Origin of the sequence: Sporosarcina highlanderae (assembly GCF_030433715.1) — a bacterium.
Lineage (GTDB): Bacteria > Bacillota > Bacilli > Bacillales_A > Planococcaceae > Sporosarcina > Sporosarcina highlanderae.
The window spans coordinates 57672-173014 of record NZ_JAROCC010000001.1 but is presented as its reverse complement, the minus strand read 5'-3'; the positions used below and the strand labels follow the sequence as shown (position 1 = coordinate 173014).

The 115343-nt window shown below is 41.9% G+C and carries 81 protein-coding genes and 1 pseudogene (1 of these 82 only partly in view); 73 read left to right on the top strand and 9 right to left on the bottom strand.

What is annotated here, in order from left to right; translation table 11 throughout:
* Nucleotides 1-273 precede the first annotated feature (273 nt).
* From P5G49_RS00680 to P5G49_RS00620, 13 genes are all read left to right on the top strand, one after another.
* A complete protein-coding gene (locus P5G49_RS00680; RefSeq protein ID WP_301241528.1) occupies nucleotides 274-513 on the top strand; it encodes a DUF1146 family protein in 240 nt (79 codons plus the stop codon).
* 360 nt (nucleotides 514-873) lie between these two features.
* On the top strand, nucleotides 874-2172 hold the full coding sequence (gene murA, locus P5G49_RS00675; protein ID WP_301241527.1) for a UDP-N-acetylglucosamine 1-carboxyvinyltransferase: 1299 nt from the start codon (nucleotides 874-876) through the stop codon (nucleotides 2170-2172).
* A 79-nt stretch (nucleotides 2173-2251) separates the two neighbouring features.
* Nucleotides 2252-3217, top strand: a complete 966-nt coding sequence (gene spoIID, locus P5G49_RS00670) for a stage II sporulation protein D (protein WP_301241524.1) — start codon at nucleotides 2252-2254, stop codon at nucleotides 3215-3217.
* Nucleotides 3218-3227: 10 nt separating this feature from the next.
* Nucleotides 3228-3878, top strand: coding sequence for a M23 family metallopeptidase (locus tag P5G49_RS00665; RefSeq protein WP_301241521.1), 651 nt, complete (start codon nucleotides 3228-3230; stop codon nucleotides 3876-3878).
* Nucleotides 3879-4144: 266 nt separating this feature from the next.
* Nucleotides 4145-4759 (top strand): hypothetical protein, encoded by a 615-nt coding sequence (locus P5G49_RS00660; protein WP_301241519.1) that lies wholly within the window; start codon nucleotides 4145-4147, stop codon nucleotides 4757-4759.
* 198 nt (nucleotides 4760-4957) lie between these two features.
* Nucleotides 4958-5227 carry a sporulation transcriptional regulator SpoIIID gene (locus P5G49_RS00655; protein ID WP_301241518.1) on the top strand — a complete coding sequence of 90 codons (270 nt, stop codon included), beginning with the start codon at nucleotides 4958-4960 and terminating at the stop codon, nucleotides 5225-5227.
* A gap of 380 nt (nucleotides 5228-5607) precedes the next feature.
* The gene (mreB, locus tag P5G49_RS00650) at nucleotides 5608-6603 is read left to right on the top strand and encodes a rod shape-determining protein (protein ID WP_301241858.1); all 996 of its coding nucleotides are present in this window, start codon (nucleotides 5608-5610) and stop codon (nucleotides 6601-6603) included.
* Between the two features lie 49 nt (nucleotides 6604-6652).
* Entirely contained in the window at nucleotides 6653-7474 is an 822-nt protein-coding gene (locus P5G49_RS00645) for a flagellar hook-basal body protein (protein WP_301241517.1), read from the top strand.
* A 28-nt stretch (nucleotides 7475-7502) separates the two neighbouring features.
* The gene (locus P5G49_RS00640) at nucleotides 7503-8339 is read left to right on the top strand and encodes a flagellar hook-basal body protein (protein ID WP_301241515.1); all 837 of its coding nucleotides are present in this window, start codon (nucleotides 7503-7505) and stop codon (nucleotides 8337-8339) included.
* A 19-nt stretch (nucleotides 8340-8358) separates the two neighbouring features.
* A complete protein-coding gene (locus P5G49_RS00635) occupies nucleotides 8359-8667 on the top strand; it encodes a DNA-directed RNA polymerase subunit beta (RefSeq protein WP_301241514.1) in 309 nt (102 codons plus the stop codon).
* A gap of 60 nt (nucleotides 8668-8727) precedes the next feature.
* Complete coding sequence (gene fabZ / locus P5G49_RS00630; protein WP_301241513.1) at nucleotides 8728-9171, top strand: 3-hydroxyacyl-ACP dehydratase FabZ; 444 nt, start codon at nucleotides 8728-8730, stop codon at nucleotides 9169-9171.
* A 56-nt stretch (nucleotides 9172-9227) separates the two neighbouring features.
* Nucleotides 9228-9614 carry a hypothetical protein gene (locus tag P5G49_RS00625; protein WP_301241512.1) on the top strand — a complete coding sequence of 129 codons (387 nt, stop codon included), beginning with the start codon at nucleotides 9228-9230 and terminating at the stop codon, nucleotides 9612-9614.
* 90 nt (nucleotides 9615-9704) lie between these two features.
* The gene (locus tag P5G49_RS00620; RefSeq protein ID WP_301241511.1) at nucleotides 9705-10058 is read left to right on the top strand and encodes a hypothetical protein; all 354 of its coding nucleotides are present in this window, start codon (nucleotides 9705-9707) and stop codon (nucleotides 10056-10058) included.
* A gap of 343 nt (nucleotides 10059-10401) precedes the next feature.
* Here P5G49_RS00620 and P5G49_RS00615 read toward each other — a convergent pair whose 3' ends face one another.
* Nucleotides 10402-10839, bottom strand: a complete 438-nt coding sequence (locus P5G49_RS00615; RefSeq protein ID WP_301241510.1) for a YwpF family protein — start codon at nucleotides 10837-10839, stop codon at nucleotides 10402-10404.
* Nucleotides 10840-11105: 266 nt separating this feature from the next.
* Here P5G49_RS00615 and P5G49_RS00610 point away from each other — a divergent pair, with 266 nt between their 5' ends.
* From P5G49_RS00610 to P5G49_RS00600, 3 genes are all read left to right on the top strand, one after another.
* Nucleotides 11106-11555, top strand: coding sequence for a single-stranded DNA-binding protein (locus tag P5G49_RS00610; protein ID WP_301241507.1), 450 nt, complete (start codon nucleotides 11106-11108; stop codon nucleotides 11553-11555).
* A 118-nt stretch (nucleotides 11556-11673) separates the two neighbouring features.
* Nucleotides 11674-11838, top strand: a complete 165-nt coding sequence (locus P5G49_RS00605; protein WP_301241504.1) for a hypothetical protein — start codon at nucleotides 11674-11676, stop codon at nucleotides 11836-11838.
* Nucleotides 11822-11980 carry a hypothetical protein gene (locus P5G49_RS00600; protein ID WP_301241503.1) on the top strand — a complete coding sequence of 53 codons (159 nt, stop codon included), beginning with the start codon at nucleotides 11822-11824 and terminating at the stop codon, nucleotides 11978-11980. The genes P5G49_RS00605 and P5G49_RS00600 overlap by 17 nt, the downstream gene beginning before the upstream one ends.
* Before the next feature lie 35 nt (nucleotides 11981-12015).
* Here the strand turns inward: P5G49_RS00600 and P5G49_RS00595 are convergent, their stop codons facing one another.
* The gene (locus P5G49_RS00595; protein ID WP_301241502.1) at nucleotides 12016-14760 is read right to left on the bottom strand and encodes a DEAD/DEAH box helicase; all 2745 of its coding nucleotides are present in this window, start codon (nucleotides 14758-14760) and stop codon (nucleotides 12016-12018) included.
* The gene (locus P5G49_RS00590; protein WP_301241501.1) at nucleotides 14757-16337 is read right to left on the bottom strand and encodes a hypothetical protein; all 1581 of its coding nucleotides are present in this window, start codon (nucleotides 16335-16337) and stop codon (nucleotides 14757-14759) included. The genes P5G49_RS00595 and P5G49_RS00590 overlap by 4 nt, the downstream gene beginning before the upstream one ends.
* A 245-nt stretch (nucleotides 16338-16582) precedes the next feature.
* Here P5G49_RS00590 and P5G49_RS00585 point away from each other — a divergent pair, with 245 nt between their 5' ends.
* The 4 genes from P5G49_RS00585 to P5G49_RS00570 all read left to right on the top strand — a co-directional run bounded on the left by P5G49_RS00585 (nucleotide 16583) and on the right by P5G49_RS00570 (nucleotide 20672).
* The gene (locus P5G49_RS00585) at nucleotides 16583-17026 is read left to right on the top strand and encodes a transcriptional regulator (protein ID WP_301241499.1); all 444 of its coding nucleotides are present in this window, start codon (nucleotides 16583-16585) and stop codon (nucleotides 17024-17026) included.
* Nucleotides 17027-17477: 451 nt separating this feature from the next.
* Nucleotides 17478-18134 carry a hypothetical protein gene (locus P5G49_RS00580; RefSeq protein WP_301241497.1) on the top strand — a complete coding sequence of 219 codons (657 nt, stop codon included), beginning with the start codon at nucleotides 17478-17480 and terminating at the stop codon, nucleotides 18132-18134.
* Nucleotides 18134-19399, top strand: a complete 1266-nt coding sequence (locus tag P5G49_RS00575) for an efflux RND transporter periplasmic adaptor subunit (RefSeq protein ID WP_301241496.1) — start codon at nucleotides 18134-18136, stop codon at nucleotides 19397-19399. Before P5G49_RS00580 ends, P5G49_RS00575 begins: the two co-directional genes overlap by 1 nt.
* 154 nt (nucleotides 19400-19553) lie before the next feature.
* Nucleotides 19554-20672, top strand: coding sequence for a polysaccharide deacetylase family protein (locus tag P5G49_RS00570; RefSeq protein WP_301241495.1), 1119 nt, complete (start codon nucleotides 19554-19556; stop codon nucleotides 20670-20672).
* Between the two features lie 455 nt (nucleotides 20673-21127).
* Here P5G49_RS00570 and P5G49_RS00565 read toward each other — a convergent pair whose 3' ends face one another.
* On the bottom strand, nucleotides 21128-22615 hold the full coding sequence (locus tag P5G49_RS00565) for an MDR family MFS transporter (protein WP_435877164.1): 1488 nt from the start codon (nucleotides 22613-22615) through the stop codon (nucleotides 21128-21130).
* 200 nt (nucleotides 22616-22815) lie between these two features.
* Here P5G49_RS00565 and P5G49_RS00560 point away from each other — a divergent pair, with 200 nt between their 5' ends.
* From P5G49_RS00560 to P5G49_RS00505, 12 genes are all read left to right on the top strand, one after another.
* Nucleotides 22816-23421: a 3'-5' exonuclease gene (locus tag P5G49_RS00560; RefSeq protein ID WP_301241494.1), complete on the top strand. Its 606-nt coding sequence runs from the start codon at nucleotides 22816-22818 to the stop codon at nucleotides 23419-23421.
* Nucleotides 23422-23821: 400 nt separating this feature from the next.
* Nucleotides 23822-24799 carry a nuclease-related domain-containing protein gene (locus P5G49_RS00555; protein ID WP_301241493.1) on the top strand — a complete coding sequence of 326 codons (978 nt, stop codon included), beginning with the start codon at nucleotides 23822-23824 and terminating at the stop codon, nucleotides 24797-24799.
* A gap of 31 nt (nucleotides 24800-24830) precedes the next feature.
* A complete protein-coding gene (locus P5G49_RS00550) occupies nucleotides 24831-25286 on the top strand; it encodes a GNAT family N-acetyltransferase (protein ID WP_301241492.1) in 456 nt (151 codons plus the stop codon).
* Between the two features lie 330 nt (nucleotides 25287-25616).
* Nucleotides 25617-26687 carry a CAP and S-layer homology domain-containing protein gene (locus P5G49_RS00545; RefSeq protein ID WP_301241490.1) on the top strand — a complete coding sequence of 357 codons (1071 nt, stop codon included), beginning with the start codon at nucleotides 25617-25619 and terminating at the stop codon, nucleotides 26685-26687.
* Between the two features lie 301 nt (nucleotides 26688-26988).
* On the top strand, nucleotides 26989-27321 hold the full coding sequence (locus tag P5G49_RS00540; protein WP_301241489.1) for a YhdT family protein: 333 nt from the start codon (nucleotides 26989-26991) through the stop codon (nucleotides 27319-27321).
* On the top strand, nucleotides 27318-28760 hold the full coding sequence (panF, locus tag P5G49_RS00535; RefSeq protein WP_301241487.1) for a sodium/pantothenate symporter: 1443 nt from the start codon (nucleotides 27318-27320) through the stop codon (nucleotides 28758-28760). Before P5G49_RS00540 ends, panF begins: the two co-directional genes overlap by 4 nt.
* Before the next feature lie 350 nt (nucleotides 28761-29110).
* Nucleotides 29111-30022, top strand: coding sequence for a DMT family transporter (locus P5G49_RS00530; protein WP_301241485.1), 912 nt, complete (start codon nucleotides 29111-29113; stop codon nucleotides 30020-30022).
* 345 nt (nucleotides 30023-30367) lie between these two features.
* Complete coding sequence (locus P5G49_RS00525) at nucleotides 30368-32578, top strand: 5'-nucleotidase C-terminal domain-containing protein (RefSeq protein ID WP_301241856.1); 2211 nt, start codon at nucleotides 30368-30370, stop codon at nucleotides 32576-32578.
* A gap of 311 nt (nucleotides 32579-32889) precedes the next feature.
* The gene (locus P5G49_RS00520; RefSeq protein ID WP_301241484.1) at nucleotides 32890-34383 is read left to right on the top strand and encodes an N-acetylmuramoyl-L-alanine amidase; all 1494 of its coding nucleotides are present in this window, start codon (nucleotides 32890-32892) and stop codon (nucleotides 34381-34383) included.
* 83 nt (nucleotides 34384-34466) lie between these two features.
* Entirely contained in the window at nucleotides 34467-36356 is a 1890-nt protein-coding gene (locus P5G49_RS00515) for a S8 family peptidase (RefSeq protein WP_301241482.1), read from the top strand.
* A 60-nt stretch (nucleotides 36357-36416) separates the two neighbouring features.
* Complete coding sequence (locus P5G49_RS00510; protein WP_301241481.1) at nucleotides 36417-37469, top strand: C40 family peptidase; 1053 nt, start codon at nucleotides 36417-36419, stop codon at nucleotides 37467-37469.
* Nucleotides 37470-37538: 69 nt separating this feature from the next.
* Complete coding sequence (locus P5G49_RS00505) at nucleotides 37539-39584, top strand: S-layer homology domain-containing protein (RefSeq protein ID WP_301241479.1); 2046 nt, start codon at nucleotides 37539-37541, stop codon at nucleotides 39582-39584.
* Between the two features lie 317 nt (nucleotides 39585-39901).
* On the opposite strand, the gene murJ (P5G49_RS00500) is transcribed toward P5G49_RS00505, so the two are convergent.
* From murJ (P5G49_RS00500) to csaB, 3 genes are all read right to left on the bottom strand, one after another.
* Entirely contained in the window at nucleotides 39902-41413 is a 1512-nt protein-coding gene (gene murJ, locus P5G49_RS00500) for a murein biosynthesis integral membrane protein MurJ (RefSeq protein ID WP_301241477.1), read from the bottom strand.
* A 431-nt stretch (nucleotides 41414-41844) separates the two neighbouring features.
* Complete coding sequence (locus P5G49_RS00495) at nucleotides 41845-43023, bottom strand: glycosyltransferase family 4 protein (protein WP_301241475.1); 1179 nt, start codon at nucleotides 43021-43023, stop codon at nucleotides 41845-41847.
* Between the two features lies 1 nt (nucleotide 43024).
* Entirely contained in the window at nucleotides 43025-44146 is a 1122-nt protein-coding gene (csaB, locus tag P5G49_RS00490; protein WP_301241473.1) for a polysaccharide pyruvyl transferase CsaB, read from the bottom strand.
* 376 nt (nucleotides 44147-44522) lie between these two features.
* On the opposite strand from csaB, the gene P5G49_RS00485 reads away from it, so the two are divergent.
* The 36 genes from P5G49_RS00485 to P5G49_RS00310 all read left to right on the top strand — a co-directional run bounded on the left by P5G49_RS00485 (nucleotide 44523) and on the right by P5G49_RS00310 (nucleotide 107849).
* A complete protein-coding gene (locus tag P5G49_RS00485) occupies nucleotides 44523-45242 on the top strand; it encodes a WecB/TagA/CpsF family glycosyltransferase (protein WP_301241471.1) in 720 nt (239 codons plus the stop codon).
* Nucleotides 45243-45264: 22 nt separating this feature from the next.
* A complete protein-coding gene (locus P5G49_RS00480; RefSeq protein WP_301241470.1) occupies nucleotides 45265-46554 on the top strand; it encodes a nucleotide sugar dehydrogenase in 1290 nt (429 codons plus the stop codon).
* Between the two features lie 318 nt (nucleotides 46555-46872).
* Complete coding sequence (locus P5G49_RS00475) at nucleotides 46873-49797, top strand: S-layer homology domain-containing protein (RefSeq protein WP_301241469.1); 2925 nt, start codon at nucleotides 46873-46875, stop codon at nucleotides 49795-49797.
* Between the two features lie 466 nt (nucleotides 49798-50263).
* Nucleotides 50264-54316, top strand: coding sequence for a S8 family serine peptidase (locus P5G49_RS00470; RefSeq protein WP_301241468.1), 4053 nt, complete (start codon nucleotides 50264-50266; stop codon nucleotides 54314-54316).
* A gap of 240 nt (nucleotides 54317-54556) precedes the next feature.
* Nucleotides 54557-58612 carry a S8 family serine peptidase gene (locus P5G49_RS00465; protein ID WP_363322140.1) on the top strand — a complete coding sequence of 1352 codons (4056 nt, stop codon included), beginning with the start codon at nucleotides 54557-54559 and terminating at the stop codon, nucleotides 58610-58612.
* 306 nt (nucleotides 58613-58918) lie between these two features.
* Entirely contained in the window at nucleotides 58919-70078 is an 11160-nt protein-coding gene (locus P5G49_RS00460; RefSeq protein WP_363322139.1) for a S8 family serine peptidase, read from the top strand.
* A 440-nt stretch (nucleotides 70079-70518) separates the two neighbouring features.
* Nucleotides 70519-72450: an S-layer homology domain-containing protein gene (locus P5G49_RS00455; protein ID WP_301241466.1), complete on the top strand. Its 1932-nt coding sequence runs from the start codon at nucleotides 70519-70521 to the stop codon at nucleotides 72448-72450.
* Between the two features lie 113 nt (nucleotides 72451-72563).
* Nucleotides 72564-74018 carry an S-layer homology domain-containing protein gene (locus tag P5G49_RS00450; protein WP_301241464.1) on the top strand — a complete coding sequence of 485 codons (1455 nt, stop codon included), beginning with the start codon at nucleotides 72564-72566 and terminating at the stop codon, nucleotides 74016-74018.
* 72 nt (nucleotides 74019-74090) lie between these two features.
* Complete coding sequence (locus P5G49_RS00445) at nucleotides 74091-75788, top strand: DUF4855 domain-containing protein (protein ID WP_301241463.1); 1698 nt, start codon at nucleotides 74091-74093, stop codon at nucleotides 75786-75788.
* A gap of 150 nt (nucleotides 75789-75938) precedes the next feature.
* Entirely contained in the window at nucleotides 75939-77390 is a 1452-nt protein-coding gene (locus tag P5G49_RS00440; RefSeq protein WP_301241462.1) for an O-antigen ligase family protein, read from the top strand.
* A gap of 356 nt (nucleotides 77391-77746) precedes the next feature.
* Nucleotides 77747-80521 (top strand): phosphodiester glycosidase family protein, encoded by a 2775-nt coding sequence (locus P5G49_RS00435; RefSeq protein WP_301241461.1) that lies wholly within the window; start codon nucleotides 77747-77749, stop codon nucleotides 80519-80521.
* A gap of 278 nt (nucleotides 80522-80799) precedes the next feature.
* Nucleotides 80800-81582 carry a hypothetical protein gene (locus P5G49_RS00430; protein WP_301241459.1) on the top strand — a complete coding sequence of 261 codons (783 nt, stop codon included), beginning with the start codon at nucleotides 80800-80802 and terminating at the stop codon, nucleotides 81580-81582.
* Between the two features lie 265 nt (nucleotides 81583-81847).
* Nucleotides 81848-82591: a YveK family protein gene (locus P5G49_RS00425; RefSeq protein WP_301241853.1), complete on the top strand. Its 744-nt coding sequence runs from the start codon at nucleotides 81848-81850 to the stop codon at nucleotides 82589-82591.
* A complete protein-coding gene (locus P5G49_RS00420) occupies nucleotides 82581-83288 on the top strand; it encodes a CpsD/CapB family tyrosine-protein kinase (protein ID WP_301241458.1) in 708 nt (235 codons plus the stop codon). Before P5G49_RS00425 ends, P5G49_RS00420 begins: the two co-directional genes overlap by 11 nt.
* Before the next feature lie 59 nt (nucleotides 83289-83347).
* Entirely contained in the window at nucleotides 83348-84112 is a 765-nt protein-coding gene (locus P5G49_RS00415) for a tyrosine-protein phosphatase (RefSeq protein WP_301241852.1), read from the top strand.
* 166 nt (nucleotides 84113-84278) lie between these two features.
* Complete coding sequence (locus P5G49_RS00410; protein ID WP_301241851.1) at nucleotides 84279-86117, top strand: polysaccharide biosynthesis protein; 1839 nt, start codon at nucleotides 84279-84281, stop codon at nucleotides 86115-86117.
* A 29-nt stretch (nucleotides 86118-86146) separates the two neighbouring features.
* A complete protein-coding gene (locus P5G49_RS00405; RefSeq protein ID WP_435877163.1) occupies nucleotides 86147-87487 on the top strand; it encodes a glucose-6-phosphate isomerase in 1341 nt (446 codons plus the stop codon).
* Between the two features lie 134 nt (nucleotides 87488-87621).
* Nucleotides 87622-89343, top strand: a complete 1722-nt coding sequence (locus tag P5G49_RS00400; RefSeq protein WP_301241455.1) for a phospho-sugar mutase — start codon at nucleotides 87622-87624, stop codon at nucleotides 89341-89343.
* A gap of 13 nt (nucleotides 89344-89356) precedes the next feature.
* A complete protein-coding gene (galU, locus tag P5G49_RS00395) occupies nucleotides 89357-90235 on the top strand; it encodes a UTP--glucose-1-phosphate uridylyltransferase GalU (protein WP_301241454.1) in 879 nt (292 codons plus the stop codon).
* 255 nt (nucleotides 90236-90490) lie between these two features.
* Nucleotides 90491-91606, top strand: a complete 1116-nt coding sequence (locus tag P5G49_RS00390) for a DegT/DnrJ/EryC1/StrS family aminotransferase (protein ID WP_301241850.1) — start codon at nucleotides 90491-90493, stop codon at nucleotides 91604-91606.
* Complete coding sequence (locus P5G49_RS00385) at nucleotides 91606-92277, top strand: sugar transferase (protein WP_301241452.1); 672 nt, start codon at nucleotides 91606-91608, stop codon at nucleotides 92275-92277. Before P5G49_RS00390 ends, P5G49_RS00385 begins: the two co-directional genes overlap by 1 nt.
* The gene (locus tag P5G49_RS00380) at nucleotides 92270-93355 is read left to right on the top strand and encodes a DegT/DnrJ/EryC1/StrS family aminotransferase (protein ID WP_301241449.1); all 1086 of its coding nucleotides are present in this window, start codon (nucleotides 92270-92272) and stop codon (nucleotides 93353-93355) included. Before P5G49_RS00385 ends, P5G49_RS00380 begins: the two co-directional genes overlap by 8 nt.
* Complete coding sequence (locus P5G49_RS00375; protein ID WP_301241447.1) at nucleotides 93352-94326, top strand: GNAT family N-acetyltransferase; 975 nt, start codon at nucleotides 93352-93354, stop codon at nucleotides 94324-94326. Before P5G49_RS00380 ends, P5G49_RS00375 begins: the two co-directional genes overlap by 4 nt.
* A 5-nt stretch (nucleotides 94327-94331) precedes the next feature.
* Entirely contained in the window at nucleotides 94332-94802 is a 471-nt protein-coding gene (locus tag P5G49_RS00370; protein ID WP_301241444.1) for a GNAT family N-acetyltransferase, read from the top strand.
* A gap of 2 nt (nucleotides 94803-94804) precedes the next feature.
* On the top strand, nucleotides 94805-95803 hold the full coding sequence (locus tag P5G49_RS00365; protein ID WP_301241442.1) for a GNAT family N-acetyltransferase: 999 nt from the start codon (nucleotides 94805-94807) through the stop codon (nucleotides 95801-95803).
* A 5-nt stretch (nucleotides 95804-95808) separates the two neighbouring features.
* Complete coding sequence (locus tag P5G49_RS00360; protein WP_301241440.1) at nucleotides 95809-97020, top strand: glycosyltransferase family 4 protein; 1212 nt, start codon at nucleotides 95809-95811, stop codon at nucleotides 97018-97020.
* Nucleotides 97017-98102 (top strand): glycosyltransferase, encoded by a 1086-nt coding sequence (locus tag P5G49_RS00355; RefSeq protein ID WP_301241438.1) that lies wholly within the window; start codon nucleotides 97017-97019, stop codon nucleotides 98100-98102. The genes P5G49_RS00360 and P5G49_RS00355 overlap by 4 nt, the downstream gene beginning before the upstream one ends.
* A gap of 175 nt (nucleotides 98103-98277) precedes the next feature.
* Nucleotides 98278-99405, top strand: coding sequence for an EpsG family protein (locus P5G49_RS00350; protein ID WP_301241437.1), 1128 nt, complete (start codon nucleotides 98278-98280; stop codon nucleotides 99403-99405).
* Between the two features lie 27 nt (nucleotides 99406-99432).
* Nucleotides 99433-100329, top strand: a complete 897-nt coding sequence (locus tag P5G49_RS00345; RefSeq protein WP_301241435.1) for an ATP-grasp fold amidoligase family protein — start codon at nucleotides 99433-99435, stop codon at nucleotides 100327-100329.
* 105 nt (nucleotides 100330-100434) lie between these two features.
* On the top strand, nucleotides 100435-101541 hold the full coding sequence (locus P5G49_RS00340; RefSeq protein WP_301241433.1) for a sugar-transfer associated ATP-grasp domain-containing protein: 1107 nt from the start codon (nucleotides 100435-100437) through the stop codon (nucleotides 101539-101541).
* Nucleotides 101542-101674: 133 nt separating this feature from the next.
* Nucleotides 101675-103195 carry a murein biosynthesis integral membrane protein MurJ gene (murJ, locus tag P5G49_RS00335; RefSeq protein ID WP_301241429.1) on the top strand — a complete coding sequence of 507 codons (1521 nt, stop codon included), beginning with the start codon at nucleotides 101675-101677 and terminating at the stop codon, nucleotides 103193-103195.
* Between the two features lie 183 nt (nucleotides 103196-103378).
* On the top strand, nucleotides 103379-103723 hold the full coding sequence (locus P5G49_RS00330; RefSeq protein WP_301241423.1) for a hypothetical protein: 345 nt from the start codon (nucleotides 103379-103381) through the stop codon (nucleotides 103721-103723).
* Nucleotides 103724-103745: 22 nt separating this feature from the next.
* Nucleotides 103746-104198 carry a transposase gene (locus tag P5G49_RS00325; RefSeq protein WP_301241422.1) on the top strand — a complete coding sequence of 151 codons (453 nt, stop codon included), beginning with the start codon at nucleotides 103746-103748 and terminating at the stop codon, nucleotides 104196-104198.
* Between the two features lie 659 nt (nucleotides 104199-104857).
* Entirely contained in the window at nucleotides 104858-105880 is a 1023-nt protein-coding gene (locus P5G49_RS00320) for a GDP-mannose 4,6-dehydratase (RefSeq protein WP_301241421.1), read from the top strand.
* A 20-nt stretch (nucleotides 105881-105900) separates the two neighbouring features.
* Complete coding sequence (locus P5G49_RS00315) at nucleotides 105901-107067, top strand: nucleotide sugar dehydrogenase (RefSeq protein ID WP_301241419.1); 1167 nt, start codon at nucleotides 105901-105903, stop codon at nucleotides 107065-107067.
* A gap of 389 nt (nucleotides 107068-107456) precedes the next feature.
* Complete coding sequence (locus P5G49_RS00310) at nucleotides 107457-107849, top strand: hypothetical protein (RefSeq protein ID WP_301241418.1); 393 nt, start codon at nucleotides 107457-107459, stop codon at nucleotides 107847-107849.
* A gap of 358 nt (nucleotides 107850-108207) precedes the next feature.
* On the opposite strand, the pseudogene istB reads toward P5G49_RS00310, so the two are convergent.
* Nucleotides 108208-108955 (bottom strand): annotated as a pseudogene (istB, locus tag P5G49_RS00305) (IS21-like element helper ATPase IstB).
* Nucleotides 108952-110508 carry an IS21 family transposase gene (gene istA, locus P5G49_RS00300; protein WP_301241416.1) on the bottom strand — a complete coding sequence of 519 codons (1557 nt, stop codon included), beginning with the start codon at nucleotides 110506-110508 and terminating at the stop codon, nucleotides 108952-108954. Before istA ends, istB begins: the two are co-directional and overlap by 4 nt.
* Before the next feature lie 962 nt (nucleotides 110509-111470).
* Between istA and P5G49_RS00295 the strand changes: the two genes are divergently transcribed.
* The 5 genes from P5G49_RS00295 to P5G49_RS00275 all read left to right on the top strand — a co-directional run.
* Nucleotides 111471-111638: a hypothetical protein gene (locus P5G49_RS00295; RefSeq protein ID WP_301241415.1), complete on the top strand. Its 168-nt coding sequence runs from the start codon at nucleotides 111471-111473 to the stop codon at nucleotides 111636-111638.
* A gap of 141 nt (nucleotides 111639-111779) precedes the next feature.
* Entirely contained in the window at nucleotides 111780-111923 is a 144-nt protein-coding gene (locus tag P5G49_RS00290) for a hypothetical protein (RefSeq protein WP_301241413.1), read from the top strand.
* A gap of 28 nt (nucleotides 111924-111951) precedes the next feature.
* On the top strand, nucleotides 111952-112677 hold the full coding sequence (locus tag P5G49_RS00285) for a hypothetical protein (RefSeq protein ID WP_301241411.1): 726 nt from the start codon (nucleotides 111952-111954) through the stop codon (nucleotides 112675-112677).
* A gap of 604 nt (nucleotides 112678-113281) precedes the next feature.
* Nucleotides 113282-114826, top strand: a complete 1545-nt coding sequence (locus P5G49_RS00280; RefSeq protein ID WP_301241409.1) for a YifB family Mg chelatase-like AAA ATPase — start codon at nucleotides 113282-113284, stop codon at nucleotides 114824-114826.
* On the top strand, nucleotides 114819-115343 hold the 5' portion of the coding sequence (locus P5G49_RS00275) for a transposase (protein WP_301241403.1). It continues 54 nt past the right edge of the window; the window shows 525 of its 579 coding nt (coding positions 1-525); it begins with the start codon at nucleotides 114819-114821; the stop codon falls past the right edge of the window. Before P5G49_RS00280 ends, P5G49_RS00275 begins: the two co-directional genes overlap by 8 nt.

The following is a 115343-nucleotide window of genomic DNA, read 5'->3' as shown; positions in this document are numbered from 1 at the left end:
CATAAACGCGTCAAGCTGCGCATAAATCGCTACAGAAACGCATAAACGCGTCAAGCTGCGCATAAATCACACCAGATACGCATAAACCGCTACAAATACGCATAACCACGTTGCAACGCTCATAATCCGCTAAAAGCACTCATGCATTCTACCCTTTCCCAATGCCCAAGGATCTTTAATTACTCAACATCATCTATCACGACAAATAAATTCCAATTCACTGCTTAACCCGCGCCCAAAAAGACGATTATAATCAAAAAGGAGTCATTTCAAATGAACAACGTATTTGCACACAATCCAATGCTTGCGATCGTCTCACATATATTCTTCATCGGACTATCATTCTATGCACTCCAATCCATCATGCCTGAAAAAATTATCAAAAAGAACCGTGTTTTCCAGGCGCAATTGCTATTTATTTTATTGAGTTTTGCCATAGGATCAGCTGTATCAAATTTCTTTTTGGACATATCCTATTGGTCAGGGAGAATTCCATCATTATTTAGCAGATGATGGTTAATAATTAAAAAATTCGGGTATCTGTTTTTTAGACGCTACCTTACATGCTTTCGCCGCGTATATGCACTGCCGTATTTGGGGCGATGGCATGAAAAAAATGTTTAGTTTCCAGTAAATCATGGAAAGTACAAAATGACAGTTATTTAATGCCAGCAACATAGGGACACAAATCACCAAATGACTACATATTATAGACTATCTTGCAGATAGAGGGAAAATAGCTCTGTAGTAACTTGTTTAATAATGTAGAGCATTGTAGAATAGTATGTGTTTTTATGATTAATTCATGACGAAAAAAATAAGAAAATGATAAAATTTGGCGAATAGTATAAATTTGAGTCGGAGGGACTTTTTGTGGATAAAATTATTATTAGAGGTGGACGTGTTCTTAATGGAAACGTTCGTGTAGAAGGCGCAAAGAATGCAGTATTACCAATACTTGCTGCCGCATTGCTTGCTTCAGATAGGCCAAACGTCATAAGGGATGTACCTAACCTTTCAGACGTTTCGACAATCAATGAAGTCGTGAAGAGCCTTAATGCAAAAGTTGAATATGATCCAGAAAAAGGTGAAGTGATTATTGATTCAACAGAGCCGCTTTCAAGCGAAGCTCATTTCGATTATGTACGGAAAATGCGCGCATCCATTTTGGTCATGGGGCCATTGCTTGCACGCAACGGTTTCGCACGTGTTGCGCTACCTGGTGGTTGTGCAATCGGATCCCGTCCAATCGATCAGCATCTTAAAGGATTCGAAGCAATGGGCGCCGAAATTACATTCGGCAATGGACATGTAGAAGCGAAAGCAGCAAACGGACTAAAAGGAGCTAAGATTTACCTCGACTTCCCGAGCGTCGGTGCAACTGAAAACATCATGACTGCAGCCGCATTGGCGAAAGGCACGACTGTTATCGAAAACGCGGCGAAAGAGCCGGAAATTGTCGATTTAGCGAACTTCATCAACGAAATGGGCGGCAGAGTCATCGGAGCCGGAACAGATGCCATCCGCATCGAAGGCGTCCAAAAATTACACGGAACGATACATCATATTATTCCAGACCGCATCGAAACGGGAACATTCATGGTCGCTGCAGCAATCACAGGCGGCGATATCACAATCGAAAACGCTGTTCCTGAGCATAATGCTGCATTGATCTCGAAGTTAGGGGAAATGGGCGTAACGATCACTGAATTGGATGAAGGACTTCGCATTCAGGCGAAACACCCATTAAAAGCAGTTGATTTAAAGACAATGCCGCATCCAGGATTCCCTACAGATATGCAATCACAAATGATGGCACTCATGTTGACAGCTTCCGGAACGGGCGTATTGACAGAAACTGTATTCGAAAACCGCTTCATGCACGTTGAAGAATTCCGCCGCATGAACGCAAGCGTCAAAATCGAAGGACGTTCAGTCATCATCTCGGGCCCATCCAATCTGCAAGGCGCTGAAGTCGCAGCAACTGACCTTCGTGCAGCAGCTGCTCTAATCTTGGCAGGACTCGTCGCAGAAGGCATCACACGCGTCACGGAACTCATCCACTTGGACAGAGGCTACGTCGACTTCCATAAGAAACTAAAAGCACTTGGAGCCGACATCGAACGCGTATCCGAAGAAGAAAAAGTTGTAAAAGAAAAAGAACTTGTATAAGCAAAAGTAGAGGAGGAATTATTCCATCCTCTACTTTTTTTGTTCGAATGAAACAGGCTCTCCCTTCATACAGTTAAACATGGACAAACTAATAGCTGCTTTATTGATCGTACTACTATTTTTTATTCCCATCCTCATGAAAAAGACAATCGAAACTAAACAAGAAGACGTAGCTACGGAAGAGCCATGCACAATCTATATCACTGTGGAAGGGGTGGACGAGCCTTTGCCGCTTGAGGAATACGTCCTTGGAGTCGTCGCCGGCGAAATGCCGATGACTTTCCACGACGAAGCCTTAAGAGCACAAGCGATTGCTGCACGGACATATGTACTCCGCGCTACAGACAGGGGCAAGAAGCCGATCGAAGCAACCGTCTCCGCTCAAGTCTACAAAACAATGGCGGAAAGGAAAGAACGCTGGGGGAAGGAGTTCAAGAGAAACGAGAAAAGGCTTCGTGGAATTATCGAGTCGACCGAAGGGGACATAATCGTCTATGGCGAAGAAATGATCACCGCAATGTTTTTCTCCACCTCCAACGGGAAAACCGAGACTGCGCAGAACTACAGCGGCAGCTCGATCCCGTATTTGCAAAGCGTCGAAAGCCCAGGCGAGGATATCGTCGCTGCAGAAGTTGAAAGGCGTATTGAAATGCCGATAGCAGACTGGAATAAAGCACTCGGTTCCACTTGGAATGCAGATCGTTTCAAAAGCCTTCAACTTGTTCGCAATCAAACAGGACGAGTCCAAAAAGCAGTATCCGGAGACTTCGAAATTAGCGGCAGGAAAATGCGAGAATTACTAGGACTGGCCTCCACAGACTTCAACATTGCATACGACATTACGAATAAAATCGTCATCATCGACACGAAGGGATATGGCCACGGAGTCGGCATGAGTCAGTACGGCGCGGAGGCTTTCGCAAGGGGAGGATGGACCGCAGAAAACATTATTCCCTACTATTATTCAGGCACAAAAATAAAAAAGTTTGAACTTGATGAATCTGAATGTTTAAAATCACCAACACTTGCAAACAATAGCAAGTGAGGTGATGATAATGCGAGAAGAAAAACCGAAATCCCCTTCTCAGAAGAATAAGAGTCAAAAGAATAGATGGTTCTGGCCTGCCATCTATGCGGGAATCGCGATCGTGTTCGTCGGCATGATTTGGGGCTACAATGCCATTCAAAAAGGTACTAACGAAACTGCCGATGCAACTGCTGATCCGGATAGCCAACCAATCGTCGAAACAAACGCTGCAAATGAAGTACTTAAATACCCGTTCAGCGAAGAACTTTTCGACAACGTAGCCATTATACAAGACTACTATGATGTAGAGGCTAGCGAAGAGGATCGGGAAAATGCACTGTTAGTCTTCAATCAAGTGTACATTACAAACAAAGGCGTCACGATCTCTGTGGATGGCCAACCATTTGAAGTCGTAGCAGCCATGAGCGGAACTGTCCAAGAAGTCATTTTAGACCAATTCAAAGGCGGCGAAATCAAAATCGCCCACGCCAACGGAATGACAACAGTCTACAGCTCACTAACTGGCATCCTCGTTAAGCAAGGCGACGAAGTCATCCAAGGACAATCCCTCGGAACCGCCACAGCCAACGAATGGAACGTCCAAGCCGGCACTCACCTACTTTTCGAAGTACACAAAGACGGCATCCCAGTCAACCCGCGCTCATATTTAGGATTCTAAATGCCAACCCACCCCGCAACTGCGAGGTGGGTTTTTTAATGGTGTCGCGGGAGTTCTCTTTCATCGCCCAACCCTAAATTAAAAGTTCAACCTATAAAAAAGTCGATTTCCTGTGGAGTTAAGGAATCGGCTTTTTTATTTACCTTGTTGAATTAAACCACTGATTAAGTTGTCCAATTTAGTTGAAGATAATTTCATACAATGTAGAAGAAACAAAGTATAGTGAGGTGATTTTTATGTGGTTTGCAAAAAAAGAGGTGGGAAGCATGAGAAAGTTGAATGAAGAAGAGGTGAAAAAAATGAAAAAACCAAATTTACAAGGTAAAGCTAAAAGCAATGATGTTGGTGTAGAACAAAAAGAAGAACAAATTGAAGTACAGCAAATAGTGGCAGATTGTTCTGGAACACTATGTACCAATTCAGTAATTGACTGTATCACCGTTTTAGTTAAACTTCCCTTTAGTTCTGATTCAAGTCCGCAATTGAGTTTGGCATTCGACACAAGTTGCCTTAAATGTATAGTAGAACCTTGCTCACTTCCAGCCAGTACAACAAACCCCTGTGGAGGGCAAATTAGTGGTTCGGTTATTGTGAACCGAGTAAGAGTAGTAGGGTGTATCAATTATGTAGTAAGTGTTGCAATTTTTGGAGATGGTAGAGATCCAACCGGTAATATAGCTCGTTCTCACTTTTGTGCTCAAGATACAGTGTGCGTGGACCAAACGCTTTGTATAGTTAATGAAACTAATCAAACTCCTTGCCCTAATTTTGCTAATACAACCGGACAAATTATTCAACAAAGCAATTCGGTGAACGATTGTGGCGATAGGATATTTAATGTACGAGTTAGATTCAACTTACCAAGTTGTGTAACTATATAATTAACAATTAAGAGGGATACACTAAAGTATTATCTGCATTTTTAATACCCTCTTATGAACACCTAAAATGAAACTCCTCGCGACATCGCCAAAATTTCCAGAATTCGTTTCACCTCTCCAAAAACGCTCTGACATAATCCCGCCACACCCCGCATAGGATAAAGGAAGAAACGGAGCTGACAGGGAAAGGAAGAGGGCGTGCACGAGCAAATTCGGAGGCGATGCGTGCGCCTCGGTAAAATGTTGCTGGACACTGGACTTACAGTACGGGCACTTGCGAAAGCGACAGGCTATTCGAAAAGCACGGTCCACAAAGATTTAACGGAACGGCTGCCAAATGTGGATGCTGAGTTGTCTGAGGAAGTCGCAAAAATACTTGCCTATCATAAGTCTGTCAGACATTTAAGAGGCGGTGAAGCAACACGGATGAAATGGATGAATGAAAATAAGAAGGCCCGCAACATGTAGGGGGAATAGACGGGGACGCAACCAGCCTAGGCAGTAGGGCGGACACCCTGTCTTTTCGCATGTGGACAACCCTTCGTCCAGATAGTAAGAAAAGACCGTAATAACACCTCAAAAAGTTTAATGAATTTACCCCTGCCCTCTAAATTGGAATAAAAAAGCATTACAAGGAAGCGTTATAAAAATACCAACCTCCCAAAAAAAAATTGTAAATAATCCCCAATCGACATAAATCCCTACAGTTTTTATTTCTGAATAAATATATGTGAAATAACTGTCAATTTTTGTGTTCAACATAGAACCATTGTGATACAATATATAGTCAGTAGAGTAGGCTAAAATAGGTATGTTTGATGAATGAGCCGGAAGGGGAACCAGGATTGATGTTTGCAAAAGATATCGGGATCGACCTTGGAACTGCAAATGTGTTGATTCACGTAAAAGGGAAGGGAATTGTGCTTGACGAACCGGCTGTTGTTGCCATAGACAAGCAATCGAATAAGGTATTGGCTGTCGGTGAGGAAGCCAGTAAAATGGTCGGTAGAACGCCCGGAAACATTGTTGCAATCCGACCGATGAAGGATGGCGTGATTGCTGATTTTGATGTAACAGAAGCGATGCTTCGCCATTTCATCAATAAATTGAATGTCAAAGGATTTTTATCGAAGCCGCGGATTCTTATTTGCTGCCCAACGAACATTACAAGTGTCGAACAGAAGGCAATCCAGGATGCTGCTGAAAAATCCGGGGGGAAAAAGATCTATCTCGAAGAAGAGCCGAAAGTAGCAGCGATTGGGGCCGGCATGGATATTTTCCAACCGAGCGGAAATATGGTAATCGATATCGGCGGCGGAACGACGGATGTCGCGGTGCTGTCAATGGGAGATATCGTAACTTCAGAATCGATCAAAGCTGCTGGGGACATGTTTGACAATGACATCATTCAAGCTATAAAAAGAAAGCATAAACTACATATCGGCGAACGCACAGCTGAAACAATTAAGAAAAGCATTGCAACCGTTTTCCGAGGAAGCCGGAAAGAAGAGATGGACATCCGCGGACGTGATATGGTTACTGGACTACCACGAACAATTACGATAGATTCAGAAGAAATTCGTGAAGCGTTAAAAGAATCCGTGGAAATGATCGTCCAATCGGCGAAAAATGTTTTGGAAAGAACACCTCCGGAACTTTCTGCTGACATTATCGATCGCGGTATTTTCCTTACTGGGGGCGGCGCGTTAATGCATGGAATCGACCAACTGCTTGCAGAGGAACTCAGGGTTCCGGTATTCGTTTCGGATAATCCACTTGGTTGCGTTGCAATCGGGACGGGCATTCTTCTAGATAACATCGGAAAAACAAGAGGACGTTATTGATTTATTACAATTTATTACAATAAATGACATATGAAAGGAGGCGGGCACCATGTTCCGCGGATTTTACACAGCCGGTTCTGGGATGATTGCACAACAGCGGAGGACGGAAATGCTAGCAAATAATATGGCAAACGCCAATACGCCAGGCTTTAAGGCCGAGCAGTCAAGCATTCGTTCATTCCCTGAAATGTTCATGTCGAGCATAAATGCGACGAAGATTCCTACGGAAAAAGGCTTTCAACAAAAAGGCTTATCGCCAGTCGGGCAACTATCAACAGGCGTTTACATGCAGGAGACATTGCCGCTGTTCACACAAGGTTCCATGCGTGAAACCGGCATGACGACTGACATTGCGCTCATTGATATCAATTTGCCGGTCAATACGGAAACAGGTGAGCGTGGAACTGTCTTTTTCCGGCTTGAGAATGAAAATGGAAATGAGCTGTACACGCGAAACGGTAACTTCACAATTGATGCAAACGGCAATCTGACGAATCCAATGGGGCATTATGTTCTTGACTCAAATGGACAGCGGATCCAATTGCAAAATGATGAATTCACCATTTCAGATACGGGTATCATCATGCAGAATGGAGCAACAGTCGCGACATTAGGTGTTTCATTCGCGGAGCAGCCCTCCTCTTTATTCAAACAAGGGAATGGCCTGTTCGAAAGTCAAAATGGCAATTTACCTAACGCAGAAGGCGGCTATTCATTCCAACAAGGCTATCTTGAAGGCTCCAACGTTGACGCAGCGAAGACGATGACGGACATGTTAGCAGCATTCAGGGCGTTTGAGGCGAATCAAAAAATTCTTCAGGCATACGACCGTAGCATGGAAAAAGCAGTGGAAATTGGCCGTGTCAACTAGGGACACGACGTAAAAGGAGCGGGAATGAATGATACGATCGATGGCAACAGCTGTCAATACGATGAATCAATTACAGAGCCAAATCGATATAATCGGAAACAACCTTGCGAATTCATCGACACATGGATACAAGTCCGGTGCAGCTAATTTTCAGGAAATGCTTTACCAACAATTCAATAATGACAAAGGCGATACGGCGCAGCGCCAATCGCCGGCAGGTATCCGCTATGGCGTAGGTGCAATGTTAGGATCCGTGCAAATGAACACAAAAGTCGGCTCATTGCAAGCGACTAACCGGGAACTTGACTTTGCGCTGACGGAACCGAAGCACTACTTCAACCTCATTAGACCCACCGAAAACGGTGAACAAACGGTTTACACGCGTCAAGGGAATTTCTTTGTTACACCTGTAGAAGGCGGCAACCTGATGCTTGTCAACGGCGACGGGTATCCGGTCGCGAATAGCGCAGGAGAACCGATCGTTTTCTCCGACAATGTTGAGAAATACACACTGCTTCCTGAAGGCATACTTCAGGTAACGGAAAAGGATCAGGCCATCCGAGAATACCAGATGGGCATCACGAAGTTTGAACGCCCGAACTTGATGAATCGCTTATCCGCGACATTATTCTCACTTCCTGATAATATGGACGAGTTAGGCGTGACTCCGGACGACGTCATAGTCGAGATGATTGGCGCAAATCGCAGTCAAATCGGGATGGAGAACGGACAGCTTGAAGCATCCAATGTTGATTACCAAAAAGAGATGACGGACCTTATCAGCGTCCAACGTTCTTATCAATTCAACGCACGGACAGTCACGCTTGCAGATCAAATGTTAGGTTTGATCAATAACATTCGTTAAGCGTTAGGGAGAATTCGATATGATAGAAGAAAAGCAAATGACAAACAACAATGAACAGCAGACCGTCTCCTCCAGGTTGGAACGCAATCAGCAAAAAAAGCGTAAACCTGAAAAAGAGGAACCAAGCGCAAAGGGACGAATTTGGGTACAAGTCCGGATACTGCCGATTTGGCTGCGAATTATCCTTGTTTTAGCCCTCATGGCAGGTGCTGTAGCTCTTGGTGTCACAATCGGTTACGGATACATCGGTGACGGCAATCCGGCCGATGCGCTCAAGAAAGAGACGTGGACTCACATAGTCGATATCATAAAAGGGAAAGAGTCGTAAAAGGCTCTTTCGTTTTCATTCTAATGGAATAAATACTACATAATTTGGAGGTGGAAGGTTATGCTAACAGCAGAGCAGATTCAAAAAATAATTCCACATCGTTACCCATTCCTTCTTGTTGATAGGATACTTGAGATTGACAAAGGGAAACGCGCTGTGGGTTTAAAGAACGTTACGATAAATGAAGATTATTTTAACGGACATTTTCCAGGATACCCGGTTATGCCCGGGGTATTAATTGTCGAAGCGCTTGCACAAGTGGGTGCGGTGGCGATGTTGCAAAAAGAGGAAAATCAGGGTAGACTTGCGTTTTTTGCGGGTATAGATAATTGCCGCTTCAAAAGACAAGTCGTTCCGGGTGATACATTGAAGCTTGAGGTGGAAATCACTAGAATGCGTGGCACTATTGGAAAAGGAAAAGCGATTGCAACCGTTGATGGCGAAATTGCCTGTGAAACGGAAATCACGTTTGCCCTTGGGCCAGCTGCAAGCGAATCGAATTAAGAATGTGCAAAAGCGCATTATTCATGCACGATATATTGTAGGAGGTACCAATTGTCATGAAAGATCTTTCTCCAAATATAAAAAGCAGCATCACGCGTTCCATCACACAAACTTTCGAGCAATACATGACGAGCATTGACTGGGATGAAGAGGAATACGACATCGAGGACTTCATCAAAACTTGGCGTGAATACATCACAACGAAAGCGCTTTGGTATTCAAAAATTCCGGATGAAATGAAAAACGATCCGGCCTTCCATGAAGACCTCGCACAGCGAATCAACGAAGTCATTCAACGCATTCTGAGCGAACCGCCATCTGAAGAGCAAATTGCGAACATCCAGATGCTACAGGAAAAGCTTGACGTCTACATGAACTTTCACTGCAAAGCGGAAGCGGCCTATGTCGAATCCATACTCAAAGAGCGTGCCGAAAAACAATAAAAAAGTATGGATAGTTCCCTCCTTTTGAGCCAACCTACAAGTATCATACGATTTGTATGATAGAGGCTTGTGGAAAGGAGGGAACTCTACATGTACAAAAAAGCGATACCGTTCGTACTCGTTTCGGGATTAGTCCTAACAGGATGTAATACCAACAACAACGTTCCAAAAAACAACGAAACGCCGATGGAGGCTATCGACCGAGACACACGTGATTTGACTCCAAGAGTCAATAACGGTGCTGGACCGGATATGGATGGCATCAATAACGGCAACGGTGTGAACAATGGTGTGAACGACGGCAGAATCATTAATAATGGAAACCGTATCAACGGAGACATGAACGGTGATGGCACAACATCGCCGAACAACGGCATCTTAACAGATGAAAACACAACGACTCCAAACGGCACCATCAATCGCGACAGAAACAACAACCGCTAACCACAAGCCACAAAGAAAAACCGCCTTTCGGGGCGGTTTTTTTGATTATTAGACCATTAAATTGTAAAAGGCATTTGGCGCGAGATGGAGTTGTTTTGCCAGATTGTATTATCCCGCGGGAGTAGTGTTCCCCCGCGCTCAAGAATCGCGTTTCGCGCTCAAGAGGTGTTCCCCCGCGCTCAAGAATCGCGTTTCGCGCTCAAGAGGTGTTGCCCCGCGCCCAAGAATCGCGTTTCGCGCTCAAGAAGTGTTCCCCCGCGCCCAAGAATCGCGTTTCGCGCTCAAGAAGTGTTCCCCCGCGCTCAAGAATTGCGCCCTCGCGCTCAAGAAACCATACAAATCATCAACCCTTCTCCCGATCCTTCTTCAACCGCGGCCTCTCCCTCATATCAGACTCAAACCGCTTCAACAACTCCTCGCCGCTCAGCCCCTCAGTAATCAATTCCTCCAACAAATGCTCAGCATATTGAGTGCGGGCGCGCTTCAAGCGACCCTTCAACAAAACGGAAATATTGTCCCCGATCCGTTGCACCGTATCCACCGCCACGCGGAATCCCGCAGGCTCATTTTCCGGGTAGGAGATGACGACACTTGTATCCAACACTTCTTCCGAATCCTTCCACCCCTGAAACAGCTCCTCATGCTGTTTATCAATGAACATCTCAAGAATCCACATACGATGACTATTCTCTTGATTGATGATAATCCCATCAATCAACGGAAAGTCCTGGATTTTATCGTCGATCAAAATTCCGACAGATAACATTTTAAATGTCTTCAAATGCGCCACCCGCCTCACTTTTTGCTCAAGTATACCATACAGCCCCAAAAAATCTTTAGAAACATGCCAAACTCGTATTATCTTGAATAAATGAAAATTCACGAACCCTTGCCACTCTTGACATTCAAAATAAAATGGCCAAAAAACACCCGAAACCGTAACCGAAAACCACAAAAAACACCCGCAAAACCCATTTTTGCCGATTTGTCAGTTTGACCACCCGCTTTGTATGATGAAAGCATCACACGTTGAAGGGAGGTAAAACAGTGAACCAAGTTGCACTTGTAGGGCGAATTACGAAGGATCCGATTTTGAGAAGGTTGTCGGAAGGAAGGCTGCAAACGAGCTTCATCCTTGCCGTGAACCGCAAATTCAAAAACCAGCATGGCGAAGTGGATGCAGATTTCATACTTTGCACTGCCTGGGGGAAAACCGCGGAAAATACGGCGAAGCATTGTGGGAAAGGGTCTTTAATTGGAGTCGGTGGACGTATCCAATCAAGAACGTACGAAAGGGAAGACAAAAGCCGTGTGTTCGTGACAGAAGTGATCGGTGAAGAAATTAGATTCCTTTCTACAAAACGCAGGAGCAGCGAAAACCTGTACGATGAGCCTGAAGCCAATGTGCAGCAACAGTCCAGTGAAAGTGAACAGGAAAGCGTTACGTCGAAGTTTCATTTGCCACAGGAAGAGAAAGAGGGTTTGCCGATTTATTAACTCCAAGGAAGATACATATGGGGAGGGGTGGCAAGAAAGCGATTGGTAGTTGTACACAAAACTAAATAGTGAAATGAACTAATTCTACGAAAAAAGTAAATGTAAAGGAGATTGGATAATGGATGAATGGGGATTCGTCCATGTCCAAGGGGAAGCATTGCCTTCAACTGAAGGGATGCTTGCTGCAATGGCCAAGATGATCCGGCCGACCAAAAATGCGGCGGGGGCCGCTCCCGCCGTAAATCTAAAAGAGGGGGAATCACAAAATGGAACAAATGGATAGAAAAATTACGAGATTGGAGATGCAAGTAGGTGAACTGATCCGTATCCTTGCTTTACTGAATGAGAGGATGATTGACATTGAAGCGAGGGAACGTGGAAAAGTCGTCTCCATACATAGACGGCAGCCGAAAATGAGGATCTAAAAAGCCCCGATTCCATAAAGGAATCAGGGCAATAATCACCGTTCAAATGACAACAAATCATCCAATTCCGTATCGGACAATTCCGTGAGCCATTGACTTGATTGGATCAAATCTGCAGATAAAGCCGCTTTCTCGGCAAGCATTTTATCAATCTTCTCCTCAATCGTTCCGACGGTCACAAACTTATGGACGTGGACAAACTTCGTCTGACCGATCCTGTATGCCCGGTCAGTCGCTTGATTCTCTACAGCCGGATTCCACCAGCGATCCGCATGCAACACATGATTTGCACCGGTCAAGTTCAATCCCGTTCCACCCGCTTTCAAGGATAGGATGAAAATCGGGAATTCACCGGCTTGGAAAGCCTCAACCAAATGGTCGCGTTGCCCTTTCGGCATACTTCCAGAAAGGAAAGGAACGTCAATATCATACAACTCGCTCAAACATTGGCGGATCAGCTGACCCATCCCGATATACTGCGTAAAGATCAGACATTGTTCGCCATTTGCAGCAATATCCGCGGCCATCGACACAATCCGGTTCAGCTTCACCGACCGCTCCAACATCTCAGCGGCGGGCGCATGAGGCTCCTTCAGGAACAGGGACGGATGATTGCAAAGTTGCTTCAAGCGGCTTAACATTTTCAAAATAAGGCCTTTCCGTTCAAAGCCCGTCAACGTATCGAGTTTGAACTTCGTATCCTCTATGAAGCTCTCGTAAAGCGCCGCCTGCTCCGTAGTGAGCGGACAATACTCATTCTGCTCAAGCTTCTTCGGAAGATTTAACTGTAAATCCGGGTCGTTTTTCGTACGGCGCAATAAAAACGGCCTGATCTTTGCCCGTAGTTTCCGTTTCTCAAGTTCCGAATCATCCCGTTCAATCGGAATGATGAACTGCTCAGTAAACGTCCGGAAACTACCGAAATACCCTTTGTGGATAAAATCGAAAATCGCCCAAAGCTCGGACAACCGGTTCTCAATCGGTGTACCCGTCAATGCAATCTGGTGGTCACCACGTAATTTCCGAATCGCGCGCGACTGCTTCGTTTGCATATTCTTGATATTCTGCGCCTCATCAAGCGTAATGCTCGCAAATACAGTTCCGCCAAGCGTCTCATCATCCTGCGTCGCGGTACCGTACGTCGTCATAATAACATCCGGTTTACGTTCAGCAACAAGCTTCTCAAATTCTACATTCTTAGCTCGTGACGGACCGTAATGCGTATGGACTACAAGCGAAGGTGCAAATCGCTCAATCTCCTTCTGCCAGTTACCCAAAACACTCGTCGGGCAAATGATCAACGAAGGAGCATCGGTTTCCGGACGCGCATGGACATTCAATAGATAGGAGATTAACTGAATCGTTTTCCCAAGTCCCATATCATCCGCCAAACAAGCGCCGAAATGGTACTCACGCATGAAAACAAGCCAATTATAGCCTTCAATTTGATAAGGACGAAGCTCCGCATTCAAATTCTCCGGCACTCCTGCTTCGGGCAGCCCGTGTTTATTCGAAACCATATCGACATAATCACGTAACGACTGTTTCATCGAAAACGCAAGCAGGGGGTCGTCCGATTCCTCGTCATCATCGATCGGAACAATCTCCTCGGGAATCTCTTGGAACAGCAAGTCCTTCACCGTCCACTCACCGGCATCCGCCTGCTCCATCAATTCGCGGATTCGCTTCAGCCAAAGTGGGTCGATATGGAACCATTCATCACCGGAACGGATATACTCGCGATTCTCGTCAACCAACTTCTGGAATGAATCCTTGTCAATTTCCTTTCCGGCAAGGGAAAAGTTCCAGTCAAATGAAAGGACCTCATCCAAACCGGCGGCAGCGCGGTACGACTGCACACTCGCGCTTGTCCGGACACGCATCTTCGACTCCGTCACAGACTTCAACCAAGCAGGTAGTATGACGGGATAACCGAATGACTGAAAAACCGGCAAATCTTCCTGAATGAAAATCCGAACCTCGGGATCGGACATTGGCATCGACAAAAAGCGATTATCTATCTCCACCTCTATCGAACGGAGGAAAGACACCATCTCGGATTGCTTCTCCAAGATTTCGTCAGCATAATCTTTCCACTTGGCAGGCAATGCATCTGCAATATCCGAATTCATTTTCCGGACAGCAGGTGTCCAGTGCGTTCCCCGTTCACTCACGACGACCGTCTCTAACAGCCACTCCGTATCCGATTCAGCATCCGGCTCCGTCAAACGGAAAGCGACACGCACTGGCATATTCGAAACAGACTCACCAGGCCACCCAAATTTGCGTAGATGCGGCAACAGCGCCGGCAACTGGTCCAACCGCATTCCGGAAGCTTCCATTTTTTCTTGAATCGCATCATGCAAAATCATCGAAGTAAAAGCAGAAATGTTGAGCTTCTCCTCGTCAAATAGGATTTTCCCTGCGTCCATCTCCACGTGATGCCAAAAATCCGTTTCTGCTAAAATGGTGGCGGCTTCACGCAATGCAGTCAAATGGTTTTCATCCTCTGACGAAAGCCCGCCGAACGTTGCGAAAGGATGCGTCTTACCTGAAAACATCTGAATAAAATCATTCGTATTCAAATGGACGCCTTTTTCATCCGCGACCGCCATCAAGCCATATAAAGCCTGTTCATTATTGAAGAATAGAAAGGAGGAAAGCCTTTCCGGATCGATATAACGTCCCGAAGAGTCCGTTGCAGAAACCATATAACCGCCAACCGCATTTCGATCAATCGACAAATCAAAATGAAGATTCAAAGTACCCTTTTTCGTCATAGATTCAAGTTCCCCTTTTCCATTTCTTCGGATAACGCACGGAGCCTTCTGAACTGCTCGCGAACCGTGTCGATATACCGATTCCAGAAATCGGCTTTACCGCTTTTTTTCGCGCCCGCCTTCATATTTTTGAACAATCTAACAGCACGGCGGTAGCTATGACGGTTCTTCTCAGCGATGAACCGCATCGCATACGTGTGCAGCAAAGGCATGACAGCAGCAGAATCATTCGCAAGAACGAATTTCAACGTATCCGGGTCAATTCCGTCGTACGGAACATTGAACCGATGCATAAGTGCCGCCCACTCAGCGAAACGTCTCCGCTCAATGAGAAAATCGCCGAATGTGTCCACACCCGCTGCACCATAAACCATGAACAGTTCTTCTCGCCGTGCCTCGGTAAAAGCGGCCTCTTCAAGCAAACCGTCAATTTTACGGATAAAGTGATAGCCTTCATTCGAATTCCTGATTGATTGAAAATAAGAACCGATATGAGGGAAAATCGTATTCATAATAATGGAAAGGGCCTCTTCCTCTTCCATTTCAGCTGCCTTATCAGCTAACGGCAGCCAATGATCCAACAATTCACCGCCCGCCTTCTCCGCCACTATCCTAAGAGATTCTTCATCCCCTTGGGTTAAATAGAAGAAAGCGGCGAAGAACGGCGCATCGACCGAATCGTGGTCACGCAAAGAAGCAAGTTCCCTCTCCTTAGAAGCCTGATCGCGATACAAAAAGTCCCACATAATCGAATAGATTTCAAGCCGTGCCTGGAAAAGCCCTTTATGGCCTAATACCAATCCAGGGAAATCAGTCTTCAATGCCGCGTAAAAAGCATCCGTCTCAAACGGTCGTGGATTTTTTCCTAAAGCCTGTACCTGACTGCGCAATTTGCTGATCTGTTCATTGAGCCATGTTTGCACCTGCCACTGCCGGTAGGTGAAATGGTTGGATTCCTCAAGTTGGATATGGACATAATCCCATGCCGCGTCAATGAGGTGCATTCTATAGAACAATTCAAATATAGGCTTCCATTCGTATTCAAAAGGGGATAGGGGAATCACCTTTTGGTCTATTAGCGAGGATTCATGGACGAACACATTCGGACTTTCCCCATGATCTAACTCCCGAAGAGGTTTCGTCAATCTATATAACGCACTGTTCCATGCTTTTGGCGTACGTTCTGAAATGGACAGTGCCATTTGCTCTACCTCTCTTCGTTGCCAATCATGCTGCCATTCCGTCAATGACTGGAATCGGGCAAACAGGAAAAAGACAATTGCTATTTTATGCGCACACCACTCAACTTCGTCGCACGAGCACTTCAATTCCCCATCAGGGAAGGCAATTTTTACATCGATTTCCTGTCCCTCATCGATCAGCGATGCCTCCAATGCCGAACCGTCCCTTGCGCACCAAGTGCTTGAAAAAGCCCCCCTTCGGACAATGGAGATTGCTTTCCTGATGAGTAGTGCCTCTGTATGTATATCCGGACGGAAGGAATGTCTGATTGTATTCATAAATTCATTTATTTTACGCTCATGCAAATAAGAAACACGTTCTACTGTCATGTGCATTGGCTCACTCCCTAAAACTAAGCATTCCCTTCATTATAAAGGTTTTAGACCGCAACCGTAAACGATTTCATTCCAAACGGGAATTTCCAAGAGGGAATCATGGGGAAACAGCCGGAAATCAAAAATTCAAAGATAAGCATTTATTTTATAGACATTGAATACTATAGAGAACAAATCATTCACAAAACGGTCACATTTGTGATAGAATGATAATAATCGGAATATTCAATGATGGAGGGATGAAAATGCTTTCTGTTCAACGTATGACGCCGTTTTTCACAAGCCAGGAGGATTTCCGTCTACGGCTTGTGTTTGCCTATCAATATTTCTCTATTATTAAAGGCGGTGAAGTGTATCAGTTTGTGCCATCTGAAGGAAAAGAGATCGTTGTGAACGTGAAAAGCCTGCAAGTCGAGAATTTAGGTGAAGTGTTTGTCTTCCAGCGAGGGAGCAAATTCATCCGACTGCCACTCTATCAGCTGCTGCTCATATCGGATCTCCACTTGCATCTGTCGACAATTCTTGAAGGGACGTTGAAGTTGAAAATTGAAGTGCCTGAAGTGGTTATTGAGGAGGCAGGCCTGCTTATTGCGCAACTTGAAGCGGAGTATTATGATCGAATGATTGATTATGCGTTGGAAACGAAGAACCGAAGCTTATTTATACAATTGACGGAAGGAATGCTCTAATCTTGAATACGAAATCATGAAAAAACACTTATCGTCCATGTAAACGATGAGTGTTTTTTGTTTTGTAGTTTAAGATTATAGGCTTGTGGGTATAGAAGATTGCTTGCTGACTAACTTGCTTGCTATCTAACTGGTGAAGAAGTGTAGGGCGATCACGAAGACTGTGGATCCGGTTAGACCGAATAGGAAGTCTTGTATCGTGAATCGATGTTTTTCATCATTATTCATGAAAATCCGCTCCTTTGTCGATTTCCCGGGAAATTTGACACGTAGGAAATAAGGTTCTTTCAGATAGACTGGCCAAAATAGCCTGTTTCCATTCATTGGTATCTACGAAAATTGAAAAACTCTGTGGGTTTGATAAAGTAGTGTTAATGGAACTTTTATTATTTCAGCATTACAAGCAGAAAGGATTGTCGCCATGTTTTTTGAATACAGGTTTTGGCACTACTTGACGAAGCCAGATGAGCTTGCTTTAAATCTACAAACGGGAACGATGCGTAACTTTACACGAAGGCTGATCATCGTACTTCTCACGGGAATTCTGCTTTTTTCATTAAGAAACATATGGGGGATGAACACTGAAACACTCACGTCATTGATGGTTTCAATGACAACAACGGACTACATACTTGCAAGATTTGCGTCCCTAATAGGCACTATTATTTGGTCGGTACTTTACATAGGTTTTCATATTTTCGGGATTGCTTTGATCTTATCGGGGATTACGAAAATCCCATATCATCGGCTCGTTCCGTTGCAAGTGCTGATTATAGGCATATTGCTGATGGAAAAGGCGGTTCTTTTTATTGTTTTTACCATTAAAGGAGTAACCGTTAACCTTTCCTTTCTATCATTCGGCCCGCTTGCTGCGACTGTAATGGAAAACTGGTATTTGATCCTTTTTCTTAACCAATTGACGATTACAAGTGCGCTCATTATCACATTGCAATACCGCTTCATTTCGGCTTATCTCCCCGAAGTGAACCGGAAAGCGTCGTTAATGATGCTTGTTGGTCTGCATATAGCAATGGCCCTTATTACGGCATCGGTCGCATTTATCCCGTTCAATGCCATGCTGAATTCGATTTTTGGAGGTGGCTTTTGATGAATAAACGAATGAGCATCACCGTTGCCCTTATCGTCAGCACCTTCATCGCCGTCAATGTACACCTTCTTTTCTCGGAAAACAGCATGATTTCAAAGTCAGTATATGTAACTAAGTACGAGCGCATGACACCCGGTCATTTTAAAGAAGAAATTCATAAAGAAGGGCTTATTTCACCTCAAGAAACGTTCACTGTCTACGTTGGAAACGATGAAACAATCGAGCAGTGGCTTGTGAAGGAGGCTGACAAGGTCCGAACTGGTGATGAAATCGCCCTTTTACAGACAGAACACGCGGAAAGTCAGCTTGCTGCTTGGCGTTCGGAAGAGGAAGGTCTTCTTGAACAACGGAATTCCATTGAGTCAATCATTTCAAACTTGGAATCTGACCGATGGAGTGCGGATGATAGCACAAACGCGAACACTACAGAAACGCTTGACGAAACAAACATCGAAGTGAACATTAATGTACAAGTTAGCCAAGACGGGACCTATGCCCAGGCAATTGCCGAAGCGGAAAGGGAGTTGTCGGAGATTAATCGCAAACTGACTGTCGTCCAAACGCAACTGACTCAAAACTCGGCACGCCCGGCGTTAATCAGCCCAGTGGATGGAACGGTTGCCAATGTGAATAAATTCGGCACGACACTTGCGACCGAATTATACAGCGACGCAAAACTGGTTACATCATATGTTTCGCTTGAAGAATGGCAGAAAATCGAAGTAGGGGATTCAGTCCGAATCCAGGAATCAAACCTAAATATAGTCATTGAAGGAAATGTTCTATTCATCTCTGAAGTCCCTGCAACTGACGACAGATGGAAACAGGCTTATGAAAGTCTCGATTCAAACGAACGGAAAAACCCGCTTGAACTCTATGAAATTCTTATCCAACCAGCGGATGAACTTTCTGCCTTGCCATTCGGAGCGAATGTAAATGCGGAAATCACTGTCAACGAGGCAGACGCTGTATCCGTGAAAATTCACTGGTTAGAGTCTTATACGAATGGCCGCGCTGTCGCTTATAAATTGGATGATCATGGACGCGCCAGCAAAACCGAAGTCATCGTTCCGTTCGAATCAATGAATCGTGCAGTCATAACGGATGGACTGAAAATAGGAGACGTAGTTATTTACGACGAAAACCTATCCAAATACAGGACACCTTTTAAAGTATTCCTCCCATTCCCGCTCGAACTACCTGAAAAGGAGAACTGGCGAGGATTCGGATGGAAGAACTATATAAAATACGGCTTTTTAGAATAACTCCAACCGCCCATGTGGCGGTTTTTTCTTTTGAGCATAAATCCGGCAATTATGCATAATCTACGAAGAACAAGTTAATTTAGATAAATGAATACAAACACCTCCCAATTAATATAGTGAAACAGTGATCATAAAAAGAAACGGGGAAGGTAAATTGAAAAAAGTACTCTTTATAGCAATCATTGTCCTATCATTCTCATTCATCCTCTCAACAAATAAAGCCGGAGCTGCAAATGAACCCCGACGCTACATCGGCCTTCACGATAAAATGCTGCCAATCGAATACATCCGCGTAATTAACGGCGACACGAAAGTATTGTTCGAGGACATTGCAAAGTTCTTGTACATAGATTTCACAAAGGAAAACGACAAATTGAAACTGTCAAAACACGGAAAAGAAGTGACACTCTCCTTGCCGACGGAAAATAAACCTACGGACTCATTTCTTCTTGATGAGAACGGAAAACTTCTTGTCAGTATGAAGTATCTTGCAGACGAATTTGAATTCCAACTTGAATACTTTCCAGAATACTATACGTTGCGCATCTACCGGGACAACTACCCTCATATAAGCCACCAAGACTATGAAGGCGTCATCAAAGACTTTGTGAATAAAAAGCAGGTTGCATTCATTCCAATGCCGAAAAAAGCAGATGTCTACCTAACCTTCGATGACGGTCCAAATAAATTCACTGCGGTCAATAATAGGACGCTAAAAAAATACAATGCACCAGCCACATTCTTCTTCCTTGGTAACAATATGAAAAGTAACAGCAGCATCGTCAACACCGTCAACGCAGACGGGCATTACATCGGAACACACAGCATGAGCCACGACAAAGAAAAAATCTATAAATCCACCACCGCTTTCTTCAATGAAATGCATGAAGGTGCAAAATTAGTCAAACAAATGACAGGAAACGACAATAAGCTTGTCCGCGTCCCATACGGCAGTACGCCACACATCACCACCTCCATGAAGCAGCAGCTCATTAAAAATGGCTATAAAATGTGGGACTGGGACGTCGACTCGAAAGACTGGCAATATACAGAGAAAGAAGCCCACCAAATCTATTTAAATGTAAAAAACGGCGTCACCAAGGCCTTTGGTTCCGGCAACCGTTCCATCGTCATCCTTCTACACGACCGCAGCCAAACGACAATCGCCTTGCCACTCATCATCGAATGGCTCCAAAAAGAAGGCTATGACCTAAAAACATACAAACCCGACAATCACATCGTCACCAACTTCCTTCGTGACCCAATGCTCTAAAATCCCCTGCCGCCCAGATCCCTCTGCGCGGCAGGTTAATATACACCCCTAATTTGTCAACTGCACTCATCGCGAACAAAAAATCCAAACACCCAAAACCTCCCCGCGGCCCAAACCACCCCCAAAAACGCATAAACTCGCAGAATCACGCATAAATCCCTCTAAAAACGCATAAACTCTTGGACTCACGCATAAATTCGTATTCTCACGCATAACCGCGTGTATCCACGCATAAATCCCTCCAAAAACGCATAACCTCTTGGGCTCACGCATAAATCCCTCCAAAAACTCATAAACTCTTGGACTCACGCATAAATCCCTCCAAAAACGCATAACCTCATATACTTCCGCATATCCGCCGCGAAACCCGCATAAACCCGCATATTCCCGCATATCCGCCGCCAAGCCGCACCACAAAAAAGCAGCCTTCCCATTCCGGAAAGGCTGCTTCAACATTATTCGCTCTGTTCAACTACTGTTTCTCCAAGTTCCTCAGGCCTCGCACGATAAACCGTAAATGCCAAGATAACCGCAACAATCGTCATCGCAAATGCTATGAAATAGACAAGCTCAACGCCCGCCACCATTGCTAAACTCACAGTCCCTTGATCCTGAGGCGTAGCGGATTGCTCCAAAAACTTCAGCTGCCTCGCATTCAATATGCTGATAAAAACTGAAACGCCGATTGCTCCCGCAACTGGTTGCAACGTCGACATGACAGCCGTTCCGTGAGGATATAACCTTTTCGGCAACTGATTTAAGCCATTCGTCTCAGCGGGCATCATGATCGCCGAAACAGTCAACATGATCAGAATATACCCTAAAACAACGACCCAAATGGGTGTGTCAACTGTCAGTCGGCTCATCATGAACATCGTTCCGCTCAACACAATCGTCGCCGGAATCATCAATACACGCGGCCCGAATTTATCAAAAAGATGCCCCATGAACGGCGACATGATTCCATTTAACAAGCTGCCCGGCAGCAACACTAACCCAGCGGTCGCGGCAGTCAACGCCAATGGTCCCTGCATGTAAATCGGTAAAATGATCTCCGAAGCGAACATCGCCATGATAATAATCACGAACATGAACACCGCATGTGTAAACATCGGATAGCGAAATACCCGCAAATCCATGATCGGCTCATCTAATTTCAACTGACGAATCACAAATAGTACGATACCGACAGCCCCTGCAATAATCGCAACGAGCACATTTCCGCTTAAAAACCCATTCGCACTTTCCCCGGCAGCACTAAAGCCATACACAATACCGCCGAAGCCGATTGTTGAAAACACCAACGAAATAACATCAATCTTAGGCTTCGTCACTTCAGATACATTGACCAAGAACTTATAGGCAAACGCAATCGAAAACAGTGCAAACGGAATAACGATTATGAATAAATAACGCCATCCAAGATATTCAACAATCACTCCCGAAAGAGTTGGACCGATCGCTGGTGCAAACATAATAACGAGGCCGATCAAACCCATCACTTTCCCCCGGCGTTCCGGCGGGTAAATCAATAAAAACACATTGAAAATGATAGGCATTAGCAACCCGGTTCCAACTGCTTGTATCAATCGCCCGACCAATAAAATCGAAAATGTCGGAGCGCTGGCACTAATAATCGTACCGATTGTAAAAACAACCATCGTTCCAAGAAATAATTGCCGAGTCGTAAACCATTGCAACAGCAACGCAGAAATTGGAATGACAACAGCCATAACAAGCATGAAGCCCGTCGCCATCCATTGCACGGTCGGCAATGAAATTGAAAACTCATCCATAAGTGTAATAAGTGCGATATTCAGCAATGTTTCATTTAAAATTGCAAAAAAAGCCCCGATAATGAGCGAAAGCATGATTGGCAAGACCTTCACATTCGGATTATCTGCCAAAAACTCATATTTTTTCGGTTCCATTGATTCTTGCATCTAAAAACCCCTCTCATCCGCCTACATATTGTTGGCAATCCCGCCCGAAAATAGTCGGAAAGGAAAAATAATAGCATGTCGGCAACCACTTTGCAACACTTTTTTGTAAATTAAACCGATTAAAAGTTTAATATATTAAGAAACGTGTACTATAGTAGTAGAATTGAAATAATAGCCATAGTAAAGGATGTGCATCCAAGATGAGCCCAAATCATAAAGCCACCGAACTGCTACGGACAAAAACGGACATTCAAAACTGGGGTGCCCGGAGAGCCTCCCGGAAACGGAAATATAAAACAACATCCAAGCACGTCAAAGATTACATCGTCCTTGACTTCGAAACAACCGGTTTCCGAGCCGGTGCCGACCGCATCATCCAGATCGGTGCCCTTAAATACATCAATCACGAGCGAGTCGAAGTCCTCAACTCATTCATCAACCCAAACCGTCACATACCGCTCACCATAACCCGGCTTACCGGCATCACAAACGAGATGGTCGAATGGGCACCAACAATCGAACAAAAAATCGACGAACTCATTGAATTCATCGGCGACCTTACCATCATCGCCCACAACGCATCATTCGACATGGGATTCCTTTATGCCCTCGACCACATCGAAGGCATCCAGATCCCCGAATACACTGTCATCGACACCGTTAAACTCGCACGAAAAACAATTACCGAAACTCCCAATCACAAACTCGGCACCTTGGCAAAGTACCTCCAACTCGAACACGACGCCCACGACGCAATCGGCGACTGCCTCGCCACCGCCGCCATCTACCAATACTGCACCCAATAACCGCCAACCCGGCGGTTTTTTGAATCAATAACTCATAAACTTCCCTAAAAACGCATAAATGTCTCCAGAAACGCATAAACGCTACCAAAAGCGCATAAACGCTACCAAAAGCGCATAAACGCCCATAAATACGCATAAAGTCAGATACTCACGCATAAATCCGCGAACTCACGCATAACATCTCCCAAACACGCGTATTGCAGCGAATTCACTCATAATCCCAAAAACTCACGCATAAACTCTACTAATCCATCAATCCAAAACCATCAAATCTCATTTTTAAACGCCAAAAACGACCCAAAATCCAATTTTAAACCCCAAAAACGCCACAAACGTCGAGTTTGACCCAAGCCATTCCATTCCCACGCCAAGCAAGTTAAACTAATCATGAGGTGATCAAATGATCTACAAAAAGCGGAAAATGCCAAACGAACTCAAAGCTCTCATTTCACTGAACAAACGCCTGCCAAAACAGCACGAAAAAAAGCACGCCGTCCAAAAGAACCTACTCATCTATCAAGCGGGCTACAACGGCGAACTCGAATTCGACCAACAAATGGCAGAATTCAAGCCAGACTACTCACACGCCATCCTCCACGATCTATACCTACAACACGAAGGCGACTATTTCCAAATCGACTCGCTACTCATCACGCCGTCATCAATCAAAATCATCGAAGTGAAAAACTTCAAAGACAAAACAGTAATAAAAGCGAATCCGACCCAATTCATAAGAGTCTTTAGGAACGGAGATCGTAAGCCGATTCCGAATCCAATCATAGAAGTTAACCGTAAAATCCAGTACCTATCAAAATGGCTCACCAAACGCGGCATCCAAATCCCCATCGAAGGCATCCTCACATTCTCCGACACCAACGAACTTGCCATCGAAAACCCATCACCTGAGATGAAAATCCTACTAAATAGCGTTGTACCAACCTATTTAAGCTCACTACCTGAAACGCAACAAATTCTCAACAAACAAGCAATCCATGAGCTTGCAAACACAATGCTCGCATACCATAAAGATTACAACCCATTCCCAATCGCAGACTTATACGGCATCAGTGCATCCGACATCAAACCTGGCGTGATCTGCCCATCCTGCAACGAACTCGGCATGCGGTGGGGAAGGGAAAAGTGGAATTGCCTTTGCGGCCACACCGGAAAAAACGAGCACGACCAAACGATCGAAGACTGGTTTATGTTAATCAAACCTAAAATGACAAACCGCGATTTCCGCTACTTCACCAAACTCGACAACCGCAACATCGCCCGCGGTCTGTTAGCCAAAACAGCCCTGCTACTCGTCGGTGAAAGGAAAGCAGCACATTATGTACTGATAAAAGAAGGGAAATCCCCACTCCTTGTAGAATAAGACAGAACTACCTGAAATGGGGGACCTGACCATGAACATCACACTACAAAAAGTAACTCAAGACAATATACGCGACTGCGTCAGACTCGAAGTAGCCGAATCCCAAAAAGAATTCGTCGCGAAAAACGTCAACACAATCGCCTGGGCATACGTCGATCCAAACTTCACACCATACGCAATAGTAGACGACGAAACCGTCATCGGCCTGCTTGCAATCGAAGACATACCCGAAAACGAAGACTACGACCGCTACTGGATCCCGCGTTTCATGATCGGCGAACAATTCCAAGGCAAAGGCTACGGCAAAGAAGCAATGCAAGTCGCGATTCGATTGCTTGCGGCCAAGCCCGACTGCCAAAGAATCCGCCTATCCGTTTGGCCCGAAAATCCCGGAGCAATTGAATTCTACCAAAAAGTAGGCTTCACCCTAACCGACGAACTCCTTGAAGACGAGCTCGTCATGGACTACTACATCAACCAACCCTAAACGCTCCCACCAAGGAGCGTTTTTCTCATCGCAATAACTCCCCCAAACGCATAAACGTCCCCAAAAGTCCATAAACGTCCACAAAAACGCATAACCTCGCCGAATTAAGCATAACCGCCACCATACACGCATAAATCCCACCAATCCCGCATAACTGCCCACAACACAACCCCTTAATATGTAAAAACCTCTCCGCGCGCTCCAATGAAAATAGTCTATAAATAAGTCCCGCGACAAATTCACTATCTTTATCTTTCAATTCCCCTTTGCTTTGTAACCCAACTCCAAATCTACTAAAATAGAAAACATACAACACAGGAGGTTTTTTAAATGAAGAAATGGCTATCAACCGCACTCTTGTCAATTCTATTAATAAGTGCATCCAACTCGGTCTCCGCTGCTACATTTAATGATGTTTCCCCAAAATATTGGGCCTACCCGCAAATTGAGGAGCTCTCTGCAAAGGACATCATTTCCGGCTACAACGATGGTAGTTTCAAACCTGGACAACCTGTGACACGCGGACAAGCTGCCAAGATTATCGGAAAAGCACTAAAGTTAACGTCTTCCGCAAACTTTACAGCCAATTTCACAGACGTTCCGCGCACACATTTTGCATACAATGAAATCCAAGCTCTTGCTGAAAAGGGAATAATCGCAAACTCAACGAAATTCAATCCGAATGATCAACTTTCACGAGCGCAAATGGCAAAAATCATAGTCGAAGGCTTTAAACTAATCGTCGACGATAACAACCAAGTTCAATTCATAGACGTACGGAACGATTACTGGCACGGCTATATCATTACACTAGCAGAAACTGAGATTTCCCAAGGGGTTACACAATCTACTTTCGCCCCACAGGCAACAGTCACCCGTGCCCAGCTATCGGCATTCATAGGCCGTGCTCTTGAATTTGACACGAAACGGGAAGTCGGAACAATCTATTACGACACTAAACGTAAAATGTATATGGATAAATCAAAACCAGAGCCGCTACCGCAAGTAATCGATGTAAAGCAACACGCAGTAGAAACAATCAATCTCGTAAATAAAGAGCGAAAAAGCAAAGGGATCCATCAACTATCCCACGACCTTGACCTTAGCAAAATCGCACAAACTAAAGCAGAGGACATGGCCAAAAACGGCTACTTCGACCACACCTCACCAACATACGGATCGGTTGGAAACATGCTCGCCACATTCAATTACACATGGTCCGCATACGGGGAAAACATCGCAATGGGCTACCGAGCACCAGGCGAGACAGTCACTGGTTGGATCAACTCCTCAGGCCACTATCAAAATATGATGAATACAACTTTCACAAACATCGGTTCCGGCTACGCAAAATCTACCAACGGCACAACATACTGGGTACACATCTTCTCCAAAAAATAAGCAATCAATGCACCCGTGAATCCCAAAATTCACGGGTTTTTAAATTAATCACGCATAAATCCTAAAACTCACGCATAACGCCTCGCAATCCCGCATAACCGCACGCAACTACGCATAAATCGCTCAAATCCCGCATAAATCTCCGAAATCCCGCATAAATCCCCACAAATACGCATAACGCCCGCTTCCTCCGCTCGCACTCTCCCTCAACCGCAATCTCCAATCTCTAATTTCCTCTCCCCAAAACAAGAAAATCCTGTATAATCAACCTCAAGATCACTAATAGAAAGGAGACCCAAAAATGCCCGCCAACAAACAAGCTTCAACCGACGGATACAAACCCGATCCGCGATTCAAAATCGCCCATAAAGAAGCCCTAATCGGCGTCGGTCTCGCAATCTTCAACTTCATCTGGTGGTTCGGCTTCGCCTACGGACTCGGCTCGCGCCCACCTGAAGAATATACATACATCTTTGGTCTGCCCGACTGGTTTTTCTATAGCTGCGTCATCGGCTTCATCCTAATGTGCGCACTCGTCATCTTCATTACAAAATTTGTACTGAAAGAAGTTCCGTTAGATGCGGACCCAATTGATTTTAATGAAACAATAGAGGAGGAATCGCAAAAATCATGAATATCCAAGTCATCATTCCCCTCGTCATTTTCTTGGTCGCAATCTTTGCCATCGGCTTCATCGCATCCAAACAAATGAACTCAAGCGGTGGTTTCCTCCAAGAGTACTTCCTTGGCGGACGCGAACTCGGCGGCTTCGTCCTTGCCATGACAATGGTCGCCACATACGGAAGTGCATCAAGCTTCCTTGGAGGACCCGGAACTGCCTATACAGTCGGCTTCGGCTGGATCCTCTTAGCCATGACACAAGTCGTCACGGGCTATTTCGTCCTGCTCATTTTAGGTAAAAAATTCGCCATCCTTGGTCGTAAATACAACGCCGTAACGATGATCGACTTCCTAAAGGCACGCTACAACAGCCCGACGGTCGCGATTCTATCTGCCATCGCAATCATCATCTTCCTATTCTCCGCCATGACCGCACAATGGGTCGGCGGGGGACGGCTCATTGAATCGCTCACGGGACTCGAGTACACAACAGCGCTCTTCATCTTCGCGATTTCCGTCCTCGTCTACGTGACTATCGGCGGATTCCGCGCAGTCGCACTAACGGACGCCGTCCAAGGCGCAATCATGGTCGTCGGCACACTCATCCTGCTCATCGGCGTCATCATCGCGGGCGGGGGAGTACCAGCCATCATGCAGGATTTATTGAATGAAAACCCAAGACTCGTCACACCATTCGGGGCAGACGGTACACTATCCGCCGCCTACGTATCCTCTTTCTGGATACTCGTCGGAGTCGGAGTCGTCGGTCTTCCGCAAATGGCAGTCCGCGCAATGAGCTACAAAAGCTCCCGCGCCATGCACAGGGCACTCGTCATCGGCACAATCGTCACAGGCTTCATCATGCTCAACATGCACTTGATCGGAATTTTCGCCCGACCAATTATGCCGGGCATCACCGTCGGAGACAAAGTCATTCCATTAATCGCGCTCGAAGTATTGCCCCCTTGGCTCGCAGGCATCGTCCTCGCGGCACCGATGGCAGCAATCATGTCAACAGTCGACTCGCTTCTATTATTAGTAAGCTCTGCGATTGTCAAAGACGTCTACCTGAACTTCATCAAACCGGAAGCAACCGAGAGACGGGTCAAACAAATAAGCGTCGGCGTCACAGGAATCCTTGGAATCATCGTCTTCCTACTAGCCATCCAGCCGCCCGACCTGCTCATCTTCCTGAACCTATTCGCCTTCGGGGGACTCGAGGCAGCCTTCATCTGGCCAGTCGTTTTAGGCCTATACTGGAAATACGGCAACAAATACGGCGCACTACTCAGCATGATCACCGGAATCGTCAGCTACATCGCAATCCATTTCTACAATTCGTCATACGGCAACCTATTCGGCGTCCACACAGTAACACTCCCAGTCCTACTGTCCCTGATCGCCTACATCATCGGCTCCCTCGCCATCCAGCGAAAAGCCTTCAGATTCTGAAATTAAAAGCGGACCTCCACACCCGGAGAGTCCGCTTTTCCAATCCAAAAACGCATAAACTCTATCAATCAAGCATAAATCCCTTCAAATACGCATAAACTCCATCAGAGACGCATAAATCCCCGCACACACGCATAACCGTCACTATTCAAGCATAAATGCTCCCAAACACGCATAACGCCTTCAATCCTACCCCTATATTTGTCAAAACCACTTCTCGCGAACAGTAGAGGACTACACAAAACAATCCTCCGCGATACGTAAATAGTGAAATTCCATATAGATTACTTTCTTTGGGTCCAATATGCTAAACTATCTCTACGAACCAACAGAAAGAAGGCCATCACTCCATGTGGAAACTATACACCTACCTCACCATCACCATGCTACTCTGGGGACTCAACCTCCCAATGCTCAAATACCTCCTCACCTTCATGAACCCCGTCACAATGACCGCATTCCGCGTACTCTCCGCCGGAATCACCGTCTTCATCATCCTCGCAGCCCTCAAACTCGTTCGGCTGCCAACAAAAAAAGAATGGACCTACATAGTAGGCGGAGCCATACTCAACGTCGTCTTCCACCACTACTTTCTCAACATGGGACTCTTCCGCACAAGCGGCACCAACGCCAGCCTCATCCTTGGAACCGGCCCAGTCCTAACCGCGATCTGCACAGCACTCATCCTGCGTAACTACCCGACCAAAATCCAATGGTTAGGCGCAGCAATAGGCTTCATCGGAATCGGCTCCGTCGTCCTTGCAGGCGGCGAATCAATAGCCGGCCTCGAATTAGGCGACGCATTCATCTTCATCTCCATCCTTGCACAAGTCCTTTCTTTTTTGGTAATCGCGAAGGCGGCAAGGACGCTTGACCCAAGGCTACTCACCGCGTACATGCTCGTCATCGGCAGCCTAATACTGTTCGTCATCAGCTTCATCCAAGAACCCTGCGAACTAACAAAATTCACAATTGTCCCTCCAAGCTTCTGGGTAATATTCGCAACAAGCGCAATCCTAAGTACAGCAGTCGGGCACATGCTATACAATTACTCAATTGCACAACTCGGTCCCGCGAAAGCCGCAATCTTCATGAACCTGAGCACCTTATTCGCCCTATCAGGCTCAGCCATTTTCTTAGGCGAAATCATAACCGGCAGGCACCTTATCGGCTTCCTGCTCATCATAGTAGGCGTCATCTTAGGCTCCGGCGCCGCCGAAGACCTCTATAAAAAAAGAAAAACTCCCAAGCCGTCCCACTAAGGACGGCTTGCTTCAAAACCAAACCCCTTAATTTGTCAAAACCTTTAAGCGCGAAACAGAAAAGGGAAATACAAAAATCCTCCGCGTCCCACAAGTCCCCAATCACGCATAATTACATCCAGAGACGCATAAATTCCCTGAAACAAGCATAAACTTTGCCAATCACGCATAATCACTCAAACTCAAGCATAACCTGCCCTAATCACTCATATCCGCCCCCAAATCCGCATAAATCCTCCGTACTCCCACAAATCTATCTTTTTCCATAGAGTTACACGATATTCAGTGGTAAAATAGTTTTGAAACTTACTACTACTCGAAAGAGGGGGAAATGATTTGAAATCAATGCAAAGCAAAAAGTTTTTAGCAACATCGATCGTAGCGGCTGCAGTAGCAGTTGCAGTAGCAACTCCATCGGCTTCCGCAGCCACGAGCACATTCAAAGATGTATCTACTAACTATCAGGCCGCAGTAGACTTCCTGTACACACATGCCATCACAAGAGGGTACACGCCTGACCACTTCGGCACAACGGATTCCGTCAAACGTGCGGATGCTGCAGTCCTGATCGCTAACGCATTAGGATTCGACCCTAACAAGTCTTACAAGGACGCCGGCTTCAAAGACGTTCCAGCACGCTCAAAATGGGCAGTAAATGCACTTGTCGAGGCTAAAATCATCGACGGCTTGAACGCCACTGAATTCGGCGCAGACGAACTACTAACACGTAACCAAATGGCGAAAGTACTCGCAAATGCAGGCAAGCTTTCCGTCAACAATAATGTAAAAACAACACAATTCAAAGACGTCAACTCAAACTTCGCAAAATACGTCGAGGCACTTGTGAAAGCAGGCATTACACAAGGGAAGTCGGACACGAACTTCGGCGCATATGACAATGTCACACGCGGCGAAATCGCTTTATTCCTATATCGCGCACAAGAAAATCTTGGCTTTATCGACTTGATGGTCATGCATATGAACGACCACCACGCATACTTGGCGCAATTCCCTTACGTTTCGACAGTCGTGAATGAGCTGAGAAGCAAACATGAAAATAATATTCTTCTTCATGCAGGGGACGCGTTCTCCGGTGACCTTTACTTCAACGCATTCCATGGTGCAGCAGACGTTGCCATGTTGAACCAACTTGGTTTCGATGCAATGACATTCGGTAACCACGAGTTCGATCTTGGAAGCACGAAAGAAGGCCATTTGAAGCTTCAGGAATTCATCAAAGCAGCAAAATTCCCGTTCGTTTCAGCAAACGTAGACTTCTCGAAGGACAAGCTTTTCGAAGGTCTTCAATCAAGATCTGTAACTGCCAACTATAAGGACGGCCAAATCTATGATGGAATCGTCATCAATGTAAACGGTCAGAAAGTCGGCGTTTTCGGTCTAACAACAGAGGAAACTCCTACAATTTCAAGCACTGGTGAAGTCAAGTTCGAAAACTATATTGATCGTGCAAAAGCTTCGGTCAAAGCATTCGAAGACCAAGGCATCAATAAAATCATCGCACTAACGCATATCGGATTCGACGATTCACTCGTATGGGACAATGACCAAGAACTTGCGAAACAAGTAGCAGGAATCGACATCATCGTCGGCGGTCATACGCACTCTTCAATCGGAGAGCCCAAAGTTGTAGTTAACGGTAATTCACCAACAATCATTGTCCAAGCACATGAATACGGAAAAGCACTCGGAACATTGGACGTCAAGTTCAATCCTAAAGGCGAAATCTATTCACATGCTGGTAAGTTAATCAATATTGATCCTAAAGAAATTGCTGCAGACAAAAAAGCTGCTGAAATTTTGGCACCATTCACAGACAAAGTGAATGAAATCAAAGCAGAATCCATCGGCTCTAAGGCAACTGTTCTTTTAGACGGTGAACGCGACAATAATAATGAAGGGATTTCAAGTGTCCGTCATAATGAAACGAACCTTGGAAACCTGATCACTGACGCAATGCTTTGGAAAGCGAAATCCATCAACGACAAGACAACAATTGCTATCCAAAATGGTGGCGGTATCCGTACTTCCATTAAAGCAGGTGACATCACAACAGGTGACATCCTTAAAGTGATGCCTTTCGGTAACGCATTGGCAATCGCAGAACTTTCCGGTGCTGACCTAATGGCTACACTTGAACACAGTGTAGGCGCTGACGCAATTGAAGGCGGAAAAGGCCTGAAAGAAAACGGCGGATTCCTTCAAGTTTCGGGCATGAAGTTCACATACGACAGCAAGAAAGCAAAAGGCGAGCGCATCCAATCCGTTCAAATCCTTGAAGGCGACAAATATGTTGATTTAGATAAAACTAAAACATACTTCATCGCGACAAACGCATTTACAGCTAAAGGCGGCGACGGCTTCGAAGCACTTGGCAATGCATACAAAGCAGGTAAAGTATCAGAACCAGGCTTCGTAGACTATGAAAACTTCATCGAATACGTAAAAACACTTAAAGGTGACCTATCACCTGAAATCGAAGGCCGCATCATTGACGTTTCACTCGAAACTCAACAAAACGGCTACAAAACGAAATAATCAATAAAAAAGTAGAGATGAGAATTCCACAATTCTCACCTCTACTTTTTTCTATTTACAGCTCTTCATAATCTATTAACCTATAATCCACTCAAATTCGACCATAATAGTACTTTTTAGCCAAAACCCCACCATATCACTACCTAAACAACCTAAAAATATCACAATTCCCCAAAAAACCTACACATTCGGCAACCCACTTAGACACGAATCTCCAAAAAAACAGAAATTAGTCCTAATGAAACATATAAATATATAAATCAATATGATAGACTAAAAGAAACATTTTCCACAAAGGAGTACAGTCTTAGATGAAAAAAAGTGTTTTATTTTTGTTGTCGTTGTTGTTGATTTTTTCATTTGACCTTTTCACACCTAAACCTGCCTCAGCTGCTACCGGATTTGTGGACATCCCTACTACACATAGAGCGTATAAAGAGATTAGCTATCTAGAGCAAGGAAACATAACAACATCCGACATTTTCAACCTGTTTGACCCCGATGCACCAATGACACGGGCTCATGCAGCTGCAATGATCGGCAAAGCGATCCAATTGCACGGAACACCAGTCGAAACAAGATTTTCGGATGTGCCAACAGAGCATTTTGCATCAGGATACATAGAAGAATCCGTTTACCGTGGCATAATTTTCGGCTACAAACAAGAAGACGGAACATATCTGTACAAGCCTGAACAGCAATTGAAGCGCGGTGAAATGGCATTACTCATCAGCAGGGCATTCGGATACCAATCTGATACAACGAACGCCGCTGCAAAGGAATTCATGGCAAAAGGCATTTCACAAGGGACAGGTAACGGAAACTTCGGAACCGAGGACCTCATGAAGCGCGGGGATTTCGCAGTATTCCTTGCACGAGCTGTCAATGCAGAATTCCGTGTGAAAGGTGAAAATCTTTCAACCACGCAAATGTATGTGGCAGTGCCTGAAGATACATCGCTAAACATGCGGACAGGCCCATCTACCGAATATACAAACACAAAAAAGCTATTTACAGGATATCCAGTCGACATTCTATATAATGTCGGAAGCTGGCTTTATGCAAAAGTCGACAACTCCTATGGGTTCATTTCTGGTGAATTCCTAACTACAGACGAGCCGACGATTAGCAGCGTCAAAGATCCAATCGACGTCATCACGGATATCATCAGCGGCAAAAAGCCGCTGAACCAAATGACAATCGTCATCGACCCGGGCCACGGTGGAAAAGATCCTGGTGCGGTTGGGAATAAAATGCAGGAAAAAGAAGTCGTCCTGGATATTTCAAAACGCGTCAAAAAGTACTTCCAAGGAACGCCGATCAACGTCAAATTGACTCGTGAAACAGACGTCTTCGTTGAACTTGCAGACCGCGTTAAGTTTGCAAAAAATAACAAGGCAGACCTATTCGTCAGCGTACATGCCAACGCCTTTAATGGCTCGACATCTGGCATCGAATCGTTCTACTACAGTGCTGCGCGCAATCCGAACGTAAATGAATCAAAAGCACTTGCGACATACATTCAGAAACGTATGCTTGAAGCATGGAATCTACCGGATCGACGCGTACAAAGCAAATCGCTTCACGTCATCCGTGAAAACTCGATGCCTGCGACTTTGATTGAAGTCGGATTTATCGACAACGCTAAGGACGCACAATATATCGCGTCACCAGCACATCGCGAAACGATGGCAAAAGCGGTATTCCTTGGCACGCTCGATTATCTATATAACTATGAAGGCCGCACGGACATCATGTCATTCTATACGAACAACCATGCAACACCTTCAAAAAAATATCATTAATAGGTTACCCACAGCCCTACTAGAATCTCTCTTTCTGGAGGGCTTCTTTTATAGGTCATCTCTGAACAAGGACGGTGAAGTCAGTGAAAAAGTTTATAAGTTCCATCGCAATCATGTTCACACTTATTTTCACGATACAAATCCATGCAAATGCACAAGTTCAAGAAAAGTCGTATCTGATTAGCGGTGGAGAGCAAAGCGACATAGTGAATTATATGAATGAAAACGGAATGCGCATCGAAAAAGCGTATCCTGCCTTCGACGTTATTTCCGCATCGTTGACAAGCACCGAAATTGCTATATTACAAGATAAATACCCGAAAATTACAATTCAAAACAACCTGACATATAAAAAAAGTGTAGACAAAGAACTTCTATCAAGTTCGCTGATCAACACTACCAAAAAAATCACCATCCCCTACACGGGAAAAGGCATAAAAGTCGCTGTCCTTGACTCCGGAATCGACGTCAACCACCGGGATCTCAATGTTAAAGGCGGCTATTGCTCCATGAATAACGATTGCCCGATTGACGTCCCCTATGACGATGACAACGGACACGGAACTCATGTCGCGGGGATCATTGCTGCGCTTGCCAATCAAACCGGCATCGTCGGCATCGCACCTGATGTCGACCTATACAGCATCAAAGCCCTAAACGGATTCGGTGTCGGTTCGACAAATAGCCTGATTGACGGCATCGATTGGGCAATCAAACAGAAGATCGACATTTTGAACCTAAGCATCACAACTGAAAAAGACGATCCCGCGCTTGAAACTGCATTGAAAAAAGCATACGAACAAGGAATGCTCATCGTTGGGTCAGGCGGCAACAATGGCGGCGAGCAAAGCGGCACAGTCATGTACCCTGCCAAATACGAATCGGTCATCGCAGTCGCAGCAGTCAAATCAGACTTGTCGAAGCTCAAGAATAGCGCAACCGGAAAGGAAATTGAAATCGCAGCACCAGGCGAATCAATCTTCAGTACCTATCCGATGAAATGGGATTTCGAGGACGAAAAAGCGGACGGCTACACACGCTTGTCCGGAACGTCGATGGCAACGGCTCATGTGACAGGCATCTTAGCCCTATACAAAGAACGCTTCCCGACAATGACCAACACAGAAATCCGCACGCTTATCGCGAATTCTGCCAAGGACCTTGGAGAGCAGGGGAAGGATGACATTTACGGTCACGGCCTCGTCCAGTACAAGCAAAACTTCGATAACTCAATAGAATTCACCTATAAATCGGAGTTAGGAAAATTAACATTGCAGTACACAGGCGATAAAAAGATAGAAATCGCAGGTAACAACAGCTTACAGCTTGCCAATGGCCAGTGGGAAATTTACGGTGTCGCTGGCAATCTCGATCTACTTGTCAAAACGAAAACTGCGCAAGGCACTGAATGGATTGAAAACAAACTCTTTCATCTACAAGAACCTAATTTCAAAGATATGAATAACCGTCAACGCTTTGCCGGCCCAATCGGCTACTTGACGAACAAGAAACAGTTGAAAGGCTTCCCAGACGCAACAATCCGTCCTTACGAAAATATCACGAGAGCGGAAGCGGCTACCATTATCGGAAGAGCTTTAGGCTATCCCGAAAAGTCCGCAACAAACACATTTAAAGACGTCTCGCCAACTTCATTCGCAGCCGGTTACATAGAGGCATTGAAAAACGCCGGCATCATTTCCGGATTTGCAGGCAATACATTCAAACCCGATCAAAAGGTGACTCGAGGCGAAATGGCAATTCTCATCTCTAAAGCATTCAAGTTGAAAACGGATAACGTCAATCGCTTCACGGACTGCCATCCATCAATGGCTTCGTATGGCGCCATCAACGCCCTTATCGCCGCCAAAATAACAAATGGCTATGCTGACAACACCTTCAAACCGAATGACCAAATGAGCCGCGCAGATTTCGCAGTCTTCCTTGCAAGAGTCCAAGAGGACGCGTTCAAGTAATCTATAATGAAAATTCTATAAAGAGTTTCCATAGAGGAAAATCGGGAGTGAGAATGATAAATGAAAGCGATAAAAATAACGCTAATGTTTCTACTAATTTTGAGCGTGTTTCCTACTTTGCAAGCAAAAGCAATGAACGGAAGTCCTGCTGAATTTGCGATTAACTTCGAAGGGACCCCCTATAAATTCGCAGGCAACACCCCTGAAGAAGGATTCGACTGCTCAGGCTTCATCGTTTACGTATTCAACCATTTCAACATCAAACTGCCGCGGACGTCAGAGGGACAGTTCAGCCACGGCACACCAGTCGCCACCGAAGATTTGCAACCGGGGGACCTCGTATTCTTCAAAGATACGTACAAACCTGGAATCTCCCATACGGGCATCTATCTCGGGGACAATCAATTCATCTCCGCTGAAAATGAAAAGCGCGGTGTCGCCACAGCAAAATTATTCGGCCATCCCTACTGGGAACCGCGTTATATCGGGGCAAGAAGGTTAACAGATACAAATTCAAATCCGAATCCGAATCAAAATCAAAACCCTTCACCGTCTATCCCGGCTGATCAGGAAAAATCATTCGTCGATGTAGACGCCAAGCACCCTGCCTACAACGCAATTCTGAACTTAAGTAGCTCAGGAATCATTAACGGTTTCCCGAATGACGAATTCAAGCCTGAAACTACAATTACACGTGGGCAGGCAGCAGCTATGCTAAACCGTGTTTTGAAGCTGACACCAACACAAGAAGTGATTTTCAACGATGTCGATAAAAACCATCAGTTCGCAGTCCATATCGCAGCAATGAATGAAGCAGACATTTTAAGAGGTTACGAGAACGGAAACTTCGGTCTCAACGATAACCTGACGCGTACACAGTTAGCCGTCATCGTCGACCGAGCTTTCGACCTTCAAACGAAAGCAAAAGGACAAGTTCACATCTCATCCCTCTATGACGACATCCCGTCAACGTACTGGGCTATGAACTCAATCAACGCCCTAAAACAGTTAGACAAAACAGGCGTCTTCCAAACGCCGACCTATGAATTCACAAAAATCGTCACCAGAGCCGAATTCGCAGCAGCAGTTTACAGCTCGATCAGCGCAAATTAACACCAAACTATTCAAACTCTGTTAAGGAGACCGATAGAAAGATAGTAAATAGCTCCAAGGAGGAAACAAATGAAACGCAAACTAACAGCGATGATCGTCATCCTGATGCTACTCATACAAATAGCCCCATCAGTCTCCCATGCGGATGAACTGACAGGTTTGACATTGGAAAAAGAAGTCCGTGAAATGGTTGCAATGGGCATCATTAAAGGATTCTCAGACGGCAAAATCTATCCGAAAGCCGACGTGAACCGCGGTGACTTCGCCGCATTCCTATCACGTACAATGAAACTATCTGCCGAAGTACCAGAATTCACCGATGTGAACCCATCATCAGCAATTGCAGGTGAAATCGGAGCCATCCAAAAGAGCGGCATTATGAAAGGAACATTGGACGGCAAATTCATGCCCCTCAAATTAATGACGAGGGAAGAAATGGCAGTCACTGCCGCCCGCGCAATAAATTACTTAGGCATTCACATCGATGCAAGTGAAATCGTCCTTACAGACGAATCCATATTCGCATCCGCAGAAGGGGTCAACGCAGCAAAAATTGTATTCGCCGCAGGCATCATGAACGGAACGAAAGTCGACCCGACACGCACAATCATCACATTCGACCCGGCGGGACTTTCGAAGAGGGATCAGGTCGCAGCGGTACTTAGCCGATTCCTTGCATTCAGGGCAAAGCATGAACTTCCTGAATTAGAGCCGGAAGAACCATCAATACCGAAACCGCCAACTCCACCCGTAGCAGCACCGGATAAATTCCAGCTTGCCATAGTGGAAAATAAAGCGATGAAACTGTTAGACAAGAAATACGACACATACGCAGAAGCGGTCAAAGCATTTACTACCAGTCCGATAGCTGAAGGAATTTACAGGGGCAAAGAGTTGCTACGCATTAAAAGCGGCATGGCATTTGCCCAAGGACCATTAAATAATGCAACAGTCATCTATTCAAGCCCGACATTCGGAACGCAACTCACCTATATCGAGGCGGGCCGTGAAATGGGCGTTCTTGAATACGCTGAAAACTATGTAAAAGTACAAGTAGGGGACACAGTCGGCTATGTAAAGCATAACCAAATCGATTTCGTGCCCGTTTCCATCTCTCAATCCAAAGACTACTATATTGGTAACAGCGCAGGTGAGCTACTCCACTATACGTACAACTACCTGACTCACGCTTACGGGGCATACAGCATAGGTCCAGTTCCCGAGTTCATGAAGATAGGAACCCGCTACTATTCAAGGGATGGAGTCCATTTCCTTGATGGATCAGGTAAAGTGGCTGGTACGCATTATCCATACTTCCAGTTCCAGTCCATCCGTTCGAAAACGGAGTATACTGCTGAGGAAATTGATGCTTTCATCCTTCGAATCGTCGCGGAAAAGGAAAGCACAGGCCTACCGAAATATGCTGAAGCAACATTGAAATCAAAAATTATTGGATTAGGTTCTTATATTAAAGAGATGGAAGAGCACTACAGAGTTAACGGACTCTTCATCTTATCAGCCGCCATGCACGAAAGTGACTTCGGCATGAGTAAAAACGCATTCGAGAAAAACAATCTTTTCGGCATTAGAGTATTCGACAGCACGCCAGAAGCGGGGGAGAAATACGCAACCCCAGAGCGCAGTATCGAAGCATTCGTATTGGAATACGCTAACAAAAACTACGGCATTCCAGGACGACCTTACGCGAAAGGCGCCGTTCCTGGCAATAAAACCGTCGGCTTCAACGTCCACTACGCCTCCGACCCGACATGGGGAGCAAAAATTTCCGGCCATATGTGGAGAACGGACAAAGCAATGGGCAGCAAAGACTTCAACAGATACCGACTCGCCAGGACGAACGTCAAAGCATCCTTAAACGTCAGAACTGAACCAGTAGTAACACCAGAAACAGTCCTCTTCACATTTGCCGAACGCGACCTCGGTCGTAGCGGCGAAAGCGGCTACCCAGTAGCCATCGTCGAACAACAAAAAGGCGAAGACGGCTACATCTGGTACAAAATCTTCGCCGACTCCGTCACCCACGACAAATCCGGACAACACATCGAATTCGGCTGGATCCGCGGCGACTTCGTAACAGACTTGAATACAAAATAATAAAAAAGTAGAGGGCAAGAAATTCTCCCTCTACTTTTTTCTATTTAAAATAAAATCTATTAGATTGTCAAAAGCATTCAGCGCGAATCAGAAATCCTTAGCAAAGCATCCATCCACGTCCATAGCAAACCTAAAAACAGGACGGAATAAACTTGAATCACGCATAAATCCTCAAACTCACGCATAAAACCGCCAAATCACGCATAAACTCCAAAATTCACGCATAACGCCGCCGAATCACGCATAAACTCCGAAACTTACGCATAAACCGCCGGATTTACGCATAAACCCCTAATCTCACGCATAAACTCAGCCGTTTACCCGCGCCTCAACATCCCCATAAATCGATTAAACCCTTCACGATACATAACCCGGATCATCGCCGCATAAACAACTACCCCTATCGGTACAAGCACCGCCAACTCATAAAGCGAATACCAATCTCCGGCATGCAGCAAAACTTTCGCTCCCCACACAACAAGACCCATCACAATCGCAGGACCCACTACACGCGAACTCATCCGCGCAAACCGCTTCAGCTCAGCTACCCCTAAATCCTTATAAACAACTACCATCGAGACAACAAAATAATAAACGCTGACAACCGAAGCCGATATCGCAAGGGCAGGATAGCCATACTTATCGACTAACAGCCAGTTCAAGAAGAAGTTCACCGCGATTGTCGTCACACTAATCCGGAAAACAACCGCCGTCTTGCCCCTCGAATACATCGACTTAGACAAAATCAGCTGCATCCCCTGGAACACGATAATCGGCAAATAAAGCAGCAATGTGATATACGTATTCGCGGTATCAACTGCAGTAAATTTCCCTCGTTCATAAATGAACGACACAACCGCATCCCCAACAACTAACAAACCAATTGCAATCGGCAGAAGCGTCACCAACGAAATCTCCATTCCACGGAATACAGTATCCTTGAATTTATCCAATTGCCCCGTCTGCTCGCTCATCAAAGTGAAAATGATGGCGGCAAGCGTCGTCGCATAAATCGCATTCGGAATACTGATGATCAGCGAAGAGTTGTTCAAATAAGTAACCGCCGCCTCCTCAGTCCCCGAAGCAAAGTACCGGTTCACAAATAAATTCACCTGACCAACGACTGAATTCAATAATGATGGAATGATCAAAACCAAAAACGCCTTGGCAAACGTCTTTTCCATATTGAAAACAGGCTGCCACTTATAGTCGGAGCGTGCAAGTGCAACAACCTGCACAATAACGCCCATCACCGTTCCGGTAATAAACCCGTACACAAGCGAATAAATGCCCCACACATCACTGAACAAAATGGCAAACACAGCCGCCATCAACGTCGCCAACAACTTCGCCATTTGAGATGGAACAAAAATGCGGCGTGACTGCAAATACGAATCCAGCAATCCACTGAGTGCAATCATCGTCATGAATGCGAAAAACCACCGTGTCATCTCAACAGCAAGCACCTTCGTTTCGAAAACGGCCTTCTGATAAATAAACGGTACAAACCAGTCCGCTAAAAACCATCCGAACAAGCTGATAAACACGAATAACAAAATCGTCCAATTCAAAAGCGCATTCGCATTTCGATCACTATGCTCCGGATTACCCGAACGGCTCTTCACATACATCGGCAAAAACACATTATTAAAGCCCGTCGAAATCATCGCTACAATCAATGTAATAAACCCGAACGCCAAGAAATAAGCATCCGTCTCATGCGACGCCCCAAACTCCTTCGCAACAATCGACTCACGAATAAAGCCCGACACCTTCAAAATAAGAGCAAGCAACGTCGTCCACAAAGCCGCCTTCTTCAATTTGCTCATAACGTCATCCACCTAACCCGCATCAGCGCCATCAACAACGCCGTTATTTATGTACTGTATCTTTTATACAAAAAGTATACCAAACCATCGCCGAATCCCTTAAACGCTTGCATTATTTGTGAACGGCATTAGGCGCAAAAAGGAAGTAGTAGAGCACCATAAATCCCTGCGACACCCAAATAAAAAAATGCCCCCAACCCGGGCTGGAGGGCACTAACTATCTTTTATCTCTTCTCTTAAATCTCTTAAATCCCTTTAACTCTAAAAAACAGGACAGCATGCATCAGCCTATCCGTTGATTGAAGCGAAAGGCGGCGACTCCTGGGGGATCAGCACGAGCTGAAGACCCTGGACCGAGCGCAGCGAGGGAAGCGGCTGAAGCCGTGCCCCCCGGAAAGCGTCCGCCTGTAGCGCAAATCAACACCGTTGACTCACTGTTTACCCAACGCCTTCAAATAAATCGCCTCATACTTCTCCGCAGCCGCAAAATGCGAATAATCCGCAACAATCTTCGCCCGCGCCGCATCAGCCAACTGCTGTGCATAAACAGGATCCTCCAACAACCGGACCATCGCCTCGCTCAACGCTTCCACATTCTGCTCCTCAACAAGCAAACCATCCACGCCGTCATCGATAATCTCCTTCAACCCGCCAACCGCACATGCAATCAGCGGAGCACCGGATCCCATCGCCTCAAGCGCCGAAATTGACGTCGCTTCCTCTACACCCGCAGAGTAAATCGACGGAACAAGCGCAACATTCGCCAACGCATAATATTCCAAGATCTCCGAATGGTCAACCGCGCCAACCAACGTCACACGATCCGAAATTCCAAGCTCACTTGCCTTCGCCTTCATCTCATCCGCCATCTCGCCAGTCCCGGCAAACACAACGCGTGCCTTCGGGAATTTCTCAAGAACCGCTGGCAATGACAAAATCGGGTAAATAACACCGTTCTTCTTCGTCAAACGCCGTGGCACGAAAAAGATTAAATCATCCTTCGCAAAACCATGCTTCTCACGGAACTCATCCCGACGCTCTGCTTCAGGCTTAAACGACTCCACATCAATGAAGTTCTTAATCATATTCCCAACAACGCCAGTTTCTTTTTCAATATAATCCTTGATACGCGTATCGACCGTAATCACTTCGCGCGTCCCCAAATACGATTTCCGCTCCGCCTGCATCAATTCATCTGCTTCAGGGGAATTTTCCATGACTGTACCCTTAGAAATTCCCTCGAAAGTCAAATACCCATGAACCGTACTAACGACAGGCACGTCCGATTCAAGCGCGGCAAGCGTAGTATAAGCATCTTGAGCATTGATAAGATCATACTCGCCGCCCTTAACTTTATCCTTAATTAACGACTCAAGCTCATCCTTCCGTCGATTCAACGTCCAGACATACCCGGAGCCTTTCTTCATTTTATTCAAGACAAATGCCGGTCCACGGACAATGCCGTCACGCTTCCACTTCGGTACATCTGAGAACGATACGATATCTACAGAATGTCCTCGTGACTCAAGTCCAGCCTTCAAAGTTGTTAAATGGACTGATAACCCACCTAAATGGGGATAATCATATGCAGTAGCTAATAATATTTTCAATTCAACGTCCTCCATTCAAAAAGCGCTCACGTAATAAATCGACATTGCGCAATGCTTCCCGGCGCAATACGTCAACTTTCGGTGCAATCATCTCTTTCGTCTCAGCACCATGGTCAAGCACATAAAGGGCATTTTCAAGAAGTGCCTCTTTAGTGAAATCCCCAAGAGGGAAAGAGCGGTCCCACATTCCGGAGCGCTTCAAAAAGCTTTCAACTTTCTGGTCATAGCTCAACCCGATATGCGGTACATTCGAAAGTGCCGCGAATATCAACGCATGCAAGCGCAATGCAATCGTCAACTCGGTCTTCGAGATGAAATTATAAAACTCATTCGGTGTGAATGAATCGCCTAACAACCGTGTCTTACTTGCATTCTTCATCTTCGCCATCACTTTTTTCGACACATTCGTATCATAAGGCGGCTCCATAGGGACGAAAACAGGCATGACACCGCGCTGTTCAATCAGCTCGTCCAACACCCATGCAAGCTTTTCGATATACTCATCTTCATGATCAAACCAAGGACGAGGAGCAACAGCGACAAGACGTTCATCACCCTTCAAACCAAGCGAAGCATACGCTACATGATCTTCCGTAGGTTTGAAAGCAAAAACGATATCTGCAGTAACGACCGTCTCAGGCTTCGTCACTTTCAAGTTCTCAAGATACGTTTTCGAATACTCGTCCCTTACGGTAACGAAATCAGCCTTATTGGCAAGCGCACGCATGAGAAACTTGCCCCAACCGCTCGTAACCGGACCGATTCCTTGAGAAAAGAACATAACTTTCGTACCACACAATTTCGCAAGCAATACAATCAGCAAATAATAAGGAAGCGGGCCGAATAAAAACTTCGTTGGATATGTATCCTGTAGCAAACCGCCGCCACCAGATATCAAAAGATCCGCATCGCGAAGCGCCTTCACCTTTTTCTTATTCTCATGCCGCCAACCACGGTAAACAGACTTCACACCATGCTCCTTAGAAGTCTTATCAGGGGAGAGCGAAAACACCGTAATATCCGGATTATCAAGCTCAGCACGCAAATTATCAACAATAGCTTTCAAAATAGCCTCATCACCCGTATTACCAAGACCATAAAAGCCCGAAATCACTATTTTCAATAGATATCCTCCTCAAAACAAAAGCTTCCACGAAGCCGTGAAAGCACAAATTTTAGTTAAATGAAAGTCGTCTTATATAAGGAACGAAATGATGAATGAAATGTTGCTTTCATCTTTTAAATGAATAGTAATTTCCGTTGCTTGAAGTGGAAGGCGGCGACTCCGAGGGGATTAGCGGGACAGGTGAGACCCCGCAGTGGAGCGAAGCGACCGAGGAGGCTCACCGCCCGCCCCCCGGAAAGCGTCCGCCTAAAACGCAAAGCAACAGTTTGATTACATTATAACTTATGATATCATCGTTCCCGTTTGCTATGCAACCGCTACGGGATTCTGCTATACTAATACAATTGAAAGCGAACGAATCGAGGGTCAGTCAATGAAAGAAACTTACCTTGGCGTCCATGTGTCGCCACTTACATATGAAGGAATCATCAACGAAATAAAAACCCGGATGACAGCCGGCCAACAATCCACAATCATAGCCGTCAACCCGGAAAAAGTAATGGCCGCGCAAAAAAATCCCGAAGTGAAGCAACTTATTAACGGGTCAACGTTTCAAATACCAGATGGCGTAGGCATACTACTTGCATCCAAGATGAAGAACGGGAAAATCCAATCCCGCGTTACCGGTGTCGACATGATGGCAAGACTGCTTAAATTTGCAGCAGACGAAAATCATCCCATCTATCTATACGGTGCAAAGAATGAAGTCGTCCAAAAAGCCGCCGAAAATATAAAACAACAAAATCCCGGAATCACCATCGCAGGAATAACGGACGGGTATGAACAAGACGAAGAAGCACTCATCCAACGCATCAATGAAAGTGGTGCTGAAATCATTTTCGTTGCCTTAGGTAGCCCAAAACAAGAACTTTGGATAAAACGAAACATGGACAACCTGAAGAACGTCTTAGTATTTCAAGGAGTCGGTGGAAGCTTCGACGTGTTTTCAGGAACCGTCAAGCGGGCACCAGCCTTATTCAGAAATACAGGCACGGAGTGGCTTTACAGATTGGCAAGCGATCCGAAAAGGATAAAGCGTCAAATGAACTTGCCCCTCTTTCTCATGAACATCCTATTTAATAGAAGAAACTAATAAAAGTAAGGAGTCACTCAATATGAAAAAGTCAATTTGTATCGTCGGTTTAGGGTATATCGGATTACCAACAGCAGTAATGTTTGCGAACCACGGACACAAAGTTCACGGCGTAGACGTCAATGAAAGCGTAGTGGAGAGCATCCGCAACAAAAAGCTTCATATAGAAGAGAACGGTCTTCAGGAACGTTTGAATGAAGCAATCGACTCAAACTCACTTACAGTTTCCACTACACCAGTGAAAGCAGATGTGTTCATCATTGCAGTCCCTTCACCGATCAGAGAAGACAAAACAGCGAACCTTGAGTACATTCGCAGCGCATCCAAAGCAATCGCGCCATTCGTTGAAAAAGGGAACCTCGTCATTTTAGAATCAACAGTTCCACCAAGAACCGTTCAAGACGTCGTTATTCCTGAACTCATATCGTCTGGCCTTGAAATCGGCACAGACCTATTCGTCTCCCATTCGCCTGAACGGGTAATTCCTGGCCGCGTTTTCGAAGAACTGATTTCAAATGACCGTATCATCGGCGGTATCAATGAAGAATCTGCAAAAATGACTTCAGATCTTTACCGTTCATTTGTCAAAGGTCAGATGCATGAAACGGACGATACAACAGCTGAACTCGTCAAAGTAATGGAGAACACATACCGCGATGTCAATATCGCATTGGCAAACGAACTTGCAAAACTATCTGCAACAATCGGCGTGAACGTTTGGGAAGCGATTCGTCTCGCAAACTTCCACCCGCGCGTCAATATCCATCAGCCGGGTCCAGGAGTAGGCGGCCATTGCATCGCAGTCGATCCATGGTTCCTTGTTGAATTAAACCCTGAAATCGCCAAGATTATCAACCTATCACGTAATACGAACGATGGCATGCCTGCTTATACAGCAAATCTATTAACGACGATCCTTCAGGCAAAAGGCATTGAGACACACTATGCAAAAGTGGCGGTATTAGGTCTTGCGTTCAAAGGGAATATCGATGATATGAGGGAAAGTCCGTCTGTCGATGTCGTAGAAGAGCTTCAAAAGAAAGCATTGAATGTAGTAGCATTCGATCCGCATATTAAGAAGAACAATCTTGAAGCCCAAACGCAAAACATGGAGGAGGCATTACAAGGGGCAGTCGCTGCTATCATCCTAACAAGCCATGATGAATTCAAGAATCTCGATCCAAACGAAATTGCTGATATCATGGAAAACAAAATCATCATCGATACGAAGCAATGCATCGATCGCGAAAAATGGCAAGCGGCCGGATTTGAAGTATATGTTTTGGGAGATTCTAAAAATAGTGCGTTTTAAAATCCTAAAGGCGGGTAAAGCCTTTAGGAAGGCTGAAATTAGTAATTGTTCAGAAGATATATCTAATATATCTTGAATTTTTTTTTAAGTTTGCTATACTTGTAAAAGAGCTGACGTGCCGTACTACGTATTTTAATATACTTATAAATTCATTGGCTTCAATTCTACTATCGTTTAATAGGAAAATTGAACCCTCTTAAAAATATAAGTAGATTATTATACGCATTGTTGGTATAATTCATAATGAATCTTGTACATAACGGGGTTCACTATGAGAGCTTTATTAAATGCAATATACAATAGGGAGGAATTCTACACATGGCTCATCAACCAAAAGCCTACAAAAAGTTTGTTGCAACTGCAGCAACAGCAACACTAGTTGCATCCGCAATCGTACCAGTCGCTTCAGCTGCTGAAACGAAATCTTTCACTGACGTAAGCAGCGCTTACGCAGACGCTGTAAACTACCTTGTAGCAGAAGGCATCACTCAAGGTACATCAGCAACAACTTTCGGTACAACTCAAAACATCACTCGTGGAGATGCTGCAGTATTCATCGCTCGCGCTCTAAAACTTGATGTTGACAACGCGAAAGACCAAGGTTTCAAAGACCTTAACAGCCGCGTTAAAAACGCAGTTAACGCAATCGTAGAAGCAAAAATCGCTGGCGGTAAATCAGAAACTTCATTTGCTCCAGATGCAAACATCACTCGTCAAGAAATGGCGAAAATGCTTGCTAACGCTTATGGCCTAACTGCTAAAGAAAATGCTAACTTCACAGACGTAAACAGCAACTGGATCGGTTATGTTTCCGCTCTTAAAGAAGCAGGCATCACTCTTGGTAAAACAGACACAACTTTCGCTCCAACTGCTAACCTAACACGTGGAGAGTTCGCTCTATTCATGTATCGTGCTGAAGGTACACCAGTTGTAGGTGAAGTTGCATTGTCATCTGCAAAAGCAGTCAATGCAAAAACTATCGAATTAACATTCAACAAAGCTGTTGATACTGAAAAAGCTAAAATTGAAGTACTTCGTGGTACTTTCAAACAAAACGTAACTGCACAATGGGCAGAAGACAACAAGTCTGTACAATTAGTTAGCGCTGGAAACTTCCAAGCTGCTGATTACACAGTAACTGTATCTGGTTTAGCTGAAAAAGATCTAACTGCATCTGTTAAGATTGAAGCACAAAAAATTGCTTCTATCCAAGTTCTAAGTGATGTAGCAGTACTATCTTCTAACCCTGTTGGTGGTCTAATCCCTGCGGAGGACACAACTACAACTGCAACTGTTGGATATGTTGTAAAAGACCAATATGGTACAGATATTACTGAAACAACGCCTGTAACAACTAATGCTAATACTGTTACTGCTAACAAAGGTAAAATTACACTTTCCGGCTTGGCTGGTAAAAGAGTTGGCGATTTAGTACCAGTTGTATTAGTTCATGCTAATTCTGGAACTACAACAACAGCAACAGTTAAATTATCAGCAGCTGCAGCAGTTGCAGATATCACTGTAGACGGTCTTTACAATGCTAAAGGTGAAAAAGTTGAATTGACAGATGCTACTAAAGCGGATTCTGCTTATTTAGTAGTTAACTTGAAAGACCAATACGGTAATGCACTAACTCCTGGAGATGCTACAACAGAAGCTGCTGGAGTAATCGTTACTAACACAAACCCATTGGTTCTTAAGTTGAACAGCGGAGATAAAATCAAAACTGCAACAATCAATGGTAAAAAGAAATATGTTTTAGATTTCGCTAAAGTTGACGCAGCTAACGATGTTCAATTCAGAGCAGGTTCTGCTGAACTATTATTCATCACTACAATGGATGGTAAAACTTTCAAGCACACAGTAAGCGTTTCTGAAACAAAAACTACAGATTCAGTATCTGTAAGCACACCAGAACATTCAATCATTAACGAAGATGTTCTATTACCAATCACTGTTCTTGATAAAGAAGGCAATGTAATTACAGACAAAGATCTGTTAACACATGCAACAAAAGGTATTAAAGTAAACGGTAATGCACTTGTATCAGCTGACAAAACTAAATTGACAGTGAAAGATGGCCAAGTTTACTATAACCTTGGAAAAGCAACAGGAGCGGCAGACAACTATGTGACTGCAACTGTTACTACAGCAACTCACAAAATTGCAACAGTAACTTACAAACTATCAGCACAAGCTAAACCAGTTGCTGTACGTGGACTTAAAAATCCATTAATCGTTAAAGCTGGTCAAAGTTCAGCTGCAATTGATTTCTCTAAAGTAAATGTTGAGGATCAATATGGTCGTACAATGACTGCAACTACATGGGGTGCTGCTGGTGCAAACTACTCTATCGGAGTTAAACCAGTATCTGAGAACAACGAATACATTTCAGTTAACACAACAACTAATGTTGTAACTGCAAAACTTAAAAACGGTACATCTAATATCGTTCTTTACTTGAAAGACAGCAATATCACTGATACAAATAACGAACTTAAAGAAGTTGCAAACTCTGCAGTTCAACAACAAGTTCGTGTAACTGACGGTACTGAGTATAGCGATTATGAAATCGTTGAAATTGGTAAAGTCCAAGCTGCTAATACAGCAGAGGCTGCTGGCGCTTATGAATTCACTGTCAATGGTTTATTGAATGGTGGAAAAGTAGCACTTGATCCAAGCGAATACACTGTTAAACTTACGGGTGGTAAAGGAACTGCAACTGTTAACGGCGACGAAATCACTGTAAATGTTGAAGACATGAATACAAATTCTGGTGGAACTGCTATTGACACAGAATTCACTCTACGTGTAACAATCGAAACAACAGGTAAAACTCTTGAACAAAAATTTGTTGTATCTAAAGACAATAAATTAGTTGAAGACTTCTTCTTTACAACAGCGGCTGTTAATTCTAACTATTTCGCTGCTAAAGGAATTACAGAAGCAATCGTTACAGGCGGAACGTACACTGTTGCATCTGCAATTACAAAAGAAGATGAAACTACTACAGCTCTAAATGTTGCGACTGTTGACCAATACGATAATGTATCTGTTGTATCTGTTGCAACAGCAAGCGTATTGACAATCGTTCCTGAAAAAGCAGGTAGCGTAGTAATCACTGGTAACGGTACTCACGACGCTAAAGCTGTACTTGCTGACGGAGTAAACGAAGCTGTAATCACTGTTAAAGTTAAAGTTGGTGCAGCTACTAAAGAATTGAAAGTTACTTTGAAAAAATAATTAGTAACTTTAGTGTGATTGACTGGATACAGTAAATTATACAAAAAAAGCCTTCTAATCGAGAAATCGGTTAGAAGGCTTTTTTATATTTGCAGAGCAAATGTCAGTGACCAAGTAGAACTTGGTATAGTGCTACCAATTCAAAAGTTGGTAAGTGATTATACAATAGGGTTATAAGACTCTGTTGCTATTTGGTTCTATTAGAGTTTCAATCGTCAATTCATTCGTAATACAGGAATCCCTACCAAGTATTTTAAAACAGTTATGTTTTATTTTTTGTAAACATGAAGGCAATTAGTCTTATTTATACTGATACCTAACAGCCTACTTGCTATTTTTAGAATTGTGAACACTTCTCTTTCTATTCAATTACTTAAATCTCCAAAAATACTTAAACTTGTGATATAATTATAGTTGCAGACTATTAATTTAATAGTGTGAACAAATTGAAAAGGGGATATGGGGCTTGAAAAAGAGAAGAATAATGAAAGTTTTAAGTAGTATACTTGCTTTTGTTCTCGTTCTTTCATTGGCAATGCCTTTCACGGCAAATGCTAATGTAGAACAAACAAAACCATTCAAATCGAACACACAAAGCGAAAGTACTATGCAAATGAAAGCTGCAATTGCCGAGCAACTAAATCTGGCAACTGGCGGGCCGGTATTGCATAAGGATTTACAGGGACTTTCAGGGGATGAAATAGTTGATGTAATTGTTCATCTATCAGAAACTCCTGTTGGTCTACAAAAAGGTATAAATAAATTAGCGGGTAAAGGTTTTACCACAGCAGAAGAAACAAAAGTTTTGCAAAACGTTAATGCGCAACAGACAAATGTAAAAAAAGAAATGAAGGCGCTCCAAGTTTCCTTTGAGGAAGGCTATTCATTCAGTACTGTATTAAATGGTTTTGCAGCTAAGGTAAAAGTTAGCGATCTTCCAAAATTACTTGAAATAAAAGGTGTTACACTAATTGAACCAGATGCTATTGTTCATGCATTTGAAGAATCAATTGAAGATGGAACAGAAGAAGAGGCTACTGAAGTAGAAGAAACAGAAGAGGCAGGTTTTACTGAATCCGTAGAAATCGTAACTCCAGTGGATGGACAAGTTGACGCATTCATGGACACAAGCATCGGATTCCTTGGAATCGAAGCTCTATGGGCAGAAGGTTATGAAGGACAAGGCATCAAGGTTGCGGTCCTTGATACAGGAATTGATGCTGACCACCCTGACTTCCAAGGCATCTACAAGGGTGGGAAAAACTTTATTCCTAACAGTAGCGTATACACACGCGAGAGAAAAGATGACGACGCATCTGAAACGTCGCCTGTAGAACGTCCGGCAGGCACGCCTGAATTCAATGCGAACGGTAGCGCATTCTACACATCCCATGGTACACATGTCGCGGGAACAATAGCTGCAATCGGCAATAACGAATACGGCATTAAAGGAATCGCACCGAAAATCGATCTTTATGCATACCGTGTCTTAGGTGCATACGGGAGTGGAGCAACATCTGGTATTGTCAAAGCAATCGACACAGCTGTCATTGAAAAGATGGATGTCATCAACCTATCATTAGGCGGCGGTGCAAACACTGAAACTGACGCTGGTTCATTCGCCATCAACAACGCTATGCTTGCAGGAACGATTTCAGTGATTGCGACGGGTAACTCCGGACCGAATCGCGGCACAATGGGCACGCCAGCCACAGCCCGCCTCGGAATCGCAGTCGGTAATACGACAAACCCTGAAGCAAATTACTTTGGTGAAGTCAACATCAATTCAGGCGAATTCAACCTATCCAAAGTCCTAAATCTAATGGGTACAACATACGGCAAAAATCTCGCCAATCAACTTGACGGCGAATACAGCCTTGTGGCGGTCCCAGGAGTCGGAAAAGCGTCCGATTATGCTGATCTTGATGTCGAAGGCAAAGTTGCCCTTGTCTCACGCGGGGAAATTCCATTCGTCGATAAAATAGCGGCAGCAAAAGACAACGGTGCAGTCGCAATTATCGTCCACAACTTCGCGGGCGGAACAGGCGCACCTGGCCCATCCGGCACATTCCTTGGCGATGCATTCGAATACATCCCGACATTTGATATGTCCCAAACAGATGGTGACGCAATCCGCGCAGCACTTGCGCAAGCGGAAGGTACAATTTCTTTCAGCAATTTCGATAAAACAATGACAGCAGGGGACGAAGTGAACAACTCTAGCTCACGCGGACCGTCAACACCAAACTTCGACATCAAACCTGACGTCACAGCACCCGGAACGAACATCATGTCAACAATCCCGATGTACAAAGCGGACTTTCCGGAAGCCACTTACGAAAAAGCGTATACACGTAAGACAGGTACTTCCATGGCAACACCACATATTGCTGGAATCGTCGCATTAATCAAACAAGCAAACCCGGATTGGGACGCATTTGATGTCAAGGTTGCGCTTTCCAACACAGCCAAGATTCTTGACACTGATAAATATGATGTGTTTGCACAAGGAGCAGGGCGCGTAAATGCTTATGCAGCAGCACATCCAGAAATACTTGCGTATGCAATTGATACAGCGGTGCGTGATAACAAAGGAGAAGTCGTAGAGAACCTAAAAGGTACTGTGACATTCGGAAATCAATCACTTGAACAGGATCTCGAAGTATCTAAAGAAATTCTTGTCAAAGATATGAAGGGGAATGGTGGGGACTATAATGTCGAAGTTAATGTAACCAAATCATTTGGCGATGCAAAACTGACAATTGATAACCCTACTTTTTCACTCGATGGTGAAACAATCCTGAATGTAACATTGACAGCATCCGCTGCTGATGCGAAACCAGGAGATGAGTTTCTTGGCTATATTCATATCAAGGGTGGTGAGGTAGAAGTTTCATTACCATTCGCAGTTAATTTTGGTCCGGAAATACCTACTGAAATTATAGACATGAGTATTACAGAAACAGACTTGAGCTTCAACGGCGACGGGGTGAAAGATGAAGCGCTTTTATCCTTCACGCTCACGGGCGACGTAGCTGCAAACTACATTGAGATTTGGGATATCATGGATCCTGAAGGCGGCTATTACGAGGACGGTTATATCGGCTATTTACACGCGGGTAGTGGACTAGGGAAGGGTTCATACACTTTACGGGTGGGTGGAATTTACAATCCTTGGAGTGGCTCCGGTGCAACAACGATACCTGATGGACTCTATACAATCGATTTCTCGGCACTTACAGTATCCGGCAATCCACCAGTCATCGGTAATTCTGTTGGACCAATTGTCGTCAAATCGACAGCGGGAACAATTGTAGGTAACGTTGATGGAAAAACTATAAGTGGACAAGTAGATGATGCTTATATTATCTATCAAGAAGAGTTGGATTCTTACGGATTAGGCTATGACATTAATACAAAACTAAAAGCTTCTTACGTAGTTTCCAAAGATGGAATTGTTACAGATTCTGGATCAATCACATTGGCACAAGACGGGAAATTCTCCTTTGAACTACCAGAGTTTGACGAGGAAAACGAAATACTTGTTTTAAAATATGAGGATGCAGCAGGTAACAAAGCTCAAAGTTTAGTTGGGGATGAATTAGTGGTAGACAACTCCCGACTGATACTATTCTATGGTTCTGAGAAACAATTGATGGTTACAGAAACAACGATACAATCTAATGGGGCAGCCGTTGTGGAAGATGTTACTTCTGATGCAGTGTACACTTCAGCCGATGAGAAAGTTGCAAAAGTTGATGGTGGATTAGTAAGGGCGGTTGGAGCTGGAAAAACTGAGATCACAATTACGCACGGCAATCACGAACCAATTATTGTAACGGTAGAGGTAAGAAACGCTGAAGTAATTGTTCCAAGTCCAGAACCAACAAAGCCTGAAGAAGAAACACCAGAAGGCGAAACGCCAGAAGGTGAAACCCCTGAAGAAGAAACACCAGCGATTCCAGATTTCAAGGACGTAGCCAACACGTTTGCTGCAAATGAAATCAATGCGCTTGTGGCAAAAGGCATCCTCCAAGGAAAGACGGAAACTGAGTTTGCACCAAATGCACAAATCACACGTGCAGAATTCGCAGTATTACTTTCTCGTGCTCTTGGCTTAGAATTGAAAGAATATGAAGGTAAATTCGGCGACGTAAACGCAAGCAAGAAATGGGCATTTGCAGGAGTTGAAGCAGCAGCTCGCGCTGGAATCATCAACGGAACTGCAAATGGCACTTTCAATCCTGACGCACCGATCAAGCGTGAAGAAATCGCTACAATGATCATCCGTGCAATCGAATACCAAAACAAAGAGAAACTTACTGAACTTGAAGCACCAGCTAACTTTGGCGACCATGGATCGATCGGTACTTTCGCAATCGACTCCGTCTACAAAGCAGCAGCACTCGGTGTTATCCAAGGAAACAACGGCAATTTCGTACCAAAGAACAATGCGACACGCGCTGAAGCATCAGTTATGCTTTACCGTGCATTGGAAGTATTGGGTTTGTTAGATTGATAGAACTATAGAAAGAGGAGCCTTCGGGTTCCTCTTTTTTAGTTGCAAAGGGAGCTATCACTTTAAGTACGTCACCAATATTTTAGTGGTTTACTAAAATATCAAATTGAATATATCCAAAACTACTAATAAATGATATATTATAATAGTTGTATAACCCCAATAATGCAACAAATACAAACACTCGTGAACTACAGCATGAATGTAATCATCATAGAAAAGGTAAAGGGGTGATGGGGCTTGGTAAAGAAACAGTTTCTAAAAATCTCTAAAAGTGTACTTGCTTTCATTTTATTAATATCTATGTTAACGCCGTTTTCATTAACAGCTAACGCAAAACAAGATATTCCGGCTAAAACGGCAACAAATAGCGAAGGCCTAACACAATTGAAAGCTGCTATTGCTGAACAATTGAATTTTGCGAACGGCGGACCAGTTTTACATAAGAACTTAAGAACGCTGTCAGGAAGTGAACAAATCGATGTCATCGTTCATCTATCAGAGACACCCGCAGGTCTGCAAAAAGGTATTAACGAATTGGCGGGTAAAAGATTCACCGCAAGTCAAGAAACAAAAGCCCTTCAAAAAGTGTATGCACAACAAAACCATGTCAAAAAGGAAATGAAAGCTCTAAAAGTTTCCTTCGAAGAGGGATATTCATTCAACACAGTCTTAAACGGCTTTGCAGTTAGAGTAAAAGCCAAAGATCTTCAAAAGCTGCTTCAAGTCGATGGCGTTACATTAATTGAACCAGACGCTACAGTTTACGCTTTCGAAGGTGAAGGAACCGCGGCTCCGGCATATGGACAAGTCGGCGCATTCATGGACACAAGCATCGATTTCCTTGGAATCAAAAAACTGTGGGCAGAAGGCTTTGAAGGACAGGGCATCAAGGTTGCTGTCCTTGACACAGGAATCGATGCCGACCATCCTGACTTCAAAGGCATCTACAAAGGTGGCAAAAACTTTGTCCCACACACAGGTAACGACTATGCTCGCCCGCGTGCTGACAACGATGCTTCCGAAACATCACCTCTCGATCGTCCCGAAAATCGTCCTGTATATAATAGCAATGGAAGGTCATTCTATACTTCGCACGGTACGCATGTCGCGGGGATAATCGCCGCTGTCGGCAACAACGAATATGGCATGAAAGGGATTGCGCCGAAAGTTGACCTATACGCATATCGAGTCCTTGGTGCATATGGTAGCGGTTCTATGTCAGGTATCATTAAAGCAATTGACACTGCAGTCGAAGAGAAAATGGACATCATTAACCTTTCGCTTGGCGGTGGTGCGAATACTGAAACGGACGCCGGATCATTTGCGATCAATAATGCAATGATGGCTGGTACGATTTCGGTGATCGCTACAGGAAACACAGGTCCGAACCGCGGAACGATGGGCACACCATCTACATCCCGTCTGGGCATTGCTGTCGGAAACACGACAAACCCTGAAGCGCACTACGACGGTGAAGTGAACATCAAAGCAGGTAGCTACAAATTGACGAAAACGTTAAATCTAATGGGTACGACATACGGCCAAGACCTTGCCACCCAACTTAATGGTGAATTCGGGATTGTCGCAGTACCGGGGATTGGGCAACAAACCGATTACGTGGGCATTGACGTAAATGGTAAAGTCGCACTCGTATCACGCGGCCAAACTCCATTCGTTGATAAAATCGATATAGCCAAAAAGAACGGTGCAGTTGCCATCATTATTCATAACAATGCGGGAGGTACAAACGCATCAAACCCGTCCCAAACATTCATTGGCGAAGAATTCAACTTCATCCCGGTATTCGATATGTCGAAAACGGATGGTGACTCAATCCGCGCGGCACTTGCCGAAACGGAAGGCACAATCACATTCGGTTCATTCAATAAAACATTCATCGCAGGCGATGAAGTGAATAACTCAAGCTCACGTGGTCCTTCGATTCCGAACTTCGATATAAAGCCAGACGTAAGTGCACCAGGAACGAATATCATGTCTACGATTCCGATGTACAAATCGGATTTCCCGGAAACAAGTTATGAAAGAGCTTATGCTCGTAAAACGGGAACATCGATGGCTACACCGCATATTTCGGGAATCGCAGCGCTTATAAAACAGGCGAACCCTGATTGGAATGCATTCGATGTTAAAGTAGCACTTTCCAACACTGCGAAACTATTAGATACAAAAAAGTATGATGTATTCTCTCAAGGAGCAGGGCGAGTAAATGCTTATGCTGCTGCTCATCCGGGAATCCTTGCTTATGCGATTGATGAAGCGATCCTTGATGAATCAAATAAAATTGTAAAAAACCTAAAAGGAACCGTAACTTTCGGTCCTCAATCACTTGTAAAGGATTTGAAGGTTACAAAGCAAATTCTTGTAAAAGATATGAAAGGTATCGGTGGGGATTATGATGTTACAGTTAACGTGACCAAATCGTTTGGCGACGCTAAAATAACTGTCGATCAACCAAAATTCTCGCTTAACAGCCAACAAAACTTGAATGTAACATTGACTGCCTCGGCAAACTCAAAGGCAAAAGTCGGTGATGAGCTGTTAGGCTATATCCACATAAAAGGCGGGGATGTTGAGGTTTCATTACCATTTGCAGCAGACTTCAGCGGAGAAATTCCAGTCGAACTGAAGGATATGAGCATCACAGAAACGGACCTCAGCTTCAACGGTGACGGTGTGAAGGACGAGGCAATGCTCTACTTTACGATCACTGGCGATGTCGCTGCAAACTACTTGGAAATTTACGATATCCTGAACCCTGATGGCGGCGAGTTTGGTGATGGTTCCATCGGCTTCATGCATTCAAGTCCGTCACTTAGCGCCGGAGCATACGAATTAATAGTTCGCGGAACCTATACCCCGTGGGGTGATACAAAAGCAACACGAATCCCGGACGGCATCTACACATTTGATTTCATTGCTAAACCGAAATCTGGCATCCCGGCAGAGATAAGTGACTATGTAGGACCGATTTTTATCAAATCTACAAAACCCGTAGTCGAAGGTGTATTTAATGAAGGAACTCTAACCGGTAAAGTTACAGATAAGTATATTGAGTTCAACGAGACGCTAACTCAATATGGACTTAATTATGATTTGAATGAAAAGCTGCATGCTTCATATGTAGTTTCCATCAATGGTGATAACATCAAGCAGTTGCCGCTTACATTGGAACAGGATGGTTCATTCAACATCACTGTTGAATCCGAATCCTTCAACAACATTGCCCACTCGGCAAAGGTAACAGTAGTGATTGAGGACGCAGCTAACAATTCGACAGAAACTGTCATATTTGATAGAGACGCAAAGGCAGTAAAACTATCAGTAACTCCAGCCGAATTGAAATTGATAGAAACACATGGAGCAGAACTTACAGTAACAGAAACAACGACAACATCCGACAATAAATCAACGGTAAAGGATGTAACAGCGGAGGCGAAATACAAAGTAGCTGACGATAGTATTGTTACTGTCTCCGAAGGAACAGTCAAGGCCATTAAAGCTGGTAAAACAACAATTATAGTCAGCAATGGGAATGCTGAACCCGTAACAATTGATGTCGAAGTGGAGAGGGCGCCAGTTGGAGCGGCCCCAGTTCCTTCAATGCCACCAATCGTAACTCCGCCGGCACTCGGTGGTGGAACACCCGAAGCAGGGAAACCAACTGAAGAGAGGCCTGCTGAACAAAAAACAACTGAAGAAAAGCCGATAACTCCATTAGGATTCAAGGATATCGCCAATACATTTGCTGCTAAAGAAATCAATCAATTAGCGAAAAAAGGCATCATCCAAGGTAAAACTGCGACTGAATTTGGTACGAATGCACAAATCACCCGTGCTGAACTCGCGGTATTACTTGCCCGCGCACTCGACCTTCCACTGAAACAATATGAAGGTAAGTTCGGAGACGTTAATGCAAGCAAGAAATGGGCATTTGCTGGAGTCGAAGCAGCAGCGCGTGCGGGAATCGTCAACGGTACAACAGATGGAAAGTTCAATCCAGACGCGCCGATCAAGCGTGAAGAAATCGCAGCTATGGTCATGCGTTCGATTCTCTACCAAGACAAAGCAAAACTTGAAGGCATCAAATTGCCAATCCACTTCAATGACCACGGCTCGATTGGATCATTCGCCATCGAATCGGTCTACAAGGCGGCTGCGATTGGCGTCATCAAAGGAAATAACGGAAACTTCAATCCGAAAAACAACGCAACACGCGCAGAAGCGGCAGTTATGCTTTATCGCGGGTTGAACGTATTAGAGCAAATAGACTAACAGTGAAGAAAGAGGAGCCCCCGGTTTCCTCTTTTTTATTTCAAACAGTGGAAAAGACTCATGCTTTCGCATAAGAGTTCATTCTTTTATATAAAAACTCCATTAATCCGCTACTTTCCACGATTTATATAGGTTTATTTACCTTGTTAATTTCAATAATTTGTAGATTTTATTCCATTAATTTATTCTATGCATAATATTTTACCTATTCTGTAAGTCGATTCTCCCAAAATATCAGACTATATGGTATATTCATATGGACACGCTTAATACAATAGTGTGATCAAAAGAAAAGGGGAGATGGGGTTGAAAAAGCGGGACCTTCGGAAGGCGTTAAATAGTCTATTAGCCTTCGTTCTTGTTCTGTCAATGATGATGCCGTTTACGGCAAGTGTGTCAGCGGCAGAACAGATGAAACCGTTTAAACCAAACACACCAAGCGAAAGCACCATGCAAATGAAAGCCGCGGTTGCCGAGCAATTGAATTTGCTAAAAGGCGGTCCGAAACTGCACAAGGATTTACAAGGACTTTCAGGGAATGAAATCGTTGATGTAATTATTCATCTATCAGAAACTCCTGTAGGTCTGCAAAAAGGTATTAATAAGTTAGCAGGTAAAGAATTTAACGCAGCAGAACAAGCAAAAGTTCTGCAAAAGGTAAATGCACAGCAGACAATTGTAAAAAAAGAAATGAAAGCGCTTCAAGTTACCTTTAAAGAAGGCTATTCATTTAGTACTGTCCTAAATGGTTTTGCAGCTAAGGTAAAAGTTAGCGATCTTCCAAAACTACTTGAAATTAAAGGAGTTACACTAATTGAACCGGATGCTGTTGTTTATGCATTCGAAGAATCTGTAGAGGATGGAACTGAAGAAGAGGCTACTGAAGTAGAAACAGAAGAGACCGAGGTTGCTGAAACTGTAGAAGTCGTAACACCAGTAGATGGACAAGTTGATGCATTCATGAACACAAGCATTGGCTTTCTTGGAATCGAAGCACTTTGGGCAGAAGGCTACGAAGGTCAAGGCATCAAGGTTGCGGTCCTTGATACAGGAATCGACGCTGACCACCCTGACTTCCAAGGTATCTACAAGGGTGGGAAAAACTTTATTCCAAACAGCAGCATATACACGCGTCCGCGTGCTGACGACGATGCATCAGAAACATCACCTGTTGAACGTCCGGCAGGCACGCCTGAATTCAACGCAAACGGCAGCTCATTCTACACATCCCATGGCACACACGTAGCCGGGACAATCGCTGCTATCGGCAACAACGAATACGGTATTAAAGGAATCGCACCAAAAATCGATCTTTACGCATACCGAGTTTTAGGTGCATATGGTAGCGGAGCAACATCTGGTATTGTCAAAGCGATCGACACAGCAGTTGAAGAAGGTATGGATGTCATCAACCTATCTTTAGGCGGTGGCTCCAACACAGAAACTGACGCTGGTTCATTCGCCATTAACAACGCCATGCTTGCAGGCACAATCTCGGTCATCGCAACAGGAAACTCCGGTCCGAACCGTGGAACGATGGGAACACCATCTACATCCCGCCTCGGAATCGCAGTCGGCAACACAACGAACCCAGAATTATCGGCTGTCAGAGTGAAAGTGACAAACGATGATTTCCAATTTTCGAACAACGTGAAATTTTTCTTCACGCCATTTGGAAAAAATCTTAAACAAGAATTGTCTGGGGAATTGGATATCATAGCAATTCCTGGCGTAGGTAAAGAATCCGACTATGATCAGTTAGATGTTAAAGGAAAAGTTGTCCATGTTTCCCGTGGGGAAATCGCGTTTATGGATAAAATACACTTTGCTACAGAAAAAGGCGCCAAAGCGATCATTATCTACAATACAAAAGACCATGCGGATGGAAACGATAACCCTATGTCAAATGTAGGTAGCGGTGACGTTTTTGATGTAGCGATCCCTTCATTTAACATGTCTTACAATGATGGGAAGGCAATTAAAGATGGTTTGGAAAACGGAGAAGGAATAATCACATTCGATGTAGACAACTTTGTCTGGACTTCTGGGGACGAAGTGAACAATTCAAGCTCACGCGGACCGTCCACACCGAACTTCGACATCAAACCTGACGTAACAGCACCAGGAACAAACATTATGTCAACAATCCCGATGTATAAAGCGGATTTCCCGGAAGCCACTTACGAACAAGCTTATGCGCGTAAAACAGGTACTTCCATGGCTACACCGCATATTGCGGGAATTGCAGCATTAATCAAACAAGTTAACCCGACTTGGGATGCCTTTGATGTCAAAGTGGCGCTTTCAAACACTGCCAAGATCCTTGACACAGGCAAGTACGACGTATTCGCGCAAGGGGCAGGGCGCGTCCAGGCTTACGCTGCAGCGCATCCAGAAATACTTGCATATGCACTTGACACCGCAAATAATGACGGAAAAATAGTAGATAACTTAAAAGGTACTGTGACGTTTGGAAATCAATCACTTGAAAAAGATCTCGAATTAACTAAAGAAATTCTTGTCAAGGACATGGAAGGTAATGGCGGAGATTATGATGTCACTGTTACTATTACCAAAGAATATGGTGATGCAAAATTAACAATTGATAAACCTACGTTTTCTCTTGAAGGAGAAGTATTGCTGAATGTTACTTTAACCGCTTCCGCAGCTAATACAAAACCGGGAGATGAATTTCTTGGCTATATTCATATCAAGGGTGTAAATGCTGAGGTTTCATTACCCTTCGCGGTTAATTTTGGTCCGCAAATACCTACTGAAGTGAAAGATATGCGAATCACAAGAGGAGACCTTTCATTTAATAGTGAAAGAACTAGTGAAAATGCAATCCTTTACTTCACAATTACTGGAGATGTGGGAACAAATTACATTGAACTTTGGGATGTTATGGATCCTTTTGGTGGTGTGTATGAAGACGGTTATATAGGATACTTGCATGCGGGTTCAAGTTTAGGTGCCGGATCGTATCAATTGCCAATCGGAGGTCAGTATACTCCTTGGGATGGTACAGGAGCAACAGTAATTCCGGATGGTGTTTACACAATTGACTTCTCGGCCCTAACAAAATCAGGTAATCCTCAAGTGATATTTGATTACGTAGGTCCACTTTTTGTGAAATCTGAGGCACCTAGTATTGAAGCAAGTTTCAATGAATCTGCAATAACCGGAAAGGTTACTGATAAATATCTCGATTGGAAAAAGGCTGGATTCCAATATGACATCAACAGTAAATTATTTGCTTCCTATCTAATCTCGATTGGTAATGAGGAAACGCAAGTTCCATTCAATTTAACTGAAGATGGAAAAATTGATATTACTATTGATATGCCTAAGAACTTTGATGACACTACGAAGGCTGTTTCTGTGAAGGTAATAGTGGAAGACGCTGCGGGCAATATATCCGAAACTGTCGTCTATCGTGCTGATGGTCAAGATCCAGATCCGGACGAAGACGAAATCACATACTCCGTTAGCGATGATATTCTTGACCTCACTGTCGGAGAATGGAAGCAATTGTTTGTAACAGAAACAACGACAAAATCAGATGGTGCTACTGTGGAGAAGGATGTAACAGCAGATGCAACATTCACTTCAGATAATGAAAATGTTGCTATTGTAGAAGGTAACTATGTTACAGCGGTTGACGCTGGTGTAACACATATTACCGTTACTTATGGCGACTTCACTGAATATGTGACGGTTTACGTAACAGGTCATCCACAGACAAATATGCATACAATAGAGATCCTTGCCGGATCGGATGAACGAATTATCAAATCCGGAAATGGTGCCGTTTTGAAGAAGGTTCATGAAGGTCAACATGAGTATTCCATATCGATGGATTGGTCTTCAGGTAGCGAAGGAATTCATAAGTTGACTTTCCCAACAGATTCTATTTATCCAAAGAATGAGTATAAGCTCATTTACTGGATTGAATATGAAGAAAACGGAGAGACCAACACCTATTACGATGAAGTAATCGTAAGTGGTGATAGTTTATTAGAAATTACAGAACTAACTCTTCCGACTGAGGGTTTATTGAAAACAGCAATCGACTCGGAAGATAGTGGGTTGACTTTCAATTATGTTCGTTTCCTAACGGCTGATAGCGGGCAATGGAGTGTTAATCACACTAACTTAAACGTATTTGAAGGATATTTAGTATCCGAAAATCCACTAACCTTGCCATTCGTAATTAATGGGGAAAAGGATGATTTAAAGCATTTCCTAACAGGGATGGTTACAATTGGAAATGCACTTGACTATGATGCACTAAAAACAGATTCCTCCAAGTTGGAACTCGAAGGATCTTATGATTGGGGTTACCTGAACAAGAAAGGTACCGATGTGAGATTCCATCTTAAAGAGGGTGGAAACGATGCAATTCAACTATCGAATGGAACATATAATATAAGCTTTTCGAACAATGTGGAGTGGAACGGCGAATTCGTTATTGATGGGGACCAAACAATACAAATCCCAACTGAACCAACAAAATTGGAGTTCCTTCACTTTAGCTCGAATTATTATAATTCATTGTGGATTAATTACGGACTAACCCTAGGATCTGGACAATTTAGAATGAACAGCTATAGTCCGGAAAATGAAATTAAGTTTGAAATTTTCTATGGAACACAAAAAGTATTCGAAGGGTTCGAAAAATATTTCCACTCATCAATTGATATTGATGCTTCAAATTGGAAAAATGGTACCTACACCGTGAAAGCGACTTATCTAACAACAGATGGAAAAGAGCTTGTTGCTGAAAGAGATTTCAACTTCAATTCCGGAATTCACGAATTAAAAGGTACAGTATTTACCGCTGAAAACTCGGAAGGTGAAATACTCAAATCAGGAATTGTCACTTTATATGAAAAAACAAGTGGCAGTGGGAATCCGAATTATAAACGAGTAATTTCAAAAGAAATCAAATTAGTCGCTGGCGCATATGAAGCGTTCATTCCAGATGCATATATTTTGGATGGTATGGAATATTACGTGACAGTCGTGGATTATTCCTCCAAAACAATGTATGCTCATGAATTCACTGGTCAAAAGAATAAATATCACCATTTCAATGGAACTGACCTAAGCGAGCTGAAAGTGAATATTGGATCTTTTACTACTGATTCGGTGGATTTCAGATTATTAGGTAACAACGTTAACGGTGTGTCAGTTTATTTGGGTGATATAGGTTGGCATGTAGCATCAGATGGTGATTTCATAGTAGATTGGATTGGAACCGACGAAAACAATGAAAAATATAAATTCTTTGGTATGGTTACCAAAGAGAATGATTATGCGTTGGACTTAACAAATGTAGATTGGCAAATATTGAAGCCATCTTCAAAATATGAGAACGCTGCTATTTCCCTATATTCATCAGGTGAAACCTATTCAAAAATATATGTAAGCGAAGAAATCATGGGGCATCCGACGATTTATTTAGTTGTAAAAGATGAAAAAACGTCTTATGAAGGATATGTTTTTTATGTAAAGGGTAAAAAGGAACAAGAGGTTGAATTTAACGCGTATCACGGTTCAGCGTATACCTCCCCTGATTCGACAGTAGTTTACACTTACTATCATAATGATAGCGGTAGTTTGTATATGAATGGCGAATCAACTTTCATCTATGAAATTCTTGATGAAAATGACGAGCGTATAGGCGAACCAATTTCAACGCCATATTACAGTTCGTTTACGTTAAAAGAACCATTGAAAAAAGGTACCTATAAGATTAAGTTGATTGAAAGTACGGTTAATGAAGAAATCGTATCAATTTCAATGGACACTATGATATTCATGGACGTACAACAGTTGTCATTACCAGTTGAGGTGGATACAAAATATGGTAAGTTCCATCCGGATCAATTGACGATTCAAGATGATGACCCAAATAGTTCACATTATGGAAGTACCTATGTCCTAAATTGGGACTTCCAAAACTCTGAATTTTATTTACCTTATGGTGTAACTTTAAATCCAGATACCCAGTATAAAATTATGCTAAATGGTTCACTGTCTCATAATAACGCTGTCATGGATTTCCAACAAACAAGTGGAGAGAGTTTGCTAAACATAAGTAAAGCAAATCCATTACAACTTTCTGATGACTTGAAGGCAGTAAAAGTAACCCATAACCTTGATGTTTCGAGCAACTATCGTGCAGAGTTGATTTTGGGGTTGGCTGTAGATGGGTACAGTCCATTCAATCCTGTATATCTTTCCGGCAAGGATTCATTTGAGGTATTAGTATCACCGGAAAACTATCATGGGCGTATTTTGGTTTTTGACAATGCTCAAAATGTGAAGATTCTAAACGTACCAGAAACTACTATTTCTGAGGATTTCAATATCGAAGTCAATGGAAAAGATCTGGCAAATGTTACGATTAAAAATGGTGCATCCAATATGGCGATTTCGGGGTTTGAACATTTCCCGAATCGATATAGAGTGTATGGTGAATCGGGTTCAGTTTCCTCCGTATCCATTCAAAAGGGACACTATGAATATTTGAGATACTATGTCTCCACAAACGAAAAATATGACACTCCTTGGAGCTACAGTATTATTTCACTGGATGTCAACATTGATAGCGATAAGTCATTCAATTTCAAAAAGGACGAAATATCCGGTGAAATTAACAGTTTGGATTTCTGGAAGTTCGAGGACGGTACGAACTATTTATCCACATTCAACACGTTGTACTCAGGAGATTTCATAATTGACGGCATTTACAGATCATTGGAGTCAAATCCTAACATGGGGATTGCTGAGGCAGAAGAAGACCCTATAAGGGATTATCGAGGAAACTTTAATAGTAATATGAATCGTGTTCCAGTGGATTATAAAATAATAGATCAAACGGGTAAGGTAGTTTGGGAAACGACTGGAACCATGTCCGACAGAGGCTTCCATATTAACAAAGAATTTACAGAAGGAACGTATACACTTGAAGTTCGCATTCCAATCAGCTTGCGAAAATCCCTAACGCTTACGAAAGAATTTTCAGTGGCGGGAGAAAACACGCCATTCGTACAAATCCACACGCCACAATCAGGTTCAATCACAAACTCTACAAGCATCACAGTGATTGGTAAAGCGAATGCGGATGCAGAAGTAACATTGGAATTGCAGAAAGATGGAGAGAAAGTGAATGGCGCGGTTATCACGGCTGATGCAGAAGGTGCATTCACTCATACATTCCAACCAGGAACTGACGGGGTGTATACGATTGTCGCATCCAATGAAGATGCTAAAACAAGCGTTTCAGTAACAATTGACCGTACGCCACCTGAAAAAGCAATCAATATCGAATTCGCTAAAGAAGCTTCAGGACTGAAAGTAACTTGGACTGGTGCGCAAGATGCCGTTTCCTACAAAGTCGAAGTTGCTGAAAGCGATGGGGAATTCACAGTTCTTAGCGAATCGCAAAAAGAAACGACAGCTGTCATACCGAACATTAAACCGGGCGTAACGTATAAGGTGAAAATCACTTCGACTGATGCAGCTAAGAATACAAGTGTCTCTGATGTTGCTTCATTCACAGTCGATGCATTCACTGCTACGACAGTCACGCTACAAGACGGTCGAAATGCAGATAAACTCCTTTCCATCGGCGACGGATTGGCTGTAACAGTAGATGGCTCTTACGATGAAGGGTTCACTGCAGTTGCGAATGTCTATGTAGACGGCAAAGTGATTGAAGTTGAACTTGCTTACAATGAAACATCTAAACGATATGAAGGTGTTTTCACTGTAATAGAAGGCCAGAAAGTCATTGAAAAAGTTACAGGTCATATCCTGAATGGTGAAGAGAAGACCGAAGAAATTTCTACTGAACTTGATTGGTCTGTCGGTTCTACAGTTAAAGGACTCGTAACGGACGGGCAACCTATTGAAGATGCAACAGTTCGTCTCGTTTCGACTAAACTGTATACAGTGAAGACCGATGCCAATGGAGCTTTCGAAATTAAAGGGCTTCCTTCAGGCAATTACAAAATGTCTGTACTTGTAAACGGAAAAACGTTTGTCCAACCAAATCTCGAAGTAGCCCAATCAAAAATTGTCGCTGTTCCAGAATACAAAATCCCTGCATTTACGAATGCGTCAATTACAATTGTCGATAAAGGTACAGACAATCCTGTAATCGATGGTCTATCTGCAAGACTTACAGGTCCAAAAGGTTTTATTGTATTTGGTTCAACGTCTGATGGTAAATTCACAACGAATAACGGAACAACAGTATTAAAAGATTTGGAAACAGGTGAGTACAAATTGACAGTCTATGGTCAAGGTACTTACCTAACAACAACTGCATCGATCACTTTGGCGAAAGGCACTACGGATTATAAATTCGAAGTGAACAAGCTGACAATTGAAGAAAAGACATTGACGATAAAAATCAATGGCGATGTCGAAAAAATTGATTCCATTTACTTGTATAGCTATTCAACTTACCAAAAACATGGTTACACCGGGGTTGGTAACTACTATAAGTACAATGTTAAACCGGAAAACGGAGTAATCGTCTTTGAAAATGTCGCTGCGGCAAATGACTATTCATTAGACATCTACGCGGAAGGATTTATGTCCGTCCATCAAAACGTTGACATGACGGATAACTCCGAAATTGAAATCACTTTGGATCAAGGACGTGTCATTACCGGCAAAGTAACGGATAGTCAAGGCAAACCGGTATCGAGTGCGTACGTCTATGCTTACGGTGGATATACAGGTGCTTACGCAGAAACTGACGCGAATGGTGAATACAAGCTTATCGGCCTATCGAAAACAGATGATATTTGGCTCGATGTCTATTCACAGCTTTACTTGTCACATCAGGAAACAATTGTAAAAGGCACTGATGAAGTCGAGAAAGACATTCAATTGGCAAAAGCCGTAATGATGACTGGAAAAGTCGTCGACCGTAATGGTGATCCACTGGCGAATGTTTCAATTTCGGCAGATGGTCAAACAACTTATGGTTGGGGTCGTACTGCTGCAGATGGAACTTTTGCAGTAACTGGTTTGAAAGATACCGAGACCTACAATCTCTCATTCTACTCTTACGGTTATCCGACTGTAACATTGGAAGGTAAGCAACCGGGGAATGTCGGAGAAGTAACCCTACAAGCAAAGGGTGATGGAGATTTCGATGGTGACGGCACCTATCTTGCTGTTTCCAAAACATCAGTCGTCCCTAACGAAGAGGTACAGTTCACTTTGGTGTATCAGAATTATGGAACTGCTAAAGCGGTAGATGTCCCAGTGACATTGACTCTTCCAGCAGGACTCACATTGATTCCGGGATCAGTTACACTGAATGGAAAACCTGCCAAAGTGGAAGGTAACATCGTTACAATCCCGTCTGCAGCTGCTGGTGAATCGGGAAAGATCACATTTAGTGCAACAGTTGGGGACGTTGAAACTTCTTCCTTAACGGTAACTGCAAAAGTTACTGAAAAAGGAGCAATCCTTTCAGCTACAACATCAGTCGTATTCGTCACACTTGAAGCGCCGGCACTTACAGGTGTTAAAAATATCAAAGTTTACGGAAACGCTAAATATGGTTCGAAAGTTGAGCTGTTTGCAGGGAATAAAAAGGTCGGTGAAACAAAAGTCGACGGTAAATGGTGGTTCATTGATGTAGAATTACCAGTTACTGATGCAGCTGTGGAAGAGAAATTCACACTATCTGCAAAAGTAACAGACGGCGTGCAAGCAACGGTGTCTAAGCAGCCGGTTACAGTCACTTACAAGCCGAACGTTCCGAAAATGACTGATGTAACAGTCCATGCGGGTTGGAATGGCGATGTGAAACTGAATCCTTACACGGGTGTTGCGACATTTGCTATTGTCGAGCATACACCGCTCGATACAACAGTGAAATTCGATATGGATGTGGACTCAGCAAAAATCAGCTTCCTTGGCAAAGAATACGACCTTGTCAAAGGTGCAGATAACACATTCACATTCGATGGTCAGAAGCTTGGAAAATGGACATCGTACGGTGAGCAATTGCTCGAAATCACATTCATTAAAGATGACGTGGAAATCACACTTCCTTTGATGAATATCATCGTATTGATCGACCCATCTGGTTACGTATTCGAAGGTAGCATGGACAACAGACTTGAAGGTGTACGTGCAGTAGTCGAAGTCTTGGTTGGAGAAGGTGAAGATGCAGAGTGGGTTCAATGGGATGCGGCGAAATTTGGCCAAGTAAATCCACAAATCACTGACGAAGAAGGCCGCTATGGATGGGATGTTACCGCAGGAAAATGGCGTGTCATCTTCACGAAAGACGGCTATGAACCATATATCTCACGTATCATGAACGTTCCTCCTCCGGAAACGGAATTGAATGTTCCAATGGTGAGGATTGCAGATCCAGTAATTACTACAACAGAAGTAACGGCAATAGATCTAACGGTTGAGTTCGATAGACTGATGAACACTGCTGATAAATCAACACTCATTCAACTATTCGAAGGTGACAGCGATACACCGATCGAAGGAACTGTTGAGACAGTGGATTTAACAGGTTATAAGTCAATTGATACGCCAGAAGATAAAAAGGCCGGCCATATCGGTAAAGATAACAATGAAGAAGATGGATTCTTCGTTGAAGATGACACGAAGAAACTATCCAAAACATTTAAATTTGTTCCGAAATCAAGTTTGAAAGCAAACACAACTTACCGCCTTGTTGTTAGTGGAAATATTGAAGACAGTTCAGGAAAGATATTAGGCGCGGTTAAGGAATTCACGTTCACAACGGAGAAAACCGATAATGGCGGGGCACCTGGAGACGGCGGGGGCGGGGTATACATTCCACCAGCACAACCAGTAGATCCGAAACCAGAAAAGCCGGAACTGATCATCCCAGTCTTTAAGGATATTAAAAACACATTTGCTGCAAAGGAAATCAATGCACTTGCGGCAAAAGGCATCATCCAAGGTAAGACGGAAACTGAGTTTGCTCCGAATGCACAAATCACTCGTGCGGAATTCGCAGTATTGCTTGCACGCGCGCTGGACCTTCCACTAAAAGAGTATGAAGGCAAGTTCAGTGATGTGAACAAGAGCAAGAAATGGGCATACGCAGGAGTTGAAGCTGCAGCTCGTGCTGGAATCGTCAACGGAACGCAAGACGGCAAGTTCAATCCTGATGCGCCGATCAAGCGTGAAGAGATTGCGGCAATGATTATGCGTGCGATTCTTTACCAAGATAAAGCAAAGCTTGAAGGCATCGAATTGCCTGCACACTTCAACGACCACGGTTCGATTGGAGCATTCGCTATCGAATCAGTCTACAAAGCAGCAGCAATCGGCGTTATCAAAGGTAATAACGGCAACTTCATGCCGAAAAACAACGCAACACGCGCAGAATCAGCAGTCATGCTTTACCGTGCACTGGATGTATTGCAATTGCTTGATTGATAGTGAAGTTGTTCACTTTAGTGAATAATAAAAAAACTTATTGACGTCTGTTAGATAGTTTGGTAGATTGTATTTAAGATCTTTTCTGAATGTTTGCCATAAGAAAAGTACCGGGCGATGTGCGGAAACACATCACTCGGGTCCCATTAAACTCTATACCCACCCTATCTCGAAGTTGTATTTTGATAGGGTGGTTTTTAATTTTCAAAGTCTAAAGTTAACGGGTCAATGTTCTAAATTAGTAAGGTAATGTATATAGTTAACCCGTACAGACTAAATGAGAAGGCTCCATTCAAACAGCAGTGACTTGGAATATATTTTCCGCATTAGAAAAATATGTTAACCCTATTTCGACAAAAAGTTCCAATTGGCTTGTCTTAAATTGTGTTTTATATTAGACTATTAAATATGTAGTTAAAAATATATAGTGGGGTGAAGGAATGACAACGAAAAATAATAGCTCTAAAGTTCTAAAAGCAACAATGATCGGTGCAGTAGCATTGACACCAGTTCTGGCTGTTGGTGTAACTGCTGATGCAGCAGTTACTAATCCAAAAGTTAACAAGTTGATTACTAATCTTGATCAGGCGTTAAACAAATTGGACAAAGATGAAGTGGACTTACTTCGAAGTGCACATAAGAAAGTGTTAGCCCAACTTGCTGACGGCAAATGGAAGGATACTGACATTCTAACAGATGCTGTTAAAGATGGCGGGGAACGAGAAGAAGCTGCAAATAAAGTTATCAACGCTTTAGTAACATTCATGGCATCATCTATTACAGCTGTTGATATGGAAAAAGCTTTTGAAGCTTTCGATGACACAGTTGCTGATTCAGATCTAAAGGTTGCTTTTGGAACAGAAATCACTAAAGCTCAATTTATCGATTTCCTAGTCGATGTACAAAACGAAGTTCTTACTAGTAAAGTTGAAGTATCACAACTACAAAGATTCATTAGTGCGTTGAATAAGGTTGCAAACAAAGATGTTTACGAGAACATTTACGACGGTATTTGGAATTCTGTTCATGTGTTGAAAATGGGAGACGCATTGACTTCTGTTGTAGCTGATGTCACTTCAGCTGAAAAGGCAGCTTTTGTAAAACTTGCTACTGAGTATAATAATATCGTCAATCCGGGTCCTGGCCCTGGCCCTGGCCCTGGTCCGGTAATCCCACCAACAACACCACCAGCAACTGGCGACAATGCAGTTGAAGTTGATGGTTCGGCTGTCGTAAGCAACCCACAAGCTGTTATCGATGCAATCGAAAAAGCTGCTAAAGTTGAACAACTTATTGTTAAAGTTCAAAGTGGCACAACTGTTGCGGACATCCCTGCAACAATCTTGAACGCACTTTCTAAGAAAAACAGCAATGCAGTAATCGTTCTTCAATTCGGCGATGTTGCATACGAATTGCCAGTTGATGCATTCGACCTTGCTGCAATTGCAAAAGACTTGGATGTAGCTTCTGCAGAATTGAAGCTAAATGTATCTGTTAAAAAAGTGGACAACCCACTTGCAGGTAAAGCGGCATATAAAGTACTTGCTGACGCGTTTGACTTCAACGTTTCTGTTGTAGCGCCAGGTGGCAAGTCAGTGGCATTGACAGTATTCCCAACTCCAGTTAAGCGTTCAGTTCCAGCTGCAAATGAATTGAACCCACTTACAACAGTTGGTGTTACGGTTGATGCGAAAGGTAATGTAACTGCTGTTCCGACATATGTAACTAACGATAAAAAATCAGCTAACCTTTACCGCTCTACAAACTCTGTATATACATTGATTGAGCACTCCAAATCATTTACAGACATCACTGCTGGTACAAGCTGGGCTGAAGAGTACGTTGATAAATTGGCTTCCCGCATGGTTGTCAACGGAGTAACGGCAACTGAGTATGCTCCTACTAAAATGATCACTCGTGGTGAGTTTGCTGCAATCCTTTCTCGCGGTCTTGGAATCGTAGCTATGGATAAAACAGCAAACGTATTCGCAGATGTATCTGCAAGCCAAGCATTCAACAAAAACGGCGAAATCGCTGCAGTCGTTGAAGCAGGAATCGTTGCTGGTTTCACTGACGGTACATTCCGTCCGTACGAAGAAATCACTCGTGACCAAGCGGCAATCATGATCAGCCGTGCAATTGACTATGTTGGTGCTGACAAAGTGACATTTGACACGAAGAAAGCATTGACAGCATTCAAAGATAACAAGGATATCGGTGCGGCATCACGTAAACACGTTGAGCGCGTTTACCAAGCGGGCCTACTTGACGGCTACCTTGATGACACATTCCGTCCAAACGCTGACGCTAACCGTGCACAAATGGCGAAAATCATTTACAACTTCCTTGCAGAAATCAAATTCATCAACTAATTATGAAACTATCAAGCCCTTCAAAGCGTCTAAGCTTTGGGGGGCTTTTTCCTATCTTTTCCTTTCAAACGTAAGAATATTATAGTAGTCTAATAACAGGGAGGGGAATACGAATGAAAAAATTAATAGCATTTATCGCAGCAGCCACTCTTTTCGTTACAGGTAGCATCGGGTCTGCCAAAGCGGAAAGTTTCACGGATGTAACAGCCTCTTACAAATTCTATGAACATATTAATTATTTAGCTAGCCAAGGGATAGTCAGAGGAAAGGATGGACGTTTTGACCCTGAAAATGTCGTAACGCGGGCAGAGGCAGCAGTCATGATTGCAAGAGCGTTAAAGTTGCCGACTGGAAATAAAGCAACCATCTTTTCTGATGTCAACAGCTCAAGTTTTGCATCGGGTGCTATCCAATCTGCCACTGATGAAGGAATCATCAAAGGCTATACAGACGGCAAATTCAAGCCTAATGAAATAGTGACAAGAGGGGAAATGGCAATCTTCCTTACAAGAGCATTCAAATTGACCGAAGAAGAACCGATGACATTCACGGATGTACCGGTCAGCTCCGCGGGATATGCATACATACCCAAAATCATCGCTGCCGGAATAACTCAAGGCTATTCGAAAACCAGTTTTGGTCCGGAAAATCCGGTCACACGTGCACACTTCGCTGCATTCCTTGCACATGCAACGAACGAAAATTTACGCTTGACGGTACACGCATGCGGCTATAACCCAGCAAGCAAAGTGAACCCGGATCGCCAGACGTTAAATTGCCTCGTGACGAAAGAAGCAAGAAAAGCGAATGTTCCACCTGAAATAGCAAAGGCTATTGTTGAAGTCGAAAGCGGCTGGACCCACTTCTTAAGCAACGGCGAACCGTTAATTAGTCATGACAACGGCATCGGCCTTATGCAATTAACGAACAGAACCGAGTTCGACACTGAACGTCTAAAGTATGATATAGCGTACAATATCGAAGCAGGCATTAAGGTCCTATCTGACAATTTCAAGCGCACGGATTTACCTATTATCGGAACAAATGACCGCAACGTGCTTGAACATTGGTACTTCGCTGTTATGGCCTATAACGGTACAAAGCCGAAAAATAGTCCATTCAAACAAGCAACAGGCGAAAGAAATCCGACCGCGTACCAAGAGCAAGTCTATAGCAAAATCAGCAACGGCTTCGTCACGCCGAACATCAAATCCATCAACATGTCAATTAAGGATTTCACATACGATGGCACGACAACTAACAATATCGAATTCAACACGAAAGCCTTCACGATGACAGGCAACAGCACAATCTCAGCCGAACTATTAAAAGAGGATTCAGTCGTCAAATACACGGGCAAAGGACTGAGATCCAAGCCGAGCTCCGAAGCAGGTTCCGGTTCAGAATTGATTTTAACAGAAGTGAACAATCTTACCTTTACAATCATCGGTGGACCAGTCTACGACACAAATCCGAAGTCACCAAACAATTACATCTGGTACCCAGTGAAGACTACGACTAACGGTAAAGTAAAAACAGGTTTCATCGCAGCACCTTATATCAGATAAACCCCGGGGGAAGTCGATGGCTCCATCGCAATCGACTTCCCTCTATTTTTGCAACAAGAAGGAGAAGGTGGAATGAAAAAACGTTTACAGCAACTTGGCTTCGTCATCACCATCATATGCCTATCCATCATCGGGACATCAACAGCACAAGCATCCACATTCAAGGACGTTTCCTATCAATACTGGGCCTACAAAGACATCCAATTCGCAGCACAACATAACGTAATCCGTGGATTCTCAGACGGCTACTTCAGACCCGGTTACGACATCAAACGAAAAGACGCAGCAGTCATGTTAACAAGAGTACTTGATCTCTACGAATTAGAAAACGAACCAACACCAGTCGAAGACCTACTGCCAACATCGCCCGGATACAAAGAAATCATGATCGCTCTTGAAAACAACTGGTTATCACTCGACAAAGGCTATTTCCATCCCGACGAGCCATTAACACGGGACGAAATGTCAAAAATGCTCGCAACTGCCTATGGGTACGAAGGGAAGGGTGGCAGCCAATTTATAGATGTGCCCTATGAGGATCCTTATTTCCTTTACATCGATGCAATTGCATTTGAAGAAGTGACAACCGGTTATAAAGATGATACATTCCGTCCAAGCGAAACGGTGACGCGCGGGCAATTCAGCGCATTCATTTACAGGGTATACCAGAAGCCTGTCGCATACGAAGTGAGAAACGATGGAGAGCTTATCGATGTCGTACAAAACGTCGATGACGCAATCGAACTTGCCCTCTATTATCCAAAAGGGACAGTCCACCCGCAAAGCAATAAATTCAATAAATACCCGCAAACAATCGCAGCTGCTGATAAGACCAACCTAAACAGCGGCGTGCTTATTTACAACGGTTACAATGAAACAGAGAAATTCACTACAAATTTCTTCAATCAATACTTGAAGACTAAGCTAAAAGATGGCGAGCGGAAAGATATGTTCGACACATTCGTCATCCTTGGACTCCGTTACAACGAAAACAACGACCAATTCGTAGATGGACCATCGAACCATGCAAACTACTCCGATTGGAGAACCTATGTTGAAAAGACATTCGCACAGGATGGCGCTGTTGTAAACCTGAACTCAACTGCAAGACAATTGAACAGGAAAGTCGACGTCTATATAGCGATTCCATATCCGAAGCGAAACGAGCCAATCATCAAATTCAACGGTGAAAGTGCCGGTTGTGATGTGTACGCCCGATACGACCTTGCTAACTGGTACGTGAAGGAAGTAATGGAGCGCTTCGAAAACGGTAAGTATGAGAATTTGAATTTCAAAGGATTCTATTGGTTAAGCGAAACAGTCCGTACAGTGGACGATGAAGTCATCATTTCTTCTATTTCGAGCATCCTGAGGAAGAACAACAAATTCTTCATCTACTCACCACACGCGACATCGACAAACTTTTATAAGTGGAAAGACTACGGCTTCGACGCCGCATTCCTTCAGCCGAATGCATTCAGGTCATCCATTACGAATAAAGAAGAACGTCTGCATCGCGCATTCCTGAACGCCCAAATCTACGGCACTGGGATTACAATCGAGATAGACTCTTACCATACCGATAAAGCCGAACAAGGCGTAGAAACATTCGACCTCTATATGGATATGTCAAAACGTTACGGGTTAGATGAAAAAGGCATGATGTTCTACCAAGGAGTGAATATGGTCGAAAGAATGGCGACATTTGATCATCCAATTTACAAACGCTGGTATGAGCAGTTGACGGAGACGTTTTTTAATAAACAATAAATTAAGAATAGGGGAGCGGTTTTCCGCTCCTTTTCCATGAATCCTTTCCTACCCCAAAGCGTCTACATAATTGTGAAATAAACCTGCCGATACATACTTGTGCTGTGGTATAATAGTTAAATGTGAAACAACTACAGAAAGGGTCATTCCATGAATCTTAACCTTAGAGAAATGGCTGTGCCAATTATTGGAGTACTACTCATTGCCGTGGCGCTCGTCATTCCGAATACTATGATTGCCTATGGCATTTCACTCGTTCTTGCAATCGCTGCATTGTTCAGGCCGAAACAGGCCATTTTATTTTTGCTTATCTACTTCCCGCTTCGCTCATTCCTGATCGAATTAAGCCCGGGATTAAAACTTGTTGGTGATCTAATCATCGTCTTCGCCTTTATCCGTGTACTTTGGGATTCACGTAAGGATTGGAAGTCGATTTTCCGTTTCGAATTATTCGAATGGGCATTTATTGCATTTATCTTAATGGGAACTGTTTCTGCATTCCTTTCAGGCGTCGTCCTGTCAGCAATCATTTTCCAAATCCGTGCATTCGTAATCATGTTCCTTCTATTATATATTGTTAAACGATTGGACATTACGAAACGGGATATAATGAATTTCCTTGCCGTCACTTTATTCGTCACGGTAGTCCTTATCATCCAAGGACTTGTCGAAAAGCTATCAGCTCGATCGCTATTAATGCCAGATCAATGGGTGAATCGCCAGCTTTCAAAAAATAACGCAAGCCGTATTTACGGACTCGTGAACAATCCGAATGTGTTTGCCGTCTATTTAACAATTTCAGGCATTCTTATTTACTACCTGAAAACTTTGCTTCCAAAGACGAAGCTTCAATGGGCTCTTAATATCCTTCTTGTCATACTTGCAGGTACATGGATTCTCACGTATAGCCGTGGGACATGGATTGCCTTCATCATTGGAATCGTCATCTACTTCCTGTTCACAAGGAATTGGAAGTTCGTCCTGAAAGCAGGGCTTGCCGCTGCATTGGGCTTCGCGCTTATTACAGTACCGGTGACAAAGGCTGCACAATGGATCAGTTCGAACACCGAAATCGGTGAAATTGTACGGACAGGTGCACCTGAAACCGAGCAAACTTTTGCGATTGAGACAACGCGCATCAAGGAAACTTTCCAGTCAGACACATTCGAGAAGAGTAAGACGACTGGCCGCTTGTTCATTGTCTACAAAGGCCTCGAGATTTTTAAAGACTATCCGGTCCTTGGAACAGGCTTCGGTACGTTCGGCGACTCCGCTTCAAAAGTGTACTCGTCGCCATACTATAGCCAATACGATGTCCGTTTCAATATCTATTCGGACAACCAATACATCCAGGTCATCACACAAAATGGAGTTGTAGGCGTATTGTTATTCGCGGTCTTCCTGTTAGGCATGTTAGTCGTATTCTGGAAGAGACGGAAGCAGTCGGATAAGGCTATACCAATGCTTGCATTGTTGATCAGTGTCTACTGGTGTGGATTCATCTACAATATCTGGGAGGACAAGACGTTCACGATGTACTTCTACATCCTGACAGCTGTCTTCTTGGCTTATACTTCAAAGAAAAATACGCGTTTACAATAAATAATAAATAGAACAGCCCCTTTCCGAGTTTAAACTTGGGAAGGGGCTGTTTTTTGTTTAATAAACCCCGAATTTGTCAAAAGCATTTCGCGCGACCGGTAAATATATTGTAGGAGTGCATTCCCGCGACTCAAAGAATTTTTTTAAAACGCATAAAAAACTCCACGCACTCATAAATCCCCTCAAAAGCTTATAAATACCACAAATCACGCATAAATCCATCCATTCACGCATAACAGCCCTTTCGGGCTTTCTTTTTTAATAGTCTATTAGAACGAAAAACTCCCATTACTATACAAATAAAAGAATTAGAGATTATAATGAACATACATCAACTAACAAAGGGGAATGAATCATTGCATAAACGTAAACAACTGTCGAAACTCAGCACCCTACTCCTTGTGATCTTTCTATTAATACCAAACTTAGCATTTGCAGAAACATCAAATACTACTGCGGCACCTATAACAGAATCCACAAAAATCTCACAAGGTGTCCACTATGAATATACGAACACAACGATAAACAATGACGCACAAGCATTTCGCCAGTTAATCGTTGACCTGAATGATCCATTCACAACAGTCGACGTCAGTTACCCGACGCCGCTCAATAAGCTGACAACTACTACGAGCCAAGCTAATGCCTACACAGCATTGGGCCAACAAGTAGCTGGCGCCGTCAACGGCTCATTCTTCTGGGGATCAGACCAAGGCTATTTGCCGATGTATCTCATCGCCTACCGCGACAGACTTATGAATGCTGGAATCATCGCATCTGGAAGAGACCAATACGTCAACCAGCCGATTGCGTTTGGGATCGACAGCACTGGTAAAGGGAAGATAGATTCGTATAACCTAAGTCTATCATTCAATCATAATGGACAAGATTACCCAATCACTTCAACGGACAAGCACCGTTCAAATGACAACTTGATCCTTTACACACCGCTTTACCCGAAGCCGACTACTGAAACAAACGCGTTAGGTATCGAACTTGTCCTTGAAGGAGTCACAGGCGGAACAGCCCTGAACTTCGGAGAAACCGTAACAGGTAAAGTAATGAAAATTAGAGAACGTAACAACCCGACAGCTTCCACTATCCCGAAGGACGGTTTCGTCCTGTCTGCACATGGGGAAGCAATGCAGCTCATCAAAGACATTGGAATCGGTGAAACAATCTCCATCACTGCTAATATCGATGAAAAATGGAAGGGCGCATCATTCATGCTTACGTCCGGTCCGGAACTTGTCAAAGAGGGCAAAGTGAACCTTGGAATCGATCCGAACAGTGACCGTGCAACAGAACGTGCACCTCGTACGGCGATTGCAATTGATAAAACAGGAACAAAAGTGTTCATGGTAACAGTGGACGGAAGACAATCAGGCTATAGTCGTGGGCAAAACATGAAGGAATTTGCTGAATACCTTGTGTCAATCGGCGCATACCAAGCGCTTAACCTTGACGGCGGTGGTTCCACAACGATGGCTGTCCGTAAACCAGGCGACTTTAACGTTTCCTTGTTCAATAAACCATCCGACGGCAGAGAGCGCTCTGTCTCCACTGCGCTTTTTGCAGTATCAAAAGCTCCAGCAGGAACACCAACAACTGTAGGTGCTCATCTATCGAAACCTGGAGTCTATCTAAAAGGGACGAAAGGTTCAGTTTTGGTAGATTACGTGATGGACAACTTTTACAACCCAGTCACATTCAATAAAGCAGATGTGAAATTAAGCTCACCGCAAGGCTTAATAACGGTAAATGGCCTTGAATTCACAGCACAAAAAGCAGGCGCTGGCGCAATCACTGCACAGTACAGTGGTGCAACAGCAAGCATCCCATTTGAAGTCGTCGAATCAATCCATACTGTCCAACCGTCAAGCCCATCATTCGAGGTTAGAAAAAATGGCTCGACAACATTAACTGTTAAAGCATTCGACGCTAAAAACAGGGAAGTCATCTTTGACCCTGCACTCGTCAAATGGAGTGCTCCAGCATCTATTGGAACAATCACTGCAGCAGGCGTCTTCACAGCAGCTTCGAAAGAAGGGACAGGCGTTGTAACGGCAACCCTTGGAGGCAAAACAGTCTCCATCCCAGTAACAATTACAGGTGACTACTCCAGCGTGGATAAAATGGAATCCCTGGATAACTGGACAGCCACAGCGACGAACGGTAAAGCAACACTTTCAATGAATAGCGATAAAGAGCCTGCCTTTGAAGGCAATGGCTCATTGAAACTCACATATGATTTCACTGGAACTTCAGGCACTTCTGCTGCGTATCTTGATGCAACAAACCCAGTAAGTCTCGCAGGCACTCCAGTTAAGATTTCCGCACGTGTATACGGGGATGCTGGAAACACATGGCTACGCGGACGTATTCAAGATGGCCAAGGCAAAGAGTACGTTGTTGACTTTACGCCTGAGAACGGCTTGAAATGGCTCGGCTGGAACTATGTAACGGCTGCTATCCCTGCTGGTGCAACTGGAAATCTATCACTCAAGCAAATCTATATCGCACAACCGACGGACAGCCTGAAAACGAAGGGCAGCATCCGAATCGATGACCTAAAATCAGTCTTTGCAAACAGCTATAAAGAAGCCCTCTTTAAAGACACAGGACTTACATTCCGTGCGGAAGGTGAAATTACAGCACTTGTCAATGACGGCGTCATTGCAGGTTTCGCTGACGGTAGATTCGGTCCTTACGAGGAATTGACAAGACAGCAAGCGGCAATCCTCTTGGCAAGAGCACTTAAACTGCCACTTGATAATGTAACGGACCCAGGCTTCGAAGATATGGCGCCGACAATGACGTTCTATAAAGAAGTGGCGGCAGTCGCGAATTATGGAATCATCCAAGGGAAGGAAAAAGGCAAGAAATTCGACCCGAACGGTAAACTGACTCGTGCTGAGATGGCTGCAATCCTTCAACGAGGATTCAAGCTTCCGCTTAGCGACAAGAATCACTTTACTGACAGCAATGGCAGCTTTGCAAAAGACGCGATCAATTCTTTGGCATATAACAATATTACCCAAGGGATTGGCGGAGGGAAGTACGGACCTGCGCAAAACATCAGCAGAGCTGACTTCTCGGTGTTCTTACATCGCACAATGGCAATAAAGTAATAGAAAAATAGTCTTTGAGATTGCAGAAAATTATGGTACACTGTCTATGTAGAGTTTTTCCTTTTACACTATAGAATCTTAATGGCCTTGGTTGATGGTGCGGCAAAAAATCTGTGAAGATCCCTTCTTCACGGATTTTTTTGCGTTTTAGGGACTATAATCACATGGGAATCTATCACCCTACTACATTCGACTATATAAATCAAAATTCCAGTTCACTTCCTTTTTCATTCGTGGTAGACTTATAGATACATGGATTTTACGAAAAGGAGTAAATTATGAAAAAAAAGCTGATTATCTCATTGTCTGCACTCTTAGTCATTGCACTTGGTGTGGGAGGCTATCTTTTATACATAATGAAATTTAAAGAATACGATGTTGCGGATGAGTCGGTTTCTGAAATCATAGAAGATCCGTTCGAAATCGAATTGCCCGATGGTACAATCATCACCTTGGATGACAGCGGAGAAGACATTATCGAAAAAGTATCCGATAAAGAATCCGATAAAGAAGATGGACAAGCGTCATCTGATTCGACAGATGAATCAGACGATGATGAGGGTTCCATTCCTGTAAGCGGGAAAGGGCAATCATCCAAAACACCATCCGGTTCTACTAACAGTAGCTCTAATACAGGATCTACATCCAAACCAACGTCCAAACCAACGACTAACACTTCTACAGCGGGACCAGGGAACACAGGTTCAAAAGTGACAGTGGCATCTATTAAAGAAAAATATAGCCCTGCTTTCGCAGCACTCGAAGGACAAGCGGAAAGCAAATTGAACGCATTGATTGGCAGAGCGAAAAATGAGTATTTAACTAAAAAGGAAAATGGCGAGAAAGTAGACTATGGCTATTTTTACAATAAATACACAAGTGCAGCGGCGGAACTCGAGGGAAGAACAGACAGCGTCTTCAATGGCGTCCTGAAAGCTATCGAGAAAGACCTTGAGAAAAATGGTTACGACAAATCATACGCAAAAAGCTTCCAAGATGAATACAACGCACAAAAGAAAATTCGTAAAGAAAGCTTAATGAAAAAAGCGGTAGGTAGATAGTAGATATATTACATTACTAAAACGATAGTTGCCTGTAGTGGAAGGCGGCGAAGTGCGAAGATATGCTCTCAACGCTTCGCTTTTGTTCGCAAAAGCCGTTCCTCGTTACGGCTTTTCCTGCGGGAATAGCATGAGCTGAAGACCCCGCAACGAAGCGTAGCGGAGTGAGGAGGCTGAAGCCATGCCCGCGGAAAGCGTCCGCCTGGAGCGAAAGGCAACGGTCTATGATTCCTACACTAACCTACTAAAAAGGAGACCGACCTTCATGGAAGAGACAATCAGCCTACAAGATTTGTTCAGAACATTAAAGAAAAGAATCGTTTTGATCATCTCTCTAACAATTATCGCCATGGGTATAGCGGCAGTCGCAAGCTATTATTTCATTACGCCAATCTACCAGGCATCGACACAAATCTTGGTCAATCAAAAAAATGAGCAATCCAACCAGTTCAACACCCAAGAAATTCAAATGAACCTTCAGCTCATCAACACATACAATGTCATCATCACAAGTCCTGCAATTCTATCAAAAGTAATTGAGAATTTGGATCTTGACATTACACCTGCACAGCTTAAAACTCAATTAACCGTAAGTAGTGCACAGAACTCGCAAGTAGTTAACTTGACTGTTCAAGATACAGAGCATTTCAGAGCGGTTGACATTGCAAATACGACAGCAGAAGTTTTTCAAGAAGAAATCCAAAATTTGATGAATGTCGATAACGTTAACATCCTTTCACCAGCTGTCAATGTGGATTTTCCGTCTCCAGTAAAACCGCAGAAGCTATTGAACATTGCAATCGCGGCAGTTGTCGGTTTGATGCTTGGTGTAGGGATTGCATTCCTATTAGAATATCTTGATACAACAGTTAAATCTGAACAGGACATCGAAGAATTAGTCGGTCTACCAATTTTAGGTATCGTGAGTAAGTTTCCGAATGAATTAATGCAAAATAACGCTACAAAACCTGTTGCAGCTAGAAAGAAGGAGAAGGCCCATGTTAATTAAACGCAAAAAGAAAGTCCTTCAAAAAGCTGCAAGAACTCTAATTGCACATAATGACCCAAGATCGGTCAATTCCGAACAGTTCAGGACGATCCGTACAGGTATTGACTTTTCGATGCCTGATAAAGAGCTTGAAACACTGCTTGTCACTTCTGCTGCGCCAAGTGAAGGGAAATCGACAATCGCTGCGAACATTGCAGTCGTATATGCCCAAAACGGTAAGAAAGTACTGTTGGTTGATGCGGATTTACGGAAGCCGACTGTTCACTATACATTTAATCTAATAAATAATGTAGGACTAACGAATTTGCTTGCGAAAAATACGACTCTTCAAGTCGCTGTTAAGAAGAGTGAAGTGGAAGGTCTTGATGTACTTGTATGCGGTTCGATTCCACCGAATCCTGCCGAGCTCTTAGGGTCGAAATCAATGGATAATGTAATAGAGATGCTAAAGGAGCATTATGATCTTGTCATCTTTGATGCTCCACCTCTTCTATCCGTGACAGATGGTCAAATCTTAGGGCAGAAATGCGATGGAGTAGTACTTGTTGTTAGCGCGGGCTCTACTGAAAAAGAAAATATCGTCAAAGCAAAAGAAGCATTGGCGTTGACGAAAACAACTATTCTTGGAGTCGTGTTAAACAACTTCACCCTTACGAAGGATCATTATTACTACAACTATTATGGAACGGAAGAGTAAAGGACAGTAGTTCCTTCTACTCTTTTTTCCATATTGGAGGTCGATTTCCAGTGATAGATATGCACTCCCATGTTTTGCATAGTTTAGATGACGGTCCTGACTCAATGGAAGGGACTATAAAAATTATATATAGCGCAGTCAACGAAGGCATTACAGATTTGATTGCAACGCCCCATGTGCATAATCCCCATTTCCACGTGAAAGCAACGGAAGTATCCAAACAAGTCGTGGAGCTAAAGGAATACATTAAACGTGAAAGTATTCCATTGCAACTCCATCTCGGACATGAAGTCCGGATACATGATTCGATTATCGAGAACTATAAAGCTGGTGAGTTATTGACGCTTGCGGATTCTCGATACATGCTGCTTGAATTACCGTCCCAGACAGTTCCCTCATATACAGTAAAAGTCATTGAACAATTAATCGAAATCGATATTATACCAATCATTGCCCATCCTGAACGTAATCGTGCGATTGCGGAGAAGCCCGAAAGACTTCAAAGGCTCATCCGACATGGGGCGTATGCACAAATTACCGCAGGGAGTGTTTCAGGACATTTCGGCAAAGGGATTCAGGATTTGTCGCTGCGTCTCATCGAAGCAAACTGTATCCATGCCTATGGCTCTGATGTGCATAAGATGGAGACGAGACCCCTTGAATTCGCCAAAGGTATTGATCTCTTGGAAAAAAGGAAGTTTGATCAAATCATTGATGTTCTTCTTGAGAATAATTCAAGAATTCTCTCTGATCAACCGTTAATTCAGTTGGAAATGGGGAATGTAAGAAAAAAGAGCTGGTGGAAAATAGGATTGAAGGTCTAAATTATTTTTCAATGTCCTTTTGAAGGTAATTCATTATTTTAATATATCAAATTATTAGAAAATTAATAGAAAATAATAGTGACATATACACATGCGGTTGGTATAATAGTAACTATTATATAGTAATAATAGTATACGAGATTTAAAAAAGAAGGGCGTGAGTCGCATTTCTGTTAGAAATAGGTTGACGATGTTATTTTTAGTGGATTCTTTTATAGTTCTTTTTTCGATTTTCATAGGGTATTTTATACTAAATCCGACTTTCAATCTTTTTACGAATAAGGTTTTGTTAGTCAGCGTCATTACAATTCAAATTGCCCATCACTTATTTGCTTGGTTTTTCGGTTTGTATCGAAAGGCTTGGACGTACGCTTCAATTGGTGAGTTGAAATCGATTTTCAAGGCGGTTACATGGGCTATCGTTGTTGTCGCTGCGGTTCAATTACTTGTTGCCCAAGACATTTACTTCAGAGCATTGGGGATCACTTGGATGCTCCATATCTTGTTAATTGGCGGATCGAGACTCTCGTGGCGGTTGTATAGGGACACGGTTAACCGGAAACAGGATGTAGAAGCAAAGCGGACGATGATTGTCGGGGCTGGACAAGCAGGGAGCATGATTGTACGTCAAATTCTCCAAAATCCAGAATGCGGAATGACACCTGTTCTTTTCGTTGATGACGATCGGAAGAAACAAGGGCTTGAAATATTCGGTGTCAAAGTTTTAGGCGGGACGAAACATATACCGGCAATCGCGGAAGACAATGATATTGAAAAAATCATTATCGCAATACCATCGATGGACAAGCAAGAACAGACGGAGCTCTTGAAACGTTGTGTAGATACGGGAATAAAGACACAAAAGATTCCTCGCATTGAAGACATTATGACGGGAAAGGTCTCTGTCAGCGATATGCAGGACGTCAAGATTGAGGATTTGTTAGGGCGAGATGAAGTTGAGCTGGATATGGAAGCAATTGCAAGCAAGTTGACGGGCAAAACGATCATGATCACAGGAGCTGGCGGCTCGATTGGATCGGAAATTTGTCGTCAAGTGAATCGGTTTACACCGAAGAAGCTCATTTTATTAGGGCATGGTGAAAACTCGATCTACTTAATAGAACGTGAACTGAGGGAAAAGGTTTCACCTGAAACTGAACTTGTTCCGGTTATTGCAGATGTACAAGACCGACAACGGATTTTTGATATCGTGTCTGAGCATCAACCAGATGTGATTTACCATGCGGCAGCGCATAAGCATGTACCGTTAATGGAAGCGAATCCGATGGAAGCTGTAAAGAATAATATTTTCGGTACGAAGAATGTTGCGGAAGCGGCGGATATGTTTGGAATTCCACATTTTGTATTGGTATCTACGGATAAAGCGGTAAATCCTCCGAATGTGATGGGTGCGACGAAGCGTTTTGCGGAGATGATTGTGCAGAACCTTGCGAAAAACAGTGAGACCAAATTTGCGGCAGTTCGGTTTGGAAATGTACTTGGGTCCCGTGGCAGTGTTGTGCCGTTGTTTAAGAAGCAGATTGCGGTTGGTGGTCCTGTTACTGTGACGGATCCTGAAATGACACGGTATTTTATGACGATTCCGGAAGCATCGCGGCTTGTTATTCAGGCAGGGACGCTTGCTCGTGGTGGGGAAGTGTTTGTGCTGGATATGGGTGAGCCTGTGAGGATTGTGGATTTGGCGAAAAACCTTATTAAGCTATCGGGATATAATGAAAGTGATATTAAGATAGAGTTTAGTGGTATTAGGCCTGGGGAGAAGTTGTTTGAAGAGCTGTTGAATGAGAATGAGCGGCAGAGTGAGTATGTGTTTCCGAAGATTTATGTTGGGAAGGCTACGCCGATTTCAGAGATGGAACAGCAATATGTGTTGGACAGGCTTTTAGATATGGATACCGAGGAGCTAAGAACAACCTTAGTCGGTTTAGCGAATCGGAAGTTTGTGCAGGAAGATATTGAGTCAGCTATCAGAATGACAGTATAGTAAGACTAATTTCTTTTGGAGGTGAAGTGTTGGCGCATATTACATTTGATTATTCGAAGGCAATTGAGCATTTTGGACATTATAAGGTATCTTTTTTAGAGCATTCTGTTCAGTCCATTCATAACCAGATGCATAGTGAAGCAAGCGAACACAGCAATTATTTAGGGTGGATTGACTTGCCTGAGATGTATGACAGGGAAGAATTCGAAAATATCCAGAAAACAGCAAATAGAATACGAGAAAACAGTGATATACTTGTAGTGATTGGAATTGGCGGTTCTTACTTAGGAGCAAGGGCGGCAATCGAAATGTTGAACCATAGCTTCTATAATATGTTGCCAAAAGAGAAGAGACGCAATCCGCAGATTGTTTTTGTCGGACATAATCTCAGCTCAACTTATATGACACATGTTATGGACCTACTTGAAGGTAAGGACTTCTCAATTAATGTCATATCGAAATCTGGAACAACGACGGAGCCGGCTATTGCTTTTCGTATCTTCCGTAAACTATTGGAAGAGAAATATGGCAAGGAAGAATCAAGGAAACGTATCTTCGCTACAACGGATAAAGAAAAAGGCGCATTGAAACAGTTAGCTGACAGGGAAGGGTACGACACGTTCGTTATTCCTGATAATATCGGCGGGCGTTATTCTGTATTGACAGCAGTGGGGCTATTGCCGATTGCGGTGAGTGGCATTAGTATCAATGAAATCATGGCAGGTGCATTACGAGCGCAACGGGAACTGGATAATCCAGTTCTTGATGAAAACTCAGCGTATCAATATGCTGTTATTCGTAATATCCTTTTCCAAAAGGGTATGGCGATTGAAATGTTCGTCACGTATGAACCGGGTATGCATTATTTGGCTGAATGGTGGAAACAGCTTTTCGGTGAGAGTGAAGGGAAGGATCGGAGAGGGATTTTCCCGGCGTCCGCGAACTTTACAACTGATTTGCATTCATTCGGTCAGTATATCCAGGAAGGACAACGTAATCTTTTTGAAACAATCGTTAAAGTGAAGAATTCGCTTGATGATATCGTAATTGAAAAAGATGAAGAAAATATTGATGGATTGAACTACCTCGCAGAAAAAACGGTAGATGAAGTTAACAGCAAGGCGTTTGAAGGTGCACTTGAGGCCCATGCGGATGGAGAAGTACCAGGACTTGTTTTTGAAATACCGTCTATGGATGCATACACATTTGGCTATATTGTTTATTTCTTTGAAAAAGCTTGTGCGATGAGTGCTTATCTATTTGGCGTCAATCCGTTTGATCAGCCGGGTGTGGAGCAGTATAAAACGAATATGTTTAGATTGTTGAATAAACCAGGATATGAAGTAGCCCCAAGTGGTACCAGGTACTGACACAATTTACAAACTTCGAATTGTGGCAGCACCTGGTATCCACGGTGCTTTGGTGGCATCTTCGATGCTCTAATCTGATAAAAACCAGTGGTGGCTGTACATGGCTCCACGGTGGATAGAAAGGATTTACTAACATGCAATGGAAACAAAAGCTGGATCAATGGCTAAAACATCTGCCTGAAGGTGATCCGTTAAAAATTGAATTGAATAGCAATCTTTCAAATGAAAAACTTATGGAAGATTGCTTTTATAAAGATTTGGAATTCGGTACTGGTGGAATGCGTGGGATCATCGGGCCGGGGACAAATCGTATAAATATTTATACAGTGAGGAAGGTGGCATTCGGCCTTTCTCGATACATAGAGGAAAAGGGAAAAGAGGCAATGGTTCGCGGGATTGCCATTGCTTATGATTCGAGGCATATGTCTAAGGAGTTTGCGTTGGAAGTTGCGAAGGTCGTTGGCGGTGATGGGATACAGGTTTATTTGTATGAGGACTTGCGTCCTACGCCATTACTATCTTTTGCTGTTCGATATTTGAATGCTTTTGCTGGTGTGATGATTACGGCGAGCCATAATCCTTCGGAATATAATGGATTGAAGGTTTATGGAGAGGATGGTGCACAGTTGCCTCCTGAGGATGCGGATGTTGTTGTTGAGTGTATGCAACAGGTTGTGTCGGAATTGTTAGTTGAAGTTGCTGATGAAAAGCAATTGGTGGCGGATGGACTTCTTACGTATATTGGGGAGAACGTGGATCGGGCGTATTTGAATGCGTTGGGTTCGATTCGACTTGATGAGGGTGCGGAGAAGGACAATCTTGCGATTGTTTTTACGGCGCTTCATGGAACTGGGACGGAGCCGGCGAGGCAGGCGTTTTCTAAGTTTGGGTTTACGGATGTGACGTTTGTTGAGGAGCAGTGTGTGCCGGATCGGAATTTCTCGACTGTTGAGTCACCTAATCCGGAAGAGACGGCTGCGTTTGAGTTGGCGATTGAGTATGGTGAGAAGAATGATGCTGATTTATTGTTAGCTACTGATCCGGATGCGGACCGTTTAGGGGTTGCTGTGAAGGATGGACGGGGGGAGTATGTTCTTCTGACGGGTAATCAGATTGGTGCTTTGATGATTAAGTATTTGCTCGAGCGTAAAGAGATGGATGGTAGTTTGCCACCTGACGGTGTCGTAATGAAGACGATTGTTACGACGGAATTGGCGAGGGAGATTGCTGGTTCTTATGGTGTGGAGACGTTGGATACCCTTACGGGTTTTAAGTTTATTGCGGAGAAGATTCAGCAGTTTAAGGAATCTAAGGAGAAGAGTTTTCTTTTTGGATTTGAAGAGAGTTATGGATTTTTGATTGGGGATTTTGTGCGCGATAAGGATGCGATTCAGGCGGCAGTGTTTATTGCTGAGGCGGCTGGTTATTATAAGGCGTTGGGTAAGTCGCTTTATGATGTTTTGAATGAACTTTTTGAGGAGTTTGGATATTTTAAGGAAGTTACCCGATCGGTTACGCTTGAGGGGAAAGATGGGGCGGAACGGATTGGCCGGATTATTGGGAGTTTTAGGGAGGACATTCCTTCGGAGTTTGATGGGGTTCGGGTTGTTGAGGTTGAGGATTATTTGAATGGTGAAACGACTCGGTTGGCTACAGGGATGAAGAGTGTTATTGATTTGCCAAAGGCTGATGTTTTGAAGTATTGGTTGGAGGATGGTTCTTGGATTTGTGTACGTCCTTCTGGAACTGAGCCTAAGATTAAGTTTTATTTTGCAGTTAAGGGTGAGAATGAGGAAGATGTTAGTTTGAAACTTGAGGGATTGCAAGACGTTGTCTTGCTTGGAGTTATGTCTTGAGGAGGAATGAATTATGAATAAGAAGGTTCGTAAGGCGATTATTCCGGCGGCAGGATTAGGTACTCGCTTTTTACCGGCTACAAAGGCGATGCCGAAAGAGATGTTGCCGATTGTGGATAAGCCGACGATTCAATATATTGTCGAAGAGGCTATTGCTTCCGGTATTGAGGATATTATTATTGTTACTGGTAAGGGTAAACGGGCTATAGAGGATCATTTTGATAATAACTTTGAACTGGAAGATAATTTGATACAGAAAGAGAAGTACGATATTTTGGAAAAGGTACGTCAGTCTTCGAATGTTGATATTCATTATATTCGTCAGAAAGAGCCTAAGGGACTTGGACATGCGGTTTGGTGTGCTCGGAAGTTCATTGGTAATGAACCGTTTGCGGTTTTGCTTGGTGATGATATCGTTAAGAGTGAGACCCCTGGTTTGAAGCAGTTGATTGAGCAATATGATGAAACGCATGCTTCGGTTATTGGTGTACAGACAGTTCCGGATGATGAGACGAATCGTTATGGGATTGTTGAACCTTCCGGTCAACAAATCGGAAGAAGATATGCAGTGGAGAACTTTGTTGAGAAGCCGGCATTGGGTACAGCGCCTTCTAATCTTGCGATTATGGGCAGGTATGTGTTGACTCCTGAGATTTTTATGCTATTAGAAAAACAGGAGAAGGGTGCAGGTGGAGAGATTCAGTTGACAGATGCGATTCAGCAGTTGAATCAGATACAGAGAGTGTTTGCTTATGATTTTGAGGGTAAGCGGTATGATGTTGGGGAGAAATTAGGGTTTATTACTACTACTATTGAGTTTGCTTTGCAGAATAAGGAGATTCGTGATCAGTTGATAGAGTATATGGCAGAAAAGGTTAATGAGTTAGGATGAAAATTTAATTTCTTTAATCAGGGAATAGGACCTTCGGTCAATCTAACGTTTTTATTTATTTAGTTCCTATTAAACCGTTGGTCCAGATACTTGGATAGATAGATAATATTAAGTAAGTACCCAATTCAAATAGTAAGTACAATTTAGTGGTGTAGTAGTTTGTTGGAAAGTTGAATTGAGGATCCAACTAACTCCTAAACGACTAAAAAGTTTACTTAACAATGGGAGGAAGTACAAATTATGGTGTCTACAATAGTGAAAGATAGAATATTTCTCTCTTCCCCACATATGAGTGATGAGGGTTATGAAATGCAATATGTAAAGGAAGCATTTGATACAAACTGGATTGCACCCCTTGGTGAAAACGTAAACGGATTTGAAAAAGAATTGGCTGAGAAGATTGGTTCTAAATCCGCAGCAGCACTTTCCTCTGGAACGGCTGCTATCCATTTGGCTCTTAAAGCAGCAGGAGTCGGAGAAGGGGATATTGTATTCTGTCCAACACTTACATTCTCTGCTACTGCAAACCCCATCATCTATCAAAATGCTATTCCTGTATTTATCGATAGTGATTATGAAACATGGAATATGAGTCCTATAGCATTGGAAGAAGCATTTGAGAAGTATCCGGAAGTAAAAGCAGTCATTGTTGTTCATCTATATGGTTTATCAGCTGATATGGATAAGATTATGGATATTTGTAAGAAACATAATGTATCGGTTATAGAAGATGCTGCTGAGTCTTTAGGTACTTACTATAAAGGTAAGCATACTGGAACTTTCGGTGATTATGGCATCTTTTCATTTAATGGAAATAAGATTATCACAACTTCTGGTGGTGGGATGCTTGTTTCTAACAATGAAGAACGAATTGCCAAGGTTAGATTCTGGGCAACTCAATCAAGAGATCAAGCAAGGCATTATCAACATAGCGAATTAGGGTTTAATTACCGTATGAGTAATGTTGTTGCTGGGATTGGTAGAGGGCAGCTTAAAGTGTTAGATCAAAGAGTTGCCAAGAAGAACTACATTTTTGAGTTCTATAAAAGAGAGCTTGGTGGGCTTGAAGGCATTGAATTCATGCCGAGTAATGGTTGGGATGAACCAAATTATTGGTTAAGCTCGATAACACTGTCTGGTATGGTAAGGCCTATTGATGTATTTGAAGCATTGGAAGCTGAGAACATCGAGTCCAGACCGGTTTGGAAACCAATGCATCTGCAACCGTTCTTTGAAAAGTATGATTTTGTCGGTGAAGGTATATCGGAAAAGTTGTTTGAGAATGGGGTTTGTTTGCCGTCTGATACGAAGATGACGGATGAGGACTTAGAAAGAGTCGTTAAGACTATTAGAAGGTTGTGGTTAGAATAATGAAGAATTCCAAAGGTGGTATCTATAGAAGGTTTGTAAAAAGACCGATGGATTTCATACTATCATTAATTGCTATTATTGTTCTTAGTCCGGTATTACTAGTAGTTGCTGTACTTGTGAGAACGAAGTTAGGCAGCCCTGTGTTATTTAAGCAGAAACGACCGGGGTTGAATGAAGAGAATTTTATAATGTATAAGTTTAGGACTATGACGGTTGAGAGCGATGAAAATGGAGAGTTGCTTCCTGATAGCGTAAGGTTAACGAAGTTCGGCCGTTTCCTAAGATCTACATCTCTTGATGAATTACCCGGGCTTTTCAATATTTTAAAAGGTGATATGAGTATTGTAGGACCGAGACCTTTGTTAGTAAGGTATTTACCTTATTACACATTTGAAGAAGCCCATAGACATGATGTAAGACCTGGGCTAACTGGATTAGCACAAGTAAGCGGTAGGAATTTGCTTAGGTGGGAGGAAAAGTTTCAAAAAGATCTAGAGTATGTTGACAAATGCAATTTCAGTCTAGATGTAATAATCATACTATTAACATTCAAAAAGGTAATAAAACGTGATGATATTGTTTCTTCAGAAACAATTAATTTAGGAGATTATACAATAAGACCATTAGATGTTGAAAGGGCATCGTTAAATAAGGAGACAAAAAATGTTTAATGAAATCGGAAGTAATTTTTACTTAAATACTATAGAGGGAATGCCACGGGTAGAATACGACAACTATAATGATACCCGCCAGCATGTTTTTTTAGACACGGGAAGGAGTGCTATTAGGCTTGCACTTGATAATATAGATGTTGGTAGAAAAGTTGCAATTCTTCCTATGTATACCTGTCATACGGTAATTCAACCATTTATAGAACATGGTTATGAAATAAGTTTTTACGATATAGATTTCCATTTTCAAGTTGATATTGACGAATTTAAACAATTAATAAATGAAGTTAAACCAAGTGTAATTCTCGTTCATGCATATTTTGGATTTGATACTTTAATAGGTATAAGAGAATATTTAAAAACATTACGGAATCATGGTATTTATATTTTAGAAGATATAACGCAATCGTATTTATCAAATATGGATTATGAAACTGCCAACTTTTATGTGTGCAGTATTAGAAAGTGGTTGGCGATTCCTGACGGTGGTTTTTTAAAATCAACTAGTATTGAGATTAATAAGCCATCCCTTCTTATCAATGAAAAGTACATTAAGAAACAGAAAAGTGCGATGTTGCTTAAAAGTGAATATATAAAAAAATTAAATCCGAATATTAAAGTACAGTATAACAAAATCTTTGGAGAAGCAAAAAGAATAATAGATAATCAAACAGGTATATATGAAATGTCAGATCTATCAAAGAATTTATTGCAAGTCTCGGATATTCACGAAATTAAGATTAGAAGAAAGAATAATTATTATTATTTACTTCAACAATTGAAAGATGAAAAAAACATTGTGATACCATTAAATATTTGTGATGAAAATGTGACACCCTTATTTTTTCCGATCTTTATAAAAAACAGAATGAATCTCCAAAAGTATATGGCCCAAAATAATATATATTTACCGATAATTTGGCCGAAATCGGAATTCTGTGTTATTACATCTGATTCAAAAAGTAAATATATTTATGAAAATATTTTATGTATACCTTGTGATCAACGATACTTTGAAAATGATATGGAACGAGTTGTAAGTTTATTGAAAAAATACTTAAAGGAGGAGGAGATATGAATTATCCTGATATTTATTATCATCCTAAGTGGGTAGAATTATATGCGGGTTTAGATTGTGGTAAACCAGGTTACTACAAATTAGAAAATGATTATGGGACAATTATTTATCCTTATGTTAAAAGAGTAGTTCCTTATACAATCGAGGAAACAAAATATTATGATATTATTACTCCTTATGGTTTTAATGGTCCTTGTATAATGGATTGTTCAAACCATACAAAGGACTTACTTATTAAATCCTTTGAAGAGGATTTTTCAAAGTATTGTATAGAAAATAATATTGTAACTGAGTATGTTCGTTTTTCCCCGTGGCTTGAAAATCATATAGATTTTCAAAAATACTATCTATTGAGTGAGAATAAAAAAACAATAGCTGTTAATTTACTAGTTGACAATATTTTAACAGATGAAATCTCGTCGAAAAGACGAAACTTAATAAGAAAAGCTATTAAATCAAATGTAAGTATACAATTCGATTATACTGGCGAAACTATCGAAAATTTTTATTGTTTATATCAAAACACTATACAAAAAAATAGTATAAGTGAATATTATCAATTCGATATATTCCTTTTAAAGCGAAATTTCGAAAAGTTGTCTGGTAATATTTTTATTGTAAACGCAATTTATGAAGATGAGATTATTTCTTCAAGTATTTTTCTACACAATGGAAAGAATTTACATTACCATTTCTCTGCGAATAATTATGAAAAGACAAATTTGAATGGTAATAGCTTAATTCTATATACTGTTGCTGAATGGGGTAAAGAAAATAATAAGGAATTTCTACATTTAGGTGGGGCGTCCAGATCAACAGATTTAATGAAATTTAAACTCTCATTTACAAAGAGTAATGGTTTTCCTTTTTATGTTGGAAAGAGAATAAGGCAAAAAGATGTTTACAAAAAATTAGTTCAAATTAGTGGCAGTTTTAACTCTGATTATTTTCCAGAATATAGAGGAGGCTAATTTCCATGGGAATTATAATTAATAGGCTAAGAATTGAAGAGTTCAATTTAGTGAAAAATAAATTAATAGATTTGCAGCATGAAAATGTTCAGTTAAGCTTCCCAGATAAAAAAGTCAATCCTGATTATGTTAATCAAAGGATAGATAGCATTTATACATTTATAAAAGAAGATAAGGCAATAGTGTTTATAGCAAAAGATGAAGATACGGTTATCGGTTTTATATGGTGCTATCCACGAGTTTTTTATGATGAGCATAGGATTTTTATTAATTCTTTAATTGTTTCAAAAGAATATAGAAGTAAGAACGTAGGTAAAGATTTGGTTGAAAGCGTAGAATGTTATACCAGAGATTCTGGCTATGCTGCAATAGATGTTTCTGCAGCTGCATTTAATACTGGTGCTTTAAGATTTTACAGAAATAATGGGTTTATTGATGAAAGAGTTCAATTAGTTAAGCCAATAGGAGATATTTAGAAATGGATATATATTTTAATACTAATTATGGAAAGGTATATGAAAAAATTGAAAATGGTGAATGTTGTGAATATTCATATAATTGCTCACTCGGAACTGTAAGAAATATGTTCATAAAACGTGAGATACCTGTGAAAATTGACAATGAAACTTATTATGATATTGTTACACCCTATGGATATGGTGGCCCAATTATTACTAAATGTTCTGAGGAGCATAAGGACGAACTTGTTGAAAAATATGAAGAATCATTTAAGGAACATTGTAAAAAAAACAATATCATAAGTGAATTTGTACGTTTTCATCCTTTAGTTCAAAATGCTGATGACTTTAAAAAATGTTATGACATATCTCATATAAGAAATACTGTAGGAACTAATTTAAAAGAATATGACGATCCGACCCGATCCGAATTTTCTAAATCGTGTAAGAAAAATGTTAGAAAGGCATTAAGAGAGGGAGTTAGTTATAAGGTTACTGAAAATCCAAAAGATGTAAATTCTTTCATGAAAATATATTATTCTACGATGGACCGTAATAATGCATCCGATTATTATTATTTTGATGAAAATTATTTTAAGCAATGCCTGGAATTATTAGGGAACAATATAATTATAGTTGAAGCTATTTATCGAGAACAAACAATTGCGATGGGTTTTTACTTCACATATGGAAAAACTATTCATATCCACTTGTCAGGTACACTTAGTGAATTTCTATTTTTGTCACCTGCGTATATTTTACGATACGCAATTACTTTATGGGGAAAAGAAAACGGCTATGAATTAATTCATCATGGTGGGGGAAGAAGCAATAGTATGGATGATAGTTTATATCTATTTAAAAAGCAATTTGGTAAAAATACAGAATTTGAGTTTTTTGTTGGGAAAAAGGTATGGAACGAAAAAATATATAAAGAATTAAATAGCGCATTGGATATAGATATGAATACAGAATATTTCCCCGCATATAGATCTAAGATATTAGCATTAAGTAGGTGAGTGTTATGCAAGATATACTAATTATTGCGCACTTTACACAAGTGCCAGGCGAAATAGGAAATGGTAGGTTCCATTATATAGCTGAAAATATTGATAAAGAAAAATCAAGCGTCGAGGTTGTGACAACTAGTTTTTCGCATAGAACCAAGAGTCGAAGAATAATAACAAACGAGCAATTAAATAGTATTAGTTATAAACTAACCATTTTACAGGAACCTGGTTATAAGAAGAATGTATCAATAAAGCGTTTTTACAGTCATTATATAATGGGGAAAAGTTTAAAACGTTATTTTGAAAAAAGAAAAAAACCGGACGTCATTTATTGCTCCGTACCTTCACTTGATGTAGCAAGAATTGCCGCAAATTATGCGAAAAAGCAAGGAGTCCGTTTTATAATTGATATTCAAGATTTGTGGCCTGAGGCTTTTAAGATGGTCTTTAATATACCTTTAATAAGTGACATATTATTTTACCCAATGAAAAAGCAAGCAAATTATATCTATTCTAATGCAGATGAAATTATAGCTGTTTCGCAAACTTATGCTGATAGGGCCTTAAGTGTTAATAATAAGTGCAAAGAGGCTCATAGTGTATATTTAGGAACTGAATTAGCTTATTTTGACAAACTAGTTAAAGAAAATATCTTGTTAAATAAGCCCAAAGATGAGATATGGGTTGCTTATATAGGTACGTTAGGTCATAGCTATGATCTTTATAGTGTAATAGATGCTTTGGCGATTCTAAAAGATAATGGGATTAGCAATGTTAAATTTATTGTTATGGGAGATGGGCCGCTTAGATCTAAATTCGAAAATCACGCAAATGAAAAAGGAATATATACGGAATTTACTGGAAGATTAGAGTACAATAAAATGATTGGAATTTTAAAATCGTGTGATATTGCAGTAAATCCGATTAAAGCAGGATCTGCTGGAAGTATAATAAATAAAGTGGGTGACTATGCTGCTGCAGGGCTACCGGTTTTGAATACTCAGGAATCTAATGAATATAAAGAACTTGTGGAATATTACAGAGTAGGGTTTAATTGTAAAAATGGCTGTTCATTAGATTTATATGAAAAACTTCTTGATTTGATTAATGATAAAAATCTGAGAGAAGATATGGGTAGAAATAATCGTGAACTAGCAGAAGACCTGTTTAATAGGGGAAAAACATATAGGAAAATAAGCAATTTATTGGGAGAGAGTATAAGTTGAATATTGTATACATTACCTGTCTTTCTGGAAATAAGGCAGCAGGTCTAACGTACAGTGTGCCTGCCCAAATAGAAAGTCAGAGCGGAATTGATAATGTATTTTGGTATAATTTGAACTCGATATATAAATCAAATCAAACTAAAAACATAAATTATTGTAATATTAATGATTTTCCTTCAAAAAAAGTATCCGAACTTCCAGAACCTTTTAACAATCCGGATTTAGTTATATTCCAAGGGATTTACTTTTTAGATTACTATTTAATTTCAAAAGAGCTCGTTAAACATAAAATTCCATACATTATAATTCCGAGAGGCTCATTAACAAGAGGTGCTCAAAACATTAAATCTATTAAAAAGATAATTTCGAATAAATTGATTTTTAATAAATTTACGAAGAATGCACTTGCCATTCAGTATTTAAATCTATCTGAGTATCAGGACTCTGGTGATCGGTGGAATCAAAATTATTTAATAGTTCCTAATGGTACTCATTTCAAAGCAATACAGAAAACTATTAAGGAACGTTCTCCCTTAAAAGGAGTTTTTGTGGGAAGATTACATGTTTATCATAAAGGAATAGATTTACTTATAGAGGCTTGTGCAAAACTAAAGAATGAGATTGATGGGGTTTTTCAAATTGAAATTTATGGAGAGGATCAAGACGGTTCGAAACGTGAGGTAACCGACTTAATTGACAAACATGGTTTAGAAAAAATTATTAAAGTAAAGGATGCCATTTTCGATAACGAAAAAGAAGCTTTACTTTTGGAAAGTGATTTTTTTGTTTTAACATCGAGATTTGAAGGACACCCAATGGGGTTAATCGAGGCATTATCATATGGATTACCATGTCTTGTTACCACAGGTACAAATATGGCAGAGGAAATTGAAAAAGGAAATGCAGGTTGGACTGCTGAGGCTGAAATAGAAAGTATAGTCATAGCTATAAATAGACTCATCCGTGAAAAAACTAATTTAGAGGAAAAAGGAAATAACGCAAAAAGGTTATCACGAAATTACGATTGGGATGCTTTAGCCCAAAAAAGTAATTATTTATATAGTGAATTAATCAATCAATAATTAATAATTACATTAAGTACACCTAAGAGGAAGTAGATGGGAATTTATAATAACTATGATAATATATTGTAATCCTGATTAGTACTAATTATTAGTCATCGTTATCTAGGCTAATACGAGTTACTTTGCTATGCAGAACATTTATAAATAGAAACAATAAATGGGGAGAATTTAATTGTACCTAACCGAAAGGCTTATTGCTCTTTTTACCTATGTGATAGTACTTTGGCTGATATGTTTTTTAATATATAAGCTTGGAAACAGATATATAGGTAAAATATTATTTATATATACTATAATATTATCTACAATGTCTTTCTTTTTTGTTCCTGCTCCGGGAGCAGATTTATATAGATTAATACCTATAATGCATATTTGGGGCAGTTTAAGTTTCAGTGAGCTATTTAAAGAGATGTTGAACTCTACGACTCCAATTAATTTGTTGTATATGCACCTAATTGGTAAGACCAAAATAGATGGTTTACTGCCTGCCATTACAGCCCTTATATTTTATAATAATGTTTTTTATATTTTAAAAAGAAGTGTGATTAGATATAAGTTGCCTTCATCTGATGCAGCGCTTGTGCTGTTTTTTTTCATGTCTCTAGGAGTAATGATTGAGGTTATTTCTGGAATAAGGACAATGTTAGGTTTTTCAATTATTGCGGTTTGTGTTTATAAGGAAATGTTGGAAGGAAAGTCTATATTCAAGAATGTTATATGGTATGTATTGGCCTCATTATTACATCCTGCAGTGCTGATGTTGACACTTATTAGATTAAGCTATCTTTTTTTTGAAAAGAGTAAAAACCAATATCAGAGGTTTTTAAAAGTCTTATTCGCAATATTTGCAGTGGCAATTATTTATACTTTTGGTAGGGAGTATGTTCTAGCGAGTATAGAAAAGGCAGAGAATTATATACTTTATGGGACATTTTCATACATTTGGGAGTATATAATTGGTGGAATAAGTTTATTATTTATTATTTATTTAATATCTTTGGTGTCTAGATCTATTAAAATGGAAGGTGATACAGATAATGTGCGGAAATTGTTAATTTTTTGCAAATATATTGCTGTAATTTTATTTGTTTCCTCAATTGAATATAACACCTTTCATAGGCTTGTGATTTTTCTATCTGTTATTGCGATTCCCTTACTAATATATGTACTAAAGTCAAGCCGATATAAAAGAATTGCAAAAATAAATTTAAGACAGTTTGTTTTTATTCTCTCTTGTATAATTCTTTTTATAGCGTGTGCCCGTGGAAATCTGACAAGCTTAAAGTTTTTTATATTCTAAATGCTTAAGAACCTGTAAGGATTTCTAGTGAAAAAAGGAGAAGAAACTAGTATGAGAGCTTTATTAATTAGATTATGTCGAGTTATTCCCGATTCATTATATTTGAAGGTTATATTTTATAAAAATATAAGACAAGTCTTGGATCTTAAAAACCCAGAGACTTTTAATGAAAAATTACAGTGGTTAAAAATTAATGACCGCAATCCAGATTATACAAAACTGGTAGATAAATATGAAGTTAGGAAGTATATAAAGGAAAAAATTGGTGAAAAGTATTTGGTCCCATTAATCGGGGTTTGGAAAAATGCTTATGAAATAGATTTTACTAAGATGCCTGAACAGTTTGTTCTTAAATGTAATCATGATTCTAAAAGTGTAATAATTTGCAAGGACAAAAATAAACTTGATAAACAAAAAATAATTAAAAAATTAAATAAGCATTTAAAAAGTAATGCATATTGGTATGGTAGAGAGTGGTTTTATAAAAATGTTCAACCACTTATTATAGCCGAAGAATATCTTGAAGATCGAAATAGCCGGACTTTAAATGATTATAAGGTTTTATGTTTTAATGGAAAGGCAAGGTTAATTCAAGTTCACTGTAATCGGGGGTCCAAAAATTACACGCAGGATTTCTATGATCTAGAATGGAACCACTTGAATATTGAACAAGGTGTCAAGCTCACTGATAATCCTTTAGAAAAGCCAGGTTTTCTCGAAGAAATGATTACCTTATCTGAAAAGTTGGCAAAGAATTTAATTCATGCAAGAATTGATTGGTATTTTGTTAACAACCAACTGTATTTTGGAGAAATAACTTTTTATGATGGTTCTGGATTTGTACGATTTGCAAATAGTGATGATGATATTTTATTAGGGAATATGATTAATATAAAAGATACCTATGAAAATAAAGACTTTTAGAAAAGCAACTTTATTTGATTGGCCCATCGTAAGCCTTTTAAATAAATTTCGCAACTATCAATAATAAGAAAGTTGTTATCCTAATTTTAATGTGGGGGAAAGTTAATGAAAGCTATTAGAAATAAACTTAAAGAGGCAACAATTCAAGGCTTTAACATGGTAAATAAATTTCGGGTAATTTCAGGAAATAGAAGTAAAATACGTAGAATTCAAAAGGCTAATACGGGACTAAATACTCCTCTCAAAAAAGATTACGAAGAAAAAATAAATAATTATTGGCATAGAAAAAATGGTATAAAGATAAAAAAAAACTGGCATCAAGCATATAGTGTTGTAAATGGCGTATACGATGAAAAGTATATACCAGAAGATATATTTTATAGTTTAATTGAACCAAAACTTAATTTTATGCCGTTTCAAGAGGCATATTCAGATAAAAATTTTTATACGACTTTTTTTAAGAATGTAAAGGAACCTATTATTATCTTAAGAAATATTAATTCTAATTATTATAGCAATGACTTTGAAAACCTATCCTTTGAAGAAGCTGAATGCAAACTTAAAAACTTCCCGAAGAAAGTTGTCGTCAAGCCTAGTATTGATAGTGGCGGTGGAAAGAATGTTCAGATACTTAATTGCCATAATGGGATTCTTTATAGGGGTGCTGAGAAAATAACACTTATGAATATTGAGAGGGAATATGGCGGGAGCAATTTTATTATTCAAGAATGTTTGGAACAACATGATTCTCTAAATGATATCTATCCATCATCATTAAATACTATTAGAGTAATATCTTTAAGACAAAATAATAAAATCCACTTATTATCAACAGTTGTCCGATTTGGTAATAATGGGGGTAACGTTGACAATCAAGCTGCTGGAGGATTGTCCTGTGGAGTTAATGAAAAAGGTGATTTTAATGAATATGCTATAGATAAATTCGGAAAGAAATACTTTGAGCATCCGTATACGAATTTCCAGTTTAGCAAGGGGAAGATTCACGATTTTAAGTCCTTACTAGATGTTGTAACTAATCTTCATGGTCAGTTAAAGTATTTCAATCTAGTATCATGGGATATTGCACTTGGGAAAGATGGTAGTCCAATATTAATTGAGTTAAATCTAAACAATCAAGAAATAAATTTTCACCAGTTTAACAACGGTGCATTATTTGGTACTTATACTGAAGATATACTGAAACTAATATAACAGCAGATAGGTTTTTTAAATTGAAACACTACAAGATAGTAATATTTTTGTTTAAAAAGCTCTGTATTAATTATTATCTTGTATTGTAATATTATTATGCACGGATACAGTGCTATCAAAAAGAAGGAATTTAATGAAGAAAACGGCCCTCATGTTAATGATGATAACAATATTATCAAAGGTATTTGGTTTTGCTAGGGATATTACATTAGCCAACTTTTATGGTGTATCTAATATAGCTGACGCTTATCTCATTTCTAAAACTGTACCGATAGTTTTATTTGGACTTATGGCAGCAGGTATTTCTACAGCATATATTCCTATGTATTCCAAAATAGAAAGTGAAAATGGGACAAAAGAAGCCAATAAGTTTACTAATAACCTATTAAATGTCCTTATAGTTATAATAACTATAATGGTTACTATTGGATTAGCATATACTGAACAAATAATTAAAATTGTAGCGGTTGGATTTAATGGTGAGACCTTACGTTTAGCGGTTGAATTTACAAGGATTAGTATCTTAGGTATGTATTTCACAGGTTTTTTAGCCGTTTTCAATGGATTATTACAAATAAAAGGTAATTACCTAATCCCTGCATTAATAGGATTTCCTATGAACATTCTAATAATCATCTCAATATATCTGAGTACTAATACTAATATTTTAGTTCTAGCTATAGGGACAGTTTTGGCAACAGCCTTCCAAATAGTACTCATAATTCCTTATGTATACAAAACTGGTTATCGCCAAAAACTAAAAATTAATTTTAAGGATAAATATATAAAAAGGATGGGAATTATCGCCTTTCCAGTAATGATTGGAGCATCAGTAAATCAATTAAATACTATAGTTGATAGGACTATAGCTTCATATATAACAGAAGGTGGTATTGCTGCCTTAACCTATGCTGAGAGGGTAAATGATTTTGTCTATGGCATATTTGTTTTATCAATTGTAACTGTTCTATTTCCTCTTATCTCCAAAATGGTTGCGGGAAATAATATTGATGGATTAAAAACATCAGTCTCAAACGCAATTATTGGAATCAGTGTATTAGTGCTACCTGCTACCATTGGAGTAATAATATTTTCGGAACAAATAGTAAGTTTTTTATATGGGAGAGGAGATTTTGACAACAAAGCTGTATCGATGACGGCGATTGCCCTCTTTTTTTATTCTATAGGGATGGTTGGTATAGGGTATCGGGAACTTTTATTTAGGGTATTTTATTCTCTACAGGATACAAAGACTCCTATGATCAATGCTACAGTAACTGTATTACTAAATATAGTTTTAAATATAATTCTTTCAAAATACCTAGGTATTGGTGGTCTTGCTTTAGCTACAAGTCTTTCAAGTATTATATGTACTATTTTGCTCTATTTTAGTCTGAAACGGAAAATAGGCCCTTTAGGGATGAAAAAGAAATTTGAACCTTTAATAAAGATTACCCTTGCATCCCTAATTATGGGGGGAGCCGCAAAAATCACTTATAAGTTAACATTTATTTATTTTGGAGGAGCTAATGTACCATTACTAATTTCCATATTTGCTGGGGCTATAATATACGGAGTTACCATATACCTCATGAGAATTGAAGATATAGACCCAATAATAAATGCAGTGAAGAAGAAACTTTCTTTCCGATAAATTTTCTATATGGATATTAAATGATTGTCGGGTACCCAGTAGCCTTGCATGACAGTATGTAATATACTATTAACCCTTTTTATGGAAAAACATCTTCAATGATTATACAAAAAATACTCCTTCTGTAGAATAGATACTGACAATCAAATCAGTTCCCTACACTACGAATAAAGGAGTACTTCTATGAAAAGTGTAGACCAAAACATCGTCGCTCGTCAATATTTTTCCAATCTTCCACCAAGTCGATTGGAATGTCCTTTAGTTAATTATGCCTATGAGAAATTAACCGAGTATTCCTTAGTCAAAGCCTTGATTCTGGCCGATATTATGCAGTGGAGAAGTTGGGAGACATTCGAAAAAGGGATTAGATTGAAGGCTTACTATAAAAGGGAATTGGAAGTAGCGTCTATTAGTGGATCACACCTAAGTCGACGACTTGCCGGCTTTGATACCTTTGCACTAGCAGATCTACTTGCGGCTTTCGCAAAAAAAGTATTGGCTTATACGTTGAGTAACCTCCGGTTTTAGCCGTAAGATTGGAATCCTTAAATTGATTGATTCGTCGCATAGTATGCTACCGCAAAATGCATGTGAATGGGCAGCGGTAAATAAGGATTCGAGTGGAGTGAAACTCCATTTGAAGTTGGCAGTGGCTTCTGCGGACGAGGATTTTCCTGAGCGGATGATTCCCTCAACTCCCAATGTCGCAGACATTGATGTGGCTAATTACCTCATGGATGTCGAAGATGCCACCTATATCATGGATAGAGGGTATGGATATAAGACAAAAATGGGTGGATGGTTAGAAATAGATATTAAATTTCTGGTTAGGGTTAGGAAGAATTTTAAATATGAACTCGTGAAATCAGGAACTCCAACTGAAGAAAATGTTACTCAGTTTGATTTGGTATCTATACAAACCCGTCCGGAAATTCTTCGGCTAATAAGGTTTACAGATCGTGAAGGCACAGACTTTATCCTCCTAACGAATCGTTTGGATTAGATTGAGAAAGAGATACTGATGATGTATAAGAGTCGTTGGTTCATCGAACTTTTTTTAAGTGGCTTAAACAACATGTAAAGTTAAATCATATGTTTAGTCACTCGCCATAGGGAGTCTGGAATCAACTCCTAATCTCCCTAATTACAGTTGGACTGAGCGAAATCATGCGAGTCCAGAAGAAGCAATTAACACTGACTGCATGGGAGTTCCTCAGCCTAATTAAGCTCTATTTTTTGGATTCATGGGCAGCAATTTTGGAGGAACTTCATCGGGAGAAAAGACCTAGCAAAGGAAGACAGAAACCCCGTGACAGCCCGAAGAAAAAGCCGAAATTCGGTGAGGACTTCGCGATAGTGGATCCAATTTCAAGAAAACATTTCTTGTAAAAGGTTTTAGAAATGAGAGTAACATAATTGTCGTAAGACAAGGTTCTCTTTTTGTACCAATTAGCACCCACAAAATATCATTTATGGATTAATATTGAAGTCGTGCAAGGCTACTGGGTACCAGGTTCTCATTGAATTCGGAATTGTTCAGGAACCTACTTTCGTGAAAATTATATTGGGTACCTAAGCTTGAATTATCATATATACAGCTTGCACATGCATTGCCACGATTATATAGGCAACATAAAATATACTGCCAAGGAGTTGAAACATATGCCCCACGCAAAAGATGTTGATAAAACATTTCTTATCACTGGAGCAGCAGGATTTATCGGCTTTTATCTATCTCGAAGGTTACTTGAAGAAGGGTTCCGTGTAATAGGCGTAGATAACATTAATGACTATTATGACGTTAATTTAAAACATACCCGCTTGCGTCAACTTCAACCATTTGAGAGGTTTACCTTCGTTGAAGGAGACATTTCTGATAAGAACTTGCTGATGAAGACATTTGAAAAGTACAAGCCCGGTATTGTGGTGAACTTGGCTGCACAGGCTGGTGTTCGGTATTCAATAGAGAATCCGGATGTTTACATTCAAAGCAATATCATTGGTTTCTATAATACCCTTGAAGCAAGTAGAGAATATCCAGTGGACCATCTGATTTATGCTTCTTCCAGTTCTGTATATGGTGCCAATAAAAAGGTTCCATTTGAAGAGACAGACTTTGTAGACAGCCCAGTGTCACTTTATGCTGCCACGAAGAAATCCAATGAGTTAATGGCCCATACATATAGCCATTTGTATAAAATACCTGCCACAGGACTACGTTTCTTTACGGTATACGGACCAATGGGTCGACCAGATATGGCGTACTTCGGATTTGCAGACAAGTACTTTGCTGGAGAATCAATTAAGATTTTTAATAACGGTGATTTTGAGAATGATTTATACCGTGACTTCACTTATATCGATGATATTGTTGCTGGTATTGAAGGATTGATTGGTCATCCTCCTACTGAAGCGGTGCCTCACAAGGTTTATAACATCGGTAATAACAATCCTGAGAAGTTGATGACGTTTATTGAAACATTGGAACAATGTCTGAGCAATGCAACTGGTAGGGAAGTTGTCTTCAAGAAGGAATTTGAACCGATTAAGCCAGGAGATGTTCCTGCAACTTATGCTTCCACTGATTTATTGCAACAGGCAATTGGTTTTAAACCGGAAACGCCAATTGCAGAAGGGTTACAAAAGTTTGCGGATTGGTATGTGGATTATTACAACGTTAAGTGAGAAAGAAGGAAGTGGAAGAGATGAAAATTACCATTGCAGGTACGGGCTATGTAGGTCTTTCCAATGCAGTACTGTTAGCTCAACATAATGAAGTCATTGCTTATGATATTGTACAAGAAAAAGTAGATTTGATTAATCGCGGGTTATCGCCTATTCAGGATAAGGAGATTGAATCTTATCTTGATACAAAGGAATTGAACTTGTCTGCTACTACGGATGCTCAAGAGGCATTTAAGGATGCGGAGTTTGTTATAATTTCCACTCCGACGAACTATGATCCGGAGCAGAATTACTTTGATACGAGCTCGGTGGAAGCGGTTATAGAGACAGTACAATCGATTAACCCTGATGCTGTCATGGTGATCAAGTCGACTATCCCAGTTGGCTACACGGAATCGTTACGTCAGCGTTTTAATACGGATAATATCCTGTTCTCTCCGGAGTTTCTTCGGGAGGGACGAGCTCTCTATGACAATCTATACCCGTCAAGAGTGGTTGTAGGGGAGCAGTCTGAACGTGCCCGGAAATTTGCAGATTTGTTGGTGCAAGGGGCTATTAAAGAGGATGTACCTGTGTTGTTTACGAATTCTACAGAGGCGGAAGCGATTAAGCTGTTTGCTAATACATATTTGGCAATGCGGGTATCATTCTTTAATGAGTTGGATAGCTATGCGGAAGTGAAAGGGTTGAATGCCCAGCATATTATTGAAGGAATTGGGTTAGATCCTCGGATAGGGGGGCACTATAATAATCCTTCATTTGGTTATGGGGGGTATTGCCTGCCTAAGGATACGAAGCAGCTGTTGGCCAACTTTGAAGGCGTACCGAATGCGATTATTAAGGCGATTGTAGAATCGAATGATACGAGGAAGGATCATATCTCCGATATGATTATGGAACGGAAGCCGAAAGTAGTTGGGATTTATCGTTTGACGATGAAGACGGATTCGGATAATTTTAGGCAGTCGGCTATACAGGGTGTTATGCAGCGGTTGCAGGTTGCTGGGGTAGAGCTGGTTGTTTATGAGCCGGCGCTTGACTCTGAGGAATTTGATGGCTTTAAGGTTATTAGGGACTTTGAAGAGTTTAAGAGTTTAAGTGATGTTATTGTGGCGAATAGGTTGGCAGATGAGATTAGGGATGTAGCGGAGAAGGTTTATACTAGGGATTTGTTTAGTAGGGATTGAATTTTTTAGAAATATGATGGTCCCAGCCGATGGCTGGGGTAGTTTTTTAAGCATTGTATGACTAAAATTTCGGGTACCAGGTTCTCATTGAATTCGGAATTGTTCCAGAACCTGGTACCGTTTTTCAGAAATGTGATTCATAATAGTCACTGGAAGTTTGAATTTTAGTTAAGAACCGATTAGACAACTAATATTCAACTATGAAAAAGCTTCGTGGGGAGAAATAATCTTCACGAAGCTTTTCTACTGGAAAACAGATATTCATTATATGAAGATTGAATCAAACATGAGATTTAGGTTCTTCTTGAATACGAAATTGTTCCGGAATCTCTGGCAACATTTTTTCAGAGTACCGATGAAGTTGATTTCCTATAGAGTACTTCACCACCATGCAAGAAGTAACCGCACCGGCAACCGGGCTGACAACTGAGCCGCGTGAAGAAATCATATTTGGTGAACCCGTACATAGAAGAATATTAATGGTGCCACGTAAAAAAATAGCAGCCAAGAAACTCAATAAGCAAGTGAGAGAGTTCCACGAGGAAGTTGACGCAATCCTTGAAGCTATACAAGATAGCGAGCTTGTCTTCAACTTGATCGAAAAACTAACCATTAAAAAGATATTGAACGACTCAAAACTTGCAGTAGGATTCGGGCACATCATGGACCAAGAAGTCATTAGGATTCGTCTTAGGGAGTTTCTGTTAACCAATGGGACAAGCGGGAATCAGTTTTTGGGGATAAGTGCGGGATATTTGAGTGGTGGGAAGTATTTTGGGTGATTTGCGCCCTCGTACTGACTACAGCCATGCGATTGTTCCACTCTTGCCATGTTTTTGGCCCACTTCTGACATTGAATTGTTCCACCCTTGCCATAGGGGAATCCACACAAATTATTCTTAAAACAGCCATCGAACCAAGTTTTCGATGGCTGCATTTAGTTATTTCATATTTTTTCCATCCAATCGATCCCGAAGAATTAACACTGCTTCAGTGACTAGTCCATCTTGGTCTAAGTCATTTTCATCCTCTACATTCAAACACTGCGGGATAAGCAGGTCTACAAGTTCATACATGATTTCATCTGGTAGATAATTATGAAAAAATACTTCGCAATACGATTCTCCACTTCTTCAGGAATCATAAAGAACCCTCCAATCCATGACGTTCACGCATTGAAACATCACCATCAAGCATCATATGATAGGAGCCGTGTACAATTCGATCAAGAATGGCATCAGCCAACGTACCTTCGCCAATCTTTTCATGCCAGCCACGTGGGTCAAACTGGGAACAGAATATTGTGGAGGCAACTTGATATCTTGATTCAACGATTTCTAAAAGATCTCTGGATTCGGTTTCTTTTAGGGGCGTTAAAAGCCATTCATCAAGGATCAGTAAATCTACCTTCGTGTATTTTTTAATTACCTTGCGGTAAATGCCTTCACCCCTGGCTACTGCGAGTTCATCCAATAAATCCGGAAGGCGTATATATCGCACTTTATAAAACTGACGACAAGCAGCGACACCAAAAGCACATGCTAGGTAAGTTTTTCCGTTTCCTGATGCACCTTTAACGATGATATTATGTTTCTCTTGAATATACCTTCCAGTTGCTAATCTTAGAATTTGAGTTTTATCGAGCTTTCGGTCAGCGTGATATTCTATATCTTCTATGCATGCCTGGCTATCCCGGAACTCTGCACCTTTGATAAGGCGATCGAGCTTGGCATTCTTTCTGCGTCCCCACAATATCAACAAGCATTGCGAAACGATCCTCAAACGATAGGTCCTGATATTCAGGGTTTTTCAATTGATCCATATATCCCTCAGCCATCGCTGCCATTCTCATATCATTTAGTTTGGATAAAGTGTTTTCAGTTGTCATTGGTTCTTACCCCCATAATAGTCTGCCCCTCGTGTAAAACCGTAAGGGTTGGATTTAACTTCTTTTCGATCACTTTCTTCTTCAATTATGACAGGGAGTTTATCCTGTCCGTTTTTAAGCATTGTCTGAATGCTTTTAAGTGTAGGTCTACTTGTATATCTCAGTGCACGCTCACATGCTTTTTCTAACCGTTCTACTGAGTAAGTGTCTGACAACTTAATTAGTCCCAAACAGGACTTCAGTGCTTGTTTTTCAACACGATAAGAAGCTAAAATACTATTAATGGTGATCAAGATATTAGGACCAGCAGTCTTTCCCCATTGGCGTACATATGAAGCGTCAAAATCAATGTATTGCTTATGTTTCTTAGGCATGTGATCAGACAAGGTATTGGATTGTCCTGGTTTTCCTTTCAGTTTTTTGTGCGAAGCGATTCGCAAGCCTTTATAAAATACTTCCACAATGGTTCTTGTGACTCGAATATCAACCTCGTACTTTACATAATCATATGGAACAGAGTAAGACATTTTATCCACCACTATGTGATAATCATATTGTACGGTCGCAATTCGCCAAGTTGCGATTTCGTATGTTGAAGCAGGCAACGGTGTTAATGCGAAGTGTTCTTCTTCTTTAAATGCCGTGTGTCTGCTTCCTTGCTTCTTTTGAAAAGGTTTGTGGTTAAATTCCTCTAGCTTCTCATGAACCGCGTCATTTAACTCTCCTAAACTGAAAAACTCTTGGTTTCGAAGTGAAGCGATAATCCATGTTGAAATATGACCTACTGTACTTTCAGCGCTTGCCTTATCTTTTGGGTGACGAACGCGCGCAGGCACAATCGTCGTGTGATAATGCTCAGCCATCTCCTGATATCCCGCGTGGATGATTGGTTCATACTTTGAAGCCTTTACTACACCTGTCTTCAGATTATCAGGAACAATGATTCTTGGAACCCCTCCATAAAACTTGAATGCATGAATATGAGCCGTGATCCATGACTCTGCATTCATCGAAAGAAAACCTTCTACATAAGCGTATTGGCTGCACGGAAGGGCAGAAACAAAAATGTGTACTGGGATATCTTCGCCGGTTAGATGATCTCTTATTGACATTGTTTGCCCCGCCCAATCAACTTCCAAAAGCTCTCCTGGTTTACGCTTAATACGCATGGTAGCTTTCGTTTTGCGGGCATAGTCATGATAGATCCTGCAGAACTGACGATAGCTATATGGGATTTCTTCATTTGACCTACAGCTAAGAGAATATTCCTCCCATAAGAGAGTCAAATTAACGCCCGGCTTTGCCAGTTCTTTATGAATGTAGTCACAGTCCGGTTTTCGTCTAAAATCATTAGAGGCATGTTTCTCTGGAAACAACATCTCTTGTAAGTCATGATCCGTTAATTCTTCCTCCAATGGCCAGCTAATGTTGCGTTCTTCGGCCCTTTTCACCACCTCCCGTATCGTTGTCCTAGAGTTTGAAGTACTTGAGGCAATGCCCCTTTGACTAATCCCCTGGGCATGGAGCCTCAAGATTTCCCGATATTTAATCACAAAAAACCCTCCTTTATATTTGATTTGCACCATTAGGTGCATCTCAAGTATAAAGGAGGGTGGTCCTGTGCATGGCAGAGGTGGAACAAAATCTTGTCATTGGTGGGCCAGAAACATGGCAAAGGTGGGACAATTCAGTGGCTATATTCACGTACCAATGGTAATCTTCTATTATTTGCTCAAAAAAGTGAAGGTGTGAATTTATTTTCTCCATACGTATGACTGTTAATGGTCATAAGAAAATAGAGATTCGAAAAGAACTGGATCGGTCCACGCGGACCGAGTGTAAATTAAATTTGAATATGAGTTTGCAGAGTATGTAGGATTAGTGGAGGGCTCAGGCAAATTCATCTGTTTTTGTTGCTATCCATTTGGAATTGGGTTCCAGAAGTTGATGGGATAAAGGATGTTATGCAACGTTTGCGGGGTGCTGGCGGGAAGTTGCTTGGGGAGCCAGGTTCTCAATGAATTTAGAAATGTTCCAGAACGCTGGCACCATAAATGATTTCGGGTACCAGGTTCTCATTGAATTCGGAATTATTTCGAGTACCAGGTTCTCACTGAATTCGGAATTGTTCCGGAACCCGTAATGTGATTATTGTAGTCTGTCAATAAGACACGCAATTTAGCACGCATTTACCAGTTTACAGGGATATTGTAAAGGCTAAACCATCCTACGTTAACTGGTGAAGTTATACCTGTTAGTATTCGTTCAAATTTAGCATTATACCAGTTTTATCATTGGAAAATTTCAGGCGTGGAAATTGTATACAACTTCTATCAGACATCTCAGTTTCAATAGATTTCTGGTACCAGGTTCTCATTGAATTCGGAATTGTTTCAGAACTTGGTACTGTTTTTATAAATTTTTTGTAAGGTCGGCGTATTTGATAGCTGACCTTATATTTATTCGTAGTGGGATGTTTTTAATTGAAAACGGGTTGAATTGGAGGTCATTCGTCATGTTTCCTGAACTTGTGACGATTGGAGAAACAATGGTTGTATTAGTAGCAGCAGAAGGCCACTCGAGATATGTTCCTCGGTTCAATAAAAAGCAAGAAGGTACAGAATCCAATGTTGCCAATGGTGTAGGACTACTCGGTCATAGCGGGTTTATTGGAAAAAATTAATGCAAGAGTCTTTTGAAATCGACTTGAATGTTGGAGCAATGGTCATTACTGCAAAGGAGATATTGAGGGATTACCAGATTGAAGCGAATTGAAAACTTCCAAAAGAAGATTTTAGATGTACTAAGATAAGAGATGGTTAACGTGAAACAGGAATTACTGAGTAAAACTTTGGAGTCTGGTGCTGTAGCAGTTGTCCTTCTCATTGAATTCGGAATTGCTTTAGATTCCGGTACCTGTCATATTACCAATTTCTTTTTTGAATTATGGTACGATGGTTATGAATAAATTTTCAGTAAGGAAAGGGGTTTGTTTAATGAAAACCATGATTAGATGTTTCTTGTATTCCATTTCATTAGTTTTGATATTATCTGCATGTGGAAATACAAGTTCGAATGAAAGTTTTCGCAATATAAAATGGGGAATGACAATGGATGAGGTTATCTCTATTGAGGAAAAAGCAGGCAATAGTTATTATGACATTTTTGAGCTTTCGAATACAGATATTATTGAATATGAGGATGTAATTGTAAACGGTTATAAAGCTACCTTGGAATATTCCTTCGCTAATGAGGTTAGTGGATCTGAAGTAATTCATTTGCAAAACCTAATACCTAAAAAACTTACTCAAGGACAAGAAGATATTATTAATTCTAATTTAAGTGATGAAGAGAAGAATACTAGAATTATTGAACTAAGAGAAAAGTACAAAGATGAAGTTGAGGAATCATTGAAGTTTATGACTGAAACTAAAACTGTAAAGTTTATTGATTATATCTTATATGAAAGTTTGTATACATTTAAAGGGTTGGATGAGGATGATATAATTGGAATAAAAGGAAGTTTGTTTAAAAAATATGGAAAACCTAGTGAACCAAACGAAGGTATGGACAGCACTTATTTATATTGGTATTTAGATACGATAAAAATTTTTTACAGGGAAGATATTGAAAAAGGAAAAGCAAGAGTTACTTATACAGCAAACTATAATACATTACAAGACAAAATGAGAAATAACAATTCAAATGGCGGAGAGCTTTAACATTTTTTGTTTACAAAGTCATGTATCTTGGTTAATGATCATGATTTAGGATGCCAGCGTTCGTGTTAATTTCGGGCGTAATTTTCGGGTACCAGGTTCTCATTGAATTCGGAATTGTTCCAGAACCTGGTACCGTTTTATTGTAAATACATTTGTTCATACTTATTCATGACCAAAATTGTGGGTGCTATCGCTTTCCTATCATTCTATTCAAGCTAATGGTTGTCTTATGTTTCTAAAGTAAATTTCAAGAACCAGGTTCTCGTTGAATTCAAAATTGTTTCAGAACCTGGTATCTTTCACTATATTGATAATGAAAAAAGATTCCATAGGTGAATACCACTTATGGAATCTTTTTTTGATGCTTAGGTTTAGTTTGAATGCGGAATAGTACAAGAATCTTGTACCCAAAATAGAAATTTTGCATAACCCTCATTAAATTCAATAAACCGCATGTCTATTGAGGTTGTCGTCAATTTTGAATCTGACTATATAAATATTTATCCCCCAAAAACCCCTCAAATCCTAATTATTCCCCTTTTTTGAAAATTTACAGAACAACCGATCTATCGTATGGTGAGGGAAAAGAAATAGGGGTGAGGTTGTGGGGTATGTATTGAGCGTTGGGCTGGAGGGGATGAAAGGGCATAGAGTGATGGTGGAGGCTAATGTTCGAGATGAGAAAGAGGCCTGTGTCATAATCGGTTTGCCGGATGCCCCGATGAAAGAATCGAAAGACCGGATATTAAGTTGTTTAAATGTGCTTGCTATTGATATAAGTTTGAAGAGGCTAACGATCCATCTTTCTCCACCGGACAAGCGAAAATCCGGGACAGGGCATGACTGTGCGATGCTTCTTGCAGTACTTAAAAAGCTTGAACTTGAACCGATACCGATTGATTCCGAGACCTGTTTTCTTGCAGCATTGTCATTATCGGGGGAGCTGCTGCCATTTCATGGCTTAATCCCTGCAATCCAACAAGCGGTAGTGTTGGGGTTCAAAAGAATCGTTATTCCCCCAATCGACACAAGCTATCTTCAAGCTACGCCAAATGTGGAGTTTGTCCCGATTCATTCGGTGAAAGATCTTTTGGCTTATTTAAGGGGGCAACAGACAATTTCGTTGCCTGATGTTCTATTCCATACTGTTTCCACGGACGGGCAAGTGGATGAAGATTTGCCCACTGCTGATTTTTCCGCGGTGCGTGGCCATGAAGAGGCGAAACGGGTAATGGAGATTGCAGCCGCGGGAGGCCATCATGTTTTGTTGAATGGACCACCGGGGTGTGGGAAAACATTGCTTGCGGACGCTTTTCACACCATCCTGCCTGATTTGTCCGATGAAAGTATGCTTGAAACTTATGGAATCTATCATTTGGCACAAGAAGAAAGAGGGTTTTCGAAACGACCGCCGTACCGTGCTCCGCATCATTCCGCTTCTTCCGTATCGCTCATAGGAGGAGGGACGTTTCCTAGACCAGGTGAAATTTCACTGGCGCACCAAGGTGTCTTATTTTTGGATGAATTAGGCGAGTTTTCGAGGAAGACACTTGATATGCTACGTCAACCGATGGAGTCCGGGGAAGTGACGATTAATCGAGTTAGACAATCCGTGACGTACCCTTCTGCTTTCATTTTAGTAGCAGCCACAAACCCTTGCCCGTGCGGTTATTTTGGATCCAATGAGAAATATTGCACATGTACACCTGCACAAATTAGATCTTATCAGTTGAAAGCTTCTGGGCCTTTATTGAACAGGATTGATTTTATCCTTACCTTAAAAAGTGTAGGCGTATTTAATAATAGACAAGCAGAGTCTTCTATTGTCATCCGTGAACGTGTCACTGTTGCAAGGGAAATACAGAGAAAGCGATATTCCTCCGTTCACTTAAATGGGAATGTACCGGTATCCAAGCTTATGGCAGCAACCATGCTGTCAGACGAGCAGGAACGTTTCATCCAATCCATTTGTTTCAGAGAAAAATGGAGCAATCGAACAATGGTGAAACTGATCAGGGTTGCAAGAACAATTGCGGACTTGGCGGGTGAACAATCCATCAGCGAGGCTTCTATTTCAGAAGCGATAGATTGCCTACGGATTGCATCAGCCATTCATGGAAATAAGTCCGAGGTAGTTGTCGGTGGCTAATAAGAAGAGGGATTGGCATCCGAACGGTTTTTATCACATCATTGTCCGGGGCAACAATCGACAGAACATATTCAATACTGAACGAGATATGTATGAATATTTTAGGAACCTGAACTTTGTAAATGGCAAATACCCATTCGAACTATTTGCGTATTGCATCATGTCCAACCATGTCCACCTGCTGATTCGTTCACGCCTCGTTCCGCTTGGGAAAATCATGATGCGTCTCAATCGTCGGTACAGTGACTATTACCGCAAAAAATACAACTATGTTGGTCAAATCTATCAAAACAGGTATTACTCAAAAGAGATTGTCGATTCAATTGGTTTATTGAATGTTGGATCGTATATACATAGGAACCCGATTGAAACGAAAGAGCCGATGGTTAATTCGATGGAACACTATCGCTACTCATCCTATCAATATTACTTTTATGAACAGAATAGCCCCCATGCGTTTTTGAATCTGAAGTTATTGCCGTCCTTATTGCCGGTTGGGTGGGAGAAGACGGGGAGG

Bases quoted from the DNA above. Each gene is read 5' to 3' on its own strand.
- P5G49_RS00680 (WP_301241528.1), top strand. From the start codon at position 274: ATGAACAACGTATTTGCACACAATCCAATGCTTGCGATCGTCTCACAT.
- spoIID (WP_301241524.1), top strand. From the start codon at position 2,252: ATGGACAAACTAATAGCTGCTTTATTGATCGTACTACTATTTTTTATT.
- P5G49_RS00665 (WP_301241521.1), top strand. From the start codon at position 3,228: ATGCGAGAAGAAAAACCGAAATCCCCTTCTCAGAAGAATAAGAGTCAA.
- P5G49_RS00660 (WP_301241519.1), top strand. From the start codon at position 4,145: ATGAGAAAGTTGAATGAAGAAGAGGTGAAAAAAATGAAAAAACCAAAT.
- mreB (WP_301241858.1), top strand. From the start codon at position 5,608: ATGTTTGCAAAAGATATCGGGATCGACCTTGGAACTGCAAATGTGTTG.
- P5G49_RS00645 (WP_301241517.1), top strand. From the start codon at position 6,653: ATGTTCCGCGGATTTTACACAGCCGGTTCTGGGATGATTGCACAACAG.
- P5G49_RS00640 (WP_301241515.1), top strand. From the start codon at position 7,503: ATGATACGATCGATGGCAACAGCTGTCAATACGATGAATCAATTACAG.
- P5G49_RS00635 (WP_301241514.1), top strand. From the start codon at position 8,359: ATGATAGAAGAAAAGCAAATGACAAACAACAATGAACAGCAGACCGTC.
- fabZ (WP_301241513.1), top strand. From the start codon at position 8,728: ATGCTAACAGCAGAGCAGATTCAAAAAATAATTCCACATCGTTACCCA.
- P5G49_RS00625 (WP_301241512.1), top strand. From the start codon at position 9,228: ATGAAAGATCTTTCTCCAAATATAAAAAGCAGCATCACGCGTTCCATC.
- P5G49_RS00620 (WP_301241511.1), top strand. From the start codon at position 9,705: ATGTACAAAAAAGCGATACCGTTCGTACTCGTTTCGGGATTAGTCCTA.
- P5G49_RS00605 (WP_301241504.1), top strand. From the start codon at position 11,674: ATGGATGAATGGGGATTCGTCCATGTCCAAGGGGAAGCATTGCCTTCA.
- P5G49_RS00600 (WP_301241503.1), top strand. From the start codon at position 11,822: ATGGAACAAATGGATAGAAAAATTACGAGATTGGAGATGCAAGTAGGT.
- P5G49_RS00595 (WP_301241502.1), bottom strand. From the start codon at position 14,760: ATGACGAAAAAGGGTACTTTGAATCTTCATTTTGATTTGTCGATTGAT.
- P5G49_RS00590 (WP_301241501.1), bottom strand. From the start codon at position 16,337: ATGCACATGACAGTAGAACGTGTTTCTTATTTGCATGAGCGTAAAATA.
- P5G49_RS00585 (WP_301241499.1), top strand. From the start codon at position 16,583: ATGCTTTCTGTTCAACGTATGACGCCGTTTTTCACAAGCCAGGAGGAT.
- P5G49_RS00575 (WP_301241496.1), top strand. From the start codon at position 18,134: ATGAATAAACGAATGAGCATCACCGTTGCCCTTATCGTCAGCACCTTC.
- P5G49_RS00565 (WP_435877164.1), bottom strand. From the start codon at position 22,615: ATGCAAGAATCAATGGAACCGAAAAAATATGAGTTTTTGGCAGATAAT.
- P5G49_RS00560 (WP_301241494.1), top strand. From the start codon at position 22,816: ATGAGCCCAAATCATAAAGCCACCGAACTGCTACGGACAAAAACGGAC.
- P5G49_RS00555 (WP_301241493.1), top strand. From the start codon at position 23,822: ATGATCTACAAAAAGCGGAAAATGCCAAACGAACTCAAAGCTCTCATT.
- P5G49_RS00550 (WP_301241492.1), top strand. From the start codon at position 24,831: ATGAACATCACACTACAAAAAGTAACTCAAGACAATATACGCGACTGC.
- P5G49_RS00545 (WP_301241490.1), top strand. From the start codon at position 25,617: ATGAAGAAATGGCTATCAACCGCACTCTTGTCAATTCTATTAATAAGT.
- P5G49_RS00540 (WP_301241489.1), top strand. From the start codon at position 26,989: ATGCCCGCCAACAAACAAGCTTCAACCGACGGATACAAACCCGATCCG.
- panF (WP_301241487.1), top strand. From the start codon at position 27,318: ATGAATATCCAAGTCATCATTCCCCTCGTCATTTTCTTGGTCGCAATC.
- P5G49_RS00530 (WP_301241485.1), top strand. From the start codon at position 29,111: ATGTGGAAACTATACACCTACCTCACCATCACCATGCTACTCTGGGGA.
- P5G49_RS00525 (WP_301241856.1), top strand. From the start codon at position 30,368: ATGCAAAGCAAAAAGTTTTTAGCAACATCGATCGTAGCGGCTGCAGTA.
- P5G49_RS00520 (WP_301241484.1), top strand. From the start codon at position 32,890: ATGAAAAAAAGTGTTTTATTTTTGTTGTCGTTGTTGTTGATTTTTTCA.
- P5G49_RS00510 (WP_301241481.1), top strand. From the start codon at position 36,417: ATGAAAGCGATAAAAATAACGCTAATGTTTCTACTAATTTTGAGCGTG.
- P5G49_RS00505 (WP_301241479.1), top strand. From the start codon at position 37,539: ATGAAACGCAAACTAACAGCGATGATCGTCATCCTGATGCTACTCATA.
- murJ (WP_301241477.1), bottom strand. From the start codon at position 41,413: ATGAGCAAATTGAAGAAGGCGGCTTTGTGGACGACGTTGCTTGCTCTT.
- P5G49_RS00485 (WP_301241471.1), top strand. From the start codon at position 44,523: ATGAAAGAAACTTACCTTGGCGTCCATGTGTCGCCACTTACATATGAA.
- P5G49_RS00480 (WP_301241470.1), top strand. From the start codon at position 45,265: ATGAAAAAGTCAATTTGTATCGTCGGTTTAGGGTATATCGGATTACCA.
- P5G49_RS00475 (WP_301241469.1), top strand. From the start codon at position 46,873: ATGGCTCATCAACCAAAAGCCTACAAAAAGTTTGTTGCAACTGCAGCA.
- P5G49_RS00455 (WP_301241466.1), top strand. From the start codon at position 70,519: ATGACAACGAAAAATAATAGCTCTAAAGTTCTAAAAGCAACAATGATC.
- P5G49_RS00450 (WP_301241464.1), top strand. From the start codon at position 72,564: ATGAAAAAATTAATAGCATTTATCGCAGCAGCCACTCTTTTCGTTACA.
- P5G49_RS00445 (WP_301241463.1), top strand. From the start codon at position 74,091: ATGAAAAAACGTTTACAGCAACTTGGCTTCGTCATCACCATCATATGC.
- P5G49_RS00440 (WP_301241462.1), top strand. From the start codon at position 75,939: ATGAATCTTAACCTTAGAGAAATGGCTGTGCCAATTATTGGAGTACTA.
- P5G49_RS00430 (WP_301241459.1), top strand. From the start codon at position 80,800: ATGAAAAAAAAGCTGATTATCTCATTGTCTGCACTCTTAGTCATTGCA.
- P5G49_RS00425 (WP_301241853.1), top strand. From the start codon at position 81,848: ATGGAAGAGACAATCAGCCTACAAGATTTGTTCAGAACATTAAAGAAA.
- P5G49_RS00420 (WP_301241458.1), top strand. From the start codon at position 82,581: ATGTTAATTAAACGCAAAAAGAAAGTCCTTCAAAAAGCTGCAAGAACT.
- P5G49_RS00415 (WP_301241852.1), top strand. From the start codon at position 83,348: ATGCACTCCCATGTTTTGCATAGTTTAGATGACGGTCCTGACTCAATG.
- P5G49_RS00400 (WP_301241455.1), top strand. From the start codon at position 87,622: ATGCAATGGAAACAAAAGCTGGATCAATGGCTAAAACATCTGCCTGAA.
- galU (WP_301241454.1), top strand. From the start codon at position 89,357: ATGAATAAGAAGGTTCGTAAGGCGATTATTCCGGCGGCAGGATTAGGT.
- P5G49_RS00385 (WP_301241452.1), top strand. From the start codon at position 91,606: ATGAAGAATTCCAAAGGTGGTATCTATAGAAGGTTTGTAAAAAGACCG.
- P5G49_RS00380 (WP_301241449.1), top strand. From the start codon at position 92,270: ATGTTTAATGAAATCGGAAGTAATTTTTACTTAAATACTATAGAGGGA.
- P5G49_RS00375 (WP_301241447.1), top strand. From the start codon at position 93,352: ATGAATTATCCTGATATTTATTATCATCCTAAGTGGGTAGAATTATAT.
- P5G49_RS00370 (WP_301241444.1), top strand. From the start codon at position 94,332: ATGGGAATTATAATTAATAGGCTAAGAATTGAAGAGTTCAATTTAGTG.
- P5G49_RS00365 (WP_301241442.1), top strand. From the start codon at position 94,805: ATGGATATATATTTTAATACTAATTATGGAAAGGTATATGAAAAAATT.
- P5G49_RS00360 (WP_301241440.1), top strand. From the start codon at position 95,809: ATGCAAGATATACTAATTATTGCGCACTTTACACAAGTGCCAGGCGAA.
- P5G49_RS00340 (WP_301241433.1), top strand. From the start codon at position 100,435: ATGAAAGCTATTAGAAATAAACTTAAAGAGGCAACAATTCAAGGCTTT.
- murJ (WP_301241429.1), top strand. From the start codon at position 101,675: ATGAAGAAAACGGCCCTCATGTTAATGATGATAACAATATTATCAAAG.
- P5G49_RS00330 (WP_301241423.1), top strand. From the start codon at position 103,379: ATGAAAAGTGTAGACCAAAACATCGTCGCTCGTCAATATTTTTCCAAT.
- P5G49_RS00320 (WP_301241421.1), top strand. From the start codon at position 104,858: ATGCCCCACGCAAAAGATGTTGATAAAACATTTCTTATCACTGGAGCA.
- P5G49_RS00315 (WP_301241419.1), top strand. From the start codon at position 105,901: ATGAAAATTACCATTGCAGGTACGGGCTATGTAGGTCTTTCCAATGCA.
- P5G49_RS00310 (WP_301241418.1), top strand. From the start codon at position 107,457: ATGCAAGAAGTAACCGCACCGGCAACCGGGCTGACAACTGAGCCGCGT.
- P5G49_RS00295 (WP_301241415.1), top strand. From the start codon at position 111,471: ATGTTTCCTGAACTTGTGACGATTGGAGAAACAATGGTTGTATTAGTA.
- P5G49_RS00285 (WP_301241411.1), top strand. From the start codon at position 111,952: ATGAAAACCATGATTAGATGTTTCTTGTATTCCATTTCATTAGTTTTG.